The sequence below is a fragment of the Roseateles sp. P5_D6 genome, assembly GCF_054049415.1.
Map to the genome: position 1 here is coordinate 54,704 of NZ_JBFUMK010000005.1, position 111,235 is coordinate 165,938.

Below are 111,235 nucleotides of genomic sequence, written 5' to 3' on the forward strand. Positions count from 1 at the left end.
CACGGTCCGGCACGGCCTTGGGCGTGCCGAGGCGGCTCCACCAGGGCATCAGCAGGAAGAAGCCGAAGTAGAACAAGGTGCCCACCTGGGCGACCAAGGTGCCCACGTCGCTCGGCGGCTGGATGCCGAGGTAGCCCAGCCACAGGAAGAAGACGACGAAGACGGCATACACATACTTGTGCCAGTCRGGGCGGTAGCGGATSGAYTTGACCGGGCTGTGRTCCAGCCAKGGCAGGAAGAACAGGATGATGACCGCRCCACCCATSACGACCACGCCCCAGAACTTGGCGTCGAAGACCTTGAGCAGGAAGATCAGCACGGCGGCCGCCACCAGCAGGGCCACCTTGGCGGCACCGCCGAACTTGCCCTTCAGGAAGCTCACGACGGCCGCGACGGCGACGACGCCGCACAGCACGTTGACCATGGTGTCGGTCGTCGCGCGCAGCATCGAGTAAAACGGCGTGAAGTACCAGACCGGGGCGATGTGCGCCGGCGTCTTCAGCGGGTCGGCCGGGATGAAGTTGTTGTACTCCAGGAAGTAGCCGCCCAGTTCCGGCGCGAAGAACAGGATGGCGGTGAAGGCCATCAGGAAGATGCAGACGCCGTAGATGTCGTGCACCGTGTAGAACGGATGGAAGGCGATGCCGTCCAGCGGGATGCCGGTCTTCGGGTCCTTGTGCTTCTTGATCTCGACGCCGTCGGGGTTGTTGGAACCGACGTCGTGCAGGGCCAGCAGGTGGGCAACCACCAGGCCCAGCAGCACCAGCGGCACGGCGATGACGTGGAARSYRAAGAAGCGGTTCAGSGTCGCGTCGCCRACCACRTAGTCGCCGCGGATCAKCAGCGCCAGGTCMGGGCCGAYGAARGGSAYGGCRGCRAACAGGTTSACGATSACCTGGGCRCCCCAGTAGCTCATCTGGCCCCATGGCAGCAGATAGCCCATGAAGGCTTCGGCCATCAGGCACAGGAAGATCGCGCAGCCGAAGATCCAGACCAGCTCACGCGGCTTGCGGTAGCTGCCGTAGAKCAGGCCGCGGAACATGTGCAGGTAGACAACGACAAAGAAGGCCGAGGCGCCCGTGCTGTGCATGTAGCGGATCAGCCAGCCCCAGGGCACRTCGCGCATGATGTACTCGACMGACGCGAAGGCCAGSSCSGCRTCGGGCTTGTAGTKCATCAYCAGGAAGATGCCGGTGACGATCTGGATCACGAGGACCAGCAGCGCCAGCGAGCCGAAGATGTACCACCAGTTGAAGTTCTTCGGCGCGTAGTACTCCGACATGTGGACCTTGTAGGCGTCGAACGCGGTCGGGAACCGGTTCTCCAGCCAGGTCATGGTCTTCACGCCTGCCGAGGCGCCTGCGGGTGCTTCTTTGAATTCAGCCATGTCTCGTCCCGTGCTCCGTTAGGCCTTCTTGTCTTCACCGATGACCAGCCGGGTGTCCGACAGATACATGTATGGCGGCACTTCGAGGTTGTCGGGCGCGGGCTTGTTCTTGAACACGCGGCCGGCCATGTCGAAGGTCGAACCGTGGCAGGGGCACAGGAAACCGCCCGCCCAGTCATCCGGCAGCGAGGGCTGGGCGCCGGTTGCGAACTTGTCGCTCGGCGAGCAGCCCAGGTGCGAGCAGATGCCGACGACGACGAGGTACTCGGGCTTGATCGAGCGGTTCTCGTTCTTGGCGTAGTCGGGGATGGGGAAGGCCTTGCGGTCTGAGTTCGGGTCGGCCAGCTGGCCGTCGTTCTTCTTCAGGGCCTCGAGCTGTTCCGGCGTGCGGCGCACGATCCAGACCGGCTTGCCACGCCATTCGACGGTCAGCTTCTCACCGGGCTTGATGCCGGAGATGTCGACCTCGACGGGGGCACCAGCGGCCTTGGCGCGCTCGCTCGGCGCAAAAGTGCTGACGAAGGGCACGGCAGTCGCAACGCCACCAACGGCGCCGGCGCAACCGGTTGCAATCAACCAGGTGCGCTTGCCTTGGTCCACTTGCTGGTCACTCATGAGGGTCCTCTAAAGAGACTTCTGATCAGGGGCAGCCCAGGATTCTAACGGACGCTTACCCGAGGCTCGGCCAAGCGACGACCGACCGCAGGTTTACCCGCCTTCTAGCTCGCCGGACTTGGCGCCAACATCCGTCCGAGTCATCTCACAGACATCGCCATCCAGGAGCCCCGCATGAGTTTCTTCTCCGAGTTCAAGGAGTTCGCCGTCAAAGGCAATGTCGTCGACCTGGCGGTCGGCGTGATCATCGGCGGCGCCTTCGGCAAGATCGTCGACTCCCTGGTCGGCGACGTCATCATGCCGGTCGTCAGCAAGATCTTCGGCGGCCTGGATTTCAGCAATTACTTCATCCCGCTGGCCGGCCAGACGGCCACGACGCTGGCCGAAGCCAAGAAAACCGGCGCCGTGCTGGCCTACGGCAGCTTCCTGACCGTGTCGCTGAACTTCATCATCCTGGCCTTCGTCATCTTCCTGATGATTCAGCAGATCAACCGCCTCAAGCGCGAACCTGAAGCCGCGGCCGCGCCGGCCGAGCCGCCGGCCACGCCGGAAGACATTCAACTGCTGCGGGAGATTCGCGATTCGCTGAAGCGCTAAGCTCTCGCGCCGCCCGTCGCCCGGTAAGCAATGGTTACCGGGCTTTTTTGTGCCAGGAATTTGGCAACTGGTTGAAAACCCGCGCCTGTTGCAGGCGCGATACTTTCAATGCAGCTCGTGCCACCAGTTGATGAACGCGCCAGAGATACGCCTGAACCCGCACCTCGAAGCCTCGCTGACCCGCATTCGTCTGGCGGGTGAGCAGGCGGCCGAGCGCTGCGCGGAGGGTCTGGGGCTGTCGGCGTTGTCCTCCGGGCAGGTCAAGCGCCGCGACACCCTGCTCGCGGCTCAATTCGTGTTCCGCCAGCAACAAGGCGTGTTCTCGCAGCGTTTTGTGCAGAGCTTGCGCAAACAGGTGTCGGCCGAACAATCCGATACCAAGCCGCCGCAGGCGGCGCCCACGGCCAAAAAGGCCTGGGGCGAGCTTTCGCTGATGGACGACGACCAGGTCAACAACCTGGTGGCCGCGGACCGCATCGGCCTGGCCATTGGCCACCACTGCGAGTGGGAGCTGCGCGAGGTCGAATCCTATGTCGCCGGCATCCAGGTCGGTGAACGCAACCCCTTGCGGCCCGAGCTCATCGGCCAGGGCCTGCTTGATGCCATCCAGGCCATCACCGACGACCCTGTCACCCGCCAGACGCTGACTGACGAATTGACTCGCGCGCTGGCCCAGGAGATGCGCGCCTGCTATGCCGATATTGCCGAGTTGCTGCGCTCGCGCGGCCTGCGGCCCCAGGACTTGCGCGTGCGCGCATCGCCGGATGGCGCCGCCTCGCGCCTCGGCGGCCTGGGTGCAGCCACCCAGCCTGGCGATCTCGATTCGGGCCTTGGCGGCATGTCCTCGCGCGGTGGCTACGGTGGCTCAGGGCATGGCGGCCTGGGTGGCCAGGGAAGCCCTGGCGGCGGCCGCAACAGCGGCTTCGGCGGAGCCGGCGGCAGCTTTGGCAGCCGCGGCGGCGGCGGAGGCAGCGGCGGCATTGGCCGGGTCGACCCCCAGATGATGGACCTGCTGCGCCGCCTGGCGCAGACGCCCGGCGCCTACGAGCCGGCCTATGACAGCCACGGCAACTCCAGCCGCATGGGCCTTGACACCCTCAGCGGCGAGCCCAGCGCCTGGGGGCAGATGCCGCTGCCGCCCAACCTGATCAACCAGCATCGCGACGAACTGCGTCAGATGGCCACGGGCCGGCTGGACCACATGGTCATCGACGTCGTCGCCGGCCTGTTCGACCAGATCCTGTCCGACCCCAAGGTGCCGCCGCAGATGGCGCGCCTGCTGGCCCGCCTGCAGCTGCCCGTGCTGCGCGTGGCCCTGGGCGACGAAACCTTCTTCTCCTCGCGCCGCCATCCGGTGCGGGTGTTCGTCAACCGCATGGCGTCCCTCGCCTGCGCCTTTGAGGACTTCAGCGACGATCCCGGCCGCTCCTTCCTGGCCCATGTGCGCGACCTCGTGCAGGACGTCGCCCAGGGCGATTTCGACCGCATGGACGTCTACACGTCCAAGCTGGACGCCCTGGAAGCCTTCATCACCGAGCAGACCCGCAGCACGCTGAAGGCTGCCGGCGACGCCGCCGCCGTCGTCGAGCGCCGCGAGACCGACCTGCGCCTGCAGCAGCGCTACGCCCTGCAACTGCAGCAGCAGCTCGCCCGTGTGCCCATGCAGGACTTCCTGCGCACCTTCCTGGCTCAAGTCTGGTCCCAGGCCATCGTGCTGGCTTCGCGCGAGGGCGCGCCGGAGCGGGCCCTGCGCCTGCGCACCCTCGGCCGCACCCTGGTCATGAGCGTGCAGCCCAAGGGCGGCACGGCCGCGCGCGCCGATTTCCTGCGCGAGCTGCCCAATCTGATGCGCACCCTCAACGAGGGCATGGATCTGATCCGCTGGCCGGACGGCCCGCGCAAGGACTTCTTCGGCGTGCTGCTGCCCGCGCATGCCGAATCGCTGAAGGGCCAGGCAGCCAGCGCCCTGGACACCAACCTGCTGATCAAGCAGCTCGACCAGATCTTCGGCGTCGCGCCACCAGCCGAGGCCGACCTCGCCAGGCCCATGGCCGGCGAGACGGCGCCCGGCGATCTCGACGCCAGCCAGCGCCTGACGCCGGCCGAAGCCAAGAGCCTGGGCCTCGTCGAGGAAGCCAGCGTCGACTGGAACGGCGAGCTGGACCTCGACCTGTCAGGCAACGACGCCGCGGCCGCGGCCGAACCGCTGCAGGCCGTGGACATCTCCATCGACGGCCTGCCCGCCGCCGAGGGCGCGCCCGAGGCCAGCAGCGGCGCCCTGCTGGTGGACAACATGCAGCTCGGCTTCGCCTACCAGATGCACACCGGCAACGAATGGCAGAAGGTGCGCCTGGCCCATGTCAGCGCCGGGCGCAGCTTCTTCATCTTCACGCACGGCAACCGCCACCAGGAGACGGTGACGATGACGGCCCGCATGCTGCGAAAGCTCTGCGAGGCCGACCGCATGCGCGCCTATGAACACGGCCTGCTGCTGGAGCGCGCGACGGCTCGTGCCCGGGCGCAACTGGCGGCGCTCGGCGGCCGCTAGAACATATGCCCCTCGCCCAGGCTCGCGCTGCTGAACGCCCGCGAGCCTAGTCGGTCCCCCGCGGGGACGCCGCCCCTTGCAGCATTGAGCCGCAAGCGTCGTCAGGCGGGCCGGCTCGGGAGCGGCCCAGCGCTCGGCCCGAAGGATCTAACCCCAGCCAGCCGGCGTGCCATTGCCAGTGCCGCGCCCAGGCTGGCCGGGTCGGCCAGGCCTCGCCCCGCGATGTCGAAAGCCGTGCCGTGGTCGGGGCTGGTGCGCACGAAGGGCAGGCCCAGCGTCACGTTGACGCCCTGCTCCACCCCGAGGTATTTGACCGGGATCAAGCCATGGTCGTGCACCATCGCCACGACGACGTCGAACTCGCCGCGCCGGGCCCGCATGAAGATGGTGTCGGGCGCATAAGGGCCGCTGGCGTCCATGCCGGCCGCACGTGCGTCGGCAATGGCGGGCGCGATATGCAGGATCTCTTCATCACCGAACAGGCCGCCTTCGCCGGCATGCGGGTTCAGCCCGGCCACGGCAATGCGCGGCGCGGCGATGCCCATGCGCTGCAGCGCCGCCTGGGTGATACGCAGCGTCTCTGCCACCGCCTCGCGGGTCACACGCGAGATGGCTTCGCGCAGCGAGCAGTGGATGGTGACGAGCACCGTGCGCAGCTCCTCGTTGGCCAGCATCATGCGCACCGGCACGCCCCCCGCCAGGGCCTGCAGCATTTCCGTATGGCCCGGGTAGGGCGAGCCGGCCGCATGCAGGGCTTCCTTGTGAATGGGTGCCGTGATGAGGGCGCGCGCATGGCCCGCCTGAATCAGGCCAACAGCAGCCTCGATGCACAGGGCTGCGGCCGCGCCGGCACGGGCATCGACCTGGCCCAAGGGGGCATCGATCAAGCCTGCGGGCAGGCCAGCGGGCTGCCAGACCGGCAGGCAGCGCAGCGGTACGCGGCCTAACTCATAGGCCCCATGCAATTCGGCGACCGCCAGGCCACCGCCGGCAGCAGCGACCGCGCGCCTCATGACGGCAACGTCGCCGACCACCAGGGCATCCCGCGGCATCTCGTGCCGCCACAACTTGGCGATGATCTCGGGGCCGATGCCACAGGCATCACCCATGCTGAGGACCAGGGGCTGGCCTAGGGAGTTTTCCGGGGTCATGCCGCATTCTTTCATCACCCCGGCAGCGCGCTGGCAGACTGCCCACCGGCTCATCACGCCGTGGAGACTTTCTTGCGCAAGACCCTTGTTGCCGCCCTGATCGCCGGTCTGCATCTGACCGCCCCCGCCGCCACCCAGCCGGCACCCAAGGCCAATGCAGCCGCTACCGACGCTGTCGCCAAAGCCCATCAGGCCCTGCTGGCCCTGTTCGACGAAGCCTGGGAATCCGAGGCCCATGCGGCGCCGGAATGGGCCACGCTGCGCGGTGACCTGCGCTTCAACGACAAGCTGAGCGACCGTTCCGCGGCCGGCCTGGCCGCCCGCGACGCTTTTGCCCGCGACATGCTGGCCCGCGCCCGTGCGGTGGACGCGGCCCAGCTCAGCGACACCGACCGTGTCTCGCTGGCCCTTTTCATCAACCGCTACCAGCAGGAGGGGGCCATGCAAGGCTTCGCCGGCTGGCGCACCTTGACGCTGGGCACCCTGTACGGCGCGCAATCGGCCCTGGCCGGCTTTGCGCGCAATGTGCCGGTCAACAACGAGACCCAGGTCAAGCAGTGGCTGACGCGCCTGGCCGCCTACCCGGCGCGGGTCGACCAGGAAATCGCCATCCTGCGCCAGGGTCTGACCCTGGGTTGGGTCACCTCCAAGCCGGTGCTGGCGCGTGCCATTGCCCAGGTGGAAGGGCAACTGACCGAGGACGTCACCAAGAGCCCGGTCTACGAACCCTTCACGCGCATGACGGTGGACGCCAGCGTCAAGGTCAACTACCAGGCACAGGGCCAGGCGGCCATGCGCGAGATCTTCTACCCGGCCCAGCGCAAGCTGCTCGCCGTCATGAAAGACGAGCTGATGGCCAAGGCCCCCGACAGCGGCTCGCTGTCGAGCTACCCCGGCGGCGACAAGGTCTACGAGGCGTTGATCCAGCGCCATGTGACGCTGCCGCTGGCGGCGGGCGACATCCACACCACCGGCCTGCGCGAGGCCGCGCGCATCCGCGCCGAAATGGAGAAGGTCAAGGCCGAGGCCGGTTTCGACGGTGACCTCGCCGCCTTCAAGAAATTCCTCTACAGCGACCCCAAGTTCTTCAACCAGACGGCCGACGAGCTGCTGGACGGCTACCGCGCCATCGCCAAACGCATCGACCCCGAGCTGCCCAAGCTCTTCGCCCAGCTGCCGCGCTCGCCCTATGGCATTCGCGGCATGCCGCCCTATACCGGCGAAGGCGCGGCCGACAACTACAACGGCCCCTCGCTGGACGGCACGACCCCCGGCTGGTTCAACGCCAACGCGATCTCGTTCAAGCGCCGGCCCAAATGGGCGATGGAGACGCTGGTGGCCCACGAGACCGTGCCAGGCCACCATCTGCAGATCTCGCGCCAGGTCGAGCTGGGCGAGCTGCCCAACTTCCGCCRCCAGTCGCAGTACTCGGTCTTCAGCGAGGGCTGGGCGCTGTATGCCGAGACGCTGGGCCCGCAGATCGGCCTGTTCCGCGACCCCTACACGCGCTTTGGCCACTTGCAGGCGCAGATGTTCCGCGCCGCGCGCCTGGTCGTCGACACCGGTCTGCATGCCCTGGGCTGGAACCGCGACAAGGCCATCGCCTACATGATCGAGCAGACCGGCCACGACGCCACCTTCATGACGGCCGAGGTCGACCGCTACCTGTCCCAGCCCGGCCAGGCGCTCAGCTACATGATGGGCGAGCTGAAGATCAAGGAGCTGCGCGCCCGGGCTGAAGCCGCCTTGGGGGCCAAGTTCGACCAGCGCCGCTTCCACATGGCCGTCATCGATCAGGGCGCCATGCCTTTGCCGCTGCTGGAGCAGCGCATCAATGCCTGGATCTTGAGCGAAAAGGCACGGCCATGAGCTACGCAATCGGCATTCCCGGCCAGCCCTGGGGCCCGGGCGAGGTCGCCGCCTGGCGCGGGCGCCTCGTCAAGCAGCGCAGCTTTGCGGCTGACGTGCTCGCCACCATCGAGCCTCTGAAGCAGGATTTCGACGTCAGCGAATACGGCGCCGTGGTCTGTGACGGCGAACGCTTCCCGCTACTGGCCATCCGCGGCCGCGGCTGGCGCCAGGACCTGCCCGTCCTCGTCGTGACCGGCGGCGTGCATGGCTACGAGACCAGCGGCGTGCATGGTGCGCTGCAGTTCGTCCGCGAGCATGGGCAGGAAGCTGCCGGCCAGGCCAACCTGCTGGTGGTGCCCTGCGTCAGCCCCTGGGCCTATGAGCGCATCCAGCGCTGGAACTTCGATGCGCTGGACCCGAATCGCAACTTCCGCGAGGGCAGCCCCGTGCCGGAGTCCACGGCCCTGGTGGCCCTGCTCGCGCCGCTGCGCGGCCGCGTGCTGATGCACATCGACCTGCACGAGACCACCGACACGGACGAATCAGAGTTCCGCCCTGCCCTGGCGGCGCGCGATGGCGAGGTGTTCGAGCCCGGGCTGATCCCCGACGGCTTCTACCTCGTCGACGACGCCGAGCACCCGCAACCGGAGTTCCAGAAGGCCGTCATCGCCGCAGTGGCCCAGGTCACCCACATCGCCGAGCCCGATGCCAACGGCCAGATCATCGGCTGCCCGCTGCAGTCGCCCGGCGTCATCAGCTTCGCGGTGCGAAGCCGTTTCCTGTGCGCAGCCATCACCGGCGCTCGCTTCAGCACGACGACCGAGGTCTATCCGGACAGCGCGCGCGCCACGCCCGAGCAATGCAATGCGGCGCAGGTCGCGGCCACCCGTGCCGCGATCGGCTACGCGCTGGCGGCCGAGATCTGAACCTCAGGCGGCGTCATTCGCAGACCAGCAGCCCTCTGGCACCCACCCCATGCGTGGACTGCAGCAAAGAGGTGGCATTTACCAGCCGCCCCATCCGGCGCCGCACGACGCCCTCGGCATCACGCTCGAGCTTGACGCAGAGGTCGGGGTCCAGCCCCATCGCGATGCGCTCCTCGAAGGTGGGCCTGGGTGAATTGCTGCGCGGGTCGGTCGTTGCCGGGTTGACCAGGGCGCCGCGCAGGATTTCGGGGCTGGGCCTCAGGTTCAGCGCGCCGGGTGCAGACGCCGCCGCACCGGGCGACAGGGCCGCACCCGTCGCCGCGACCACGGGCGCGCCCTCGCCGTCCGGTGCGCCCGGCAGGGTTGGTGTGGGTCTTGGGCTGATGCCCGGTGATGGGGCGGTGGGCTGCCGCGCCTGCACGCGCGCCGCACGCTGGTGCAACTGAGGCGGCGGGGGCAGCAGGCGCAGCACCACTGAACGCCGCGCTTCTTCGCCTGCCGCTGGCCACCGCCGCGCCTGCCAGATGAGCAGCAGCAACGCCGCATGCCCCAACAGCACGGCCCAGACCGCCATCTGCCGACGCCGGGACGAAGCCAGGCGCCAGCGGCCTGGCCGCGTGACGGCCTCCGCGGCCTTCACGCGCCGGCCGGATGAAGGCCAAGCATCCCAAGGACACGAGTGGGCGAGCGGGCAACGCAATAGCAGCAGGAAGGCATGCCGGATGCTAGGAGCCGCGGCCCCGCGCCGGGTTACGCCAGGGTTAGGTCAGGCCGGGTTGTCCACGTCGATGAACTGCCAGGTGAGGCCCAGATCCTGCGCGACCTGGGCACCGACGCCCTGCACGCCGTAGCGCTCGGTGGCATGGTGGCCGGCCGCGATGAAGGCGACGCCGGTCTCACGGGCGTAATGGGCCTGGGGCTCGGAGATCTCGCCGGTGATGAAGACATCGGCGCCCGCCGCGATGGCCGACTCGAAATAGCTCTGGGCGCCGCCGGTGCACCAGGCGACGCGGCGCAGCGGGCGGCCGTCGCCCGGCACGGCGGTCACGTTGCGGCCCAGCGCATCGCGAAGCCTCACCGTCAGCGCGGCAAGGTCGGTGGGCTCGATGGCCGCGCTGAAACCGAGATCCTGCTCGCCGAAGCGGCTGTCCGCAGTCCAGCCGAATTGCGCACCAAGCTGCGCGTTGTTGCCCAATGTCGGGTGAGCGTCCAGCGGCAGATGATAGGCAAAGAGGTTGATGTCATGCTGGATCAACCGCGCCAGGCGCTGCTTCATCCAGCCCGTSACGCGGCCRTCCTGKCCACGCCAGAACAGGCCGTGATGGACCAGGATGGCACCCGCCCCGACGGCAATGGCCGCGTCGATCAGGGCCAGGCTGGCTGTGACGCCGCAGACGAGATGACCCACCTCGGCGCGCCCCTCGACCTGCAGACCGTTCGGCCCRTARTCCTTGAAGCGCGCGGGCTCCAGCAGCTGGTTCAGGCGGAGTTCCAGCGCGGCGCGATCGGTCATGGCTTGATGGGGATGTAGGTGTTGAAACGGCTCTGGCTGATTTTCGCGCAGGCGGTCACCGTCGCCCTGGCCGCCCTCTTCGTCGTCTCGACGCTGAAGCCGCAATGGCTGCACGAGGCACGGCTACCCCATGCCACCGTCGCCCAGACCGCACGCCAGATCGCCTTGCCCTCCTCGCCTGCCGCCTCCGTCGTGCGCGCCGGTTTCTCGCAGGCCGCTCGCGTCGCAGCGCCGGCCGTCGTCAGCATCACGGCCAGCAAGGCGCCGTCGCGCGCGGGCCGGGCGCATGAACAGCTGTTCGGCTTCCCGTTCGGGCTGCGCCAGCCCCGCGGCAGTCCCCAGCTTGGCCTGGGCTCGGGCGTCATCATCTCGGCCGACGGCGTGCTGCTGACCAACAACCATGTCGTCGAGGGCGCCTCCGACATCGAGGTCATGCTCAGCGACGGCCGCCAGGCCCAGGCCAAGCTCATCGGCACCGATCCCGAGACCGATGTGGCCGTGCTGAAGATCAGCCTGCCCGATCTGCCGGTCATCGCGATGGGCGATGCGGCCAGCCTGGCGGTCGGTGACGTCGTGCTGGCCATCGGCAACCCCTTCAATGTCGGCCAGACGGTCACGTCCGGCATCGTGTCGGCGCTGGGCCGCAACCAGCTCGGTATCAACACGTTCGAGAACTTCATCCAGACCGATGCCGCCATCAACCCCGGCAACTCGGGCGGCGCGCTGGTGGACGCCGATGGCCGGCTGGTGGGCATCAACACGGCCATCTTCTCGCGCAGCGGCGGGTCCCTGGGCATTGGCTTCGCCATCCCGGTCGACGTGGCCCGCCAGGTGGCGGCCTCGCTGCTGCAGGACGGTGTCGTCGCGCGCGGCTGGATCGGCGTGCAGACGCGCGAGCTGACGCCCGAACTGGCCGAGGCACTGAAGCTGGGCGATGCCAAGGGCGTTCTGATCGGCGGCGTCGTCAACAACGCGCCGGCGGCCAAGGCTGGCATCAAGCCGGGCGACGTGCTGACCCGCATCGGCGAGCATGCCGTCACGACGCCAGCCGAACTGCTGGCCAGCGTGGCGGCCCTCAAGCCCAGGAGCCAGGTCGAGGTGGGCGTGCAGCGCGCCGGCAAGGCCATGCACTTCCAGCTCGCCGTGGCTCAGCGGCCCAAGCCGCAGCGCGATCAGGACGACTGATCGGGGGTGGTCTGCTCGGCCTCGTCGGGCGCCTTGGTATGGCGCACGAAGTAGGTGGACGCAAACAGCCCCACCTCATAGAGCAGGCACATCGGGATCGCCAGTGCGAGCTGTGAAACGATGTCGGGCGGCGTGATGACGGCGGCGATGATGAAGGCCACGACGATGAAGTAGCCGCGCCATTCGCGCAGCTTCTCCACCGACACGATGCCCATGCGCACCAGTACGACAACGACGATGGGCACCTCGAAGGCCGCACCGAAGGCGATGAACATGTTCATCACGAAGCCGAGATAGGCCTCGATGTCAGGCGCCGCCGTGATGCTCTTGGGCGCAAAGCTCTGGATGAAGGCGAAGACCTTCTTGAAGACGAAGAAGTAGCAGAAGGCCACGCCGCCGAAGAACAGCAGCGTGCTCGACACGACCAGCGGCATCACCAGGCGCTTCTCGTGCGAATACAGGCCCGGCGCGACGAAGGCCCAGGCCTGGTAGAGCACGATGGGCAAAGCCAGCATGAAGGCGGCCAGCATGGTGATCTTGATCGGCACGAAGAAGGGCGCGATGACGTTGGTCGCGATCATCTTGGTGCCTTCGGGCAGGTTGGCCACGAGCGGCGCCGCCAGCCAGTCGTAAAGCTGGCTCGGCCCGGGGTAGAGGCACAGCACGCCGAAGCAGACCGCGATGGCGATGACGGCGCGCAGCAACCGGTCGCGCAGCTCCATCAGGTGGGTGACGAAGGGCTGTTCGGTACCGGCCAGTTCGTCGTGGTCGGGGTTCTGGAAGGAGCTCATCGGTTCAGGCCTGGTGGGCGGAATCGCGCCACGCGGGCAGCTCCCGATTGGGTATGACGCTTCACACCGGCCTTCTGCTTGAACCACATCGGCGTCGACCCGCGCTTGAGGCGCCAGTTTTTCTTGGGGTGGCGGTACTCGGGCGGCGGTGGCGCGATCGTCGTGCCGGCTTCGTAGGACGAATCGCTGGTCACGTCCTGCCAGGTCTGATTCATCGCCTGCGTCGCGGTGTCCACCTCCTGGCGCACGCTCTGCTCGACGTCCTGGACCGCCGTCTGGAACTGGGTCTTCATCTTCTGAAGCTCCTCCAGTTCGATGGAGCGGTTGACCTCGGCCTTCACGTCCGCCACATAGCGCTGTGCCTTGCCCAGCAAGGTGCCCACCGTGCGAGCCACGCGCGGCAGCTTCTCGGGGCCGATGACGATCAAGGCCACCGCGCCGATCAGCGCGATCTTGTCGAAGCCGAAGTCAAGCACTTAGGACTTGGTCTTCGCGTCGACGTCGACCGTGTTCGGGTCATTGACCTTGCGGGCGGTGACCTGTTGGGGCGCAGCGGCTTGCTCTTCGGAAGTCGTGCCGTCCTTCACCCCGTCCTTGAACCCCTTGACGGCTGCGCCGAGGTCGGAACCGACATTGCGCAGCTTCTTGGTGCCGAAGATGGCGATGACGACGACGAGGACGATCAGCCAGTGCCAAATACTGAATGAACCCATGATGTTGACTCCTTGTGGACTGGCTCAAATTCTAGGTGAGGGATGACCCTAGCATCCTGGGTCATTTCGAGGCCGATCGCGTTCCGGTGCGATCGTGCTCAGCCCTTAGGTTTGGTCACAACTCAGCCTTTCAACCACGGCCGAGGCCCGCCCATCACATGCAGATGCAGGTGCAACACCTCCTGACCGCCGTCCGGACCCGTGTTGATGACGTGGCGGAAGCCGTTGGTGACACCCAGTTCCTTCATCAGCCGCGGGCCCAGGGCCGTCATCTTGCCCAGCAGCGCGGCCTCGGCCTCGGACACGTCCGCCATGGAGGCGATGTGGCGCTTGGGGATGATGAGAACGTGGACGGGTGCCCAGGGATGGATGTCATGGAAGGCCAGAACGTCCTCGTCCTCATAGGCCTTCTTGCTCGGGATCTGGCCGGCGACGATCTTGCAGAACAGGCAGTTGGGATCGTGAGTCATCTTTTACTCGCTTCAGACCGGCATGGGTTTGCCGTCGTTCCAGTTCAAGAAGCCCTTGACGAGGCGATAGAGGAACCAGATGCCGTCAACGGCCAGGATCACGAAGCCCACGCCCAGCAGCAAGGTGGCAAAGCCCAGGATGCCCCATACCAGGCTCCACCAGAAGGTACGGATCTGCCAGGTGAAATGGCTGGCGTAGACGGTGCCCGCAGTGTCCTCGCGCTTGATGTAGTTGATGATGATGGCCACGATGCCGGTAAAGCCGGTGAAGGCACTCAGGGCATAGAGGACATAGACCACCATCGTCAGCTGCTTGAGGCTGGCCAGCTTCTCGGCAGGCGCGCCGACATCCAGCGCCGCGGGGCTCGGATCGTTGTTCATGGGGCTTCTTTCGGCAGCTTGTTGCGGGACGCAAATTCTTCCAGGCCAGACAAGCCCTCGCGACGCGCAAGTTCCCGGAGCACGTCCTCGGGCTTCAGCCCGAAGTGGGCCAACGCCACCATGCTGTGAAACCACAGGTCGGCCACTTCATAGACGACCTTCTGGGCGTCGCCATCCTTGGCGGCCATGACGGTCTCGGTGGCTTCCTCGCCGACCTTTTTCAGGATGGCGTCCAGGCCCTTGTCGAAGAGCTTGGCGACGTAGCTGGTGCCGGGGTCAGCACCCTTGCGGGACTCGATGACCGCGCCGACGCGGCGGAGGATGTCGTCACTCATAGATCTTGCTCGGATCCTTCAGAACGGGTTCGGTGGCACTCCAGACGCCGTTCTCCAGCTTCTGGAAAAAGCAGCTGTGGCGGCCGGTGTGACAGGCAATGCCGGGCTCATGGCCAAGTTGGGTGATGGTCAGCAGCACGACGTCGTTGTCGCAGTCCATGCGAATGGCATGCACCTGCTGGAAATGACCGCTCTCCTCGCCCTTGTGCCAGAGCTTGCCGCGCGAGCGGCTCCAGTAGACGGCCTGGCCGCGCTCGGCCGTCAGGGCCAGGGCCTCGCGGTTCATCCACGCGAACATCAGCACGTCGCCCGTGCCCTGCTCCTGGGCGATGACGGGCACCAGCCCCTTGTCGTCCCATTTGATTTCGTCCAGCCAGTTCATTGCCCGCCCGGCCGCCCGAAGGGCAATGGCGCCCCCTCGGGGGACAGAGAACGAAGTAAACGTGGGGGCTGCGTTTCCATGGTTTCAGTCTAGGTGAGTGGGGCCGACGTGGTTGCGTTCTGCCGCGAACCAGTTCAGGACCGGGATGGTGCCCGGCAGCACAGGCTTGACCTGCACCGGCAGGCTGGCCCAGGCCATCTGCTGGTTCTCCAGCATCTGGAAATCGCCGGTCCACTCGAAGACCTTGCAGAAGTTCAAGCGCACCAACGCATGCGGGTAGTCGAAGATTTCCGTCTTCCAGGGATGCGCGGCGCCGATCTCGATGCCAATCTCCTCGCGCAGCTCACGCGCCAGCGCCTGCTCGATGCTTTCGCCCGGCTCGACCTTGCCGCCCGGGAATTCCCAGTAGCCGGCGTAGACCTTGCCCTCAGGCCGCGAAGTCAGCAGGAACTGGCCGTCAGGCGCGACGAGTACGCCAACCGCCACTTCAGTGATGGGACGTTCGGTCATTCGGCGCGCCCCGCCATGTCACGCGCGAACTGGTAAGCCACACGGCCCGAGCGCGAGCCGCGCTCCAGCGCCCAGATCAGCGCCGGCTGGCGTGCCCCTTCAATGGCGGCGTCGTCCACGCCAAAGTGGCGCAACCACTGCGCCACGATGGCCAGGTATTCGTTCTGGCTGAAGGGGTAGAAGCTGATCCACAGCCCGAAGCGCTCGGACAGCGAAATCTTCTCCTCCACGGCCTCGCCGGGATGGATTTCGCCATGCTCGCCATGGGTGCCCGCAAGGTTGTCGACCATCTTCTCGGGCAGCAGGTGGCGGCGGTTGCTGGTGGCGTAGATCAGCACGTTGTCGGTGGCGGCAGCAACGGAGCCGTCAAGCACGCTCTTCAGCGCCTTGTAGCTGGCCTCGCCTTCGTCGAAGCTCAAGTCATCGCAGAAAACCACGAAGCGCTCCGGGCGGGCCGCAACCTGTTCGACCAGGTCCGGCAGGTCCACCAAGTCGGCCTTGTCGACTTCGATGAGGCGCAGGCCCTGGCTCGAAAACTCGTTGAGCACGGCCTTGATCAGCGAACTCTTGCCCGTGCCCTTGGCGCCCGTCAGGAGCACGTTGTTGGCCGGCTTGCCGGCGACGAACTGGGCGGTATTGCGCAGCAAGCGCTCCTTCTGCGGCTCGACTTCCTGCAGGTCTGACAGGCGGATGCGGCTGACGGCGCGCACCGGCTCAAGCACCAGGGCGCCATGGCGCCGGCGGGCACGAAAGGCGGTGGAAGCAGCCCAGTCGGGCGGCGTGGCGGCGTGGGGCAGAACGGCTTCGAGCCGGGTCAGCAGGCCCTCGGCGCGGGTGAGGAAGGAATCCAGAGCGGCAGACATCGCCGCAGTTTAGGCGGGCAGGCTCAGGCGATCGCCTTGAGCGAGGCTTCGAGCTGCTCCGTCGGCAGCCGCTTGAAGCCCGAGCGGGCATAGCGCTGCAGCCGGCCAATGATGAAGCTGACCCAGACCGAGGCCTGTGCATTGGCCTGCACGGTCGGCGTCAGTGAACCCTGCGCCTCGGCTGCGGCGCGCAGTACCTGGCGCAGCGAGGATTCGATGCGGTCGAAGAACTGGTTCATGCGGGCCACCAGCCGCTCGTTCTCGTAGACCAGGGCGTCGCCCACCATCACCCGCGCCATGCCGGGATTCTTTTCGCCGAACTGCAGGATGACGCTGGCGATGCGCGCGGCCTTGCCAGGCGGCGGCAGGGGATGCGGCGAGTCGGCGATCTGGTTGACCAGGCCGAAGACGCTGCTCTCGATGAAATCGATCAGCGCCTCGAACATCTGCGCCTTGCTGGCGAAGTGGCGGTACAGGGCCGCCTCGCTGACGTCGAGCTTGGCTGCCAGCGCCGCCGTCGTGATGCGGTCGGCGCCCGGCTGCTCCAGCATGCCGGCCAGCACCTGCAGGATCTGCGTGCGGCGCTCGCCGGGCTTGGGGCGCTTCTTGGGGTTGGCAGCGGGGCTGTCGGCGGCGGGCTGGTCGGCGTCCATGCCGGCGATGTTAGGGCCTGTTACAGCCCTAGTCGCGCAGCCAGCCCAGGCGGCGAGCTTCGTAGATCGCTTCCACTTTGGAGCGCACGTGCAGCTTGCGGTAGACCCGCTTGACGTAGGTCATCACCGTGTGCGGCGAGACCTGCATGAACTGCGCGATCTCATCGAAGGTGAAACCCTTGGCCGCCAGGTGCAGCACGCGCGATTCCTGCTCGGACAGGGCGACAACTTCCTCGTCGGCCATCGTCGCGGCCATGGCCTCCGGCGAGGGGCCGGTCGAGTTCTGCGACCCGGGGGCCAGACGCACCAGCAGGCGGCGGGCGATGACGGGGCTGATGGGGCTGCCGCCGGCGCGCAGAGAGCGCAGCTGGCCGGGCAGGTCCAGCGCCAGGCTGTCTTTCAGCAGATAGCCGGTGGCGCCAGCCTCGATGCTGGCGACCACATGCTGCTCATCGCCGAAGACGGAAATGACCATGACCTCGCACTGCGGCCGGGTCTGGGCCGCATGGCGGATCAGCTCGATGCCGCTGCCGCCAGGCAAGTCCAGGTCAACGAGCAGGACGTCGGGCTGCAACTGATCGAACATGCGCCGGCCCTGGGGCAGGTCGGGCGCGATGCCCAGCAGCTCGATGTCGGGCACGCTGCCCAGAGCGTGAGTGAAAGCCTCGCGGAAGCGGGCTTGGTCTTCGACGATCAGGACCGAGAACGGGGACATGGACTCTGTGGACTTTCCAAACGCGCGGAAGCCGCATTGTCAGGTGAGGATACCCCCTCATCCATGAGCGTCTTCCTTCAGAACAGGGGGTAGCGTAACAAGGCTGCCAGGGAACGCACCCGCTGGGTCACGTAGGCCGGGCGGTGCTGCAGGCGCCGGCCATCGGCCGCCTTGCGCAGCCAGYGCTGCATCCAGACGGTGCGCAGCCCCAGGCTGCGGGCCGATTTCTGGTGGATCAGCGTGTCTTCAACGAGGATGCAGCGTTCCGGCTTCAGCTTCAGGCGTGCCAGCACGATACGGAACATGCGCGTATCGGGCTTGGGGCGGGAGTGGCCGAAGATGATCATGTCCTCGACGCAGATCAGGCGCTCGAAGACGCCGGACAGCCCGATGGCCGCCAGCACGCGCTCGGCATAGCTGCGCGGCGCATTGGTCATCAGCAGCTTGCGCCCCGGCAGGCGGCGCAGCGCGGCCAGGTCATGGCCGTGGCCATGCAGATGGGCCTCCAGCCCGGGCAGGCGATGGGTCTCGCTGAGGAAATGCGCCGGCTTCACGCCATGGTGGCGCTGCAGCCCCGTCAGCGTTGCGCCATAGCGCTGCCAGTAGCGGTTGCGCAGAGCGGCGGCCTGCTCTTCCGTCAGGCCGAGGTAGGTGACCATATAGGCCGCCATCGACGCATTCAGCTCGGTGAACGCCCGATGCGAAGCGTTGTGCAGGGTGTCGTCGAGGTCGAACAGCCAGACCGGGTCGCGAGATTTCGTCACCCACCGATCATCGCAAGTCCTCGCCTTCGGCTCAGACGCGGAACGCGCATTCCGTCTCATCGAGACGAAATCATCGCAAGTCCTCCCCTTCGGCTCAGACGCGGCACGAGCATTTCGTCTCATCGAGACGAAATCATCGTGCCGTAGGCCTGMTCGGTCAGYAYCTCCAGCAGCATGGCGTGCGGCACACGGCCGTCGATGATGTGCACGGCATTGACACCGCTCTTGGCCGCGTCAATGGCGCCGGCGATCTTGGGGATCATGCCGCCACTGATGGTGCCGTCGGCCACCAGCTCGTCGATGCGGCGCGGCGTCAGTTCGGTCAGCAGCTCGCCGTTCTTGTCCAGCACGCCGCGGATGTTGGTCAGCATCAGCAGCTTCTCGGCCTGCAGCACCGTGGCCAGCTTGGCGGCGACGACGTCAGCGTTGATGTTGTAGCTCTCGTTGTGCTCGCCAAAGCCGATGGGGCTGACGACGGGGATGAACTGGTCGTCCTGCAGGGCCTTCACGACGCTGGGGTCGATGGCGACGATGTCGCCGACCTGGCCGACGTCGTGCTCCTTGGCTGGGTCGTCCTTGTCCATCATCTTGAGCTTCTTCGCGCGGATCATGCCGCCGTCGCGGCCCGTGAGGCCCACGGCCTTGCCGCCGGCGGCATTGATGAGGCCGACGATGTCCTGCTGCACCTGGCCGGCCAGCACCCACTCGACGACCTCCATGGTTTCCTCGTCGGTGACGCGCATGCCCTGCACGAACTCGCCTTTCTTGCCCAGGCGGCTCAAGGCGCCTTCGATCTGCGGCCCGCCGCCGTGCACGACGATGGGGTTCAGGCCCACGAGCTTGAGCAGCACCACGTCCTCGGCGAAGTCCTGCTGCAGGCCCGGGTCGGTCATCGCATTGCCGCCGTATTTGATGACGATGGTCTTGCCGTGGAACTTGCGGATGTAAGGCAGGGCCTGCGAAAGGATCTCGGCCTTCTCGCGCGGGGCGATGTGGGAGACGTCGGTGGTATGGGGGGTGGTCATGCAGCGGACTCCGGAAAGCAGCAGGCGGATTCTAGGGACGCCGCCATGGCGGTTGCTCCCATGACCCGCCAGCTTGAGGATGCATCCGGCGCATGCCCGCGGGTCACTTGCCGGCGAAAAACACCTGCCGCACGAAGGCCTTCACATCCGCTCGCGATTGCCGGAAGGCCGATTCGTTGCGCCCGACATGCACGCCCCGGATGACGCAGCTGTCGAAGAACTCCCCAAGCCTCGCCGCGTCGATGGTCGCGCCGGTTCGCTCGGCCGTGATCTTCCACGCCTCGATGTCCCAGCGCAGCACGCCGCAGGGCGCTGCCGACGTGGCCCCCTCCAGCAGGAAGGGCTGGTACATGGCGTCCCAGGAATGCGGCGCCCCGGCGTAGTTGATGGTGCGAGCCGGCGTGCCCGCCTCGGCGTAGCGCTCGGCCAACTGCTCGCAGGGCCGCGCCGTGGCGTAGTCGTCTTCAGCGCCGACGAGGTTGAGCAGCGGCGCCTTCGTCACTCGCGGCGACCAGTAGACCTGGTTGCATCCCGCGTACACCGGGATGTGCAGGGCGAAGCTCAGGTCACTCTTCACCACGGCACGGCGCAGCGGTTCGATGGCGGTCTGGAAGGCCACGCTTCCGCCGCGCGAGAAGCCCATGATGCCGATACGGGAAGCATCGATGCGTGGATGACCGGCGAGCAGCATCAGCGCCTGGAAGGCGTCCATCAGGTCGGCCGAGTAGGGAACAAGCGTCTGGTTCTCCGCCGTGCGCTTGACGCCGCGCGCCTCAAAGACGTGGACGACGAAGGTAGCGACGCCGATGTCGTTCAAGGCGTCGACCCATTGCGACATGCTGCTCTCCACGCCGGCGCTGCCATGCATCAGCACCATGGCCGGGACCTTGTCGCCGGCGCCCCTGGGCAGGCTCAGTTCGCCCCAGACGCGCTGCGCCGCCCAGTTCTGGCGGCGCTCGCGGGCGAGGTCGAACATGGTCTTGGGCGTGAAGCTGTCGAAGTCGATGCGCCCCTGCGTATCGGGTTTCAGGTCCTGGGCCGGCGTCGCGAACGGCAACGCCAGCAACAGCATGGCCAGCAGGCTGGCCGCAACGCGTATCAAAGCGGCATTCATCATGGCACCCATTCTGCGGGGGCCTGCTGCGCGCCGCTGACAATGCCGCCATGCAAGCCAGCGCCTATCTCAAGCTCTCGGTCGCAGTCGCCCTCGTGACCATTGCGCTGAAGACCGCCGCCTGGTGGTGGACGGGCTCGGTCAGCCTGGCGGCCGACGCGTTGGAGTCCCTCGTCAACCTGGCCGGCGCCGTGTTCGCCCTGGCCATGGTGACGCTGGCCGCCCAGCCACCGGATGAAGGCCACCCCTATGGTCACCACAAGGCCGAATACTTCTCCAGCGGGTTCGAGGGCATCCTCATCATCGCGGCCGGCCTGGGCATCCTGTGGGGCGCTGCAGACCGCTGGCAACACCCCCAGGCTCTGGAAGCCATCGGCGTCGGCGTCACGCTGGCCGTCGTCAGCTCGGCGTTGAACGGTGCCATGGCCTGGGCCATGCTGCGCAAGGCACGCGAGGTGCGCTCGGTGGCACTGGAGGGCGATGCGCGCCACCTGATCACCGACGTCTGGACCTCGGCCGGTGTCGTGGCCGGGCTGCTGGGTGTCATGGCCACCGGCTGGCAATGGCTGGACCCGTTGCTGGCCATCATCGTGGCGCTGAACATCCTGCGCGAAGGCGTGCATCTGATGCGCGAGTCCACCGGTGGCCTGATGGACCAGGCCCTGGACGCCGAATCCATGACTCAGGTGATGGCGGTGCTGGACGGCTTTATCCATCCGCACGCCATCCGCTTCGACCACATCGCCAGCCGCGTGGCCGGCCAGCGTCGCTTCATCGACCTGCACATGCACATGCCGGCCAGCTGGACTCTGGGCCGCGCCGCGGCGCTGCGCGTGGACGTCGAGCAGGCGCTGATGAGTGCCGTGCCCGGGCTGCGCGCCAGCATCCAGCTGCTGCCCATGGACGTCGAGGCGCACAACATGGACGAGGAGGACCTGGTTTGATCGCGGTATTGCAACGGGTGCGCGAGGCACGCGTCGAAGTGGGCGGTGCTGTTGTCGGCGCCATCGGCCCGGGCTTGCTGATGCTGGTCTGCGCCGAACCCACCGACAGCGAGGCGACCGCCGAGAAGCTGATCACCAAGGTGCTGAAGCTGCGCGTCTTCAGCGACGACGCCGGCAAGATGAACCGCAGCCTGCAGGACGTGGCCGGCGGCCTGCTCATCGTCAGCCAGTTCACGCTGGCGGCCGACACGAGTGCCGGCAACCGGCCGAGCTTCACGGGCGCTGCTCCGGCGGAGCCGGGACGCCGGCTCTACGAGCACGCGCTGGCGTTTGCACGAAGCCAGCACCCTGTCGTCGCCAATGGCGAGTTCGGTGCCGACATGCAGGTCCACCTCATCAACGACGGCCCCGTCACCATCCCGATACGGATGGTTTAGGGATCCTTGAAGACGAGTTTGCACTGGCGCTTGTAGGCCCACCAGGCCGAGACCGTCGCCGTCATCAACGCCGTGAGCGCCGCCCAGGTCAGCACGGACCGGTAGGACGCCTCCTGTCCGCCATGCTGCAGGGCTTCGATGCCGCCCAGCACGGCGCATGCCAGCACGAACACCTGCAGGAAGCGCAAGAGCCAGAACTTCGCAAGGATCTTCACCACGAGGATCTCCTACCCGATCTCTATCGTCAGCCGCGACAGGCTGCCTGGCACAGGCCGCGCCAGCGCCAGTCCAGCCATGCGGTAGGCGTTCGCGCGCCGCATGGCCGGCAGCTCGGCGCCCGCCTCGTCCCGCACCCGCTCCACACCATATCCGCGCGAGCCGACGCGGTAGGTCAGCTCGAAGCGCAAGTCCGCCAGCACCAGCTGCACGGTGAGCCCGTCCAGCAACGGCGGCATGACAGGATCGACGACGAGGGCGCCCTGCTCCAGCCGCAGGCCGAGCAGCGAGTTGATGACCAGACCCAGCGCGATGCCCGGGCCGCTGGAATAGATGCGCCAGCCGCCGTCCAGCGCCACCTCGCCGGCCAGCGCTCGGCCGTAATGGGCCTGGGCCTCGTAGCGGTCGGGGAAGGAGGCATCGGAGCTGGAGTAGTAGCAATTGGCCTGGCGCCGGCTCGCGCTGGGCACGCGGTCGGTCAGTGCAATCGGGTGGGCCAGCGCGAGCGCCTGCAGGAAGGCTTCGGCGTGACCGAGATGGGCCAGCATCTGGGCATAGCGCAGATGGGCGTGCATGTACATGATGCCGATCTCGCGGCCGAAGAAGGTGCTGGTCTCGGCGCGCTGGAACAGCTGCGACGGGCCACCGCGATAGGGTAGCGGCGCGTCGAACAGGCGGGCACCATCGGGGCCCTTCAGATGCTGCTCGATCAGCGCGGCCTGGATGGCGGCCTGCTCAGGGGTGAAGAGCTCGTCGATGACGGCATGCATCATCGGCAGCAGGCTGTAGCGCAGGCCGGTGCGGGTGTCCTGCGGGTGGATCCACAGCTCGCGCTCGCCCTGCTCAGGGAAAAGTGCATAGCCAGCGACGACATCGTCCTGCACCAGCAGGCGCTGGAACTCGGCGCGCACGCCCATGGCCTCGGCGGTCAGCGCGGCGGCGTCATGGGCTCGGCCGATCTGCGTGAAGGCCGTCGCCAGCGTGTGCAGCATCTGGTGGTGCAGCGTCACGGTCCAGGCGCTGCACAGGCGCTCGCGCAGCGCCGGGTCAGCCGGCTGCAGCGAGTCGTTCCAGTCGCCATGCCAGTAGGCGGCCAGCCCCGTGCCGGGTACGACGCGCTGGCGGATCAGCGCCAGCGCCCGCTCCACATGCGCCGCCAGCGCGGCCGGCTCGCCACCATGGAAAGGCAGCACCTCATCGAGCAAGCCGGTGTCGCCGCTGGCGATGAGGTATTGCGCCAGGCCCAGCAGCGGCCAGAAGACGATGTCGCCATGCGAGTCGCCGGCACGGATCTTGGCCTCGCGCTCGAAAAACATGAACCACTGCGGCCAATCGCCATCCGGGTTCTGGTTGCTGAAGACACGCAGCAGCAGATCGCGCACCGGTGCGGTCTGGCCCAGGGCCAGCAGCATTTCCAGCGGCCCCTGGCAGACATCGCGCGTGCCCCAACCGCCGCCCGAATACTGTTCCAGACCGCGCGGCGACAGGTAGTGCACCAGGGCGTTGTGGGCATACCAGGGCAGGATGTCGCTCAACTGCGCCAAGGCCGGGTGTTGCCACTGCGGCAGCGTGAGCGGCTGGGCGGGTGGTGGCACAGTGTCGAGCAGCTCGCCGCGCAGCGTCAGCGAAAACGCCGACGCCGGCGAGAAGTCGAGGCAGACCAGCGGCTCGCCGCGGCTGACACCGTCGTCGAACAGCCGGCCGTCGTCGCCCACGATGGCCAGGCCCGACGCGTCGATGACGAGGCCGCCACCGGGAAAGCGCTCCGCCAGCTCGCTGCCTTCGGGCGGCGTGATGCGCAGCCGGCTGCCACTGTGCTCCCACACGGGCTTGAATGGCGCGGCGCCATCGTCACCGCCCACGGCCAGGTTGAGGCTGGCCCGCAGGCGCAGCGCCCGGCCCTTGAGCATGCGCACGCTCAGCGCCATCGCATCCGGCGTGGCGCCGGCCGACGCGACGACCTCGATGACGCCGGCATCAAAGGCATACAGCCAGCGGCAACGCTGCGGCTGGATCTCGAAAGCCGACGGCAGGCCGAGCAGCAGCCAGTCGCTCACCTGTGGCTGCACGAACAACCGCAGGCCGGCCGTGCAGAACAGGCCGAGCAGGCTGCGCTGCGTGGACAGCAGACGGTTGATGCTGACATGGCCCTGGGTCAGCATGGAATGGAAGACACCGCCCATCCAGCAGGTGGACGTCAGCGCGCCTTCGTCAGGCACGAGATGGTCGCCGCTGCGCAGGATGTGGCCGTGGGGCCGCTGCACCAGCAGTTCCTTGGCGCGCAACACGACGTGGGTCGCCTCGCCGGTGAAGAAACTCAAGCGCTGGTTGCCCTGCCATTCCTCATGGCGACGCTCGCCTGGGATGTAGGCGGCCAGGTCCTCGTCGCTGAAGTCCCGGCTGGCCAGCATCGATGCGCTGGCGAACAGGCTGGGCGCCGGCAAGAGGCCCGGCGCGTCCAGCATGTTGGATGGCTGGGCCTCGGGCAGCGCCAGCAGCGTGGGCAGCCGGGCCAGGTCGGCGTCGCTGCTGGCCCCGGGATGATGGGCTTGCAGCGCCAGGAAAAAGCCCGCCGCCGCGCGCTCACCGGGCGCGAGCGGCAGGGCCTCGTCCTGCAACCCGACCAGGGCGTGCTCGTGCTGCAGGCGCTGCCCCGGCAGGCCGCTCAACAGCCCTGGCGGCCAGGCGCCCTCAAGCGCGGCATGGCCCCAGACCTGGCTGGCATCGGTCGCAAAACTCTCCGCGCGGCGCAACGAGCCGGCCAGCAGCCAGGGGTGCTTGCCGCCCTGCGCCTGGTTCTGGCGCGCGGCCAGCAGCACGCCGTGGCCGGGGTGCTGCAGCGGCTGCAGGTCGATGTAGTGGCTGACATAGAACTCGTTGGTGCGCGCGGCGCCATAGTCGGCCAGGCCCACGTCCTGCACCAGCACGGGTGCAATCTCGCAGGCGGTGTCGCTAACGTTCGCGGCCTGCAGATGCCAGAACAGCACGAGCTCATCTGCGGCCAGGCGCAGTTGCAGGCGCAGGGCCAGGCCGTCCCACTCACCGCGCATCTCGAAGGCACCTTCGTCGGTGTGCGCGCTCAGCGGCGAGAGCGGCCCCAGCAGCGCTGCGATGCGCCAATTGCCGCCCGCATCGCGCCGGCGCAGCCAGACATTGGCCGGCCCGCCTTCCAGCTCGTTGCCGGGGAAGAGGTTGAGCATCAGCGCCGGCCCGAACATCAGGCGGCGCAGCGCGCCATGGGACAGCAGCTCGGCCTCGAGGCCGACTTTGTTGCCAAGGGAGTGAACGGTCATGTTTGTCGCTGCGCCAACAGCCAGGGCAGCAGTCCAGGATCTTGATAGGCCGGCGTCCAGGAGTCGTGGCCGACACCGGGGTAGATGGTCAGTGATGCAGTGCCACCGGCCGCGCGCAGCGCCTCGACACAGGCGATGTGCGGCGCCAACGGCACGACTTGGTCCTGCTCGCCGTGATAGCCGCGCACCGGCACGCCGCGCATGGCGGACACCTTGGCCGGATCGCCAAAGCCGCAGACAGGTGCGATGGCCGCGAGGTCGCGCGGGAAGGCCGTGGCCCAGTGCCACACGCCGAAGCCGCCGAGGGACAGACCGGTACCGACGCAGCGCTGCGGATCGATATTGAGCCTGGCCTTGAGGGCGCCGAGCAGCTTGTGCAAGCGCTCGGGGTCCCAACGCAGGTTGTCCTCGAGCTGCGGGCTGACAACGATGCACGGATAGTCGGCGCCGACGGCGACCAGCTTGGGCGGGCCGTGGACCTTGACCTTCTCCAGGTCGGTGCCACGCTCGCCCGAGCCGTGCAGAAAGACAACCAGCGGCCAGGCTTCGGTGCGTCGGCTGTATTCGCGCGGCAGCCAGATCCAGAAGCGCTGGCCTTCGAGCTCCCAGGCGCGCTGCTCGCCGGCGGCCAGGCCGGCAGGCGTGGGCGGCAAAGCCGCGCAGGCGCTGAGCAGAGCCGGCGTCGTCAACAGCAACTGGCGGCGGTTCATCGTCATGGTGTGGGCTCCAGCTGGATGGTGGTGGCGTTGGCGGGCAGGGGCAGTTCGCGATCCTGCCAGCTCAGGCCCTGAGTCTCGACGTTAGCGCTCGGCAACCGCTCCGTACCCGGCCAGGCCAGGCGCAATTCACCAGGCAGTCGTTCGGGCCGGCGGTCGATATGCAGCGTCCAGCCGCCATCGGCGCGCCTGAGCAACCGGTAGTCGAGGCGGCCCCAGGCGGTGGACAGGCCAGCCACGCCGATGTCACCGGCCGCACGCCAGGCTGGCGACAAGCCAGCGCCGAGCACGAGGCTGCCAGTGGCTTCGCGCTCGTAGGCCAGCAGGTCCAGGGCCGCGCGCAGGTAGTCGGACGAGATCCAGGCATGCGGCATGTCGCCCAGGAAGCGGGCCTCGCGCGCATCGGGCCGCACCACCTCGGCCCACTGGTTCCAGCCCATCGGGCGCTGGTGCGTGAAGAACCAGGCCAGCAGCCGGTGCGCTTCATCCACCCGACCCAGGCGCACCAGGGCGCTGACATTGCGCAGTTCGTAGGGCGTGTAGTCCGCCCAGGCCTTGCGACCCGTGATGCGGGCCTCGGCTTCCAACACATAGCGGTCGAAGGTGCCGCGCAACAGCTCGGGTGGCAGCTTGTCGGCCTGGGCCGGGTTGAGGGCCATGGTCGTCGACGTCGCGTCGAAGTCGCCGCGGTCGGCGGCGCCGGCGATGTGGTCCAGCTTGTAGTGCCGGGCGGTCGCGATGATGGAGGCGCTCAGTTCGGCCTCGAACTCGTCACGCGACACCGCCCAGCGCACGGCCTGCGCGGTGTCACCCAGGGCCTGGGCAATCTGCACCGCGTCCTTGTAGCCGCGCAAGGCCCAGAAGTCGTCCCAATAGGAATAGGCCGGCTTGTCGCTGTAGCCCTCGTGGCTGATGGACGGCGGCATCAGCCCCTTGAAGCGCGGGTCGGCACCCGGCTTGCGTTCACTCTGGCGCAGGGCCTCCATCCACGCCACGACGCGCTGCACCTTGGGCCAGTGGCGCTCCAGCAGCGCGCGATCCTGGGTGTGACGCCAGAGCTCGGCGACGGCAAACAGGTATTGGCCGTGGCTGTCGTTCTCGACGACGGGGTCGGCGCCGCGCTGGTCGACGCAGCAGGGCACCTTGCCCGACTCGAAGATATAGCCGCCATACCAGTCGACGAACTCGCGCGCGGCCTGGGCCTCACCCATGCGCACGAGGCCGGCCACCATCATGGCGCCATCGCGCACCCACGAGCGGGCATAGGAGCGCGTGCCGGGGCGCAGTGCGGGGCCGTCGCGGGACACGAGGATCTGCGCCAGCGCGCTGCGCATGGTGTCGGCGATGGGCTGGGCCTGGGGCGGCAGGTTCAGTTCCAGCACGCCGAGGCGGTCGCGCCATTGCGCGGCGGCGACGGCCAGGCGGGTGTCGAGGGCCCCCGCATCACCGCCCGTCACCCAGCCCAGGCTGCGTGCCTCGCCCGGTGCGAGTTCGATGTCGAAGCGCATCAGCGCGGAGGGCAGTAGCTCGGCGTCCGCCAGTTGCGTGAGGAGCGGCGCCTGCAGCAGCGTGGCGAAGCCGGGGCCGGCGCTCCACGACGCGGCGCGCACTTCGGCCGGCGTCTCGCGTGGCTGGATGGCCAGGCCGGCAGCAGTCAACTTGCCATCGGCCCAGGCCACGGTGGGCAGAGGACTGATGCCTCCTTGCGTCGACAGGAATTGCTGCGGCGGGTTGACCTGCCAGGGGCGCAATGCCAGCAGCAGCGAGTAGCGCTGCGGTTTGCTGGTCGGGTTGCGTAGCGTGTAGCGGGCCAGCAGCTGCGGCGCCTTGGCCGGACCGTCGGCACCGGCTTCGACGCGCAACTCGACGTCTGCATGCTGCCACCGAACGACCGGCAAGGCGTGCTCGATGAGGCTGCGCCCCGTGCGCACCTGAGCCCAAGTGACGAGACGACCATCAGCCAGGCGCACGGTCGGCTCGATGCTGGGGCCGCCGCGGGTCAGCTCGATGGCGCCGTCCTCGCTGACCAGGCCGGAGCGCTGGGCACCGCCATCCACGCCGACGACGGTCCAGTAATTCTGTTCGCCGAGGAAGGCCCGCGGCAGCTCGCCGCGCGGCAGGGACTTGGCCAGCTCAGCGACGGCGGCGTTGCGGTCCGGCCATTGCGCGGCGTCACGCAACTCGACCTCAGGCGGCTTTTTTCCTTCGTAACGCAGGCGCAGCCAGCGCCATTCCTGCTCGCCGAGGAACAGCGCGCGGCCGGGCTGGGTGGACAGCGTCTTCCAGCGCCGGTTGTCGTCGGAGACCTCGACGCGCATGGCCGCGCCGCTGGCAAACCACAGGCCGTTGAACTCGCGCAAGGTCTGGAAGTCCAGCGTCATCTCGCTGGCGCCCAGCCTGCGGCGCGGCTCCGGCCAGGCTTTGGGCGCAGGCTCGCGCGGCTCCAGGCCCAGGGCGCCGATACACAAGGCCCCTGCCCCGCCACCGCCCTGCTGGCCGGCAACGACGACGAACTCGATGAACTGGCTGCGCTTGAGCACGCGGTCCTCGGTCGGCCCCCAGGCGAAGGCGACGTGGCGGCGCTTGAAGCGCGTCTCGGTCAACGTTTCTGGCAATGCGAGCGCCGGGCGATTGATCCACCAGACGTTGTCGCCGCTGGCGTCGACGAACTTGATCTGCACGTCGTTGCCGGTGGTCTTGCCCTTGAGCTGGGTGGTCAGCGCGAAGTCGGCCGGCCAGTCCAGCGGCAGTTCGCGGCGCAGCACGGCATAGCCGGAGACGCCGGCAAAGTCGTAGTCGAGGCAGAGGGAGTCGTCGCGAGAGTCTTGTCGAAGGGTAGCCTTGACCTGGTCGGAGGCGGTGGCTTTCCAGCGGGTGGCGTCCTTCATGTCATCGAGGATGGCGGCGTGAGACGCAAGGCACGCGAGCAGGGTGCAAGTCAGCAAGACGTAGAGAAACCTTCTCATGGCTTGGCGGCTGCAGGTTGAGAGGTAAGGCCCATGCCGGGAGTTCGCCCCGGCGGGCGACCTACTTTCTTGTGCGAACAAGAAAGTAGGCAAAGAAGTCGCCCCCGAACCGCCCGCCCCTTTGCTTCGCAGCGGGGTGCCCTGCGGTACTCAGCCCTTGAGGCCCCGCGCAAAACTCCCTTCGCTACGCTGCGGTCAAACAGTTGCGCGGAGTCAGTTCTTGAGGCGCGCTGCGCGCGCGGCCTCAAGGTCTTGCGTTCCTCGGCGGGCTCAAAGGGGGGGAGAAAACCACCTCGGTGCGAACGGCTTTCGGGTTTGGCTGTTGGCTGTTCGGCTGTTTCGAGAACTCCCCTTCTAAACCGCCGAGAAGCGCAGGAGCCCGGGGCGCGAGCGCAGCGAGCCTCAAGCTCTGACTTCGCGCCCCTTTGTTTGAACGCAGCGTAGCGAAGTGAGTTGGGCGCGGCCCCGGGTTCAGAGCATCGCAGGGAACCCCGCAGGGGCGGTTTCGCAGGGGCGACTTTTTGCCTTCTTTTTGGTCGCTCAAAAAGAAGGTCGCCCGCCGGGGCGAACTCCCGGCTGGGCATAGGCACAAAGCCTCTGCAACGGGCCGTCATTTCACACTCCCCATCAACAGCCCCTGCATGTAATACCTCTGCAGCGCCACAAACAACCCCAGCACCGGCAGCACGGTGATCACCGCCCCCGCCATCATCAGCTCGCTGTCGTTCACATGCTCCCGCGACAACGCAGCCAATGCGACTGGCAGCGTGTGCATCTCGCCATCCGTCAACACGATCAACGGCCACATGAAGTCGTTCCAGCTTCCTAAGAAAGCAAACACCGCCAGCGTCACCAACACCGGCTTCAACGTCGGTAACACGATGTTCCAGAAGATGCGCCACTCGCCGGCCCCATCCAGACGGGCCGCTTCCAGCAACTCATCCGGCACGCCGCGCGCGTACTGGCGCACGAGGAAGATGCCGAAGATGCCGGCCATGCTGGGGATGAGCACGCCCATCCAGGTGTTCACCAGGCCCATGCCCTTAAGCATCAGGAACAGCGGCAGCATCGCCACCTGCCCCGGGATGACCAACGCCGCAATCAGCAGACCGAACACCTGCTCACGATGCCGAAACCGCAACTTGGCGAACGAGTAGCCCGCCAGCGTGTTGAAGCTCACCGACAGCAGCGTGCTCACAACGGCCAACCCCAGGCTGTTGACGAAGGCGCGCTTGAGGCCGCCATCGCCGAGCAACAGCCGGTAGTGCGCCAGTGTCGGTTCGTGCGGCACCAAAGGCGGCGGCAGACTGGACGCGCTGCCGGCCGGCATCAGCGACACGCAGACCATCCAGACCAGCGGGAAGGCCGCCAGCGCCGCAAAGGCCCACAGCAGGCCGTTGATGAGCAGGGCCCTGGGCTTCATGCGCCCTCCCCCGTCAGCCGCCGCTGCACGACGATCAGGCCCTTGCTGACCACCACAATGACGACGAAGAGCACGAAGGCCACCGCCGAGGCCAGGCCCAGGTTCCACCACTTGAAGCCTTCTTCGTACATCAGGTAGAGCACGCTGACCGTGCTCTGCAGCGGGCCGCCCTGGGTCATCACGTAGGGCTCGGCAAAAAGCTGGAAATAGCCGGCCGTCGTCAGGATGGTGACCATCAGCAGCGTCGGCGCGATGCTGGCCAGCGTGATGTAGCGGAACTGGGCCCAGCTGCGCGCGCCGTCCAGCCGCGCGGCTTCGTACAGGTCGTGCGGCACGGCCTGCAGCGCGGCGATGAAGATGATCATGTTGCCGCCGAAGTTCTTCCAGGCGGCGAACAGGATGATGGTGGGCATGGACCAGTGCGGGTCGCCCAGCCAGTCGACGGGGTCCAGGCCCAGGGACTGCAGCGTGTAGTTCACCAGACCGTATTTGACGTGGAAGAGATAGCGCCAGATGACGGCGACGGCCACCAGCGTAGTCACCACGGGGGCGAACAAGGCGGTGCGCAGCAGCGGCTTGAAACGCACCAGCTTCGACTGCAGCAGCACGGCCGCGGCCAGCGACACGCCGATCGACAGCGGCACGCCGAGCACGACGAAGTAGAGGGTATTGCCCAGCGCCTTCCAGAACAGCGGCAGGCTCAACACGTGCACATAGTTGTCCCAGCCTTGCCAGCGCAGGTTGCGCAGGTCGGCCAGCGCATAGATGTCGAAATCGGTGAGGCTCAACGCAAGGCCGGCGAAGACGGGCACGCCAAAGAACAGCGCGATGACGATCAGCGCCGGGGCGGCGAAGGCCCAGGCGGCGAGGGATTCGCGACCACTGTGCTTCATGCGGCGGTCTTTCGGTCCAGCATCCAGCGGCGCTTTTCCAGGATGCCGTCGACGAGGGCATCCAGCGAACGCACCGTCGTGTCGAGGTCGGTCACGCCGTGCACCGCGCGCGTGGCCGCGAGCTGCATCTCCTTCTCGATGCGCTCCCATTCCGGCACGGCCGGCGCCGCGCGCACGCGCTCGAGCTGGCGGCGGAAGGCGGCGGCGTGGCGGTCCTCGGCCAGCGTGGCGCCGTTCAAAGGCAGGGCCCAGGCACCGCGCCGCGCCGGCAGGTCGCCCGTCAGGCGGTAGAACTCGAGCTGCACGTCGGGCCGGCTCAGGTAGCTGATCAGCGCCCAGACTTCGGGCTTGTGGCGCGAGCGCTTGAACATGGCAAGGCTGGCACCACCGGCGATGGAAACGCCGGGGCCGTCCGGGCCAGGCAGCTCGGCGGTGATCCAGGCATTGGCCAGTTCGGCCGGCAGGCGGCGCTTGAACTCGCCGATGTCCCAGGGCCCCGACATGTAGAAGGCGAAGTTGCCGCGGCCGAACTCCTGCCAGAGGTTGCCGATCTGCACCTCGCTGACGCCGGGCGCCTCGCCGCGCTGGAAGCGCTCCAGGTAGAAGGACAAAGCCTTGCGAAAGCCCGGGCCTGAGAAGTTGCCATAGCGGCCGCCGTCGCGCAGCACCTCGCCCGGCTGCTGCAGGGCCAAGGCAAGCAGCGGCGCGGATTCGTTGGTCGGCAGCAGGATGGGTTTGTCCATGCCCTGCTCGCGCAGCCGGGCCAGCGCGGCGCGCCAGTCATCCCAACTCACAGGCATGGCCTTGATGCCGGCCTTGGCCAGCAGATCCTGGCGCACAAACATCAGCCGCGTGTCGACATACCAGGGCAGGCCCACGCGCTGGCCGCCGGCCAGGTTGGTGGCCCAGATGCCTTCGAAATAGTCCGTCACCTGCAGCGACGGCGTGCGCGCCAGCCAGGGCTCCAGCGGCTCCAGCGCGCCCAGGGCCTGCATCTCGGGTAGCCAGGTGTTGCCGACCTGGGCCAGATCGGGCGTGGCGTCGCCAGCGAATGCCGTCAGCAGCTTCTCGTGCGCGGCCGTCCAGGGGAGTTGCTCGACCTTGACGCGCACGCCGGGGTGTTCGCGCTCGAAGCCGGGCATCAGCTCAGCCACGACCTCGCTCTCGCGGCCCATAGCCCAGAAGCGCAGTGTCGTCGTGCCGTCGTGACGCGCGCAGCCAGTCAGGGCCGCGGCGGCGGAAGCGCTGAGCATGTCACGGCGGCGCATGTCAGCCGAGCCAGCCTCCGGTGAAGCCAGCCCGCTTCAAGCCCTTGATAAGGTGGGCGTTCTTGCGCATCGCCTGCCACACCAGCTCGCCGCGATGGTTGCCCATCATCGCGAGCAGCGGGCCCTGGTCGATGCCCAGCATGTCGGTGTCCACCCATCCCTTGCCGGGCTCGATGCGGCCATGCGTAAGGCGCACATCGGGGAAGTTGAAGCTGGGGTTGAAGGCATCCCAGAAGCCGTAGCGGCCCCAGGTGTGCGGGTAGCGCTCCTTGATGGCCATCAGCGCCGGGATGACGATCTCGGGCGCGAAAGCGATGGAGCCGCCAGCCGCATAGGGCGCCAGCGTGCCGTCGTCATGCAGGCCCATGCCGCGGCCGGCATAGCTGATGAAGCGGCGCTTCACTGTCTTGCCGGCGGTGGTGGTGTATTGAAGCGAGATGTCGGCCGGGCCATCGCTGGCGCTGACGCCCCAGACCTCATCGCTGTAGCCCTGCCAGCCGAGCGGGTTGGCCTGGCCATAGGCCTGTTGCACATAGGTCGCGCGGCGCGAGTTCTCGAAATAGTCCAAGCCCTTGTCACGCATGTAGGCGTCGCGGATGCCGCGGAAGTCCACCCAGCAGTGCGTGAACTGGTGGCCGAACAGCGGCGGGAAGCGCAGGAAGGTCTGACCGTAGCTTTCGCCCCAACTCTGCTGGTCGTAGGTGCTGGTCCAGGCGTCCCAGGCCTCGGGCTTGACCGGATGGGTCGGCGAACCGAGTGCCAGCAGATAGACCAGCATCGCCTCGTTGTAGCCCTTCCAGTCGCTGCGGATGAAACCCTTCTCGGGCGACCAGCCGTGGCTGATGGACGGCGGGCGCACCTGGGCCCAGGTCCAGTCGACGCGGCCATAGAGCTCGTCCGCCAGTTTGCGGATGGCGGCCTCGTCGGCATGTTCGCCGTCAAAGAAGCTCTGGGCATGCAGGGCGCCCATCAGCAGCAGAGCCGTATCGACGGTGGAGAGCTCGCAGCGGTCGAAGCGCAGGCCCTCCTTCATGTCGAGGAAGTGATAGAAAAAGCCCTTGTGGCCCGCCACGCCGGTCTTGCCCGGGCCTTGGGGCAGGCCGGCGAAGAAGCGCAGCGTCGTCAACGTGCGCTGGGCGGCCTGCGCTCGCGTGATGTAGCCGCGCGCCACGCCGACGGGATAGGCGCTCAGCGCAAAACCGACGGCCGCGATGCTGGCGAATGAAGGTGTGGGCCAGCGGTCGGGCGCCAGGCCCGTCTTCGCGTCGGTCGTCTCCCAGAAAAAGTCGAAGGTGCGCCGCTCGAGGTCGGCGAGGAAGGTGTCGGCGGCTTGCGCCGGCGCCTCGGCCCAGCTGGGCAGGTTGGCGGCCAGGGCAAGGCCGGCGCCGTGGGCCAGGACGGCGCGTCGGGTCAGCAAACTCATGATGGGGGTGATTGTGGGAGCCGGCCGCGCGTTCGGCGCGGCCGGCTTCCGGTCTTCAGGATCAGAACGAGTAGCTCACGCCCAGCTTGAACTGCCGCATTGAGCCGCGCACGCCGGTGCGGGTGTCGAAGTGGTCGTTATCGCCACCCAGCGCGTTCTTGGGCGGGGTGGAGGGGCCGCCGACCCAGTCGTCGTAGTAGCCCCAGTTGGCGGTGTTGAACAGGTTGAGCACGTCGGCACGGATCTGCAGCTCGCCGCCGTAGACCTTGAAGTTCTTGGCCAGCGCCATGTCGAGCTGCTTGAAGGTGTCGGAGCCGCGCGGCACGGCACGGCAGCCCGTCGGCCCGAAGCCGGTGTGGCAGTCGAGCACCCGGCGTGGCTGGCCGTCGCCCACGGTCAGCTTGCCGGACAGCTGCATGCCCCACGGCAGGCGGTCCATCAAGCCGCCAACGACGAGACGGTTCTTCTCCGCATCCAGGGTGGGGTTGAAGCCGTGAGTGGACTTGCCATAGGTCCAGTCGAAGATGCTATCCGACCATTCGTGGCTCGTGGTCTTTGCATCCGTGTGGGTGTAGGCAATCGTCATGCTCCACCCGCTGGCCTGGGTGTAGGGCTTCTCCAGCGACAGGAAGACGCTGGTGGCCTTGTTCTCGCCAACAAAATCACCCAACACGATGGTGCCGTAGTTGCGCGGAGCGCCGCCCCACAAGGGGTCCAGCGAGTTCGTATTGCCGAAGCCCCCGTTGGGGTCGCGGTTGCCGTTGAACCAGATGAACTGGTTCTTCGCATGAATGTTGGAGACCGCGATGTCCATGTTCCAGCTGCCGAGGGCCTGGCGCACGCCAAGGCTCATCTGGTCGGCAAACGGCATCTTGAAGTCGTTCTTGATCATCCAGATCTCGCCGTTGGGCGCTGCGTTCTTCTGCAGCTCGTCCAGCGAGTTGTTGGCCATGCGGCGGTCATAGCTGCGGCCCCAGCCGCCGTAGACGACCGTGGCCTTGTCGCTGAACACGTCGAAAGACGCACCCAGTCTCGGCGCGAAAGCTCCCTTGAAGGCCTTACGCGAGTTGCCAGTGGAGATGTAGTCGGCAATGTTGATGCCGCCCTTGGCCAGCGACTGGGCATAGGTCTGGCCCGCGGGTGCGGTGATGCCGTCGACGGTGCGGCCGTCCAGCGCGTTCAGCGCGGCGATGCGGTCGGCCGGCGTCACGTAGCTGTTGTTGAGCATGTTGTCTTCATAGTCCCAGCGCGCGCCGATGTTGAGCTCCAGCTGCTTGGTGAGCTTCCAGTCGTCCTGCAGATAGATGCCGTACTGGTTGTTTTTTAAGTTCGCCGACGCGGTGGCGATGGGCAGCCTGATGTTGCACTGGTCGCTGGACAAGCCGCTGCTGCTGACGTTGGTGCCGGTGCAGGCCAGGCCGTTGAAGTAGGGCTGACCGGTGGTCGTGTTCAGTACGGTGTCGATCGCCGCCACACGGAAGGCGGTGCCGCTGAGGTCGTACTTCATGGCCTTGAACTGGACGCCGCCCTTGATGACATGGCCGGCAAGGCCCGTGTAGCTGAGGTCGTCCTTCAGGTAGATGCCGCTCTGGCGGCGGTCCTGCGCATTGGGCGAGCCGCCGGTAAAGAAGACGTCCTGGACGTTGTTGATCGCGTTGGTGGGCGAGTACTTGTAGCGCACCAGCGGATCGGTGGAGTCCGACTGCGGGTTCCACTTCGAGCTTTCCCAGCCGACGCGCGCCTCGTTGAGCCAGGTGTCACCGGTGTATTCGTGGCTGAGGTCGACGCGGTACTCGTTGTTGTTGTTGTTGATGGCCGTGCTCGGCGCGAAGCGGTCACCGTCGACCGAGTAGCTGGTTTCCTTGCGCAGCGTGGTGGACAGGTCCAGCCGCTGGCGGTCATCGATCTCGGCCGAAAGCTTGCCGAACAGCAGATGCTCCTTGAACTGGCCCTTGAACGAGCCCTGCTGCGCAGCGATGGCGGGGACGATGCCGGGGCTGTTCGGGTACTTGTCCAGGTTCATCGCAGTCAACTGGCGCGGCTTGTCGATGGACTTGCCGTCGTAGGCGACGAAGTAGTGCAGCGTGTCGGGCTTGATGGCGCCACCGATGCTGAAGCCGCCTTCGATCTGCTTGTACGAGGGGGGATCAATGTGATTTGCCTTGTCCCTCTCCTGGATGGGGCTCAGCGACGTCCAGTTGCTCCCGGTGCGGTTGACGTAGACGCTGCCATGGGTCTCGTTGCCGCCGGACTTGGTGACGGCGGAAATGGCGACGCTGGAGACCTGGTCGAACTCGGCCTTGTAGTTCTGCGTCAGCACGCGGTACTCGGCGATGGCCGTCTGCGGGAAGGGGTTGCCCTGGCTGGTGTCCTGGCCGGTGAGGCCGCCGCGCAGAATGTTGTTCTTGTGGCCGACGCCGTCGATGAAAACGTTTACAGCATCAATGTTTTGCGAGCCGCCGCGCAGACGCGTATTGCCGCTGGCGTCGGTGTCGAAGCGCACGCCGGGAGCGAAGTCCGCGGCCGACAGGAAGTTGCGCGTGGCCTGCGGGATGGCCTCGATCATCTTGTTGGACACCGTGGTGCCGACCTGGGAATCGATGACGCCCTGGCGCTGCGCGCTGCCCTGGATCACGACGGTGCCGAGCTTGGCGTCCGTGCTGCCGAGGTCCAGCGTCGCGTTCTGGCCGACGGACAGCGTAACCACACTGCCGGTGGCAGCACCGGCCACCCGGACCTCGTAGTTGCCGGGGTTCAGGCCGACGAGTACATAGCTGCCGTCGGGCAGGGTCTTGGTCCGGTAGGTATTGCCGTTGGCCTTGTTGACGGCGACGACATCAGTGCCTGCCGGCGCCGTGGCGCCAGCCGCTGTGATGGTGCCGCGCACGGTGGCGCTGGCGCTCTGCGCCTGCGCGGGCAGGGCCGCCATCAGCAGCCCGCCGATCAGGCCGGCGGCGCAGAGATGGCGGGTGAGAAGCCTGGGTTTGGTGCGGGGGGTCGGGGTGCTCATGATGTCCTTGTCTCCTGTGTTGTGCTGTGGTTTGGACGGGATCAGGTCTTGGCGCTGCCGCACGACTGCCGCACGACGAGCTGCACCGGCATCACGGTGGCGCCGGCGTCGGTGGCATTGCGCTCGAGGGTGTCGGCCAGCGCATCGAGTGCCTGGCCGCCCAGCGCGGCAATGGGCACGTGCATGGTCGTCAGCGCCGGGCTGACGTAGCGGGCGATGGGGATGTCGTCGAAGCCGGCAAGCGCGATGTCTTCGGGCAGGCGCACACCGCCGGCCTGCAGCGCACCCAGCAGGCCGATGGCCATGATGTCGTTGGCGGCGAAGACGGCATCGGGCCGCTGGCCCGCCGGCAGAGCGAGCAGCTCGGCCGCGGCGCGCTGGCCGCCTGCTTCGGAGAAGTCGCCCTCCAGCAGCCATGCCTCGGCACCCACGGCCAAGCCGGCACGGTAGCCGCGCTCGCGTTCGCGCGCCTCGAAGTTGGCCTGCGGGCCGCCGAGAAAGGCGATGCGTCGCCGGCCGCTGCGCACCAAGTGCTCGGTCATCGCGCGCGCACCGCCGAAGTTGTCGACGGCGAAGACCCGCTGGCTCGCGCCGCGCACGCCGGAGTTCAGCAGCACGGCCGGCAGGGCAGGCGGCAGGTTCTGCGACAGGAAATCGTCGTCGGCGTGCGGCGACATGACGATGAGGCCATCGACGCGGCCATTCATGGCGCGCAGCGCGGCCGCGGCCTCGTTGGCATCGTCGTGGGAGCTCGACAGCAGCAGATGCAGGCCGCGCGCCCGGGCGGCCTGGTCGATGCCGCGGATCAGTTCGGAGAAGAATTCGCCATGCAGATCGGGCAGCAGGGCACCGATGGTGTCGGTGCGTCGCGTGATGAGGCTGCGCGCCGCCCCCGACGGCGAATAGCGCAATTCGCGGGCGACCTCGACGATGCGCTGGCGCGTGTGCGGCAGCACGTTCTCGGCGCCGTTGAGCGCGCGCGAAACGGTGGCGACCGACACACCGGCAACGCGGGCGACGTCCTTGATCGTGGCGGGGGTGACCGTCATCTTGCTGTCAGAGGTTGGCGCCGTGGGAAGCGATGACTTCAGCATAGAAGCGCGCGCTGGCCTTGGGGGTGCGCTGCTGTGTCTGAAAGTCCACATGCACGAGACCGAAGCGCTTGGCAAAGCCGAGCGCCCATTCGAGGTTGTCGAACAGCGACCAGGCGCAGTAGCCGCGCACGTCGGCGCCCCTTTGAATAGCGTCCTGCACGGCGGCGATATGGGTGCGCAGATAGTGCACGCGCAGCGGATCGTCAACGCGGCCGTCAATGGCCACCGGCGGGTCGTAGAACGCCGCGCCGTTCTCGGTCACATACAGCGGTAGGCCGCCGTAGCGCTCGTGCATCCACACGAGGGTGTCGGCCAGGCTTTGCGGGTGCAGCTCCCAGCCGGTCTCGGTGTAGATGCCGCCGGGCTGGCGCTGCGGCACCGCCGGCACCGGCCAGGCCTTGGGATCAAAGCGCACGACGGCGCGGGTGTAGTAGTTCAGGCCGAGGAAGTCGACGGGGACTTTGAGTGCCTCGACCTCGGCGGCCGGCCAGTCGGGCCAGGCTTCACCAAAGACCTCGCGCAACTCGGCCGGGTAGCTGCCAAGCAGGGCCGGGTCGAGGTATTGCCGGTTCATGTAGGCGTCGGCGAGCCCGGCGGCGTGGCGGTCGTACTCGCTGGCGTCGGCCGGCAGATGCTTGGGCTCGATGTTGACGACCAGGCCGATCCTGTTCTTTCCGGTCGCGCGGTAGGCCTGCACGCCCTTGGCGTGTGACTGCATCAGCCGGTGGGCGACGATGGCCGCCTCGAAGGCGCTCTTGTGACCGGGCGCCAGCGCGCCATGCATGAAGCCGCCGTCGGCGACAACCCAGGGTTCATTCAGCGTGACCCACATCGGCACGCGGTCGTCCAGCGCCTTGAAGCAGACCTGCGCGTAATCGGCAAACCAGTCGGGCATGTCGGGGTTGAGCCAGCCGCCACGGTCGTCCAGCGCCGCGGGCAGGTCCCAGTGGTGCAGCGTCACCATCGGCTGGATGCCAGCGGCCAGCAGTTCGTCGACAAGGCGCTCGTAGAAACCCAGTCCGGCCGCGTTCACGGCGCCACGGCCTTCGGGCAACACGCGATTCCAGGCAATGCTGAAGCGATAGGCCGTGAGGCCGAGCTCGCGCATCAGCGCGACGTCGTCCTTCATGCGGCGGTAATGATCGCAGGCGATGTCGCCGGTATCGCCGCCGAGTACGCGGCCCGGCGTGCGCACGAAGCGATGCCAGTTGCTGACGCCGGCCCCATCGGCCAGCGGCGAGCCTTCGATCTGATAGGCGGAAGTCGCACAGCCCCAAAGGAAGCCGGGCGGGAACGGTTGTCTCATCCGTGTGCCAACTCCGCTTGCGCGGGTCGGTCGTTGTGTCGTCATGTAAACGTTTACATGCATTCTTTCCGTGATTACTTGACGAGTCAACAGCGTGTTTACCCCGGAGCGTCGCGCTCGCACCTCAGACTCCGCCGCTTCGCCCGCCACCAGAAGCAGAGGCAAGGGATGGATCAAGCACAGATCGACGCCACGCTGGCCCAAGCCAGGGCCCATGCCGATGCCGGCAGCGCCGAGGCCGCGCTGGATGCAGCGCGCCGCGCCCACCACGCCGCGCTTGAACGGGGAAGCGTGGCCGCCCAGGCGGAAGCCACGCACTGCATTGCCAGCGTCGAGCTGCGCCTGCTGGGTCATTTCGCTGCGGCGCTGGAATCCGCACGCCAGGCGGCATTCCAGTTCCAGCAGGCCGAGATGCCCGAGGGCGAATGCCGCGCACTCGCCACCCAAGCCATGGCCGCTGCACGCCTGGGCTACTACGAAACCTCGGTCGATTGCGCCCTGCTGGCGGTCAAGCTRTGTGCCGGCACGTCGGGCGACGGAGCCAGCGTGGAGCAGGTCGTGGCCCACCACGCACTGGGTGTCGCCATGTTCATTGGCCGCTCCTACGCCGAGGCAAGCGAGGCTTCACAGCGCGCCATCGAGTTGGCCTACCAGTGCGATCCCCCGGTTGACACCTATGTGCTGCATGCCGACCTGGGGTCCACCGAGGTCATGCGCACGCTCAGCGCACGCAGCGCCACCACGGCAGGCACGACCAGCCTGGAACTGCTGCGCGAACACCTGCGCCGTTGCGACGAACTGCTGCACGATGCAGCGCCATTGGCCAGCATCGGCATTGGCAGCCGCAGCAGCAGCGCCCTCACCCATGCCTTCAACAAGGCCATGCTGCTGATCTGGCAGGCCGACCTTGTGGGTGCCGCGGCGCAGGTGCGCCGGCTGCGCGAGGCGGTGGAATCTTCCCGCCGGCCCTGGCTGCAAGCCCTCGTGCTTTGGGCCGGGTCCGAACTGGCCTTGGCCGAAGATGACCTGCCGTTGGCCCGCAATCACGCCGAGCAGATGATTCGCATTGCCCTGGCGCAGAACCATGAAGGGCTGGTCAGCATTGGCCTGGGCCAGCTGGCTTATCTGGCGTCCACCGCGGGCGACCACGCCGCGGCCGCGCAGGCCCTGCGCAAGCTGGCCGAGCGCGAGCAGTTGGCCCGGTCTGCCAGCCTGCGCGGCCGCGTCGCCGACGTCGAACGACAGCTGGAACTGCGCAGCCGGACCCGGCAGTTGCACGCCTCCGAGGCCGGACGCGCGCACTTCCAGCAACTGGCGCTCGAGGATGGCCTGACCGGCCTGCCGAACCGCCGCCATTTCGAACTTCAGCTGCAAGGCCTGCTGGAGGAGGTGCGCACCCAGGGCAGCACGGCCTGCCTCGTCATGATCGACGTCGACAAGTTCAAGCAGATCAACGACGGCCATTCGCACAACGCGGGCGACGCGGTGCTGCGGGCCATCGCGGCGCAGATCCGAAGATGCGTGCGCGACAAGGACTTTCCCGCGCGGCTGGCCGGCGACGAGTTCGTCATCATCCTGCGCGATACCGGCGCGCAGGCAGCCCAAGCGCTGACCGAGCGGATCGCCGACGCGGTGTCCCGCCATGCATGGGGCGGCATCGCGGCCGGCCTGTCGGTCTCGGTGAGCCTGGGGCTCGCCGAAGTCCTGCCGACCGACACCTTGCGCACCGTGCTCAGCCGCAGCGATCAAGGCATGTACGCGAACAAGCGCGAAAAGGCCCACCCCCACTGACGGCCAAGCGGCGTGCACGCCCGCACACAAGGCTGAGCGCCGCCCCGGCCGACGTTCGAAACAACGCTTGCTTGCTGGCTTGCGGGCCGAGCGCCGGGCCGCTCCCAAGCAGGCCCGCCTTTGGCGATGTGCTTGCTGGTCAATCCGGCAAGCATCGCCGTCCCCCAGGGGGACCGGCTGGACTCGCCTGCGTTCAGCATGGCGAGACCAGACGAGGGGCTCCATTTCAGTCGGCGTAGATCCCAGCCGCCTTGATGACCGGGGTGAGTTTGTTGATCTCGGCCTCGACAAACTTCTTGTGCTCTGCCGGCGCAAGGCGCGCGTCACTGATGATGACCGCACCCAGGGCCTCCTGGCGCTTGTGGAAGTCGGCGTCCTTCAGGGCTGCGCGCAGCGCCGTGTTGACCTTGTCGATGACGGCCTTGGGCGTGCCCTTGGGTGCATACATGCCGTGCCAGACGGCAAGATTGAAGCCCTTCAGCCCTGACTCGTCGGCCGTCGGCAGCTTGGCCAGCGGGCCGCTGGGCAGGCGCTTGGCCGACATCACCGCATAGGCCTTGACCTTGCCGGCCTCGATCTGTCCGGTGGTGTTGGTGGTCTGGTCGCACATGATGTCGACCTGGCCGCCGAGCAGGTCGTTCATGGCCGGCGCGGTGCCCTTGTAGGGCACGGTCGTCATGTCGATCTTGATGGCCGACTGATACAGCAGGCCGCACAGATGCGAGGCCGAGCCGACCCCGGCGTGGGCGAGGTTGATGTTGCCCTTGTTGGACTCCAGCCACTTGGCCAGCTCGGCATAGTTGGCCGCCGGCAGATTGGGGCGGCCGATCAGCGTCATCGGCACCTCGTTGACCATGCCCAGGTATTCGAAGTCTTCCAGCGTCTTGTAGGGCAGCGTGCGGTAGAGGGCCGTCGCGCTGGCGATGCCGATGTGGTGCAGCAGCAGCGTGTAGCCATCCGGCGCGGCCTTGGCCACCTTGTTGGCGCCCAGCGTGCCGCCGACACCGCCGACGTTCTCGACAATGACGGTGGCACCCAGGGGCTTGCGCAACGCCTCGGCGAGGTCGCGAGCGACCTTGTCGGTCGGCCCGCCGGCTGCAAACGGCACGATCACGGTGACCGGCTTGTCGGGATAGTCGGCGGCAGCGGTGCCGGCGGCCAGCAGGGCCGCCAGGGCAATCAGGGTCGTGCGCATGGGCTTGTCTCCAGGATGTGTGCGCACGATCTTAGGCAGAGTACCGCCCCCGGCGTCTCCGGGATGGCCCCAAGCCAGCGCCATCAGGGGTAGCTCAGCGTCAGCGTATAGCCCTGGGTGCCGCTGCTGCCTGAGTAGGCCCCCACGCGGATGTAGACCGCCAGCGCCGAGCTGCCGGTGTTCTTGTAGCTCAGGGACTCGGTGCAGGTGGCGCTCTCCGACGAGGTCAGCGTCGTGCCGCTGGCGTTGTGCAAGTAGATGTCGTAGTCATAGGCCGCCGGGCAGCTCATGTCGACACGCAGCGTCTTGCCTGCGGCCAGCGTGACCTTGAAGTAGTCCTTGTCGCTCGTGGTGGCCATGGTGCCGCTGATGGTCGTCTGGTTGGTGACGACGTTGGCGGTGGCAATGGTGCCGTTGGACTCGGTCTCGCTCAGCGTCGCGCTGGCGTTGTTGACGCTGAAGCCGACGGCCGACGAGGCACCCGAGTTGCCGGCGGCGTCATAGGCCCGCGCCACCAGGCTGTGGCTGCCGTTCGTGAGCGTCGTCGAGTCCAGCGTCATCGAATAGGGCGAGCTGGTATCGCTGCCCTTGACGACGCCATCGACGACGAAGTCCACGCGCGCCACACCGAGGTTGTCACTCGCCGTGGCCGACAGCGTGATGGTGCCGGACGTGCCGCTCTCGCTGGCCGTCGCGGTCGGCGGCGTGGTGTCCACCGGCCCGTTGGACTGCGTGACCCAGACGGGCGCTGTCCACAGCATCTTGCCGTCGTTCTGCGTGATCTTGGCGTAGTAGAAGTGCTCGCCGATGGCCGGCGTGGTGCTGGCCGTGCCGCTGCTGGCCAGCAGTGTGACGGTGCCGTTGCGCTTGGGCACGCCCTCGTAGATCTGCACGCTGGTGGCCGTCTTGCCGCTGTTGCTGGCATAACCGACGCTCAAGGACAGCGTGCCGCTGTTGGTGAAGCGCTCACCCATGACGTGGCCATTGGCGGTCAGCGCGATCTGCGCCGTCTTGTCCATCGTCGCGAAGACGCGGCGGGCCTTGATGGCATCGATGAAACTGGCCTTGCTGAGCGCAGTGCCATTCGGGATCAGCACGCCGGTGCGGTTGGTGTACGACTTGCCCCAGTTGGCGCAGTGGTTGTCCTGGTTGCTGGCGGGCGCCACGTGAAAGCCGCGCTCCAGCATCTTGTTGAAGGCGTCTTCAAAGTTGCTGAGGCCCGTCTCGGTCTCGGTCGTGTTGGACGAGAACGCCGAGCTGTTCAGGATCTCGCTCAGCACCATGACCTCGTCGCCATCGGCGCTGTAGCCCAGCGCTGTGCCACCGACCAGGAACTGGCCGGCCGTGTCAGGGTGGTTGAACTGGCCGACGAGGCCGAGCTGGCGCATCGTCGCGTACAAGGCCGCGTAGTCGCTCTTGGCCGTGAAGCGGTCGCCGAAGAGCTGGTTGCTGCTGTTGTATTCCCAGGCGAACAACTCGGTGCTGTTGAAGATGTTCATGTGGCCGCCATTGCTGATGACGCCCCACTCCATGCCGTAGATCGCGAGGTAGTTCGATGTCGTCGCGGCGGTGGCGGCGGACAGGCCGGCCTGGTAGCGGCTCTTGGCGGTGGCAGCGCTGCCGCTGGCGTTGGTGCTCGAGGAGCCGTCGAAGTAGTGGTTGTGCTCGGACGACATCAGGATGTCCAGGCCCGCCGTCTTGCCATAGGCGAAGGCGTCTGCCGGGCCGAAGGCGCCCGTCTGCGCGGGCTGCGAAGACGAGCAGCTGCCCAGTGCCCCGCCGCCGTCGGAGTCATTCGTCTGGCTGTGCAGATTGGCGTAGTAGACCGTGTAGGGCAGGCTGTTGATGGCCGGTGCCGATTGCGCCTTGACGAGGCCGCGGCCGGCGGCCGTGGGCATGGCCGCATAGGGCGGCAGGTCGACGCTGGCCGGCTGGCCGAGGGCAACCGGCCATTGCTGCTCGGCATGGTCCAGCGGCGCGGCAGCGGCCAGCAGGCGCTCGGCGCGGCCGGTGGTCGCACCCTGGCTCAGCGCGGTGGCGGCGTCGAGGCTGGCGGCCTCAAGCTTGAGCTGGTAGAGGCCATCGGCCAGTGCCGTGCCGCCGGTGCCGCGGCCGGCCCAGCGCACGCTGGCCACCACCGGCGCACCGGCATAGCGCGATTCGCCGCTCCAGCGCTGCAGCACGTGGCCCTGCGCGTCGACGAGGCTGAGCGCCCACGCAAAGACCTGGCCGTCGGCAATGCCGGGGTGGTCCATCTGCACGCTGAACACGCGCTCGCCGCTGGCGGCGGTGACCGCGAAGGGCGCGGACAGCGTGGCCGAAAACTCGTGATGGTCAGGGTCCTTGGCGCGCGGGCGCGCGGCGGCGGCTTTGGCCAGCTCGCTTTCGGCCTGGGAAGCTTGGGAAGAGACTTGGGGGTCGTTGCTGCCACCACCGCAGGCTGCGAGCAGCAGCACGAGCAGGGTGGGCGGAAGATGGCGGGCAAGGGTCATGTCGCGTCCTCGGCTGGTGCCAGCGGTGGCCGGCAAAGCGGCGGACTGTCGCGGCGACGCCAAGCTGAGTCCATGCGGGCCTTCCTGTCACCGATTCAGGCTCAGGTCGGGCCCGAGGCCTTCAAACGCGCGTCACACGGGGCGGCGATCCTCGATGACCAGGCCATCGTTGGGCAGGCTGCCCGGGGCCAGCAGCTCGACCTCACCGCGCAGCTTGGTGATGTCGCGCAGCGCCATCTGCAACTGCTCGACAAGGCCCTCGGCCGGCGCGGCCTCGAGCTGCAGGCACATGCGGTCGTTGGCCAGCTCCCCGTCGACAACGAGGCGGGCCCGGCCGCGCTGGCCACAGCGCGCCAGCACCTCGGCCACCTGGCCTGCATGCACGAACATGCCACGCACCTTGGCCGACTGGTCGGCCCGGCCCAGCCAGCCGCGCAGGCGCTGGTTGGTGCGGCCACAAGGACTGGCACCGGCCAGCACGGCAGAGAGGTCGCCGGTGGCAAAGCGGATCAGCGGGTAGCCGGCGCTCAGCGTCGTCACGATGACTTCGCCGACCTCGCCATCCGGCACAGGCTCAGCAGAGCCGGGCCGCACGATCTCGACGATGACGCCTTCGTCGACGACCAGGCCTTCACGCGCCGTGGTCTGGTAGGCGATGAGGCCGAGGTCGGCCGTCGCATAGCACTGGTAGGCATCGACGCCGCGTGCGGAAAACCATGCAACGAGCGCCGGCGGGCAGGCCTCACCGCTGACCAGGGCACACTGCAGATAAGGCAGCACGTGCCCGCCCTCGGCCGCCTTCTCGAGCAAGATGCGCAGCAGGCTGGGCGTGCCGGCATAGGCCTCGGGCTGCAGGTCCAGGAGGGCCTGCAGCTGCAATTCGGTATTGCCAATGCCGCCGGGAAAGCTGGCAGCACCGATGGCGCGCAGGCCCGCTTCCATCATGGCGCCAGCCGGGGTCAGGTGATAGCTGAAGCCCACATGCGCGAGTTGGCCGGCGCGGATGCCCGCCGCATGCAGTGCGCGGGCGACGCGCCAGGGGTCGGCGCCGTCGGCATCGGGCTCGGGTTCGTAGAGCGGCCCGGGCGACTGGAAGATGCGCCGCGGCATGCCGGCCGCAAATCCGCCCAAGCGCAGTGCGCGCCGAGCGGCCTGGGCGGCGGCGAGGCTGCTCTTGCGCGTCAGCGGCAACGTGGCCAGCGCGGCCCGCGACGTGATCGCGTTCGCATCGACGCCGACCAACAGCTCGGTGTAGGCCGGACTGCTGGATTGGGCATGCGCGATCTGTTCCGGCAGCGCAGCCATCAGCGCGGCCTCACGCGCGGCCGGGTCGCGCGTCTCCAGCGCGTCGAAGAACTCGTCGCTCATTGGTGCACCCTTCGGCCTACGGTCTGTCCCGCCAAGCGGGAGCGAGCTTGCTTGGGGCGGCCCGGCGCGGCGCTCACTCCTCGTCCTTCCAACGCGTGAGCCGGCGCTTGATCTCGTCCTGGAGCTTGCGCAGCTCGTTGGCCGACTTCAGCGTGAACGTGTCCCACTCGGGCGTGCGCGCCGCGCGCTTGGCAATCTGGACCTTGACGGTCGCGCCGTCCACCGCGAGTTTGAGCACGACATCGGCGCCCAGCATCCAGCCCTCGCCGCGCTCGGCCAGCACGCGCTGGTCGCGGGCGAAGCGCTTCATCGTCAGCAGCGCCGAATCCGCATCAAAAGGTGGCGGCGCCATCTCCCAGTTGTCGTCACTCATGCCAGCCACCTCTTCCTTCGCTTGTAGCTCTTCACATCCTTGAAACTGCGTCGCCCTTCCCCGCCGACGCCGAGGTAGAACTCCTTGACGTCCTCGTTCTCGCGCAACGCGCTGGCAGCGCCGTCCATGACGACGCGGCCGTTCTCCAGGATGTAGCCGTAGTCGGCATAGCGCAGCGCCATGCTGGTGTTCTGCTCGGCGAGCAGGAAGGTCGTCCTCTCCTTGGTGTTGAGGTCGCGCACGATCTCGAACACCTCCTCGACGACCTGCGGCGCCAGGCCCATCGACGGCTCGTCCAGCAGCACCATCTTCGGGTTGGCCATCAGCGCGCGGCCGATGGCGCACATCTGCTGCTCGCCGCCCGACGTGTAGGCCGCCTGGCTGGTGCGGCGCGTCTTCAGGCGCGGGAAGTAGGTGTAGACCTTGTCGAGCGTTGCGGCCACCGCGGCGCGGCCATCCTTGCGGGTGTACGCGCCGGTCATCAGGTTYTCCTCGATGGTCAGGTGGGCRAAGCAGTGCCGSCCYTCCATSACCTGCACCACSCCGCGCTCCACCATGGCCGAGGTGGACAGCTTCTCGATGCGCTCGCCGCGCAGCTCGATGCTGCCCTTGGTGACCTCGCCGCGCTCGCCTTCAAGCAGGTTGGAGACCGCGCGCAGCGTGGTGGTCTTGCCGGCGCCGTTGCCGCCCAGCAAGGCCACCACCTGGCCCTCGGCCACCTGCAGGGACACGCCCTTGAGCACGAGGATGACGTGGTTGTAGATGACTTCGATGCCGTTGACGTTCAGAAAGGGTGATTGGGTCATGGCTTGACCTCGTTTGAGGAGGCCTTTGCGGCGGAGCGGTGCTTGCTCGGTGCATTGCCGGGAGTCCCGCCCGGCGGCGGGGTAACTTTCTTCTGCGGGGCCAGAAGAAAGTCACCAAAGAAGAGGCCCTGAACCGCACACGAGCACCGCGGCGCCACGAGTGGCGCGCGAAAACTCACTGCATCGTTGCGGGCCGACGCGACCCGCTGCGCTCTCGCTGCTGTCCTTATGACGAGCACCATCAATTGCCTCTTCACGCCGCTTAACGTCGGCTGCACGCCGAACTCATCAGGGAATACCGCGTCGCTGGGGCGACGCCCCGGTGGATGCTGCGCAACGATCGCGTCGCCCGAGCGACGCTGTATTTGGTTTTCTGGTGAGCTCGGCGTGCAGCCGCGCGTTAAGCGGGCAGCTGGTGCGATGGATGGTGCTGGTGACAGGGACAGCAGCGAGAGCGCAGCGGTTCGCGTCTGCCCATTTGCCGACCGACTGTTGCGCGGCGTAGCTCGTGCATGTGGTGCTGGTGTGCGGTTCAGGGCCTCTTCTTTGGTGACTTTCTTCTGGCCCCGCAGAAGAAAGTTACCCGGCCGCCGGGACGGACTCCCGGCAATGCAGCGATGGAACGCACCCTTCGCAAAAGCAACCTGCACCACAGTCACCTCACATCCCCGATCAGCTCTGGCATTCCGCCGGCGTGCGGCGGGTCAGCTTCTTCTCACCGGCGTACTTGTCCGCCGCAGCCTTCACCATCGGCTTGATGATCTGTGCGTCCGCCTCGTACCAATCGCTGCTGAAGCTCCACTTCGCGCCGTCCCAGGTGTGGATGCGCGCCCAGGTCGAACCCTGGTGGTCAAAGCAGCTGGTGCTGATCGGGCGGATCACGCCGGTCAGGCCCAGCGAGGCCAGCTTCTTGTCGTCCAGCGCCAGGTTCTCCAGGCCCCAGCGCACCTGCTCGCCGGTCATGACCTTGCCCTTGCCGAAACGCTCCTGAGCACGCCGCACGGCCTCCACGCCGAGCGCCTGGATGACCAGGCCGCGCGTGTAGAGCACCGAGCCGACCTCGTCCTTCGGGCCCGTGCCCTGTCCCTTCTCATGCACGAGCTTGAGGATGTCCTGGATGACCTTCGGGGTCTGGCCGGAGGTGTTCAGGTTCAACGCGTTGTAGCCCTTGGCGCCCTCGCCCACGTCCTTCACATCGGGCTCGGCGCCCGACCACCAGACGCCATACATCTTGTCGCGCGGGTAGCCGGTGGCCTGGGCCTCTTTCAGCGCGGTGGAGTTCATGACGCCCCAGCCCCACAGCAGCGTGTAGTCGGGCTTTTGCTGGCGCACCTGCAGCCAGGCGCTCTTCTGCTCCACGCCGGGCGCGGTGACCGGGATCTTCACCAGCTCGAAACCATGCATCTTGCTGCGCTCTTCCAGCAGCGGGATGGGCTCCTTGCCGAAAGGGCTGTCGTGATAGACCAGGGCGATCTTCTTGCCCTTGAGCTTGTCCAGGCCGCCTTCCTTCTTGGCGATGTGCTGGATGAGGATGTCGGCCGCCGTCCAGTAGCTGCCCATCAGCGGGAAGTTCCACGCGAATACGCCGCCATCGGCCGAAGCGGACAGGCCGTAGCCCAGCGTGATCAGCGGGATCTTGTCGTTGGGCACCTTGTCGGTCAGCGCAAAGGTGATGCCGGTGGCCTGCGGGTCGAACAGCGTCGCGCCCTTGCCCTTCAAGCGCTCATAGCACTCCACGCCCTTGTCGGTGGCATAGCCGGTCTCGCACTCCTCGAACGTGAGCTTCACGCCGTTGACGCCGCCATCGCGAGCGTTGATGAGCTTGATGTAGTCCTGCTTGCCATTGGCCCAGGGCGTGCCATTGGGTGAGTAAGGGCCCGTGCGATACACCAGCAACGGGAAGAACTGCTCCTTGGCTTGCGCCATAGCCGCGGGGGCCGCGAAGAGTTGCAGGGCGGCCAGGGCCGCGCAGGTGATGAGAGTCTTCATGGGGCTGTCTCCTTGTCGTTGTGGGTATCAATGCGGGAAGGGCCAGAGTCTGAGCTTTTCCTTGGCGGTCGCCCAGAGTCGCGCGAGGCCGTGTGGTTCCTTGATCAGGAAGAACACGATGAGGGCGCCGAAGATCATCAGCGCGAGGTGCGAGGCGGTGGCGGTGTCGATCGGCAGGCCGGTCCAGTAGGGCAGCTTGTCCAGGATCAGCGGCAGCACGACGATGAAGGCCGCGCCGAAGAAGGCGCCCGAGATCGAACCCAGGCCGCCGATGATGACCATGAAGAGCAGGTCGAACGAGCGGTTGATGCCGAAGGCGGCCGGCTCCCACGAACCCAGGTGCACGAAGCCCCACAGCGCACCGGCCACGCCGATGATGAAGCTGCTGACGGCAAAGGCGCTGAGCTTGGCCTGCATGGGCCTGATGCCGATGACGGCGGCCGCCACGTCCATGTCGCGCATGGCCATCCACGAGCGGCCGATGTGGCCGCGCACGAGGTTCTTGGTGGCCAGCGCGAAGACGACAACGAAGGCCAGGCAGAGCAGATAGCGCGACGCAGGCGACTCGACGCTGAAGCCGGCAATGCTCAGGCCGGCGACGCTGACCGAGCCGGACGAAGAGCCGTTGGTGACCCAGGGCAGTCGCAGACAGGCCCAGTCGACAAAGAACTGCGCGGCCAGCGTGGCGACCGCGAGGTAGAGGCCCTTGATGCGCAGCGACGGCAGTCCAAAGGCCACGCCCAGCACGGTGGCTCCGAGGCCGCCAGCCAGCAGCGACACGATCAGCGGCATGCCCTCGAAGCGAGCCTGGCAGTTGTAGGCCACGTAGGCGCCCACGGCCATGAAGGCGCCCGAGCCCAGCGAGATCTGGCCGCAGTAGCCGACGAGGACATTCAGGCCCAACGCTGCGAGTGACAGGATCAGAAAGGGGATGAAGATGGCGCGCAGCAGGTATTCGCTGGAGACCATCGGGATGACGACGAAGGCGACGGCCAGCAGTAGGGCCATGGCGACGCGGTCCTGGCGAATGGGCAGGATCTGGCTGTCTGCCGAGTAGGTCGTCTTGAACTGGCCGTTTTCGCGATAGAGCATGGCGTCAGCGCTCCACCGATGAAGGAACAAAGCCACAGAGACACAGAGACACAGAGAGACACGGCACTTGAACTTCCTCTGTGCCTCTGTGCCTCTGTGGCTGTGTTGGATTGGGCCTAGACGCGATCAATGATCTTCTCCCCAAACAGCCCTTGTGGTCGCACCAGCAACACCACGAGCACCAGCACATAGCCAAACCAGTACTCGATGCCGCCCCCAAGCATGGGCCCGAGATAGGCCTCCGACAGCTTCTCCCCCACGCCAATCAGCAGCCCGCCCACGATCGCACCCGGCACGCTGGTCAGCCCGCCCAGGATGACCACCGGCAAGGCCTTCAACGCCACCAGCGACAGCGAGAACTGCACCCCCAGCTTGCTGCCCCAGATSAYSCCGGMCACCAGSGCSACRAAGCCSGCCACGCTCCAGACGATGACCCAGATGCGCGACAGCGGGATGCCGATGCTCTGCGCGGCCTGGTGGTCGTCGGCCACGGCRCGCAGCGCGCGACCGGTGGCGGTCTTCTGGAAGAACAGCGACAGCCCCGCGACCAATGCCGCTGCGATCAGCGCGGCGTAGAGGTCTTCCTTGCTGACGAGGATGCCGCCCTGAAAGACGTCCTCGAACAGGAACATCGGGTCCTTGGGCAGCCCGATGTCGATCTTGTAGATGTCGTTGCCGAACAGCGTCTGACCCAGGCCCTCGAGCAGATAGGCGATGCCGAGCGTGGCCATCAACAGCGTCACGCCTTCCTGGTTGACGAGCTTGGACAGCGCCAGCCTCTCCACCAGCCAGGCGACAACGACCATCACCGCAAGCGCGCCCACGAAGGCCAGCAGGTTGACGACGACCTTGCCGTCCAGGCCTGTGTATTTCTGAATCCACTCGGCAAAGCGCGCCATCGCCAGCGCTGCAAACAACACCATCGCGCCCTGGGCGAARTTGAAGACRCCMSTGGCYTTGWAGATCAGCACRAAGCCSARKGCGAYCAGCGAATACAGCATGCCGGCCATCAGGCCGCCGATCAGGGTTTCGAGGAATGGGCCCATCAGTGGCTTGCTCCGAGGTAGGCCTTGATGACGTCTTCGTTCTTGCGCACGTCGTCTGGCGCGCCATCGCCGATCTTCTTGCCGTAGTCSAGCACGACGACGCGGTCSGAGATGTCCATCACCACGCCCATGTCGTGCTCGATCAGCACGATGGTGGTGCCGAACTCGTTGTTCACGTCCAGGATGAAGCGGCACATGTCCTGCTTCTCCTCGACATTCATGCCGGCCATGGGCTCGTCCAGCAGCAAGAGGCTGGGCTCCATCGCCAACGCGCGGCCGAGGTCGACACGCTTTTGCAGGCCATAGGGCAGGCGGCCGACCGGCGTCTTGCGATAGGCCTGGATCTCGAGGAAATCGATGATGCGCTCCACCGCCTCGCGCTGCTCCGTTTCCTCGCGCCGCGCAGGGCCGAGGTGCAGGGCCTGCCAGAACAGGCCGCGCTTCATGCGCAGATTGCGGCCGGTCATGATGTTGTCCAGCACGCTCATGCCCTTGAACAGGGCCAGGTTCTGGAAGGTGCGCGCCACACCCATCTCGGCCACCTGGCGCGGGCTCATGCCCTTGAAGGTCTTGCCGCGCAGCGTGATGGCACCCTGCTGCGGCTGGTAGACGCCGTTGATGCAGTTCAGCATCGAACTCTTGCCCGCGCCATTGGGGCCGATGATGGCGCGCACCTCGTGCTCGCGCACATCGAAGCTGATATCGGTCAGCGCCTTCACGCCGCCAAAGGCCAGCGAGATGTTCTTCACCTCAAGGACGACGTCGCCGATCTTCTTCATGCGGCTTGGCCTTTCACGGCCGGAAAGGTGCGCGCCTCGACGATGCGCAGATCCGCCGCGACCATGGACGTGCGGCCGTCCTCGAACTTGACCTGCGTCTCGATGTACTGCGAGACCTTGCCGTCGTAGAGCGCGTCGATGAGCACGCCGTATTTCTCGGCAATCGCACCGCGGCGGACCTTGCGCGTGCGCGTCAGCTCGCCGTCGTCGGCATCCAGCTCCTTGTGCAAAACAAGGAAGCGGCTGATCTGGCTGCCGGCCAGCAACTCGTCCTGCGCCAGGTCCGCATTGACCTTTTCGACGCAGTCCAGGATCAGCTCATAGACCTCGGCGCGCTGGGCCAGRTCGGTGTAGCCGGCGTASGGCAGGTTGCGSCGCTCGGCCCAGTTGCCGACSGCCTCGAAGTCGATRTTGATGAACGCRCAGACCTTSTCGCGCTTGTCGCCAAAGCAGACCGCCTCCTTGATGTGCGGGAAGAACTTCAGCTTGTTCTCGACGTATTTGGGCGCAAACATTGCGCCGTCGAAAGCGCCGCCCATCAGGCGGCCGACATCCTTGGCGCGGTCGATGATCTTCAGGTGGCCGCCGGGCGTCAGGAAGCCGGCGTCGCCCGTGTGGAACCAGCCATCCGGCGTCAGCGCCTCGGCCGTCGCGGCGTCGTTCTTGTAGTAGCCCTTGAGCAGGCCGGGCGAGCGCACCAGCAGCTCGCCGCTGTCGGTCAGCTTGATCTCCACGCCGTCGATGGGCACGCCCACCGTGTCGGCGCGGGCCTCGTGGTCGGGCTGCAGGCAGACGAAAACGGCCGTCTCCGTCGAGCCATAGAGCTGCTTCAGATTGATGCCGATGGCCCGGTAGAAGCTGAACAGGTCGGGCCCGATGGCCTCGCCTGCCGTGTAGGCCACCCGCACGCGCGAGAAGCCCAACGTGTTGCGCAGCGGGCCATAGATCAGCGCATCACCCACGGCGTAGGCCATCCGGTCCAGCAGGCCCACCGGCTGCTTGTCCATCAGGCGCGGGCCGACGCGGCGGGCCAGCGTCATGCAGCGCTCGAACAGCCAGCGCTTGATCGCCGACGCATCCTCCATGCGGATCATCACCGTCGTCAGCAGGCCTTCGAAGACCCGCGGCGGCGCGAAGTAGTAGGTCGGGCCGACCTCCTTCAGATCGATGCTGACGGTGGAGGCCGACTCCGGGCAGTTGACGACATAGCCCACGGCCAGCCACTGCGCATAGCTGAAGATGTTCTGGCCCACCCAGGCCGGCGGCAGATAGGCCAGCACCTCTTCATGGTCGGTCAGCTTGTCGAAGCGCTGGCCGGCCTGGGCACGGTCGATCAGCGTCGCATGGGTGTGCATGACGCCCTTGGGGTTGCCCGTCGTGCCGGAGGTGAAGAACAGCGCCGCGACGTCACCGGGCAGGCAGGCCGCCACCTCGGCGGCGAAGAACTCGGGTCGCTCGGCCGCATAGGCGCGGCCCCGCGTAGCCAGCTCGTCCAGCGAAGCGAGACCCGGCTCGTCGTAGTTGCGCAGGCCGCGTGGGTCGTCGAACCAGATGCGCTTCAACTGGGGGCATTGCTCGCGCAGCTCCAGCAGCTTGTCGACCTGCTCCTGGTCCTCGACGATGGCAAACGCGATCTCCGCGTTGTTCAGCGGGAAGACGAATTCGGCGGCGACGGCGTCTTGATAAAGCGGCACTGGGATGGCGCCCAGGCATTGCGCGGCCAGCATGCTGGCGTACAGGCGCGGCCGGTTTTCGCCGACGACGACGAGATGCTCACCACGACGCAGGCCGGCGGCCGACAGCCCCAGAGCCAGCTCCTGCACCAATGCCGCCAGCCGCGCCCACGACAGCGTCTGCCACACGCCGTAAGCCTTCTCGCGCAACGCGGGCGCGTCTGGCCGCTGGGCGGCGTGGTCGAGCAAGAGCCGGGGGAAGGTCGTCAAGCCTGTCTCCAATGCGCGGGCTGGAGCCTGCGTCTGTGAGCCCCATTCTGGTCAGTACTTTGACGCCCATCTGTCCGTACGACGACAATTTAGGGGTCTTCACGGCCCAGACTTTCCCGCCCCCATGGCCAACACGCCGCTGCCGCTCAGACAACGCACACGCCGGCCAGCGCCGGCTGAGCTGGATGCCATCCCCTGGCTGAAGCTGCTCGACGGCCCGTTGCGCGAGCGCGCTCTCACGACGCTGGAGGTCGGCGATGCCGAGCCCGGCGAGCGGCTGTGCCGCATCGGCCGACCAGCCACCTTGTGGTTTGGCGTCGTCGACGGCCTGCTGAAGATGAACAACGACGACTCGCTGGGCGCAGCCGTCACCTTCACCGGCATCCCTCCGGGCGGCTGGTTTGGCGAGGGCACCCTGCTCAAGCGCGAGGTCTACCGCTACAACATCCAGGCCCTGCGGCCCAGCGTCGTGGCCGGCCTGCCCATCGAGAGCTTCCATGCGCTGCTCGACGGCAGCATCGCCTTCAACCGCTTCGTGCTGGACCAGCTGAACGAACGCCTGGGCCAGTTCATCGCTGCGCGAGAGACCGACCGCATCCACGACCCCGACGTGCGCGTCGCCCGCAACCTCGCCGCCCTCTTCCACCCGACCCTCTACCCAGGCGTGGGCAACTGGCTGCGCATCACGCAGCAGGAGCTGGGCTATCTGGTGGGGTTGTCGCGCCAGCGGGTGAACCAGGCGCTGCACCGCTTGAGCGACGCCAACCTGATCCGCATCGAATATGGCGGCCTGCGGGTGCTGGACCTCGTCGGCCTGAGGCGGTTTGCGGGTTGAGTTTCAGGCTCAGGCCGCGAAGGCGATGGCTTCAGGTTCGACCTTGGGCAGGGCAGCCCAACGGTCGGCACCCAGCTCATAGAGCAGCGCAGCAGCGCTGCCCGGGCCATCGGCCAATGTACCTTTCATGCGCAGGCCCAGACACTCCAGCGTCTTGCGCGTTGGCGCATTGCTGGGCAAAACGGCAGCGACGACGGTACTTTCGTGGTGCTGTTCGAAAGCCTGGCTCATCGCATGCTGGGCCATTTCCGATGCCAGGCCGCGGCCCCAGGCCTGGGGCGTGATGCGGTAGTAAAGGTAGAGGCCGGCATGGCCGGCAACGCTGCGGTGCATCAGGCCGCCAAAGCCGATCAGCGTCTCAGGTTGTTCGCGCTCGGCGATGGCCCAGTGGCCAAAACCCCGCGTCTGCCAGTGAGCAAGCCAGGCCTGCAACTGGGTTTCGGTGGCCGAGCGGCCGTGCGGCGTCGCGGCGGCGCAGAAGCGGTTCACCGCTGGGTCGGCATGCAGCGCCGTCAGGGTATCCAGATCGCTTTCCCGCGGTGGCCTCAACACGAGGCGTCGGGTCACCATGGCCGCTGGCACGGCCGCAACAGAGGCGCAGAACTCACTCGGAACCATGTACGACGCAAACTCGGTGGAAACCCTAGGAGGGTAGCCGCGAGCCGGCCGAGGCGAAAGCCCGGGGGCACGGAACCTGTCGCAAAACCGTCACAAAGCCACGTAAAGAGCGCAGAAGCAGGGCCGACTCGGCGCCCCAGCAAGGCCGCCGGCGCCCAGACCGGCCCGGACTCAAGGACCGGGCCTGGCGCTGGACTGCAGCGCCGCGACGGTCAACCCGTCAGCAGCGCGTTGACGCGCTTCACATAGGCCGCCGGGTCTTCCAGGTGACCGCCTTCGGCCAGCACGGCCTGGTCGAACAGCACCTGGGCGAGGTCGTCGAAGTGATCGCTGCCATCCAGCTTCTTCACCAGTGCGTGCTCGGCGTTGATCTCCAGCGTTGGCTTGCTCTCGGGCGCGGTCTGGCCGGCCTGCTTCAACAGGCGCGCCAGATGGCCGCTCATGTCGCCCTCTTCCACGACGATGCAGGCGGGCGAGTCGACCAGGCGGGTTGTCACGCGCACGTCCTTGGCACGGTCCTTCAGCGCTTCTTTCAGCTTGTCCAGCAGCGGCTTCAGGCTCTCTGCCGTCTCGTCGGCCTTCTTCTTCTCGTCCTCGTCCAGCAGCTTGCCCAGGTCCACGGCGCCCTTGGCGACGGACTGCAGCGTCTTGCCTTCGAATTCATAGAGGTGGCTGAGCATCCACTCGTCGACGCGGTCGACCAACAGCAGCACCTCGATGCCCTTCTTGCGGAAGATCTCTAGCTGTGGGCTGTGCTTCGCAGCAGCGAGCGAATCGGCGGTGATGTAGTAGATGACGTCCTGGCCGTCCTTCAGGCGCGACACATAGTCGGCCAGGCTGACGTTCGCGTCCGCATGCGTCGAGGCAAAGCGGAACAGCTTGGCCAGGCGTTCCTGGTTCTGGTGGTCTTCGCCGATGCCTTCCTTCAGCACCTGGCCGAAGTCCTTCCAGAAGGCGGCGTACTTGTCCTTGTCGGCCTGCTCTTCGCTGTTGGCCAGGCTTTCCAGCATGCCCAGCACGCGCTTGGTGGAGCCCTCGCGGATGGCCTTCACGTCGCGACTTTCCTGCAGCAGCTCACGGCTGACGTTCAGCGGCAGGTCGGMCGAGTCSAYCACGCCCTTGACGAAGCGCAGGTAGRYCGGCATCAGCGCCTSGGCGTCGTCCATGATGAAGACGCGCTTSACGTAGAGCTTSACGCCGCCGCGCTTGTCGCGGTTCCACAGGTCGAAGGGCGCCTTCTGCGGGATGTAGAGCAGCTGGGTGTACTCGCTGCGGCCCTCGACGCGGTTGTGCGTGTAGGCCAGCGGCGCGTCGCTGTCGTGGCTGATCTGCTTGTAGAACTCTTCGTACTGTTCTTGCGTGACCTCGCTCTTGGAACGCGACCACAGCGCCGAAGCCTTGTTGACCGGCTCCCATTCGTCGAGCACGACCTGCTTGGCGTTGTCCGCGTCCCACTCTTCCTTCTTCATCAGGATGGGGAGCGAAATGTGGTCGCTGTACTTGCTGATGGTCGACTTGACGCGCCAGGTCTTCAGGAACTCTTCCTCGCCGTCGCGCAGGTGCAGGATGACGTCGGTGCCGCGGCCAGCCTTGGTGATGGTCTCCAGCTCGTACTCGCCGGTGCCTTCGCTGCTCCAGCGCACGGCCTGGTCCACCGGCAGACCGGCACGGCGGGTCTCGACGGTGATGCGGTCGGCGACGATGAAGCCGGAGTAGAAGCCCACGCCGAACTGGCCGATCAGCTGGGCGTCCTTCTTCTGGTCGCCTTCCAGCTTGGCCATGAACTCGCGCGTGCCGCTCTTGGCGATGGTGCCCAGATGCGAGGCAGCCTCGTCGGCGCTCATGCCGATGCCGTTGTCGCTGATGGTCAGCGTCTTGGCTTCCTCATCAAAGCTGACGCGCACCTCCAGGCTGGTCTGGTCTTCCCAGAGCGCCGCGTTGTCCAGCGCCTCGAAGCGCAACTTGTCGCAGGCGTCGCTGGCGTTGCTCACCAGCTCGCGCAGGAAGATCTCCTTGTTGGAGTACAGCGAGTGCGTGACGAGGTGCAGGATCTGCTTGACTTCGGCCTGGAAGGCGTGGGTTTGCTTGGTCATGGTGAGGTGTCCATCAAAACAAAACGCGGCCTCAGGTCGGGCCGCGCGGCAGGAGTTCAAGTGGGGGCGTCAGTAGGAAACTGCAAGCCGTGGCACATCGACTTTGATCAGCGCCTTGGACAGCGAACCAGCCGCCGCGCGGGCGTAGTCCAGCGCCCAGGCGGCATCGGCAAACGCAGCCGGCCCTGCGGCCAGCGCGACGCCCACCAGCTTGTCGGCCAGCAGCACCTTGCCCGAGCCTCGCAGGGGCTCGCACTCCAGGCGGACGAAGTTCTCGTCCAGCCAGCGGCGGGCGGCCTCGAAGCCCAGCACCTCGGTGCCGTCGAGCTGGATGTCGACCGGCGCGCCGGTGGCGAAGATGACGGTGATCCGGGCTTGCATGGCCCGGATTGTGTCAGTGGACCGACGATCCGGGTCGAGGACGACTGCTGGAGGACCCGCGCTCAGTCCAGCGGCCGGGGCAGGGCTTGGCGCCCCCCAGGACAGTCAGCGATGCAAGGCCGAGCATCAAGCTCAGCCAGGCTGCGGGCTCCGGCACGGGAGACTGCGGGTCGTTGGCGCCCAGGGTCAGGTCGTCCCACACCACCTTGCCCGGCTGCCCGGTAAACACCACCGACTTCGCCACGCCCGAGAAGGAATACCCGCCCGGCCCGAAGGGGCACCGGCTGGCGTTGTAGGCCGCGCAACCTGGCGAGCCCGGCAGCAGCACCAGCGGCGGCGCCAACAGTGCACCGTTGCCGCCCAGGCCGCTGTAGGCAGAAATAGTTGCCACCGAGCCAGGCGCCACCGCGTAGCTGAAGCCGATCGCGAAGCTGAAGCCGCTGGGAAAGTCGAAATACGTTGAGGTGCCACTGCCGATGCCCATACCGCCCTGCGACGAGGTCACCGACAGGCCGCCGCGCGAGGCATTCGAGCAGCTTCCGCCCAGCGCATTCAGGCAAACCGCCACCGCGTTGCTCGCGAAGGTCGCGCCCAGATTGGCGCCCGTCGTGCCCTGGCTGCTGGTGCCGCCGCTGTAAAAGCTCAGGATGTCGGCGTAGCTGGTGCTGGGATAAGTGGCGTTCACGCCTTCGAACCCAATGACCACCACCGCCTGCGCGGGGGCGGCGAGCAGGGCAGAGAAAGCGGCCGCAAGCAGTAGATGTCGCATGGTGCTGATCCTCAGGATGCCCAAAGGCTCAGGCTACTCCCGGGCGCGCCGGGCCGCGCCCCCGACCCCTTGATTTACCCCTTGATTCGGGGGCCCGCACTCAAGCGCCAGTGCGATCAGGCCCGTGTCGCGCGAACCGCCTCGGACAGCACGTCCAGCACGGCCAGGGAGTCGTCCCAGCCCAGGCAGGCATCGGTGATGCTCTTGCCGTATTCGAGTGCGGCCGGGTCGTCCTTGCCGGGCGTGAACTTCTGGGCGCCGTCATGCAGGTGGCTTTCCACCATGACGCCGAAGATGCTCTTGCCGCCCTCGCGCATCTGGCCGGCAATGTCGCGCGCCACGTCCAGCTGGCGCTGGTGCTGCTTGCTGGAGTTGGCGTGCGAACAGTCCACCATCAGGCGCTGCGGCAGCTTGGACTTGGCCAGGTCAGCGCAGGCCTCGGCGACACTCTTAGCGTCGTAGTTGGGCGCCTTGCCGCCGCGCAGGATGACGTGGCAGTCGGCGTTGCCGCGCGTCTCGACGATGGCGACCTGGCCGTTCTTGTGCACCGACAGGAAGTGGTGGCCGCGCGCCGCCGCCTGGATGGCGTCGGTSGCGATCYKGATGTTGCCGTCGGTGCCGTTCTTGAAGCCGATKGGCGCCGACAGGCCCGACGCCAGYTCGCGGTGCACCTGGCTTTCGGTCGTGCGCGCACCGATGGCGCCCCAGGCGATCAGGTCGCCGATGTACTGCGGCGAAATGACGTCCAGGAACTCGCTGCCGGCTGGCACGCCCAGGCGGTTGATCTCCAGCAGCAGCTGGCGGGCGATGCGCAGGCCTTCGTCGATGCGGTAGSTYTCGTCSAGGTAGGGGTCGTTGATCAGGCCCTTCCASCCCACCGTCGTACGCGGCTTCTCGAAGTAGACGCGCATSACGATCTCCAGCGTGCCKGCGTACTTCTCGCGCTGCTCCTTGAGCTTGCGGGCGTACTCGATGGCGGCCGTCGGGTCGTGGATGGAGCAGGGGCCGATGACGACGAGCAGCCGGTCGTCCTCGCCGCTCATGATCTTGCGGATGCGCTGGCGGGTCTGGCCGATCAGGTTCTCCATCGCCGTGCCGCGGATGGGAAAGAAACGGATCAGATGTTCCGGCGGCGGCAGCGGCGTGACGTCGACGATGCGCTCGTCATCGGTGGCACTGGTCTTGTCGTCCTGGGAGTACCAGCGCTGGGCTTCGGGTTCGACGGAAGAGACTTTGGCGTTCATCGGATCAGCCTTTCAGAAAACAAAAAACCGCCGGGCTTTGCGGGCCCGGCGGTTTGTAGGGAGTCTGGGTTCAGCGCGCGCGCTCAGGACTCTCCACCGCCGGGGCGGGGAAAAAACCAAAAGCTAAAGTAAGCAGCGCGGGACATGGGAGCGGAATCTAGCACGCTGGCCGGCGCAGTCGTTCGTGAAGCGCCAAGCCAGGCTTTCAAGCCGTGCCGCCCACCGTCAGCCCCTCAATCCGCAGCGTCGGCTGCCCGACCCCCACCGGCACGCTCTGCCCCTCCTTGCCGCAGACGCCCACACCGGTGTCCAGCGCCATGTCGTTGCCGATCATGCTGACGCGCGTCAGCGCATCCGGGCCGTTGCCGATGATGGTGGCACCCTTCACGGGGTACTGGATCTTGCCGTTCTCGACCCAGTAGGCCTCGCTGGCCGAGAACACGAACTTGCCGCTGGTGATGTCGACCTGGCCGCCGCCGAAGTTGGTGGCGTACAGACCCTTCTTGATCGACGCGACGATCTCCTTGGGGTCGTCCTTGCCGCCCAGCATGTAGGTGTTGGTCATGCGCGGCATGGGCACATGGGCATAGCTCTCGCGGCGGCCGTTGCCGGTGGGGGCGACCTTCATCAGCCGCGCATTCATCGCGTCCTGGATATAGCCCTTCAAGATGCCGTCCTCGATCAGCACATTGCGCTGGCTGGCACAGCCCTCATCGTCGACGTTGAGCGAGCCGCGGCGGTCGGGGATGGTGCCGTCGTCCAGCACCGTGACGCCCTTGGACGCGACGCGCTGGCCGATGCGGCCGGCGAAGGCGCTGGAGCCCTTGCGGTTGAAGTCGCCCTCCAGGCCGTGGCCGACGGCTTCGTGCAGCAGCACGCCGGGCCAGCCGGGGCCGACGACGACGACCATCTCGCCGGCCGGTGCCGGGCGGCTTTCGAGATTGGTCAGCGCCGCGTGCACGGCCTGCTCGACATAGCTGGCGATCATCTCGTCAGTGAAATAGGCCAAGCCGAAGCGCCCACCGCCGCCGCCCGAGCCGACCTCGCGGCGGCCATTGCTCTCGGCGATGACGGTGATGGACAGGCGCACCAGCGGGCGCACGTCCGCTGCCAGCGTGCCGTCGGCACGCGCGATCAGCACCACCTCGTGCTCAGCGGCCAGGCCGGCCATGACCTGCGCGACGCGCGGGTCCTTGGCGCGGGCCATCTTCTCGGCGCGCTCCAGCAGCGCGACCTTGGCGGCACTGTCGAGGCTGGCAATGGGGTCGGACACGCCGTACAGCTCGCGGCTGCCGGCCACGCGGCTCTGGCCCGGCACCTTGACCTTCTTGCTCTGCCCAGCCGCGGCGATGGTGCGCACGGTGCGCGCGGCGTCCAGCAGCGAATCGAGCGAGATGTCGTCCGAGTAGGCGAATGCCGTCTTCTCGCCGGCCACGGCGCGCACGCCGACGCCCTGGTCGATGCTGAAGGACCCGCTCTTGACGATGCCCTCCTCCAGGCTCCAGCCCTCGGCGCGCGTGGTCTGGAAGTAGAGGTCGGCGTCGTCGACGCGATGCTCGGTGATGAGGCGCAACGCCTGCGAGAGCGAGGCCTCGGTGAGGCCGAAGGGCTCCAGCAGTTGCGAGCGGGCGGTGGCCAGGCGGGCCAGGGTGGGTTCGACGGCGATCATGGCTTGATTCTAGGAAGTCGGGCGTCAGGCATTGGAAGACATGGACATCCTTCTTTACCGGCAGGGTGTCAGCCGCGCGGAAAAAGGCGTCGTTGTGGACAGACCTTGCAACCCGACGTCCCCAAGGAGTCCCCGATGAAGACCTTTCACAAAGCCCTGATCGCCCTGCTGACCCTCACCGGTGCCAGCGCCTTCGCCCAGACGCCCGGCACCAACACGCCTCGCATCGACCAGCGCGAGGCCAACCAGCAGGCCCGGATCGCGCAAGGCGCCGCCAGCGGCAGCCTGACGGCCCACGAGACCCAGCGCCTGGAGAAGGAACAGGCTCGCGTCGACCACGCCGAGGCGAAGGCCAAGGCCGACGGCACCGTCACCGCCAAAGAGCGCCGCCACCTGACCGCCATGCAAGACGGCGCCAGCCGCGACATCCACCGCAAGAAGCACAACGCCCGGGAGCAGTGACCAACGCAGCCGCGTGTCGAGCCAGATGACCCATGCATTACGCCTGCTAACAAATCCATCCCTGGCGGTGGCCTGCTAGGGATGGCCGGCGAGGCGAGGCCCCGCACAGCATGCGGCGTATCCGTCCTTCACGGATTTGGAGCGCCGCATGAAGCTTTTCCCGCTCGCCACGCTGGCCCTGGCCGCTGCTGTCGGCCCCGCTTTCGCCGCCACCCTGGTCGGCTCGGGCTATGAGCAGCCCGTCTTCCTGACCGCCCCCAGCGGCGATTCGCGGCTCTTCATCGTTGAGAAGACCGGGCGCATCAAGGTGCAGGACAGCGGCGGCACTGTTTCGACCTGGCTCAACCTGTCGGGGCAGGTCGACACCGGCGGCGAGCGCGGCCTGCTGGGCCTGGCTTTCGACCCCGGCTTCACGAACAACGGCCGCTTCTATGTCGACTACATCGACAAGACGACGCTGAGCACCGTCGTCGCGAGCTATACCGTCAACGGCGCAGGTGCCGTGGACCTGGCCAGCGCCAAGACGGTCATCACGGTGGCCCAGCCGGCGGGGCGCAGCAACCACAAGGCCGGCTGGATCGGCTTCAATGCCGCGGACCCGGGCAACCTCTACATTGCCACCGGTGACGGCGGCAGTGGCAACGACCCCGACAACAACGCCCAGAACCTCAACAGCAACCTGGGCAAGCTGCTGCGCATCACGCCAAACCCCGCGGGCGGCTACACGGTGCCAACGGACAATCCCTTTGTCGGCGTGGCAGGCAATGACGAGATCTGGGCCTATGGCCTGCGCAACCCCTATCGCAACAGCTTCGACCGCCAGACGGGCGACCTGTGGATTGGCGACGTGGGCCAGGGCGCGCGGGAAGAAGTGGATTTCGCTTCCGCTGCCTCGGGCCTCGGCCGCGGCGCCAACTACGGCTGGCGTGTGCGCGAGGGCACGATCGCTACGCCCGGGATCAGCGACCCCACGCCGCCCAACCTGACCGAGCCTATCTACGACTACGGCCGCGCCAACGGCGATGCCACCGTCATTGGCGGCTATGTCTACCGTGGCGGCGCGGATGCCAGCCTCGAAGGCAAATACGTGTTCGGCGACTACATCTCCGGCCGCATCTGGACCCTGAACGGCGGTACCGCCACGCCACTGGCCTCGCCCTTCGGCGGCTCGACGCTGACCAGCTTCGGCGAAGGAGGCAATGGCGCCCTCTATGCCGTCGGCATTGACGGCAATGTCTATCTGCTCGCTGCCGCGGTGCCCGAGCCCGCGCCCGCGCTGTTGCTGGCCCTGGGCCTGGCGGCCGGCAGCCTCTTCACTCGTCGCCGCCGCGCTTGAGGGCCAGACCGGCGTCGTAGAGGCGGTTCCGCGGCGCGCCGCTGATCTGCGCGGCCAGGGCGACGGCCTGCTTGAGCGGCAATTCGGCGACGAGCAGGGCCAGCACGCGCAGGGCCTCAGTGGGCAGTTCATCGTCCGCCGCGGCCTGCGGCGCCAAGGCATGCAGCACGAGGACGAACTCGCCACGCTGGCGCTGGGCGTCGGCCGCGAGCCAGGCCGGCAGCGTCGCAGCCTCGGCGGTGTGGATGCTCTCGAACTGCTTGGTCAGCTCGCGGCAGACCGTCACGCGACGCGTCGGCGCCAGTTCGGCCAGCAGTGCAATCACCTCGACGATACGGTGCGGCGCCTCGAACACGACCTGGCTCTGGCCTTCCACAGCCAGCACCGCCTGCAGCGCCGTGCGGCGTTCGCCGGCCTTGGTCGGCAGGAAGCCGGCAAACGCAAAACCCCGGGCCGCCGTGTCGCCAGCCACGCTAAGGGCCGTCACCGCGCTGCTCGGCCCGGGCAGGGGCAGCACGCGGTAGCCGGCTGCGACCACCTCCTGCACGAGCACGGCGCCGGGGTCCGAGATGGCCGGCGTGCCGGCGTCGGAGGCATAGGCCACGCGCTCACCGGCGGCCAGCCGTGCGAGGACAGTGGCGCTGGCCTCGCGCTCGTTGTGCTGGTGCAGCGCGATCAGCGGCTTGTGCAGGCCCAGATGGCGCAGCAACTGAGCTCCCTGGCGCGTGTCCTCGCAGGCCAGGGCATCGGCCAGGCTTAAGGCATGGATGGCGCGCAAGGAGATATCAGCCAGATTGCCGATCGGCGTCGCGACGAGATAGAGCGTGGCGGCCGGATACTGCTGGCCGCCGGCTGCGGCTTGTGCGGCCTGACGAAGCACAGAGGCATCAATGTTCAAGTGGGGCTCTCGTTCAAAACCTGACCGGGCCGAGATCGGCCTGGCGGGCGAGGACGCGGCGCTCGCGCATCTGCAGCGCGCCGGCCTGCGCCTGGTGGAGCGGAATTATCGAGTCGGCGGCGGCCCCAACCGCCGTGCCGGCGAAGTTGACCTGATCCTGCAGGACCGCGACGGCACCCTGGTCTTCGTCGAGGTCCGGGCAAGGGCGAGCGATTCGCATGGCGGCGCGGCCGCCAGCGTGACGGCCAGGAAGCAGCAGCGCCTGATCTACGCGGCCCAGCACTATCTGCTGCGCCACGCCAGCCCACCGCCCTGCCGTTTCGACGTCGTTGCCATCGATGGCGCTGAACTCACCTGGCTGCAGGCCGCCTTCGATGCGGGTTGATACCGACGCCGCTGCCGCGCTGACTATGATCCCGCCCCAATGATCGAGCAACGCATCCAGCAGCAATTCTTCGAGAGCGCCGACCTGCTCTACCAAGCCGCCGAGCAACTGGCGCGGCCCCTGGCGATGGCCGCGCAGATGGTGGTGGACGCCGTCACTGGCGGCAGCCGCATCCTGTGTGCCGGCCAGGGCCTGGCCAGCATGGACGCCGACTACCTGGCCGCCCGCCTGGCTGGCCGCTTCGAGCAGGAGAGGCCTGGCCTGGCCGCCTGGAGCCTGTCCGCCCAGGCCCGTGACGCCGCGGGCGTGGACCTGGCGCGCCTGCTGCAGGCCCATGGCCACCCGGGTGACGTCCTCGTCATGATCGAGCCCCTGCGCGAGCAGCGCGACGCCTGGCAGTCAGCCGTGGCCGTGGCCCATGCGCAGGAGATGAGCATCATCGCGTTGACCGCCCAGCCACCGGGCGCCGCCGACGAATGGCGCGGCCTGCTGCAGGACACCGATATCCAGATCCGCGTCAGCCACGGCCGCGAGCCACGCGTTGTGGAAGCCCAGCGCGTGCTGCTGCATGCGCTGGTCGACGCTGTCGACCTGCAACTGCTCGGCAGCGACGAATAACCTCCTTGACGGAACCCCGATGAAAAAACTCAGCCTCACCCTGACCGCCGCCATCCTCGCCAGCACGCTTGCCACCGGGTGCGCGCCACTGCTGATCGGCGGCGCGATGGTGGGTGGCGTCAGTGTCGCCACCGACCGCCGCACCTCGGCCACCCAGCTCGAGGACGAGACCATCGAGATCAAGGCCGGCGCCCGCATCCGCGAGCAGCTGGGCGACAAGGTGCACATCAACGTCAACAGCTACAACCGCGTCGCGCTGATCACCGGCGAGGCCCGCAACGAAGCCGACCAAGCTCAGGTGGAGCGCATCGTCGCCGGCGTCGAGAACGTCACCAAGGTGCTGAACGAGACTGCGGTCACGATGCACAGCGCACTGAGCGGTCGCTCCAACGACGTCGTCATCCAGGGCAAGGTCAAGGCCTCGTTCATCGACGCGCGCGACCTGCTGAGCAATGCCTTCTACGTTGTCGTCGAGCGCGGCCAGGTCTTCCTGATGGGCCGCGTGACCGAACGCGAGGCCAATCGCGCCACCGAGATCGCGCGCCAGGTCGGCGGCGTCAAGAAAGTGATCCGGGCGTTCGAGATCATCAGCGAAGACGAACTCGCTCGCCTCACACCGAAAAAGCAGTAGCTCCGAGCACAGCCACAGAGGCACGGAGACGCAGAGGAATTCGCTGCGGCTTTTTCCGTGCCTCTGTGACTCTGTGGCTTTGTTGGGTCAGAGACGCTTGATCAAGCTGGACGTGTCCCAGCGATTCCCGCCCAGCGCCTGCACGTCCGCATAGAACTGGTCCACCAGCGCCGTCACCGGCAGGCGTGAGCCATTGCGGCGCGCCTCGTCGAGCACGAGGCCCAAATCCTTGCGCATCCAGTCGACCGCGAAGCCGAAGTCGAACTTGCCTTCGACCATGGTCTTGCCGCGGTTGTCCATCTGCCAGCTTTGGGCCGCCCCCTTGCCGATGACCTCGAGCACCTGGGCCATGTCCAGGCCGGCGTTCTGGCCAAAGCGCACGGCCTCGGACAGGCCCTGCACGACACCGGCGATGCAGATCTGGTTGACCATCTTGGCAAGCTGCCCCGAGCCCGGGCCGCCGAGCAGGGTCACGGCCTTGGCGAAGGCCAGGGCGATGGGTTTCATCATGTCAAAAGGGGCCGCATCGCCGCCGCACATGATGGTCAGCGCACCGTTGACTGCACCGGCCTGGCCACCGGATACCGGCGCATCAACGAAGGCGACGCCCCGCTTGGCTGCCTCGTCGTGCAGCTCGCGAGCCACGGCCGCCGAGGCTGTGGTGTGGTCCACGAAGACGGCTCCCGAGGTCATGCCGGCGAGTGCCCCTTCGTCGCCGAGCGCCACCGAGCGCAGGTCATCGTCGTTGCCAACACAGCAGAACACGAACTCCGCGCCCCGGGCGGCCTCAGCTGGCGTGGAGGCAAAGGCACCTCCGTATTCCTTGACCCAGGCCTCGGCCTTGGACTGGGTGCGGTTGTAGACGGTGACCTGGTGGCCAGCGCGCGCCAGATGGCCGGCCATCGGATGGCCCATGACGCCCAGGCCCAGGAAGGCGACGCGGCGGGCGGGGACGGGGTCGTAGCTGCGGGTGGTCATGAGCAATGGGTCAAAGAATCGTCAGATGTTCGGTGCCGCTGGACAGGTCGCCGCTGCGAGCGCGTTCGCTGTTGAGCTTGATCTGCAGGCGCAGGTCGTTGACCGAATCAGCATTGCGCAGTGCGTCTTCGTAGGTGACCTTGCCGGCCTCGTAGAGGTCGAAGAGGGACTGGTCGAAGGTCTGCATACCCTGCTCGCGGGAGCGCTTCATCAGCTCCTTGATCTCGGTGATCTCGCCCTTGAAGATCAGGTCTGAGATCAGCGGCGAATTCAGCAGTATCTCGACCGCGGCGACACGGCCCTTGCCTTCGCGGCGCGGCAGCAGGCGCTGGCTGATCAGCGCGCGCAGGTTCAGCGACAGGTCCATCAGCAGCTGCTGGCGGCGGTCCTCGGGGAAGAAGTTGATGATGCGGTCCAGCGCCTGGTTGGCGCTGTTGGCGTGCAGCGTCGCCATGCACAGGTGGCCGGTCTCGGCAAAGGCCACCGCGTGCTCCATGGTCTCGCGGTCACGCAGCTCGCCCATCAGGATGACGTCGGGCGCCTGGCGCAGCGAGTTCTTCAGCGCGGCCTCCCAGCTGTCGGTGTCCAGGCCCAGCTCGCGCTGCGAAACGATGCAGTTCTTGTGCGGATGCACGAACTCGATCGGGTCCTCGATGGTGACGATGTGGCCGTAGGTCGTCTCGTTGCGCTCGTCGATCATCGCGGCCAGCGACGTGCTCTTGCCCGAGCCGGTGGCGCCGACGACGATGACCAGGCCGCGCTTGTGCTGCACCACCTCGCGCAGGATGACCGGCAGGTCCAGCGACTGGATGGTGGGCAGCGTCGACGGAATCGTCCGCAGCACCAGGCCGACCTGGCCCTGCTGCAGGAAGGCGTTCACGCGAAAGCGCCCGACGCCATGCGGCGAGATCGCGAAGTTGCACTCCTTGGTGCGCTCGAACTCGGCCGCCTGCTTGTCGTTCATGATGGCCCGCGCCAGCTGCAGCGTGTGCTGGCCGGTCAAGGGCTGAGGCGAGACCTTGGTCAGCTTGCCGTCCACCTTGATGGCCGGCGGGAACTCTGCCGTCAGGAAGAGGTCGGAGCCCTTGCGCGACAGCATCAGCCGCAGCAGATCGTTGATGAACTTGGAGGCCTGATCGCGTTCCATGAATGGCTTTCTATGTGTGCGGCGTTTTGCCGTCACTCACGTGGCGAGCCACATGAGTGACGTCAAATTCCCCGGGACTAGCCCGGGAAATTTTCCGGAAACTTCGCTTTCGAGCGAGCTTCGGCGGGCGAAATGATGTTGCGGCGGACGAGGTCGGTCAGGTTCTGGTCCAGCGTCTGCATGCCCTGCGAGTTGCCCGTCTGGATGGACGAGTACATCTGCGCCACCTTGTTCTCGCGGATCAGGTTGCGGATGGCCGAGGTGCCCAGCATGATCTCGTGCGACGCGACGCGGCCGGTGCCGTCCTTCAGCTTGCACAGGCTCTGCGAGATGACGGCCACCAGCGATTCGGACACCATCGCCCGCACCATCTCCTTCTCGGCCGCGGGGAAGACGTCGACGATGCGGTCCACCGTCTTGGCGGCCGACGAGGTGTGCAGCGTGCCGAACACCAGGTGGCCCGTTTCCGCGGCGGTCAGCGCCAACCGGATGGTTTCCAGGTCGCGCATTTCGCCCACCAGCACGCAGTCCGGGTCTTCGCGCAGCGCCGAGCGCAGCGCGTTCGCGAACGAGTGCGTGTGCGGGCCGACCTCGCGCTGGTTGATCAGGCTCTTCTTGGATTCGTGCACGAACTCGATCGGGTCCTCGATGGTGAGGATGTGGCCGTACTCGTTCTCGTTGAGGTGGTTGACCATGGCGGCCAGCGTCGTGCTCTTGCCCGAGCCGGTCGGGCCGGTCACCAGCACCATGCCGCGCGGCTTGAGCGCCAGTTCGGCGAAGACCTTGGGCGCGTTGAGCTGCTCCAGGCTGAGGATCTTGCTTGGAATGGTCCGGAATACGGCGCCCGCGCCACGGTTCTGGTTGAAGGCGTTGACGCGAAAACGCGCCAGGCCCTGGATCTCGAAGGAAAAGTCGACTTCCAGCGTCTCCTCGTACATCTTGCGCTGGGAGTCGTTCATGATGTCGTAGACCATGTCGTGGACCGCGCGGTGGTCCAGGGCCTCGACGTTGATGCGGCGCACGTCGCCATGCACCCGGATCATCGGCGGCAGGCCGGCCGAAAGGTGCAGGTCCGACGCCTTGTTCTTGACCGAAAATGCCAGCAGCTGAGTGATGTCCATGATGATCTGTGGAGTGCTCGGACCATTATGGCGATCTCCGACTCCCTCCAAGCCACCAAAAATCGCATCGCTGCGGCATGTGCCTCGGCCGGCCGTCCACCCCAGGCGGTCCGTCTGCTCGTCGTCAGCAAGACCTTCCCGGCCTACGCCGTGCGCGAGGCCTTTGAGGCCGGCGCCCGCGCCTTCGGGGAGAACTATGTGCAGGAAGGCCTGGCCAAGGTCGGCGAGCTGAGCGATCTGCGCGGCCAGATCGAATGGCATCTGATCGGCCCGCTGCAGTCCAACAAGACCAAGCCCGTGGCCGAACAGTTCGATTGGGTGCACAGCGTGGACCGGCTCAAGATCGCCCAGCGGTTGTCCGAGCAACGGCCGGCCGACCTGGCGCCGCTCAATGTCTGCCTGCAAGTCAACATCAGCGGCGAGGCGAGCAAGAGCGGCCTGCTGCCCGATGACGTGGCGGCGCTGGCTCGCGAGGTCGCAACCTTGCCCCGGCTGCAGCTGCGTGGCCTGATGGCGGTGCCCGAACCCGGCCCCGAAGCGCTGGCGCAGCATCGGGCCATGGCCGCGCTGTTCGAGACGTTGAAGCAGGCCGGCCTGGCCCTGGACACGCTGTCGCTGGGCATGAGCGCAGACCTTGAGGACGCCATCGCGGCCGGCTCGACGATGGTGCGCGTCGGCAGCGCCATTTTCGGAGCGCGGGGGTGAAGGCCGCCTGGCTGCTGACCCTGGCCGCGCTCGCGGCCCAGGCCCAGCCCGTCCCTGACACGCTCGCGCAGCGAGCGTTGGCCTGCACCGGCTGCCATGGCAAGGAGGGGCGCGCCGCACCCGACGGCTACTACCCGCGTCTGGCCGGCAAGCCGGCCGGCTATCTCTACAACCAGTTGCTGAACTTCCGCGACGGCCGGCGCGACTACGGTTTGATGAGCGAACTCATCGCGCCGCTGTCCGACGCCTATTTGGAGGAGCTGGCCGGTCATTTCGCATCGCTGGACCTGCCTTATGCGCCGCCGCAGAAGTCTGGCCTTCCGGCTACCGAGCTGGCCCGCGCCGAGGCGCTGGTCAACCGCGGCGACGCCGCCCGCCGCCTGCCGGCCTGCACCGCCTGCCATGGCGAGCGCCTGACAGGGACTCAGCCCGCCATACCGGGCCTGCTCGGTCTGTCACGCGACTATCTGAACGGCCAGCTCGGCGCCTGGCGCAGCGGACAGCGCCGCGCCCAGGCGCCGGATTGCATGGCGCATATCGCCAAGACCCTGACCGAGCCTGAGATCAACGCGATCACCCAATTCCTCGCCGGCCGGGCCCTGCCGGCCGACCCGCATCCCGCGCCCACCCTGGCTGCCCCGCCGCCGTTGCGCTGCGGCGGCCTGCCGCCATGAAGCGCCTCTTGATCGGCCTCGCGTTGCTGGCCCTGCTGGCCATTGCCACCGCTTTCGGGTTGCTGGCCTGGCAACGCGCCCTGGGCGACGCAACGCCGCCCTCCGCCGCACCCGTCAGCCTGGAACGCGGCGCCTACCTCGCCGCCGTGGGCAATTGCGCCGGCTGCCACACGGCCCGCGGTGGTGAACGCCTGGCCGGAGGCCGGGCGATCCCGACGCCTTTTGGCACCGCCTTCTCCTCCAATCTGACGCCCGCCGCCACCGGCCTGGGTGGCTGGACCAGCAACGACTTCTGGCAGGCGCTGCATTTCGGCCGCAGCCGCGACGGCCGACTGCTGGTGCCGGCTCACCCAATCACCAACACCACCCTCGTCAACCGCGAGGACGCCGACGCCCTGTATGCCTGGATGCAGGCCCAGCCGCCCGCGACCGCGCCACGGCGCGAGCATGAGCTGCGCTGGCCTTACGGGAGCCAGCTGGCCGTCGCCGTCTGGCGGACCTTGTACTTCAGGCCCGGGGTCTACCAACCCGACCCGGCCCGGGACGCGGCCTGGAACCGTGGCGCCTATCTCAGCCAGGGCCTGGCCCATTGCAGCGCCTGCCACGCCGGCCGCGATGCCCTGGGTGGCGACCGTGGTGCAGCGGATTTCCGCGGTGGCCTGCTGGCCGGCCTGGGCTGGGTGGCCCCTTCGCTGCATGACCCGGCCGAGGCCGGTGTGCAGCGTTGGCCGACTGAGGTGCTGCAACGCTGGCTGCGCGACGGCAAGGCGCAAGGTCATGTGGCGCTCGGCCCCATGGCCGAGGTCGTCATCGGCAGCACTGCGGCGCTGGACGATGCCGACCTCGCCGCAATGAGCAGTTATCTGCGTGCCTTGCCCGAGCAGGCCGTTTCCCGCTCCGAGCCGGCCGAGCCGGATGCGCGCCGCCGCAAGCGCGGCGCCGGCCTCTACCGCGATCACTGCGCAGCCTGCCACGGCGAGCAGGGCCAGGGGCGGCGCGACGCGAGCGGTGCCCCCGCCTACCCTGCGCTGGCCGGCAGCCGCCTGGTCACCCAGGCCAGTGCGGCCAACCTGATCCGCCTCATCGAGCGCGGCGGCTTCGCACCGGCGACGCCCGGCAACCCGCGCCCCTACGGCATGCCGCCCTTCGCGGGCGTGCTGGGCGCCGAAGACCTGGCCGCGCTGACCAGCCATCTGCGGGCATCCTTCGGCCACGCTGCAGGTGAAGTCGATGCCGTCGAGGTGCTGAGGCTGCGCGCCGTGGCGGCCCGTTGAACCCACAAGCCCCTGGGCGCGGGGGGCCGACGTGAACGACTTCACGCAAGCCTGCCGCAGGCAGGTAGCAAATGGTCACAGGTCGCGACACACTGCGCGCGGCTCCCGGGTAGGGCCGTCAAAAACAGGGCCGAGAGCCCTACAGTCGTCGTTGAATTCAAGCGCGGCAGCCCGCCGCCGATACCCGATCACCGGACAAGGACCTGAACAGATGAACTTCCTGACGCAATTGCGCATTGGCCATCGGTTGGCCTTGAGCTTTGGCCTGCTCATTCTGTTGCTGGTCGGGATCGGCATTTACGGCGCGAAGAATGCGAACGGCTTAGCCAAGGATCTGGACCGCACCGCCAACTCCAGCCTCTTCAAGATTGGCGCAGCCAACGGTCTGGAAAGCCAGGTCAACATCATTTCGCGCGCCGTGCGCGACCTGCTGCTGCTGGATACCGCTGGCGCCATCAAGAAGCAGAAGAAGGCCGTCGCCGACGCGCTTGAAGAAGGCGAAAAGCAGCTCAAGAGCCTGGAAGACGCTGTCTCGGGTGACGGAGAAAAGGCTGCCATCGCCGAGGTGCGGGGTCACAAGGCCAAGTTCCTGGCTGCACTCGAAAAATTCCAGAAGATCCAGACCGACGGCACGCCCGACGAGGCTCGTGAAAGCCTGATAACCGACCTGCGCCCCGCCCAGGCGGCCCTGCAGGAAGGCCTGAAGAAGCTGGTCGACATCCAGTTTGAAAGCGGCAAGGCACTGGCCACGTCCGGTGTCGAACTGGCCCGCTTCTCCGTCTGGGTGACCATCGTCCTGCTGGTCGTGGCCGTGGTCATCGGCATCGGTGGCGGCCTCGTCATCACCCGTTCCATCGTCGCCCCGGCCCGCAAGGCCCAGCTGGCCGCCGAGGCCATTGCCGCCGGTGATCTGACGCAGGACATCCAGGTCGAAGGCCGCGACGAACTCAGCCAGATGCTGCAGGCCATGAAGGACATGCAGCAGGCTCTCTCGGGCGTTGTGCGTGATGTGTCGACCGCCGCCAGCGAGGTGGCCCAGAACTCCGGCTCCATTGCCGACAGCAATTCCAATCTGGCCGAGCGCACCACGCGTTCCGCCGCCAGCCTGCAGAACACCGCCGCTTCGGTGGAAGAGATCGCCTCCACGCTCAAGGGCGCCAGCGACCTGACCCGCCGCGCGGCTGGCATCGCCGTGACGGCCCGCCAGGCCGCCAGCAATGGTGGCGCCGTCGTCTCCAAGGTCGTCGAGACCATGGAAGAGATCAGCGCCAGCTCCAAGAAGATCGGCGACATCATCGGCGTCATCGACGGCATCGCCTTCCAGACCAACATCCTGGCGTTGAACGCGGCCGTGGAGGCCGCCCGGGCCGGCGAACATGGCCGCGGCTTCGCCGTGGTGGCCGCCGAAGTGCGTGCGCTGGCTCAGCGCTCGGCGGGTGCCGCCAAGGAAATCAAGGTGCTGATCCAGGAATCGACCGTCAAGGTCGAGAACGGCACCACGCTGGTCAACAACGCCGGCGTCACCATCCGCAGCGTCGTCGACGAAGTCAACAACATGGGTCAGCTGATCGAGGAAATCTCGCACTCGGCCCAGGAGCAGGCCACGGGCGTCGGCGTCGTCAACGGCGCGATGAACGAGCTCGACAAGGCCACGCAGCAAAACACCAGCCTGGTCGGCGATCTCAGCCGCTCGGCGGACGCCCTGCGCGACAGCTCGACGCGGCTGATCGAGGCGGTCGGCTTCTTCCGCGCCGCCTGACCCCATCAATTACTTTCCGAGGCTCGCCATGTCATTCCTGCGTTCCGCCACCATCCTGGCCGCCAGCCTGATGCTGGCCCTGGCCGCTCAGGCCGCACCCAAGGTCGTCAAGAAGGTGCCGCCTGAGTTCCCAGCCGAGGCCTCCAAGAAGGGCATCTCCACCGGCTCGGTCAAGGCCAAGATGACCATCGAAGCCGACGGCAAGGTCAGCGACGTCGAGATCGTCGAAGCCGAACCCAAGCGGGTCTTCGACCGCGCCGTGAAGGCGGCGCTGATGGAGTGGAAGTTCGAGCCCGGCGAAAAGGCCACTCACGAAGTCAAGCTCGTCTTCAAGAACGAGGACTGAAACCCGACCGAGCACAGTGCCTGCGCACTGTGCGACGCGGGTTTCAGGACAGCCGGCATGCAGGCCGGCTGGCATGAGCAGCGCCCGAGAGCAGCGCCTCAGCGCTTCATCACCGGCAATTCGCCGGTCCGGTCCGCGGGCTGCCACCAGTGCATCCCACCCGCCACCAGCATCACCGTGACCACGGCGCCCCCGGCCAGCAAGCCCAGGCGCCGTTTCTTTTGGGCCTGCCGGGCGCGGACGCGGGTGCCGCCCGCCGATGCGCGCAGCGCCGGGCTGAGATGGGCCTGCGACAGCCGCTTCAGATTCACCGCCTGCTTGCGACCGTCACGGCTCGTGACAATTTCAAAGCTCAGCGGCTCGTCCATCCGAGGACCCTCGCCGTCTGTCGGGAACGCGGCCAAGCCGACGAAGACTTCCTCTCCCCCGCCAGAGGGCCGGATGGTGCCGTAGCCGGCATCCTGGTTCCACGCGCTCAGTACGCCTTCGAATCTCATATTCACCTCAACGACTACCCCCAGATCTTGGGGGATGCGGCGCAGATCGCCGCAACCGGATGTAAGCCACCGACAATCCGCCCTCCCAAGTTCCCACCTCCCCTGCGCATGCCCATCAACTGGTTCCCCGGCCACATGAATTCCACCCGTCAGGCGATCAAGGATCGCGTGAAGGCGGGGCTGGACGTGGTCATTGAACTGCTCGACGCGCGCCTGCCCGGCTCCAGCAGCAACCCGCTGCTGGCTGCACTGACGACGGGCCGGCCGTCGCTGAAGGTACTGAACAAGCAGGACCTGGCCGACCCGGCCCAGACCGCCGCCTGGCTGGACTACTACAACGCCCAGCCGCACACCCGCGCCATCCCGCTGGATGCCGGCGACAAGGCGCCGGCGCGCGCCCTCATCAAGGCCTGCCGCGAGCTCGCACCGCTGCGCGGCGACATGCACAAGCCGCTGCGCGTGCTGATCTGCGGCATTCCCAACGTTGGCAAGAGCACGCTGATCAATACCCTGGTCGGCAAGCGCGCCGCCAAGACGGGCGACGAGCCCGGCATCACCAAGATCGAGCAGAAGTTCGTGCTGGAGAACGGCTTCTACCTGTTCGACACGCCAGGCATGCTGTGGCCGCGCATCGCCATCGAGCAGAGCGGCTACAACCTGGCCGCCAGCGGCGCCATCGGCCGCAATGCCTTCGACGAGGAGGAGGTGGCGCTGGAGCTGATTGCCGTGCTCAAGCGCCACTACCCCGAGCGCCTGCAGCAGCGCTACGGCCTCACCGAGCTTGGCGCCGACGACGCCGTGCTGGAGGCCATCGGCACCAAACGCGGCGCCAAGGTGCGCGGCGGCGGCGTGCTGATGCACAAAGCCGCCGAAGCGTTGCTGATGGACTTCCGCGGCGGGGCCCTCGGTTGCATCACGCTGGAAACCCCACAAGAGATGACGGCCTGGCGTCGAGCGGCGGCCGACGAGGAAGAGCGCAAGGCCGCCGAGGCAGAGGCCGCGCGTCTGGCCGACAAGGAACGCCGCAGCGGCAAGCGAAAGTCGTCCAGCGGGGACGCGGAAACAAGCGCGTAAATTCCCGGCCTTGACCGTCTCACCGGCGCGCCTATGCTGGGCCGCCCGGAACGACACGAGACATCATGAGCCGACTCTCCCTGCTCGACCTCGCCTTCTTCATTGCCGAAAGCGAGGCCAGTCCCAAGCATGTGGCGGGCCTGCACATCCACCAGATTCCCAAGGGTGGCGGCGCCAACTTCGCCAAGCAGCTCTATGAGGAGTTCCTGACCCACACCGACGTGCAGGCGCCCTTCGATGCCGTCATCAACTTCGTCTCGCCCACGCTGATGCCGAGCTGGAGCACGGCCGAATCGGTGGACCTGGCGCAACACGTCTTCTTCCACAAGCTCAAGGCCGGCCAGAACGACCGCGAGGCCCTCTATGCCTTTGCCGCGGAGTTGCACGAACCGGTGCTGGACCGCAGCCGGCCGCTGTGGGAGGTGCATGTCATCGCCGGCCTGTGGGACAAGCAATTCGCCATCTACTACAAGATGCACCATGCCGTGGCCGACGGCATCACGATGACGCGCTGGGGCGTCGAGTCCCTGCGCGCGACGCCCGACGACGACACCGTCACGCCGGTCTGGACCTTGTCGCACGCGCGACGCGCCAGCGGCCTGTCGCGCAAGAAGCGGCTGGATCAGGCCGTCGCCGGCACCGTCTGGAAGCAGCTCACCGCCAACAGCAAGCGCGCCGTCGGCATCGGCCGGCTCACGGCCATGCTGGCGCTGGAAGCCATCAAGCTGACCAAGAACGCCATCGCCCTGCCCTTCATGGCCAGCCGCGGTACACCCTTCACCGGCAATGCCACGCCCGGTCGCCAGTTCGCCACCGCCGCCGTGCCCATGGCGCGCATCGACGCCATCCGCAAGGTGTCACGCGCCACACTCAACCACGTGGCCCTGACCTGCCTGGACGGCGCCATGCACCGCTACCTGGCCGACGAGGGCATCGAGCTGGACCGGCCCATCACCATCCAGATGCCGGTGAACCTGCGCCGCGAAGGCGAAAAGAGCGGCGGCAACAAGATCGGCATCATCCTGGTCGACCTGTCGCCGCCCACCGACGACGCCTTTGTGCGGCTGCGCAATGTCGGCTATTCGCTGCGCAATGTGCGCACGATGATCGACGCCGTCGCGCCCGAGGCGGTCGAGACCTACACCATCCTGACCGGCCTGCTCGGCCAGATCGCCGGCATGCTCAAGCTGGCCGATGTCGTCACGCCCATGGGCAACACGCTGGTGTCCAACGTGCCCGGGCCGGCCGAGCGCCTGTACATCAAGGGCGCACCGTTGCTGGAGATGCACCCCATGTCGACACTGCCGGCCACCCATCTGCTCAACATCACGTTGTTCAGCTATGCCGGCACTCTTTACTTCGGCCTGATTGCAACCGACGCCCTGCCCAACCTGGGCCGGCTGGCGGCCTATGTGGAGGAAGAGATCGCGACGCTGGAAGAAGCCGTCGGCATTTCATGAGTCTTCCGCTCTTCCCCTCGAACTGGATGACCGAGGAGCACCGCCTGCTTCAGGACAGCGCCGCGCGCTTCTTCAGCGAGCGCTGGGTACCGCGCGCCGCTGGCTGGCGCGCGGCGGGCCTGATGGAGCGCGACACCTGGCACGAAGCCGGTGCCCAGGGCCTGCTGTGCGCGGCCATGCCGGAAGCCTTCGGCGGCAGCGGCGGCGACTTCGGCCATGAGGCCGTCATCGTCATGGCGGCTGCACGGGCCAACCTGGGCGGCTTCGGCGGCAGCGTGCACTCGGCCATCGTCGCGCCCTATCTGCTGCGCCACGGCAATGACGGGCAGAAGGCGCGCTGGCTGCCAGCGATGGCCACCGGCGAGCGCGTTGGCGCCATCGCGATGACGGAACCGGGCACGGGCTCTGACCTGCAGGCCATCCGCACCCGCGCACGCCGCGTCACTGACGAAAAGGGCGACCACTACGTCATCAACGGGCAGAAGACCTTCATCACCAATGGACAGAACGCCGACCTCATCGTCATCGTCTGCCGCACCGGGGACGCACCGGGTGCCAAGGGCTTGTCACTGGTCGTCGCGGAGATCGATGCCGGCACGACGGGCCTGACGCGCCGTCGCCTGGACAAGATCGGCCTGCACGCCCAGGACACCAGCGAGCTTTTCTTTGATGAGCTGCGCGTGCCGGCCGCCAACCTGCTTGGGTCAAGCGAGGGCCTGGCCTTTGGCCAGTTGATGGGCGAACTGCCGCAGGAACGCCTCGTCATCGCATGCCAGGCCGTCGCGATGACGGAACGCGCGCTGGACGACACGGTGGCCTACGCCAAGCAGCGCGAGGCCTTCGGCCAGCCGATCTGGAACTTCCAGAACACCCGTTTCGTGCTGGCCCAGGCGCAGAGCGACGTGCTCGCCGCCCGCGCGCTGCTCGATGCCGCCATCTCGGCCCATCTGAAAGGTGAGCTCGACGCCGCCCGCGCGGCGCTGGTGAAGGCCTGGTGCAGCGACCTCGCCTCGCGGCTGACCGACGCCTGCCTGCAGCTCTTCGGCGGTTATGGCTACATGCTGGAGACGCCGATTGCCGAACTGTGGGCCGACGCCCGCGTGACGCGCATCTACGGCGGCACCAATGAAATCATGAAAGAGCTGGCTTCGCGATCCATGTGAGGCCCCTGGAGACCCCCATGTTCGACGCCTATCTCTACGGCCATTGCCGCACGCCGCGCGGCAAGGGCAAGCCCGACGGTTCGCTGCACGCGGCCACGCCGATCTGGCTGGTGCGCAGCGTGCTGCAGGCCCTGCAGCAGCGCACCCAGCTCGACACGTCGTTGGTCGACGACGTCATCCTCGGCTGCGTGACACCCATCGCCGAGCAGGGTGGCGACATCGCCCGCATCGCCGTGCTGGACGCCGGCTGGGCGCAGTCGGTGGGCGGCGTCACGCAGTCACGCTTCTGCGCCTCGGGGCTGGAGAGCGTCAACCTCGCCGCGGCCAAGGTGGCCAGCGGCTTCGAACGCCTGGTCGTGGCCGGCGGTGTCGAGAGCATGAGCCGCGTGCCCATGGGCAGCGACGGCGGCGCCTGGATGCTGGACGAGCGCGTCGTCAGCGCCATCGGTTTCGTGCCGCAGGGCATCAGCGCTGATCTGATCGCAACGCTGGAGGGCTTCACGCGCGATGAGCTCGACGCCTACGCGGCGCGCTCCCACCAGCGTGCCACCGCGGCGCGTGCCGAAGGGCGCTTCGCGAGCGCGCTGGTGCCGGTACATGACGAAGCCGGCGCCCTGCTGCTGGCCGAGGACGAAACCATCCGCCCACAAACGTCCATCGAGACGCTGGCGGCGCTGAACCCCAGCTTCATCAAGCTGGGCGCGAAGTTCGACGGCCTGGCATTGCGCAAATACCCGCAGGCGTCGGCGATCGAACACCGCCACCATGCCGGCAATTCATCGGGCATCGTTGATGGCGCAGCCCTGGTGCTGGTGGGCTCCAAGGCCGGCGGCGAAGCGGCGGGAGTCAAGCCCCGCGCGCGCATCCGTGCGGCCGCCGTCGTCGGCAGCGAGCCGACCATCATGTTGACCGGCACGACACCAGCCTGTCAGAAGGCACTGCGCCAGGCCGGCATGCAGGCGTCCGATATCGACCTGTGGGAAATCAACGAGGCCTTCGCCGCGGTGCCGATGAAGACGGCGCGCGATCTGGGCCTGGACCTGGATCGCGTCAACGTGAACGGCGGTTCAATTGCGCTCGGCCACCCGTTGGGCGCAACCGGCGCCATGCTGCTGGGCACCTTGCTCGATGAGTTGGAGCGACGCGATCTCCAGACCGGCGCCGTGACGCTGTGCGTCGGCGGCGGCATGGGCATCGCCACCATCATCGAACGGGTCTAGGGCCTGTCTCCCGGCGGCAATGGGTCGCGAAGACCCGCCGCAAGGGTTGTGGCCAGAAAGGCCCTACAGCCTGATCCAGCCGCCGGCACGCAAATGCCAGCGGCCACCGCGGCTCTCCCAGCGGTGAGGCTCATAGCGATAGCCGGCACGCGGGCGCTCGTAGTAGCCGGGCACCCAGTGGTGACGGCCGCCGTTCCAGCCCCAGTAGCCATTGACCCAGACTGCGCCCGTATAGGGCGTGACGGGCACGACCTCGGCATAGGGTGCGGGAGGCGGCGCGTCGACCACGATGGTCGAGCCACCGTCGTAGTAGCCGGCCCGGTGGGCAGGCACGACCACGCAGGCCGACAGCAGTGCAGATGAAGCCAGGGCGAACGCCAGAGTGAGTCGTTTCATCGGAATCTCCAGGCCGCCTCAGGGAGACGGCCCATTCGGTTACCTCGAGCCAGGCTGAACGTAGACGCTGCCGCGGTAGTAACCGCCGTCACGTTGGTGGCCGCCATCCCGGTAATAGCCGTCCCTGTGGTAACCGCCGTGGCGGGCCGGCACGATGATGCAGCCCGACAGCAGGGCGGTAGAAATCAGGGCAATGGCCAGGGCCAGTCGTTTCATGAGGATCTCCAGGCCACGAAATACGCGGCCGTGCCCCACTAACCGCCACGAGCCCGTGGCGGATGACGGCGTCACACAGAGTTACTCCGTGGCGGACTGTTGCTGCGGCTTCAGATAGCAGTCCATCCGGGCGATGAAACGCGTCTCGGTCGCGCTGCACCCTGGGCCGGCCCATCTCGTGTTCGTACTGCACGGCGTGTTGGTCGGTGCCGAACCTGCTGAGCGGGTTGCCGCTGCCGGCACCGCTGACAGCGGCCTTGATGTCACGGGATCACGAGGGAATCAGGAGGTCTGGCCCGCGGTATTCTGCGGCGCTTCACCCGAACCGACTTTCGACATGAAACGAATCTTCCTGACGCTGCTGCCGCTCGCACTGGCCGCCTGCGCTTCGACGACACCGCCCGCCCAAAGCGGCGCCCAGGCTGCGGCCGACAACGGCACCATCTGCGAGCGCGACTCACCCACCGGCAGCATGCTGCCCAAGACGCGCTGCACCACCGCCGCTGAACGCGAGGCGGCGCAGCGCAGCACCCAGGCCGTCAGCGAGGCCGTGCGCAACCAGCGCTCCGCCCCTCCCGGCAAGGGCAGCTGAGGCAAAGGCTCAGCGCGATTCCCGCAGCAGCGCGGCCAGGCAGGCCATGCCGGCCGCCATCACGGCTGCCGTCAGCCACAGCGCGACATCGAAGCCGCCGCCGGCCTCGACCATCCGACCGGTCAGCGCAGGCGCGCTGATCTGTGCCATGCCATAGCTCAGCGTCAGCCGGGCCATCGCCTTGCCTGGATTGGCGGGTGAATGCCGGCCAACCAGAGCCAGCGTCAGGCTGACGATACCGATGAAGGTCGCGCCATACAGCAGCGCGCCCGCCAACGCGGCCACCAGACCGCTGGCCAATATCGGCAGCAACACGGCGAAGATCTGCACGCCGAAAGCGATCAGCAGCGCGCCAACGTCGCCCGTGCGGCGCGCAATGCGATCCCAGACGAACACAGCCGGCGTCGCCGACAAGCCCACCAGCAGCCAGGCCCAAGGCCCCTGTCCGGCCAGCAGCGGCTGAGCCTCGACGATGGCGACAGTGAAGGTCGCGTTGACGACGAAGCCCCAGCCCGCGCAGAAATAGGCCGCCACCATCAGCGCCATCCAACGCCGGCTGGGTGCTGCATCGGACGCGGCTTTCGCGGCCGGCGGCGGCACCGGCGGGCGCCAGGCCCAGGCCGGGATCAGGAAGACCAAGCCGAGCAAGGCATAGCCCTGCCATTGCAGGGCCCAGTTCAGATTCCACTGCGTCATGCCCATCGCACCCAGGGCCGACACGACGATGCCCAGCCCCAGGCCGATGAAGTAGATGCCCAGCTCGGGCCGGCGCCCCGACCGGATCAACCAGCCCTGCACCAGGCCCGAGCCCAGCAGCATGCCGGCCGCGCCGCACAGGCCACCGACATAGCGCGACAACGCCCAGCCGCCGAAGCTCGTGCTCCAACCCATCAGCGCGGTGATGGCCAAAGCCGTCGGCAGGCCCCAGCTGTACAGGCGCTGGCGCCAGGTCGGGCTCTCGATCCAGGCCGCCAGCAGCGCGCCGCTCATATAGCCCGCGTAGTTGATGGCCGCCAGCAGCCCGCCGTCGGCGACGCCCAGGCCCGCCTGGGCCTGCATCTGCGGCAACAGCGGCGTGTAGGCGAAGCGCGCGAGGCCGATGGTCAGCACCAGCGCACAGATGCCACCCAGCAGCACCTGCCAGGCGCGCAGACGGAATTCGGGCTCGGCCATGGCCGCAGGTTAAGCGAGCCGGGCATACCCCAGGCACTGGGGGGCTTGCAAAGCGTGCGGCCGGGCCCAGTTGCCCAGCATGCCGCTGTTCATCTGCTTCTGCCTCGTCCTGCTCGCCGCCGCCGGTATCGCGATGTGGCCGCTGTGGGTGCGCCGCCGCCGCGAGCGCATCGCCAGCCGCCCCTTCCCGCAGTCGTGGCGGCGCCTGCTGCGCCGCCATGTGCCGCTGGTGTCCCGGCTGCCGGCGCGCCAGCAACTGCGCCTGAAAGGGTTGATGCAGGTCTTCCTCGCCGAGAAGCCCATCCTCGGCTGCCGTGGCCTGCGCGTGACGGACGAGATCCGCGTCACCGTCGCGGCCCTGGCCTGCCTGCCACTGCTGGGTGCGGCGCGCGGCGTCTACCCGGAGCTGCGCCAGGTGCTGGTCTACCCCGGCGCCTTCGTCGTCGACCGGCCGGTGACCGAATCGGGCGGCGTGCTGTCAGACCAGCGCCGCGTGCTGGCTGGCGAGAGCTGGAGCCAGGGCCAGGTGCTGCTGGCCTGGGATGAAGTCAAGCGTGGTGCGGCCACGCCGGGCGATGGGCACAACGTCGTCATCCACGAGTTCGCGCATCAGCTCGACCAGGCGGGCGGCCCGGCCAATGGCGCGCCGGCACTGCCGTCAGCCGAGGCCTACCGGCGCTGGTCGACGGTGATGCAAAACGAGTTCGATGCACTGCGCTGGCGGCTGGCCCGCGGCGAGCCGGGGCTCATCGACGCCTATGGTGCGACCGACCCGGCGGAATTCTTCGCGGTGATCAGCGAGCTATTCTTCGAGCGGCCGATCGAGCTGGCCGCAGGTCACCCGGCGCTGTACAGCGAGCTCAGTGGCTACTACCGACTGGACCCGGCGAGCTGGAACTAGAAGCCGAGGCTGGCCAGCAGGTCGTCCACATCGTCCTGCTTGAGCGCCTTGTCCGGCGTCTGCACGCCACCAAGCTCGGCGGACACGGCGGCAGCGGCCGGTGCGGGCAGGGACTGGACAAGATCCTTCAGCGGCGGCTCGGCGCGCTCCAGCATCTTGCTGACCTTGTTGATGACCTGGCCCGAGAGATCCTGGAAGTCCTGCGACATCATGATCTCGGTGTGCAGCGACTTCTCGCGCGCGGCGAAGCTCGCGGCGTCGGCGGCGTAAGCGGCGCACAGCTTCATCAGCGCGCGGGCGCGGTCGGCGCTGATGTTGCTGGACAGGGCCAGGCGGTTCAGCGCGTCGGACAGCTCGCGGCCCTTCTTGCGCACGGCCTCGGCGTCGTCCTGGGCGGCTTCCACCAGGTTGAGCACCTTGGTGGCCGCCTGCTCGGTCATGCTGCGCACATAGGCCAGGCGCTCGCGCGCATCGGGCAACTCGTCGACCACGTCATGCAGGATCTGGGCGGCGTCGGCCCGGATCATGGCCTGGATGGACGCGTCGGACATGTGGAACTCCCTGAATGGGCCCGACAGCAGCGACGGGGCTACAACCAGTTTAGAAGCGCCTCTACGGCGCGCAATTGCCCGGCAGATGGTCAAGCGCTGCCGAACGCGGCCTTTGTCACGCGGGTTGCAATTCAGGGCGCCGCGAGCAGTGCGCGCAAAGCCGCGGCCTGCGTCACGTCGAGGCGGCCAGCTTGCTCGGCCAGCAGAAGCTGGCGCCGGCCCAACGCCAGCAGCAGGTCAGCATCCAGCCCGGCAGACGCCAGCGCCTGCAGATGGCGGCCCAGCACGCCGGTGTCGCCGCGCGCGACAGGCCCCGAGACGGCACCGGCCAGGCCACGGTCCAGGGCGGTGTCCAATGCGCCGCGGGTCAACGGCACCAGGGCCGGCAGGGCTTGGGCCCGCGCCAGTCCAGCGGCCGCCCACAGCGTTTGGGCTTCGGCCAGCACGGCCAGCACGCCGCTGGCGGCCAGGTTGGCCGCAGCGTGATAGGCAGCCCGCGCCTGAGCCGTCATCGGCGACGGCAACGCCAGTGGCACCAGGCCCAGCACGTGAGCGAGTGCTTCCAGCGCAGGCCGGTGTGCTGCATCCGCCTCGATACCGACATGCACGCCGGCGAGGCCGGCATCACCGGCCAGCAGTTTCAATGGGTGAAAGCCTGCCGCGGCCGGCGCCGGGCCCAGCGCGGCCAGCGGCGTCGCGCCACTGCAATGCAGGCCCAGTTGGCCGGCGCGCCACGGCAAGGCGGCGGCGGTCGTGGCGATCTGATCGTCGGGGACTGTCAGCCAGACCCAGTCGGCCGCCTGGGCGGCATCGGCCATTGCGAACTCGCCTTCACCCGGCGAGCGCCGACCAACGACAACCTCCTCGCCCGCCGCTCGGAACGCCGGCACCAGCGCCCTGGCCAGCCGGCCGTACCCGATCACAGCATGTCTCATGAGTGGGCGCGGGCGAAGAAGGTGCGAATGCCTTCTCAGGGCTTGACGAACTTCAGCGTCATGCGGTCACTCTCGCCGATGGCCTGGTACTTCGAGCGGTCCTTGTCCTTCAGCGCATAGGTCGGCGGCAGCGTCCAGACGCCGTCGGGGTGGTCGGCCGTGTCCTTGGGGTTGGCGTTGACCTCGCTTCTGCCGGCAAGCTTGAAACCCGCGTTCTCGGCGAACTTGATGACGGTGGCCTCCTGCACATAGCCGCTCGGGGCCTTGGGGTCCTGGGTGCGCGAGACCGGCAGCCGGTGCTCCTCGACCCCCAATGTGCCGCCAGGCTTCAGCGCCTTGAAAGCGGCGTCGAAGACGGCCTGGGCCGTGCCACCGTTCATCCAGTTGTGCACATTGCGGAAGGTCAGCACCGCATCGGCGCTGCCGGCCGGGGCGATGTCAAACACGCCCTTGGCCGGGTCGAAGGCCGTGATCTTGACCTTGCCGTAGACGCCCATCGAATCCATCTTGGCCTTGAAGCGCGCGCTGCCGCCGTCGGCCGCATAGAGCTGACCTCCTTCGCGCAGATAGGGGGCAAGGATCTCGGTGAACCAACCACCGCCCGGGGCGAGTTCGACGACGGTGTCGGTCGGCTTGATGCCGAAGAAGCTCAGCGTTTCGTAGGGGTGGCGTTGCGCATCGCGGGCGACATTGCCCACCAAGCGGTTGTCGGCGGCAACGGCGGCCTTCAGCGGGTCGGCGTCGTGAGCTTGTGCGCCCGCAGCAGCAAACATGGCGGAAGTGGCGAGAGTGGCGATCAGCCAGGTCTTCATAGGGAGTGTCTCCTTGTGGAACAGCCAGTATCCGGTGCTCGTCGGCCCCTGTCCAAGGTCAGCGACGGAATGCCAAAGACGCCAGACCAAGCAGGGCCAGCGCGGCGCCAAACAGGCCCAGCGCATGCAGGCCGAGCCCCTTCAGCACCATGCCGCCCACGCTGGCGCCCAGCGTCGCACCGACATAGATGGCCGAGGCGTTCAACGCGAACAGCACCGGCAGCCGGGCCGGGTCCAGCGCCGCCAGCCGCGCCTGCTGCGGCACCATGAAGCTCCAGCCGAACACGCTCCAGGTGAAGACCAGCGCCCCCATCACCGCAAGCGGCCAGGTCGGCAGGGTCAGCGCCGGCATCAGCAGGCACTGTGCCAGGCACAGCAGCACCAGCGTGCGGCGCGACCCGATGCGGTCGGTCAGCCGGCCGCCCATTGCATTGCCGGCGACGGCGCCCAGGCCGAACAGCAGCAGCATGCCGGTCACGCCGTCGCGGCTGAGGCCGTAGACGGACTCCAGCAGTGGCGCCACAAAGGTGTAGCAAACATAGAGCGCGCCGATGAAGAGTGCCGTGAAGGCCACTGCCCCCATCAGCCGGCCACTGCGCAGCACGGCGCCAAGGCTCTTCAGGCTGGCCACCGGCACCGCGATGCCGGCCGGCAGGGCCACCACCATGGCGGCGAGGCTCAGCAAGGTCAGCACGGCGACGACGACAAAGGCCGCCTGCCAGCCCAGCGCATAGCCCAGCCAGGCGCCGGCCGGAATGCCCAGCACCTGGGCCAGCGTCAACCCGCCGAAGACGATAGCCAGGGCCCGGCCCTGCTGGCCCGGCCCGGCCAACGCAACGCCGACCGAGGCGGCCACCGGCGTGACCAGGCCGCCGCCCAATGCCATCACGGCGCGCGCCGCCAGCAGCAGCGCAAAGCCGGGCGCCAGCGCGGCCATCACGGCACCCAGCGCAAACAATGCCAGGCCGATGGACATCAGCCGCCTTCGGTCCAGCCTCCCAGTGGCCGCCACCAGCAGCGGCGAGGCGACCGCATAGGTGCCGGCATAGACGCTCATCAGCGCACCGGCTTGCGCCCGGTCGACGCCGAAGGCCAGCGCCACCGGCGACAGCACGCCGACGACCACGAAGGCGCCCATGCCGATGGCGAAATTGGCCAGGGCCAGCAGCCAGAGCTGGCGGGAGGTGGACGAGGTCATCACTCCATCATCGCCAGCGCCGCGAGGCCCTGCCAGGCCGGGGTCAATGCGCGGCCCACCCCATCCAGACGGCGAGCGTGTCGAACAGCGTCGTGATGACCAGGATGGGCAGGGGCAGGCCCAGCAGCGTGCCGATGACATAGTCGCGCAGCCGCACGCCGGACAGCGCCAGCGTGTAGTTCAGCGCCGGCACCGAGTGGAAGACCGTGCGCAGCAGCACGACACTGCGCACGGGATGGGCGTCCAGCTTCGCGAACAGGCGGCGCGCCAGCCGGTTGTCCAGCTCACGCAGCGCGTCGGCGCCCAGGGCGCGCACGACGACAAACGTCACCGTGCAGGCGATGCAGGCCGCGACATAGGTCGTCAACGCGCCCCACGCCGGCCCAAGGGCCAGCACCGCCGCGGCGAGGAAGAAGGCGCCGGGAATGTGTGCCAGGTTGGCCAGCACGAACATCGCCGTGAAGGCTGCAAAGCCCCAGAGCCGGTGCTGGGCGAAACCCTCGCGCACGGCCTGCAGGCTGATCTGCTGGCGCAGGCCGGTGACCTCGACGACGCCCCAGAGCAGCACCACGAAAAGCAGAACCGCCAGCCAGCGCCAGCGCTGAGGCGCGGGCGCGGGGGTGGTGGTGTCGGCAGGCTTCAACGCTTGGGCTTGGGCGGCTTCTTGGAGCCGGAAGTATCGGCGGGTCGGGCGGGCCGGTGAGGGCCCTTCAGTAGCCCGCCGCCAGCCCGGAATTGCGCCGCGGATCGTTGGCCCCGTAGTAGCGGTTCTTGCCCACCGGCTTGCCGCCGAGCCTGGGGGCGCCGACCAAGATGCTGGCGAGGTGGTTGGCGGGTTGCGGGTCGGCGAACTTCTGGCCCCAGCCCTCGAGGATCTTGCGCGTGTCTGGCGACAGCGCGAAGGCCTCGACGTTGGTCGCTTCGGGCAGCCACTGCTGGTGGAAGCGCGGCGCGTCCGTCGCCTCCTGCACGTCCATGCCGTAGTCGATGACGTTGATCATCGTGTGCAGCACCGCGGTGATGATGCGGCTGCCGCCCGGCGTGCCGACGACCATCACCGTCTTGCCGTCCTTGGTGACGACGGTGGGGCTCATGGACGACAGTGGGCGCTTGCCGGGCTCGATGCGGTTGGCCTCGCCCTGCACCAGGCCGTAGAGGTTGGGCACGCCCACCTTGGCGGTGAAGTCGTCCATCTCGTCGTTCAGCAGCACGCCGGTCCCGGCCGCGGTGACGCGGGCACCGAACCAGTCGTTCAAGGTGTAGGTCACCGATACGGCATTGCCCCACTTGTCGACGATGGAGTAGTGCGTGGTGTTGCTGCCCTCGTGCGGCGACACGCCGGGCTTGATGTCCTTGGACACGCCGGCCTTGTGCGGGTCGATGACCGCGCGCAGCTGGGCCGCGTAGTCCTTGCTGAGCAACCGGTCCAGCGGGTTCTTGACGAAGTCTGGGTCGCCCAGGTAGCTGTTGCGGTCCACGTAGGCGTGGCGCATCGCCTCGATCTGGTAGTGCACCGCCTGCGCGGAGCGAAAGCCCAGTTCCTTGAGCGGGTAGCCCTCCAGGATGTTCAGGATCTCGCAGATGATGACGCCGCCCGAACTGGGTGGCGGCGCTGAGACGACGTGATAGCCCCGGTAATTGCATTCCACAGGCGGCAGTTCGCGCGTCTTGTACTGGTCGAGGTCGGCGGCGCTCAGGATGCCCTTGCCCGCCTGGCTGGAGGCGACGATGGCGGCGGCCACAGGGCCTTTGTAAAAGCCCGCCTCACCCTTGTCGCGAATGGCCTTGAGCGTGGTGGCCAAGTCCTTTTGCACCAGCTTCTGGCCGACCTGGAACGGCTCGCCCTTGTTCAGGAAGATGGCCGCGGTGGCCGGGTCCTTGCGGAAATCGTCGGTGGCGGCGTGCAGCATGTCGATGTCGCCCTGGTCGAGCACGAAACCCTGCTCCGCGTAGTGGATGGCCGGCGCGATGACCGCGGCGCGCTTCATCGTGCCGTACTTGCCCAGTGCGTACTCCAGCCCTGACACGCTGCCCGGCACGCCCACCGCCAAATGGCCCAGCGTGCTCAGGCCCTTGATGACGTTGCCGTCCTTGTCGAGGTACATATTGGCCGTGGCAGCCAGCGGTGCCTTCTCGCGGAAGTCCAGGAAGGTCTTGCGGCCATCGGCCAGCTGCACGGTCATGAAGCCGCCGCCGCCAAGGTTGCCCGCCGCGGGGTAGACCACCGCCAGCGCATACCCCACCGCCACGGCCGCATCCACCGCGTTGCCGCCGTCCTTCAGCACGTCCACGCCGATGCGGGTGGCCAGGTGCTGGGCCGTGACCACCATGCCGTTCTCGGCTGCCACCGGGGCCTGCGAGGCCGCCTGGGCCACGCCCGCCGTGAGCAGTGCGGCCACCATCACCAGGGAACGCGATTGCAGTTTCAACGCCAATGTCATGCGGAAGCTCCGTCCGGGTGTCTTCGATGACGGCGACCTTACTGCGCCACCGGGCGCTTGCCACTCCCCTGGTTCGCGCGGCGCGCTGAGTCACTGCAGCAGCGTCCGGGCGACGCCGCGTTGCACGTAGGCACCCAGCGCCGCCACGTCGGGGATGCAGATATCGCGGCGGCCACGTTCGGTGAAGGCGATCAGTTGCTCGCGAGCCAGCCTGGTCAGCGCGCGGCTGACCGTCTCCACCGTCATGCCCAGGTAGTTGCCGATCTCGGCGCGCGTCATGCGCAGGGTGATCTGGTCGCTGCGCAGGCCGCACTGGGCCATGGCGTCGGCCCAGTAGCGCAGGAAGTCGGCCACGCGGGCATCGGCCGACAGCGTGCACAACGACAGCAGGGAGTCGCGGTCGCGGCTGATCTCGCGGCTCATGGCCGAATGCAACAGGCCCAACAGCGGCGCATGGCGGGCGCAGGCAGCGAGCAGCGCGTCGTAGCGCACGCTCCACACCTCGCCGGTGTCCAGCGCGATGGCATCACAACCGTAGCGGCCGGTCGCAATGCCGTCGAAGCCGAGCCAATCACCCTTGAAGTGCAGGCCAACGACCTGCTCGCGGCCATCCGCGGCGAGGTTGAGGGTCTTGAAGAAGCCCGAGTTGATGACATGCAGGCTGGCGAACGCGTCGCCCGTGCGGTAGACGCGGTCGCCGGCGTGCAGGACGCGGCGGCTGATGTCCACGTGGGCCTGCAGACCCTGCAGCGTGTCGGCAATGCGTTGGGGCGCGGCGGCCGGCGCGCGCAAGGTGGGATGGGCGGCGGCGGGAGTCATCGTGGCGGTCAGCATTTCGGGGTGTCCTGGGCGGCGTGTGGCAATGGACAGCAGCGTAGAAACCGGCCAACAACTGCCGAGCAATGGCGCACATCACTGGGTAACGCTCGGTAAACCGTTGGTAAACAGCCGTGCGTACTTGATCTGCGTCAGGCCTGGTCCGCGCCGTACCGCCTAGCCTTGCCGGACATGCACCCAATGCCATGCTCAAACACAAATCTCTCTGGTCACTGGAAGGGCTGACGCGCGACGACCTGCTGGCGCTGATCGGCCGGGCTCGGCAGTTCAAGCGCGGCGCCGGCCCGGGTGCGCTGCTGCGCGGCAAGAACCTGGCGTTGCTCAGCGACGACCACGCCAGCCTCGAAGCCGAGGCCTTTCTCCTCGCCGCCACCGAGCTCGGCGCGCAGGTGGCGCGCGTTCGCGCGACCAGCCCCGGCCCGGCCGACCGCCGCGACCCGCGCGACATGGCCGGCCTGCTCGGCCAGCTCTATGACGCCATCGAATGCCAGGGCGTGGCCGAGGCCGACCTGCGCCAGCTCGACCGCGATGCCGGCGTGCCGGTCTTCAACGGCATCGCCTCGCCGGGCCACCCGCTGCAGATGCTGGCGGCGCTGATGACCTGGCAGGATCTCAGTGGCGATGCGGCGCTGCCGATGCCGCTCGCCCCGCCCACCCAGCCACTGCCGGCCGAGGCGGTGGCCCGCAACCACCACCTTCTGCTGCAGGCGGTGCTGAGCGGTGCGCTGGCTTAGAAACGCCCCGACGCCCACAGCAGGCTCCAGGCAGCCGCCGCCAGGCCAAGGCTTAGCAGCACCCAGCCCAGCCGTGACCGCTCCGCCGCGGCCGCCGGAGCGCCGGGCTGATGGCCCCGCCACATCGCTCGCAGCAGAGGCTGGCGGCAGATGAAGACATGGATGGCAATGGCCGCCAGGTGCAGGCCCAGCCAGGCATAGAGCAGCTTGGCCGCAAGCTTGTGCCAGCCGGTCAGCTTCAGGCTCAGGTCTTCCTCGATCCAACTCGACCAAGGCCCGGCGAAACCGATCTCGTCATTGCCGAACAGGCCGGTCAGCACCTGGGTGAGCAGCAGCGCCAGCACGGCAAAGACGGACAGCGCGCCCAGCGGGTTGTGGCCCAGGCCCTGCCAGCGCCCGCGCAGATAGGCCCACAGGCGCGTGGGCGCGGGCCAGAACTGCGCGAAGCGTGCATAGCGCGTGCCCCACAGCCCCCAGCCGAGGCGAAACACCAGCAGGGCCGCAATGGCCTGGCCAGCACGGGCATGCCAGCTCATCCAGGCGCCACCGGCAAGACCCGTCGCTATGGCCACCGACACCAGGCTCACCAGGGCCCAATGGAAGACGCGCAGCGGCAGGTCCCAGACCAGGACCTCGCTTGTGTGCTCAGGGCTGGCGAGCTGCGGCGACATCGGTGCTTCCGGCAGCCGCCTGTGCGCGTGGCGCCGGTGGCTGGATATGGGCCACGGCCTTGCCGCCTTCCTGCTCGTAGTCCTCGCTGCCGGTCGCACCCGCAACCCGATAGCCCTTCTCGGCCAGCAGGTCGCCCGCGCGGCCGGCACGCACGGCGTGGTTGGAGACGGTCAGGATGGCGCGGTCCCTGGGCAAGTAGGCCAGGTGCTTTTCAAGATCCTTGTTCTGGATGTTGAGGAAGGCCGGGAAGCTGCCGTACTTGATCAGTTCGTCGGGGCGGCGCAGGTCCAGCACCAGCAGCTTGTCCGGCTGGGCCAGCAGGGCATCGACCTCGGCCGCCTTCAGGCGCGGGGTCTTGTATTTCCATTCGGCGGCTGCGGCCGGCGCTGAAGCGGCCGTCTGGGCGTGAGCGACGGCGGTCAGGCTAAGCAGAGCGCCAACGGCCAGTGCGTGCAGTGTTTTCATGATGAGGTCAAAGGAGTGGCAGACCTCGCCCACAGCGCAGCTTCCGTGCCAGAACGCAAACAAGCCACAGAGACACGGAGACACAGAGGACAGGCATGAATTTCTCTGTGCCTCTGTGCCTCTGTGGCTGTGTTCCAGGCCGCACGATTTGCTGACCTGCTGTTCAACAAGCAACAGCACCCACTGCGCGATCACACGCACGACTCGCAACGGGGCCATGAAAACCGCCAAAACGCCGCCTGCCAACGCGAAGCGCAATTGCTTAGACGCCCAGCGTATTGGGCACGCTCCCTGCAATGAAGTGCCCGACCCCGCCCTATCGATCACTCCATTCCATGACGACCCAACATCGCTTTCGCCCGCATCCACTGACCGCGCTGATCGCCGCCCTCGCTGCTGGCAGTGCCCTCGCCCAGGAAGCCGCCGCGCCCGCGCCGGCCGAGGACAACACCCAGGCCCTCGGCGCCGTCACCGTGCGCAGCCGCAACCGCATCGAGAAGCTGCAGGACGTGCCGCTGTCCATCTCCGTCATCCAGGGCGCCGAGCTGGACCGCCTGGGTTCCGTGGGCATCGACGACATCACCAAGCGCGCCGCCAACGTCAGCTGGAACCTCGGCAACCAGCGCACCAGCTCAATCTCCATCCGCGGCATCGGCAAGATCGGCCAGACCGAGGCCCAGGACCCGAGCGTGGGCATCATCGTGGACGGCGTTTCCTATGCCTACAACGCGCTGACGTCGAGCTTCGACTTCGTCGACATCGACACCGTCGAGGTCACGCGCGGCCCGCAGGGCACGCTGCTGGGCAAGAACGCCAGCGTCGGCAACATCATCTTCACCACCAAGCGCCCCAGCTTCACGCCAACGGCCGATTTCACACTGGGCTTTCGCCAGCGCGACGGCCTGTTCGCCACCGCGGCCGTCGGCGGCCCCATCGTCGACGGCCTGCTGGCCTGGCGCGGCACCTTCTCCGCCAACAAGGGCGCCGGCGACATCAAAAACGCCTACAACCGCGATGTCAGCTACACCAACACCGACCGCATCTCCGGCCGCGTGCAGTTCCTCGTCACGCCCTCGCCCGACTTCAAGGCCCGCTTCGCCTTCGACCTGCAGCCACGCGCCGGCGAGACGACCAACGGCCGCAGCTTCCCCGTCATCAACCCGCCGACGACCTACTCCAACGGCGCCCCCATCACGACGGTGACCAACGAGCAGCGCCTGGGCCGCCGCTGGTTCAAGGACAACACCGGCTATTCCCTCGCCGACTACCAGAACCTGCTGACCACCGACTCGGTGCGCCCGCTGGTGACGGGCAGCTCGGGCGCCACAGCCGACCTGAACTGGCAGCTCGGCAGCCACACGCTGACGTCGATCACCGCCTACAAGAGCTATCACTTCGACGCGGTGAACGACGACGCGACGCCTTTCGACGTTTATCGCAATGCCGGCGGTTTCTGGAACGACTACCGCCAGGCCACGCAGGAGCTGCGCCTGACGTCCGCGCCCGGTGGCTTCGTCGACTACCAGGCGGGCCTGTACTTCATCAAGGTGGACAACACCGCTGACTACCGCCGCTGGTGGGGCAACGACGCCGGCGCCTGGTTCGCCAACAACGCGCAGTACGCCCGACTGGACGCCGACGCCGCCGGCCGCGACCTGCTGCGCAACAGCCTGGCCAATGTGAAGGCCTCCTACAACAGCCCGACCGGCGTGCAGGACATCCGCAACAAGAGCGCGGCCATCTTTGCCCAGGCCAACTGGCACCTCAGCGAGGCGCTGACGCTGACCACCGGCGCCCGCCTGACGCGCGAGGACCGCCGCAACACCGGCACCAGCCGCATCACCAGCGACGGCAGCGCGCCCGAGCTGAACCCGGTCAGCGTCAACGGCGTCGCCCTGGGCGGCTTCGCCACCAACGCGACGGGCGACCTCGCCGCCGGCAACACGGCCGAGCAGATCGCGCTGGCCAACGCCACGGCGGCCAAGTACTTCAACGTGCCGACCTACGCTGCCCTGAGCGCCGCGCAACGCCGCCAGGTCGCCGATGCCAAGGCAATCCGCCAGGCCAACATCGGCGTGCTCTTCCCCACCACCGAGGCCGAGCCCTTCAAGAAGACGCAACCGGCCTGGGTGCTGAGCCCGAGCTACAAGTTCAACCGCGACCTGACCGGCTATGCCTCGCTGCAACACGGCGAGAAGGCTGGCATCGCGCAGTTCGTCAACGGCGTGTCCTCGCCCGTCGAACCCGAGAAGACCGACAGCTTCGAGCTGGGTTTCAAGTCGGCGCTGTTCAACAAGACGCTGATCCTGAACGCCGACGTCTTCCAGACCCGCATCAAGAACTACCAGCAGAGCGTGCGCGTGCTGGACGTCTACACGACGACGCAGACCAACGACGGCACCCGCTACTACACCAGCGCCACCGGCAACGCGCCCAAGGTCGAGGTCAAGGGCCTGGAGATCGACGGCGTCTACGGCGGCATCCGCGACCTGACGGTGCGCTTCTCGGCCGCTTACAACGACGCCAAGTACAAGTCCTTCCCGAACGCCGCCCAGCGCATCGAGGACGCCTACCCCGGCTCCGCGCCGTATACCGACATCAGCGGCCGGCCGCTGGCGGGCGCGGCCAAGTACACCGGCAACATCGGCGTGGACTACCGCCAGCCGGTCTGGGGCGACAAGGAGATCAACTACACCGGCAACGTGGCCTTCTCTTCGTCCTACTACTCGGACGTCAGCCTCTCGGCCTATTCCATCGTGCCCAAGAGCACGACGGTGGACGCCGGCATCGGCTTCGGCACGCGCAACAAGAGCTTCAACGTCAGCCTGATCGTCAAGAACCTGTTCAACGACGACACGGTGCGCTCCATCAGCAGCACCAGCTACACGCCGGCCATCCCGCGCAGCGTGGGCATCCAGTTCATGGCCAGGTTGTAAGCGCTGTCGATCCGCCAACAGTGTTTCAACAGCGCTGTTGGCGCCACCGCAAATCTGCCCTTCTTTTGGCCCGATTCGCGCCGTTTTCGCTGGCGCGTTTATTGCGCTGACCCCTTCAGTTCCGTCTTTGCCATTTCCCCGGGAGACCTACGTGCCCAAGTTCCGGATCGCCCCTCTTGCTCTCGCCGCCCTGCTGGCCGGCGTTGCCACCCTCAGCCCCGCCGAGGACTACGCGCCGCCCGGCGGCTTCACCAAGGGCAGCGAGCGCCCCTGGTCCTACACGCCACTGAACACGCAAGTCGCCACGCCGGCCACCAAGGCCAAGGCCTGGGTGCGCCAGCCGCTGGACGCCTTCGTGCTGGCCAAGCTCGAGGCGCAAGGCATCGCCCCCTCGCCCGAGGCCGACCGTCACGCCTACATCCGCCGCGCGACGCTCGACACCTGGGGCATCCTGCCCACGCCCGAGGAGGTCAACGCCTTCGTGGGCGACAAGTCGCCCAAGGCGCATGAAAAGCTCGTCGAGCGCCTGCTGGCCTCGCCGCGCTACGGCGAGCGCCAGGCGCGCCGCTGGCTGGACCTGAGCCGCTATGCCGACAGCGATGGCTACAACACCGACGGCACGCGTCCCAACATCTGGCGCTACCGCGACTACGTCGTCAACGCCTTCAACGCCGACAAGCCCTTCGACCGCTTCGTCAAGGAACAGATCGCTGGCGACGAACTCTGGCCCGAGCGCACCGAGGCCCTGATCGCCACCGGCTTCCTGCGCAACCTGCCCGACGAGATCAACGCCCGCGACCTGAACCTGAAGAAGCAGGAGGTCGCCAACGACCTGACCGACACCGTCGGCGCCGTCTTCCTCGGCACCACCATCGGCTGCGCCCAGTGCCACGACCACAAGACCGAGAAGATCACACAGAAGGAGTACTACGAGTTCCAGGCCTTTTTCGCCAACACCAGCTGGAAGGACGATGTCTCGCCGCTGACGGGCAAGGCCAAGGCCGACTACGACGCCCAGCTGGCCAAGTGGGAAGACGCGACCAAGGACATCCGCGAACAGCGCGACGCGCTGCTCAAGCCCATCATCGAGAAGCTCGAGACCGATCGCCTGTCGGGCTTCGTGCCGGCCACGCGCGAGTCCATCAACAAGCCGGCATCGGAGCGCAATGCCTACGACCGCTGGATCTACCACCGCAACCTGTGGACCCTGTCGGGCCGCACGCGCAACGCCGAGAACCAGCTCAAGACCAAGGACAAGGAGGCCTACGCCAAGTACGAGGTGCTGACGGCGCAGCTGAAGAAGTTCGACGCCCTCAAGCCCAAGGATCCGGGCAATGTCTCCACCATCGTCGAGCTGGGCAACGACGCACCGCCCACCAAGGTCCTCTTCAAGGGCATCTACGACCGACCGCTGCAGGAGGTGCAGCCCGGCCTGCCCGCCCTGTTGACCGACGCCTCGCTGAAGATTGCGCCGACGGCCACGTCGTCGGGCCGCCGCACGGCCCTGGCCAACTGGCTGGTCAGCCCCGACAACGGCCTCACCGCCCGCGTCTTCGTCAACCGCCAATGGGCCCAGTTCTTCGGCCGCGGCATCGTCGAGACCAGCGCCGACTTCGGCAAGACCGGCACCAAGCCCACTCACCCCGAGCTGCTCGACAAGCTGTCGGCCGACTTCGTCAAGCAGGGCTGGAGCGTGAAGACGCTGCACAAGCAGATCCTGCTGTCCAGCACCTACCGGCAGGCCAGCCAGGCTCGTGAGGTCAAGCAGGACCCGGACAACAAGCTGCTGTGGGCCTTCCCGCGCCAACGCCTGGAGGCCGAGCAATTGCGCGACTCGCTGCTGGCCGCCTCCGGCCTGCTGGAGGAGAAGCGCGGCGGCCCGTCGGTCTACCCGCCCATTCCGCCCAACTTCGACATCGGCGGCCAGCGCAACCGCTGGCAGACGTCCGAGGACCCGCGCGACCACAACCGCCGCAGCCTCTACGTCTTCGTGCTGCGCAACTCGCCCTATCCGCTGCTGGAGACCTTCGACTGGGCCAACCCACAGTCCCCTCACTTCAAGCGCGACGTGACGACGACGGCGCCACAGGCCCTGGCCCTGGTCAACAGCGACCTCGTGCTGGGCTGGAGCCAGGCTCTGGCCGGCCGTGTCATCCAGGAGGCGCCTGCAGGTGAGTCCGCGCAGATCGACCGCGTCTACGAGATCCTGTTCTCGCGCAAGCCCACGGCCGCGGAGAAGACGAAGCTGGTCGCCTTTCTGAACGCTCAGGAGACCTTGCAGACGGCCCAGGCCGGCGAGGTCAAGAAGCCGCATCTGCCCGAGGGCTGGGGCGTCGACCCCAAGCTCGCCAGGCAGATCGACGGCTTCTACAAGGCGGCCTACAAGCGCGAGCCCGACCGCTACGAGCGCACCGCCTTCCTGGCTTATCTGGATCAGCAGGCTGCCAAGCGCAAGAAGGGCGATGGCGGCGATGAGTCGGCGGATGACGGCGGCGCCACGACCGTGGTCGCAGCCGCGCCAACAAGCCCCACCAAGGGCGCCAGCAAGGCCCGCGCCGCCGCCTTCGTCGACCTGGTCCACACGCTGGTCAACACCAACGAATTCACCTATCGCTTCTAAAGAGGTCAGCCCATGAGCCACTCTCACGATCATTCCCGCCGTCACTTCCTCGGCCACGCCGGTGCCGCCACCTTCGCCGCTTTCGGCGCGGGCAGCTTCGGCGGCATCTCATCCGCCTTCGCCAGCGAACTCTTCGACCCGACGCTGCCGCGCCAGCCCCACCACCCGGCCAAGGCCAAGGCCGTCATCTGGCTGCACATGGCCGGCGCGCCCAGCACGCTGGACCTGTTCGACCACAAGCCCGAACTGATCAAGCTGGCCGGCACACCGCTGCCCGACAGCTTCGGCAAGGACCTGAAGACGGCCACCGACGGCGGCGTGGGCAACCTTTACGCCAGCAAGCGCACCTGGAAGCAGCATGGCGAAAGCGGTGCCTGGGTGTCGGACCTGCTGCCCCACATCGCCAAGCAGGCCGACGACATCGCCTTCCTGAAGGGCAGCAAGACCGAGGGCAGCACCCACGTCATCGCGTCGCTGAAGCTGCACACCGCCGGCCTGGTGCCTGGCCGCCCTGCCCTGGGCTCGTGGGTGCAGTACGGCCTGGGCTCGGCCAACCCCGACCTGCCGGCCTTCGTCGTGCTGCCCACGGGCGTGGGCTCAGCCGGCGGCGGCCGCGGCGCCGTCATCTGGAGCAGCGGCTTCCTGCCCGCCGCCCTGCAGGGAACGCCCTTCCGCAAGGGCGACTCGCCCATCCTGCACCTGGCCCGCCCCGACGGCATCACGGAAAAGGAGCAGCGCGCCCAGCTCGACCTGCTGCGCGCCCTGAATGGCGAGCACGCCGAGCGCTACCCCGGCGACACCGAGTTGATCGCCCGCGCCAAGAGCTATGACCTGGCCTACCGCATGCAGGTCTCGGCGCCGGAGGCCGTCGACCTGGCCAAGGAAACCGCGGCCACGAAGACGGCCTACGGCATCGGCACCAAGGAGACCGACGAGTACGGCACGGCCCTGCTGCGCGCCCGCCGCCTGGTGGAGCGCGGCGTGCGCTTCATCCACGTCATCTCGGGCGCGCCGGACAACAGCGTGGACAGCTGGGACGCCCACAACAACCTCGAGAAGAACCACGCGGTGATGTGCAAGCAGGTGGACCAGCCGGTCGGCGCCCTGCTGGCCGACCTGAAGGCGCGGGGGCTGCTTGAGACGACGCTGGTGGTCTGGGCATCGGAGTTCGGGCGCACGCCGTATGGGCAGTCAGGCAACGGGCGGGATCACAACCCGTGGGGCTACACGCAGTGGATCGCGGGGGGTGGCATCAAGCCGGGGACGTATGGCGGCACCGATGAGATCGGGCTGCGGGCAGAGACCGGGGTGATCGATACGTATGACCTGCAGGCGACGCTGCTGCATCAGCTGGGGCTGAATCACAAGAAGCTGGTGTTCGCGCATCAAGGGCGGGCGGAGAAGGCGACCACCGTGTTTGGGGATGTGATCAAGGAGATCTTGGCTTAGTCTGGTTTGGCGTGTATTGCTGCTCACCGGTGCATTGCCGGGAGTCCGTCCCGGCGGCCGGGTAACTTTCTTCTGCGGGGCCAGAAGAAAGTCACCAAAGAAGAGGCCCTGAACCGCACTCGTTCGCCACGCCACCATCAACGGCGCGCGAAAACGCCCACCTGCACCGCGCCCCGACGCGATCCGCTGCGCTCTCGCTGCTGTCCCTATGACGAGCACCAAACATCGCCACATCCCGCSCGTTAACGCGCGGCTGCACGCCGGGCTCACCAGAAAACCGAAGACAGCGTCGCCCGGGCGACGCGACGGCCCCGCCCACTCGGCGCGTCGCCCGAGCGACGCTGTCTTTCTTGCATTCCTCGTGAGCTCGGCGTGCAGCCGCGCGTTAAGCGGACAGGTGGTGCGGTGGATGCCATTGGTGACAAGGACAGCAGCGAGAGCGCAGCGGGTCGCGTGAAGGCGCCGTCCAGTTCCGAGCAACGCGAGCGCTCCATCCTGCTCGAGTGCGGATTGCATTGAGCGCTCCTCTTTTGGTGACTTTTCTCTGGCGCGTCAGAGAAAAGTTACCCGCCCTCGCGGGGCGGATTCCCGCGGCACTGCACACGAGTCATAAGGACCTCTGCAAAGACATCCAACAAATGAAAACGTACCCGGCGCTAACCGCCCTCATCCCCCTGCTGATCGCCACCACCGTCCTCGCCGCCCAGGCCGAGCTCAGTGCCGACGAGATGCGCAGCGCCGAAGACACGCTGCGCGATCTCGACTCCAACGTCAGCCTGCAGAACCGCAAGGCCCTGGACGAGGCGCGTGAACTCGCGCGCTTCTTCCAGCAGGTCGGCGCCCACTACACGGCTCAGCCCGATGCCGCCCGCGGCGTCGACTTCGCGCGCCAGTCGCAGGACCACGCGCAGGCCATTGCCGCCGCCGTCGAGGCCGGCAACTACGACGCCGCGCAAGACGCACTCAGTGACCTGACGCGCAGCTGCAAGGCCTGCCACGAGGTCTACAAGACCAAGAAATGAAGAAGCAAGCTCCCTTCCTCATCTCCATCGCCCTACTCGTCGCGCCGCTCTGCCACGCCGCTTCCAAGCTGGACCTCGGCATCTGGATGCGCTCCATCGACCACAAGTCGGTCAGCGTGCAGAAGGCCCTCGGCGCCGGCCGCCACGACGAGGCCGCGGTCGATGCCCAGGCCCTGCAGAAGCTCTATGCCGACATGACGGCCTTCTTCGAGAAGGACTACCCGGCCGCCGATGCGGTCGGCTTCTCGCGCGAAGGCGAGCGCCAGGCCGCCGCCATCACCACGGCGCTGTCCGCTGGGGATGTCGCCAGCGCCAAGGGCGCCGCGCGCGCCATCGCCCTCGCCTGCAACGACTGCCACGACCCCTACAAGCCCCTGCCATGAAAAAGACCCTCGCCCTTTCCCTGCTGGCGCTCGCCGCCAGCGCCCACGCCGCGTTGAAGCCCGGTGACGCAGCGCCCGACTTCCAGGCCACCGCAGCCCTGGCCGGCAAGACCGTCGACCTGCAACTCAAGGAAGCCCTCGCAAAAGGCCCCGTCGTCGTCTATTTCTACCCGGCCGCCTTCACCGGCGGCTGCAACCTGCAGGCGCACGAGTTCGCCGAGAACCTGGCCCGCTTCACGGCCGCCGGCGCCACCGTCATCGGCGTATCCGGCGACGGCATAGCCCGCCTGCGCGAGTTCTCCGCCGACCCCGAGACCTGCGCCGGCAAGCTCGCCGTCGCCTCGGACGCCGATGGCCACATCGCCCGCGCCTTCGACATCGCCACCACCGCCACACCGGCCGGCCGCAAGACGACCAAGGGCCAGGACATCACCCACGCCCGCGCCGAGCGCACCAGCTTCGTCATCGGCCGTGACGGCCGCGTCGTCGCCACCGTCGGCGGCCTGGCGCCCGCGGCCAACGTGGCCGCCGCGCTTGCCGAGGTCGAACGCCTGGCCGGCCGCTGATCCCTTCCCCAACCACCCACCACAACGATGAAACGACTCCTCATCATCACAGCCGCACTGCTCGCCAACACCGCCCAGGCCCAGCAGGCCCCCAAGCCCGAGCAGCTCATCAAGTGGCGCCAGTCGGCCTACCAGGTCATCGGCTGGAACACCGGCCGCGTCAAGGCCAACGTCGACGGCACGTACAACAAGGACGACGTCATCCGCGCAGCCAACACGATTGCCGCGGTTGCCAACGGCGGCCTGCCCTCGCTGTTCCCGGCTTCCACCGAAACCGGCAAGGGCTGGCATGACACCAGCGTCAAGCCGACGCTCTTCAGCGACGCCGCCGGTGCCGCCGCCGCCCAGGCCGCCTTCGGCAAGGAAGCCAATGAGCTCGCGCGCGTCGCCCAGGGCGGCGACGTGGCCGCCATCAAGGCCCAGCTCGCCGCGCTGCAGAAGACCTGCAAGGCCTGCCACGACGACTACAGGAACAGCAACTGATGAAGGCTCTACTTTGCTCCGCCGCCCTGCTCGCCGCTGTCGGCGTCCAGGCCCAGACCCCGCCTGCAGCGGCCGCCAGCGCGCCGCCGCCGCCACCCTTCACCTTCTTCGTCACCAGCACCGGCGGCGGCAACGGCGCCAACTACGGCGGCCTCCAAGGCGCCGATGCCCATTGCCAGAAGCTCGCCGAGTCCGTGGGCAACCCCTACAAGACCTGGCGCGCCTACCTCAGCACGCAAGGCGCCGGCGCTGTCAACGCCCGCGACCGCATCGGCAAGGGCCCATGGACCAATGTGCGCGGCCAGGTCATCGCCCGCGACGTCGGCCACCTGCACGGCGACACGCTGGAGCAGGCCCAACTCGGCAGCAACCTGACCCGCAACACGGCACTCACCGAAAAGGGCGAGCGTCCCAAAGCCGCTGGCGACACGCCCAACGAGCACGACATCGTCACCGGCTCCACGCCCGAAGGCCGTGCCTTCCCCGAGGGTGCCGACAAGACCTGCCGCAACTACTCGTCGGGCGCCGAGGATGGCTCGGTGCAGCTCGGCCATTTCGATCGCACCGGCGGCGGCAATGCCTCCTGGAACTCCGCCCACGCCAGCCGCGGCTGCAGCCAGCCCAAGCTGGTAGCGACGGGTGGCGCGGGCCTGCTCTACTGCTTCGCGGCCAACTGAAGATGTAAAGGCCGGTGGCGCCCGCCATCGCCTTCTTCAATGGACCGACCGGTTCAGGGCAGGGAACTCAGCGCCTCGGCACGGGTCAGGTAAGCGCTGAAGATCCTGTAGAGGGTGCCGTCCGCCCGCATGGCCGCGACGGCATCCTGGATCTTGCGGGCGTCGCTTTCGCGGACCCTGGCCTTGGAAAGCGCGAAGCCCGCGGCGTAGTTGTCGTCCGGGAAGGCATCGATGACCGTGACCCGGCCCTCCAGCTTGCTGTCCGCAAGAATTCGCCCCCACACGACAGGTTCGGACAGAAAGGCCGCGTCACGCCCCAGCGCGACGAGCCTGGCCGCCATGTTGGCGTCGGCGTACTCGTCCACCCGCCCCTGCTGGCGCAGCTTGGCGATCCACTGGTCCCACTGCGGGCCGTGTCTGAATCCCTTGACGACCGCCAGGCGCAGATCGCTGTGCTCGGCGAACGCCTCCAGCGTAGGGACCGGGTAGGGCAGGCCTTCGCGAACCAGCAGCCGGTTGCGCCCGCTCATGTAGATCACGAAGCGCGCAAACCCGTTGCGCTCGTCCGTCTCGATGGCCGACACCGTCATGTCAAGGCTGCCACGGGCCAGGTCGGCCCAGGTGCGGACCCGGGCGTCCACGAAAGTCTCGAACTTACAGCCGGTCCGACGGCCCACTTCATCGACGATATCGACGTCAATGCCCGCCGGGCTCAGCCCCGCACGCCGAAAGGCCAGTGAACCATATTCATACAAGGCGACACGGTACGGCCCGCACGCGACCGGCTGCGCCAGCGCCTGCGCACTGGCTGCGGCCAACCAACCCGCCGTCACCCACATCCTGACCTTGCCCATGCCTTCACTGCCCATCAAAGCTGGGCCAAGTATCTATTGGCGGCGGGGAGGCAGCGCATGGCGCCGCATTCGCTGACATCTTTGGCCTTGCCCGTGATTGAAACCGTGGAGGGCGGCTTAGCAGTGAAAGCGGGCGAGGTATTAGCATCTTCATATGAGTGACCGAATTCAACTCGCGGCCGCCAGCAATACGCTTGCACCAGCACTAGCAGTCCTAGTCCGCAAGGGCTACGTCGTGTCGCGCGAAGGTGACGGCTATCGGGCGGACAGCTCGACACGGCAGTTGCAGGCGGACGATCCACTGCAACTACTTGGGCTGGCAGCCATGCTCGATGAGCGCGGTGCCTCTTGGCAGCCAACTGATGAAGAGGTCGAAGCCATTCTCCAATTGGAGCTAGAGGGGCCTGACCAAGATTCGCTTCCAGCCTGAAGGCGACGGCCGCTCCGCAACGCGACCGATCATGCGCCGGGAGGCTCACGCTGCCCAAGAGCGGGCACGCAACTTTGGATTGCGCCGCCACAATCAGCATGTACGACAAGGGAGCATCATGACTTCGCCTAATGATTTTTCATGAGCTGGCAGCCAGCGCGGCGAAGTCTGCTGGGTCGAGTTGCGATCGCGGGCTTTGTGGTGGTGATCACCGCCTTAGTCTTCAGACTCGGCATCAGCATCGTGAGCCCCGCGCCTCAAGGCGACGAACGGGAAGCCGAAGAGTTGAACGTATACGAGGCGGTGCTGCGCTATCAGTTCCTCTACAACGCATCTGCCCAGCGAGCAGATGCGAAGGTGTACTGCTTGACGGTTGCCCGATTGGATCCGGACGATGCCTTCTTGCGGCGCTTTGCCGGTCATCACGTGCCGGTAAAGAATGCCTCGGCCTGCAACATCAACGGCCACGGCGTCTTTGATAGGGCAACAGGTGCTTTGGGACTAGAACTGCACGTTGATACGGTGACATGGGTGTCAGGCCAGGAGGTGACGGTGAGCGGCGGCTATTTCGAGGGCTCGCTCAGCGCTTCGAGCAACGTCTATCGCCTGAGGAAGAAGGATCACAGGTGGACAGTCGTTGGGGACCGGCTGCACTTGATCTCCTGAACATCAAGGCACCACCGGCGAAGGCCCGTGAAGAAAAAGTGAACGTCGTTTTCAATGTTTTATTGGCGCTCTGTGCTTCTGGGTCGGATGGGTGCGTGCAATGTTGGGAATAACTCGCTCGCACTCGTTTGCGCCGCCGTTCTTGGCCGGCATCCTGGCCAGCGTTCTTCTTGCCCTTTACCCCAACGATGAGGCGGCGGGTCCGCTATCAGCCGAGGCTGTGTGTGAGAACGCGTCAACGGACCTGCGAGCGCCCCGCCGGATTGCACCCGTCACGACGGCTGCCTCAGGATCTTCTCCATCGCCCTGCCCTTGGCGAGTTCGTCGATGAGCTTGTCCAGGTAGCGCAGCTTCTGCATCAGCGGGTCTTCGATCTCTTCCACCCGGATGCCGCACACCACGCCCTTGATGAGGGCCACGCTGGGATTCAGTGCCGGCGCCTGGGCAAAGAAGGTCTCGAAGTCCGTGGACTGGTCAAGTTGCCGCTGCAAGCCTGCGGCGTCATAGCCGGTGAGCCAATGGATGATGCGGTCGACCTCATCCTTGGTCCGGCCCTTGGCCTCGGCCTTGCGGATGTACAGCGGGTACACCCTGGCAAAGGGCATGCTGAAGATACGGTGGCCGGCCATCGTCATTGCTCCTGCGGATTCAAGGGGTCGACGGGCGATGCTGACACAAGCACCGTTCTACAGGCCGCGGTCGGCTTCACTTGGCGACTCCCCGCACCTTCATCGTGTGCGTGAGGCTCATCCGGTCGATGTCGTCGATGGACATGATCGGCGCATACATCAGGTCGGTTGGGTCGGTGGTCCGCGTCCAGCCCAGCTTCATCTCGCCGACGATGCGCATCAGCATCTTCTGCAGGCGCAGACCGATGAGCTCCGCCGACGCGGGCTTGCCGTCCTTGCTGGCTCCCAGTCGGGCCAGGGACAGCACCGAAGTGCGGGCCATGGGGCTGTGGGCCGAGTACTGGAACCGGAAGTTGCGCTCGCGCGAGTTGATGTCCCGGTCCGTGACCACGATGAAATAGGTCCGCGGGCCGGCGTCCTGCAGCCGTTTCGCGAGCGTTGTACCAAAGGCCAGATAGTCCTCGACCGCGTACTGTTGGGTGCCGGGGATGGGGTCGGCCACGCCCGAGGGCATCAGCAGCGAGGCCTTGACCCACACACCGGCTTCCTGGGTCAGCGATCGGGCGACGCCGGCCGCGAACTGCTCGGGAATGCCGTCGGTGGGGATCACGTACAGCGCCACCGCGTCCACCGGGCTGGATGGCACGAGGCGGTCCGGCTGCGCGTTCGCCAGCAAGGGGATGAGCAGCGAGAGCAGGAGGACGCGACGGTGCATGCGATGCCTGGGTCTGGGGGTGGCGGGTGGCTGGCATGGTGCCACGACCCAAGATGCGCTGGAAGCGTGTCCAGGCAGGCGTAACCTCCGCTTGTCAACACTTGGCACGGCGCTGCTGGCGCGCGAACATGCCCGGCGACTTGATGCAAACAAAGCGGCAGGAGACAAGCATGCTGGTGCAGACAACCCCCTCGGGCCCGCGGGCCGAGCGCATGGACGAAGTCGTCAAGCTGGTGCGCGCCAAGACCAGCGCCGACCAGCGCGAAACGCTGGCGGATTTCGTGCAGCGCTACTTCGGCCAGGTCGACCCGCAGGAGCTGGCCGAGCGCCAGGTGGCCGACCTGTACGGCGCGGCGGTGTCGCACTGGAGCTTTGCCCGCAAGCGCGAGGTCGGCCGCGCGCGGGTGCGGGTGTTCAACCCGACGATTGCCGAGCACGGCTGGCAGTCGACCCACACCGTCATCGAGATCGTCAACGACGACATGCCCTTCCTCGTCGACTCGGTGACGATGGAGGTCAATCGCCACGGGTTGACGCTGCACCTGATCATCCATCCGCTGATGGCGGTGAACCGCGACGGCGACGGCACGCTGCAGGGGATGGCGGCCGACGGTGTGCGCGAATCCTTCATCCATGTGGAGGTCGACCGCATTCCCGAGCCGGCCCGGCTGGACGCCCTCGCGGCCGACGTGAGCCGTGTGCTCGACGATGTGCGCTCTGCCGTGGCCGGCTGGCGCGCCATGCGCCAGCGCATGCAGGACATCGTCGATGAGCTGGAGCAGCAGGCGCCGCCGCTGCCGGCCGACGAGTTGGCCGAGGGCCTGGACTTCCTGCGCTGGCTGGGCGACAACCATTTCACCTTCCTGGGCTACCGCCGCCACGGCCTGGCCAGTGTCGACGGGCAGGACGTGCTGACCGTCGTACCCGATTCGAGCCTGGGCATCCTGCACGACGTGGCCTCGCTGGATGCGGTGGCCGCCTTTGCCGCCCTGCCGGCCGAGGTGCGTGCCCAGGTGCGCCGGCCCGAGCTGCTGGTCGTGACGAAGTCGACTGCGCGCTCCACCGTGCACCGGCCGGGCTACCTGGACTACGTGGCCGTCAAGCGCTTCGGCCCCGACGGCGCAGTCGTCGGCGAGGACCGCTTCCTGGGCCTGTTCACCTCCACTGCCTACAGCGCCAACCCGGCCGACATCCCGCTGCTGCGGCGCAAGGTGGCCGACGTGGTCGCGCGCGCCGGCTTCACGCCGGGCGGCCATGCCGGCAAGGCCCTGATCAACATCCTCGAGACCTATCCGCGTGACGAGCTGTTCCAGACCAGCAACGACGACCTGCTGCAGACGGCGGTGGGGATCCTGCACCTGGGCGAGCGCCAGCGCTTCCGCCTGTTCGTGCGGCGCGACCCCTTCCAGCGCTTCCTGTCCTGCCTGATCTACGCGCCGCGCGAGCACTACACGACCGAGTTGCGCCAGAAGTGGCAGGCCATCCTGCTGCAGGCCTTCAACGGCAGCGGCTCGGAGTTCAACGTGCACCTGTCGGAATCGGTGCTGGCGCGCATCCAGATGACGATACGCACCCAGCCGGGCCAGATCCCCGCCTTCGATGTGCGTGAGCTGGAAGCGCGCCTGGCCTCGGCCGCGCGGCGCTGGGACGACGACCTGAAGACGGCGCTGGTTGAGGCGACCGGCGAGGCCCGCGGCATCCAGTTGCTGCGCCAGTTCGGCAGCGCCTTCCCCGCCTCGTACCGGGAAGAGTTCGAGGCCCGCGCGGCGGTGCCCGACGTCGAGCTGATGACTCGGCTCACTGATGCCGAACCGCTGGGCATGAACCTGTACCGCCCGCTCGAGGCGCCGCCCGGCCATCTGCGCTTCAAGCTGTTGCGCCGCGGCGAGCCGCTGACGTTGTCGAACAGCCTGCCGATGCTGGAGCACATGGGCATGAAGGTGCTCGACGAGCATCCCTATCGCATCGCGCCGCTGGACTCGGCGCCGATCTGGATCCACGACTTCGGGCTGATGGGCAGCGCCGACGCCGAGGTCGAAGTGGCCGCGCTGCACCAGGTGTTCGAGAACGCCTTCGCCGCCGTGCTGCGTGGCGAGGTGGAGGACGACGACTTCAACCGCCTCGTCGTGGCGGCACGCCTGACGGCCGAACAGATCGTCGTGCTGCGCGCCTATGCGAAGTACATGCGGCAGATCGGCTTTGCACTGTCGCAGTCCTTCATCGAGGCCACGCTGGCCGCGCACGCGCCGATCGCCGCCCAGCTCGCCCGTCTTTTCGAATTGCGCTTCGACCCGGCCGGTGGCGCCAATGCCGAAGCCCAGGCCGCGGAGCAGGTCAAGGCCATCACGGCCGCGCTGGAACAGGTCGAGAACCTGTCGGAGGATCGCGTGCTGCGCCAATACCTGGCGCTGATGCTCGCCACGACGCGCACGAACTTCTGGCGCCGCGATGCGGCAGGCCAGCGGCGCAGCTTCCTGTCGTTCAAGTTCGATTCGTCCAAGGTGCCGGGCCTGCCCGCTCCGAAGCCGATGTTCGAGATCTTTGTCTACTCGCCCCGCTTCGAAGGCGTGCATTTGCGCGGCGGCCGGGTGGCGCGCGGCGGCCTGCGCTGGTCGGACCGGCCGGAGGATTTCCGCACCGAGGTGCTGGGCCTGGTGAAGGCGCAGATGGTGAAGAACACCGTCATCGTGCCGGTGGGGTCCAAGGGTGGCTTCGTGCTGAAGAAGGCGCCGCCGTCCAGCGACCGCGAGGCCTTCATGAAGGAGGGCGTGGCCTGCTACCAGAACTACCTGCGCGGCCTGCTGGACATCACCGACAACCGCGTGGGCGACAAGATCGTGCCGCCGCCGCAGGTGCGCCGCTATGACCAGGACGACCCCTATCTGGTCGTCGCCGCCGACAAGGGCACCGCGACCTTCTCCGACTACGCCAACGGCATCAGCAAGGAGTACGGCTTCTGGCTCGGGGACGCCTTCGCTTCCGGCGGCTCGGTCGGCTACGACCACAAGGCCATGGGCATCACCGCACGCGGCGCCTGGGAGTCCGTCAAGCGGCACTTCCGCGAGATGGGCGTCGACACGCAGACCACCGGCTTCACGGTGGCCGGCGTGGGCGACATGTCGGGTGACGTGTTTGGCAACGGCATGCTGCTGTCGCGCCACATCCGCCTGCTGGCGGCCTTCGACCACCGTCACATCTTCCTGGACCCGACCCCCGATGCGGAAAGCTCGTTTGTCGAGCGCGAGCGCATGTTCAAGCTGCCGCGCTCATCCTGGGCCGACTACAACGCCAGCCTGATCTCGGCGGGCGGCGGTGTGCATGCGCGCAGCGCCAAGTCCATTCCGATCACGCCCGAGGTGAAGCAGGCGCTGGGCATCACGGCCGACGCGATGACGCCAACCGAGCTGGTCAACGCCATCCTGAAAGCGCCGGTCGACCTCATCTACAACGGCGGCATCGGCACCTATGTGAAGGCCTCGACCGAAACCCACGCCCAGGTCGGCGACCGCGCGAACGACGCACTGCGCGTCAACGGCGGCGAGCTGCGCTGCAAGGTGTTTGCGGAGGGCGGGAACCTCGGGTGCACGCAGCGCGGGCGCATCGAGTACGCGCTGGCCGGCGGTCGCATCAACACAGACGCCATTGACAACTCGGCCGGCGTCGACACCTCCGACCACGAGGTCAACATCAAGATCCTGCTCGGCCTGGCCGTCAGCGAGGGCGAGCTGACCGACAAGCAGCGCAACACGCTGCTGCCGCAGATGACCGACGACGTGGCGGCGCTGGTGCTGCGCGACAACGTCTTCCAGACCCAGGTGCTGTCGGTCACCAGCCACATGGCACCGCAGCTGATGGACGCGCAGGCGCGCTTCATGCAGTACCTGGAGAAGGGCGAGCGGCTGGACCGCGCGATCGAATACCTGCCGTCCAACGAGGAGATCGCCGACCGGCGCGGCAAGGGCCAGGGCCTGACCGGCCCGGAGCGGGCGGTGCTGCTGGCCTACAGCAAGATCTGGCTCTACGACGAGCTGCTCGGCTCCACCCTGCCCGACGACCCCTGGGTGTCGACGGCACTGGTGCGCTACTTCCCGGCGCTGCTGCAGGACAAGTTCAGCAGCTATATGCAGCGCCACCCGCTCAAGCGGGAGATCATCGCCACGCACGTCACCAACAGCATGGTCAACCGGGTCGGCAGCACCTTCGTGCACCGCCTGCTGGAGACCACCGGCGCGCGCGCCTTCGAGATCGTGCGCGCCTACCTGCTGAGCCGCGAGATCTTCGGCATGGTGAGCCTGTGGCAGGGCATCGAGGCGCTGGACAACAAGGTGGCCGACGAGCTGCAGTCGCGCATGCTGATCGACACCAGCCGCCAGCTTGAGCGCGGCACCAAGTGGTTCCTGCGCTCCCACCGGCTGGTGGACGACATGGGCGCGACCATCGAGCATTTCACATCCAACGTCACCAAGCTCGCCGCGCGCCTGCCGCAGCTGCTGGATGCCGACGAGCGTGCGCGCGTCGACGCCGCGGCGGCCAGCTACGTCGCGGGCGGCGTGCCGCGTGAACTGGCCGAACGCGTGGTCACCTTCGGCACGCTGTACGCGACGCTGGACATCGCCGAGATCGCCGGCAGCGCCCGCTGGCCGGTCGAGTTGGTGGCGGCCATCTACTTCGATCTAGCCAACCGCCTGGGCATGCCCTGGCTGCGCGACAAGATCACCGCCCTGCCCGGCGACCAGCACTGGCAGATGCTCGCCAAGGGCGCCATGCTCGACGATCTGTGGGGCCTGCAGCGCTCCATCACCGGCGCGGTGCTGGCCGGCGGCGGCAACCACGATTCGCCCGACGCCCTGGTCGAGGCCTGGCAGGCCAGCAACGGCCGCACCATCGAACGCGCGGAGCAGTTGCTGGGTGAGCTGCGCGCGGTGCCGGCGCCGGACGCGGCGATGCTGTCGGTCGCGTTGCGGGAGTTGCGTGGCTTGACCTAGCTAGGCATCGCGTTTGCCGTGGCTGGTCGACATGGCTGCAGGAGATCCCGATGAGCCCTCCCTATTCCAGTGACGAACCACCCCGCGCCGAGGTCGACGCCATGGCTGGCAGCACCGTGCTCGAATTCGGCGCCAACTGGTGCGGCATCTGCCAGGCCGCGCAGCGAACCATCGGCGACGCGCTGACGGCACATGCCGGCGCACCGCTGCGCCACCTGAAGATCGAGGACGGCCCCGGGCGGCCACTGGGCCGCTCGTTCCGCATCAAGCTGTGGCCGACGCTGGTGATGCTGCAGGACGGGCGGGAGGTCGCGCGTGTCGTGCGGCCCGGCGGCACACGCGAGATCGCCGAGGCGCTGGCAGGGCTTGGCGGCAGCCGGAACGGCTAGAAAGTCAACTTGACCGAGTCCGCGCTGCGCTGGGCCACGCCATGGAAGACCGCCTCGATGTTGTTGCCGTCGGGGTCGATGACGAAGGCGGCGTAGTAGCCCGGGTGATAGGGCCGCTCGCCCGGCGCACCGTTGTCCTTGCCGCCAGCCGCCAACGCGGCCTTGTGGAAGGCATCGACGGCGGCTTTGCCCTTGGCCTGGAAAGCCAGGTGCACGCGCCCGGTCAGGTCGCCTTGCGCGGCTTTGCTGTCGGCGGTCGAAACGAAGAGTTCATCCGCCCAGAAGAAGCTGTCGCCGGTGCCACCGATGGGAATCTCCAGCACCTTGAAGACCGCCTCGTAGAAACGCTGGCTGGCGGCCAGGTCGCGCACGACGAGTTGGATGTGATCGACCAGCCGGCCGCGGTGCAGTTCCTGGGTTTCCATGGGTGTTCCAGTGCCGGGTGAGTGGAAGAGCCATGTTAGGAGCCAGCTCCCGCCATGAGTGTTTCAACAGGATTCAGGCCCGGTCGAGCCGACCCGTCCGTCCCACAAATCCGCAGTTCATCCGCTCCCGGCGGCGATCCATCGCCTGGCGCTCGCGGCAAGGGCCCCGGTTGCAGACACTGCAATCACTGACACAGCCAACCCCACCGGAGCCCACCATGAACACCGCCGCCAAGACCTTCGTCATCGCCATCGCCTCTGTGGCCGCCGCTGCCGCCATGGGCGTGGGCCTGGCCAACCACACCGCGACGCCGGCGACCGAGATCGTGAAGCTGGAGCGCGTGGTTGTGGTCGGCAAGCGTGCCGATGCGACG

General features: G+C 67.5%; 106 protein-coding genes (2 of these 106 cut by a window edge). 39 read left to right on the plus strand and 67 right to left on the minus strand.

From position 1 onward, the window contains the following. Both ACXJKM_RS07895 and petA read right to left on the minus strand, forming a co-directional pair. Positions 1 to 1,387, minus strand: the 5' portion of a protein-coding gene (locus tag ACXJKM_RS07895) for a cytochrome b (protein WP_457351458.1). Its footprint begins 20 nt before the window's first position; only the first 1,387 of its 1,407 coding nucleotides appear in the window; its start codon is at positions 1,385 to 1,387; its stop codon lies off the left edge, out of view. A gap of 18 nt (positions 1,388 to 1,405) precedes the next feature. Beyond that, positions 1,406 to 2,002 (minus strand): ubiquinol-cytochrome c reductase iron-sulfur subunit, encoded by a 597-nt coding sequence (gene petA / locus ACXJKM_RS07900; RefSeq protein WP_056192837.1) that lies wholly within the window; start codon positions 2,000 to 2,002, stop codon positions 1,406 to 1,408. Between the two features lie 174 nt (positions 2,003 to 2,176). Here petA and mscL point away from each other — a divergent pair, with 174 nt between their 5' ends. Then, a complete protein-coding gene (mscL, locus tag ACXJKM_RS07905; RefSeq protein ID WP_056192848.1) occupies positions 2,177 to 2,599 on the plus strand; it encodes a large conductance mechanosensitive channel protein MscL in 423 nt (140 codons plus the stop codon). Positions 2,600 to 2,729: 130 nt separating this feature from the next. Beyond that, positions 2,730 to 5,147: a DUF1631 family protein gene (locus ACXJKM_RS07910; protein ID WP_457351460.1), complete on the plus strand. Its 2,418-nt coding sequence runs from the start codon at positions 2,730 to 2,732 to the stop codon at positions 5,145 to 5,147. A 101-nt stretch (positions 5,148 to 5,248) separates the two neighbouring features. Here ACXJKM_RS07910 and pdxA read toward each other — a convergent pair whose 3' ends face one another. Beyond that, complete coding sequence (pdxA, locus tag ACXJKM_RS07915) at positions 5,249 to 6,298, minus strand: 4-hydroxythreonine-4-phosphate dehydrogenase PdxA (RefSeq protein ID WP_457351462.1); 1,050 nt, start codon at positions 6,296 to 6,298, stop codon at positions 5,249 to 5,251. A gap of 72 nt (positions 6,299 to 6,370) precedes the next feature. On the opposite strand from pdxA, the gene ACXJKM_RS07920 reads away from it, so the two are divergent. Together ACXJKM_RS07920 and ACXJKM_RS07925 are read left to right on the plus strand one after the other, a co-directional pair. Beyond that, on the plus strand, positions 6,371 to 8,167 hold the full coding sequence (locus ACXJKM_RS07920; protein WP_457351464.1) for a DUF885 domain-containing protein: 1,797 nt from the start codon (positions 6,371 to 6,373) through the stop codon (positions 8,165 to 8,167). Continuing rightward, on the plus strand, positions 8,164 to 9,075 hold the full coding sequence (locus ACXJKM_RS07925) for a M14 family metallopeptidase (protein ID WP_457351466.1): 912 nt from the start codon (positions 8,164 to 8,166) through the stop codon (positions 9,073 to 9,075). Before ACXJKM_RS07920 ends, ACXJKM_RS07925 begins: the two co-directional genes overlap by 4 nt. 13 nt (positions 9,076 to 9,088) lie before the next feature. On the opposite strand, the gene ACXJKM_RS07930 is transcribed toward ACXJKM_RS07925, so the two are convergent. Beyond that, the gene (locus ACXJKM_RS07930; protein WP_457351468.1) at positions 9,089 to 9,715 is read right to left on the minus strand and encodes a hypothetical protein; all 627 of its coding nucleotides are present in this window, start codon (positions 9,713 to 9,715) and stop codon (positions 9,089 to 9,091) included. Between the two features lie 126 nt (positions 9,716 to 9,841). After that, positions 9,842 to 10,588, minus strand: coding sequence for a Nif3-like dinuclear metal center hexameric protein (locus ACXJKM_RS07935; protein ID WP_457351469.1), 747 nt, complete (start codon positions 10,586 to 10,588; stop codon positions 9,842 to 9,844). A 21-nt stretch (positions 10,589 to 10,609) separates the two neighbouring features. Between ACXJKM_RS07935 and ACXJKM_RS07940 the strand changes: the two genes are divergently transcribed. Then, complete coding sequence (locus ACXJKM_RS07940; protein ID WP_457351471.1) at positions 10,610 to 11,773, plus strand: S1C family serine protease; 1,164 nt, start codon at positions 10,610 to 10,612, stop codon at positions 11,771 to 11,773. On the opposite strand, the gene tatC is transcribed toward ACXJKM_RS07940, so the two are convergent. The 14 genes from tatC to ACXJKM_RS08010 all read right to left on the minus strand — a co-directional run bounded on the left by tatC (position 11,761) and on the right by ACXJKM_RS08010 (position 20,492). Then, entirely contained in the window at positions 11,761 to 12,564 is an 804-nt protein-coding gene (gene tatC / locus ACXJKM_RS07945; RefSeq protein WP_457351473.1) for a twin-arginine translocase subunit TatC, read from the minus strand. The genes ACXJKM_RS07940 and tatC overlap by 13 nt on opposite strands. Next, a complete protein-coding gene (gene tatB / locus ACXJKM_RS07950; protein WP_457324414.1) occupies positions 12,561 to 13,040 on the minus strand; it encodes a Sec-independent protein translocase protein TatB in 480 nt (159 codons plus the stop codon). The genes tatC and tatB overlap by 4 nt, the downstream gene beginning before the upstream one ends. Then, a complete protein-coding gene (tatA, locus tag ACXJKM_RS07955) occupies positions 13,041 to 13,277 on the minus strand; it encodes a Sec-independent protein translocase subunit TatA (RefSeq protein WP_056192876.1) in 237 nt (78 codons plus the stop codon). A 122-nt stretch (positions 13,278 to 13,399) separates the two neighbouring features. Beyond that, positions 13,400 to 13,747, minus strand: a complete 348-nt coding sequence (locus ACXJKM_RS07960; RefSeq protein WP_457351475.1) for a histidine triad nucleotide-binding protein — start codon at positions 13,745 to 13,747, stop codon at positions 13,400 to 13,402. Between the two features lie 12 nt (positions 13,748 to 13,759). Then, the gene (locus ACXJKM_RS07965; protein ID WP_457326339.1) at positions 13,760 to 14,128 is read right to left on the minus strand and encodes a DUF4870 family protein; all 369 of its coding nucleotides are present in this window, start codon (positions 14,126 to 14,128) and stop codon (positions 13,760 to 13,762) included. Beyond that, positions 14,125 to 14,463: a phosphoribosyl-ATP diphosphatase gene (locus tag ACXJKM_RS07970; protein WP_457326340.1), complete on the minus strand. Its 339-nt coding sequence runs from the start codon at positions 14,461 to 14,463 to the stop codon at positions 14,125 to 14,127. The genes ACXJKM_RS07965 and ACXJKM_RS07970 overlap by 4 nt, the downstream gene beginning before the upstream one ends. Then, complete coding sequence (hisI, locus tag ACXJKM_RS07975; RefSeq protein WP_457326341.1) at positions 14,456 to 14,845, minus strand: phosphoribosyl-AMP cyclohydrolase; 390 nt, start codon at positions 14,843 to 14,845, stop codon at positions 14,456 to 14,458. The genes ACXJKM_RS07970 and hisI overlap by 8 nt, the downstream gene beginning before the upstream one ends. An 84-nt stretch (positions 14,846 to 14,929) precedes the next feature. Beyond that, on the minus strand, positions 14,930 to 15,355 hold the full coding sequence (locus tag ACXJKM_RS07980; protein ID WP_457351477.1) for an NUDIX domain-containing protein: 426 nt from the start codon (positions 15,353 to 15,355) through the stop codon (positions 14,930 to 14,932). Next, positions 15,352 to 16,218 carry an ATP-binding protein gene (locus tag ACXJKM_RS07985; protein WP_056192890.1) on the minus strand — a complete coding sequence of 289 codons (867 nt, stop codon included), beginning with the start codon at positions 16,216 to 16,218 and terminating at the stop codon, positions 15,352 to 15,354. Before ACXJKM_RS07985 ends, ACXJKM_RS07980 begins: the two co-directional genes overlap by 4 nt. Positions 16,219 to 16,241: 23 nt before the next feature. Further along, positions 16,242 to 16,871: a nucleoid occlusion factor SlmA gene (gene slmA / locus ACXJKM_RS07990; protein WP_056192893.1), complete on the minus strand. Its 630-nt coding sequence runs from the start codon at positions 16,869 to 16,871 to the stop codon at positions 16,242 to 16,244. Between the two features lie 28 nt (positions 16,872 to 16,899). After that, the gene (locus tag ACXJKM_RS07995; RefSeq protein ID WP_056192896.1) at positions 16,900 to 17,586 is read right to left on the minus strand and encodes a response regulator; all 687 of its coding nucleotides are present in this window, start codon (positions 17,584 to 17,586) and stop codon (positions 16,900 to 16,902) included. Positions 17,587 to 17,663: 77 nt separating this feature from the next. After that, complete coding sequence (locus tag ACXJKM_RS08000) at positions 17,664 to 18,350, minus strand: pyrimidine 5'-nucleotidase (RefSeq protein WP_457351479.1); 687 nt, start codon at positions 18,348 to 18,350, stop codon at positions 17,664 to 17,666. Positions 18,351 to 18,469: 119 nt separating this feature from the next. Beyond that, positions 18,470 to 19,375 carry an acetylglutamate kinase gene (gene argB / locus ACXJKM_RS08005; protein ID WP_457351481.1) on the minus strand — a complete coding sequence of 302 codons (906 nt, stop codon included), beginning with the start codon at positions 19,373 to 19,375 and terminating at the stop codon, positions 18,470 to 18,472. A 103-nt stretch (positions 19,376 to 19,478) separates the two neighbouring features. Further along, positions 19,479 to 20,492: a dienelactone hydrolase family protein gene (locus ACXJKM_RS08010; RefSeq protein ID WP_235531822.1), complete on the minus strand. Its 1,014-nt coding sequence runs from the start codon at positions 20,490 to 20,492 to the stop codon at positions 19,479 to 19,481. Between the two features lie 47 nt (positions 20,493 to 20,539). Here ACXJKM_RS08010 and ACXJKM_RS08015 point away from each other — a divergent pair, with 47 nt between their 5' ends. Further along, positions 20,540 to 21,433, plus strand: a complete 894-nt coding sequence (locus ACXJKM_RS08015) for a cation diffusion facilitator family transporter (protein ID WP_056192904.1) — start codon at positions 20,540 to 20,542, stop codon at positions 21,431 to 21,433. Beyond that, positions 21,430 to 21,870, plus strand: coding sequence for a D-aminoacyl-tRNA deacylase (dtd, locus tag ACXJKM_RS08020; RefSeq protein WP_056192908.1), 441 nt, complete (start codon positions 21,430 to 21,432; stop codon positions 21,868 to 21,870). Before ACXJKM_RS08015 ends, dtd begins: the two co-directional genes overlap by 4 nt. Here the strand turns inward: dtd and ACXJKM_RS08025 are convergent. From ACXJKM_RS08025 to ACXJKM_RS08075, 11 genes are all read right to left on the minus strand, one after another. Beyond that, on the minus strand, positions 21,867 to 22,088 hold the full coding sequence (locus tag ACXJKM_RS08025; protein ID WP_056192911.1) for a hypothetical protein: 222 nt from the start codon (positions 22,086 to 22,088) through the stop codon (positions 21,867 to 21,869). The two genes, dtd and ACXJKM_RS08025, sit on opposite strands and share 4 nt — an antisense overlap. 9 nt (positions 22,089 to 22,097) lie before the next feature. Next, positions 22,098 to 25,379: a GH36-type glycosyl hydrolase domain-containing protein gene (locus ACXJKM_RS08030; protein WP_457351483.1), complete on the minus strand. Its 3,282-nt coding sequence runs from the start codon at positions 25,377 to 25,379 to the stop codon at positions 22,098 to 22,100. Next, positions 25,376 to 26,095 carry a carboxylesterase family protein gene (locus ACXJKM_RS08035; RefSeq protein WP_457351485.1) on the minus strand — a complete coding sequence of 240 codons (720 nt, stop codon included), beginning with the start codon at positions 26,093 to 26,095 and terminating at the stop codon, positions 25,376 to 25,378. The genes ACXJKM_RS08030 and ACXJKM_RS08035 overlap by 4 nt, the downstream gene beginning before the upstream one ends. Then, the gene (locus ACXJKM_RS08040; protein WP_457351487.1) at positions 26,092 to 28,983 is read right to left on the minus strand and encodes a hypothetical protein; all 2,892 of its coding nucleotides are present in this window, start codon (positions 28,981 to 28,983) and stop codon (positions 26,092 to 26,094) included. Before ACXJKM_RS08040 ends, ACXJKM_RS08035 begins: the two co-directional genes overlap by 4 nt. A gap of 688 nt (positions 28,984 to 29,671) precedes the next feature. After that, a complete protein-coding gene (locus tag ACXJKM_RS08045; RefSeq protein ID WP_457351489.1) occupies positions 29,672 to 30,484 on the minus strand; it encodes a carbohydrate ABC transporter permease in 813 nt (270 codons plus the stop codon). Beyond that, complete coding sequence (locus ACXJKM_RS08050; RefSeq protein WP_457351491.1) at positions 30,481 to 31,377, minus strand: carbohydrate ABC transporter permease; 897 nt, start codon at positions 31,375 to 31,377, stop codon at positions 30,481 to 30,483. Before ACXJKM_RS08050 ends, ACXJKM_RS08045 begins: the two co-directional genes overlap by 4 nt. Next, positions 31,374 to 32,645 carry a sugar ABC transporter substrate-binding protein gene (locus tag ACXJKM_RS08055; RefSeq protein ID WP_457351492.1) on the minus strand — a complete coding sequence of 424 codons (1,272 nt, stop codon included), beginning with the start codon at positions 32,643 to 32,645 and terminating at the stop codon, positions 31,374 to 31,376. The genes ACXJKM_RS08050 and ACXJKM_RS08055 overlap by 4 nt, the downstream gene beginning before the upstream one ends. Position 32,646: 1 nt before the next feature. After that, entirely contained in the window at positions 32,647 to 34,068 is a 1,422-nt protein-coding gene (locus tag ACXJKM_RS08060) for a glucoamylase family protein (RefSeq protein ID WP_457351494.1), read from the minus strand. Positions 34,069 to 34,129: 61 nt separating this feature from the next. Beyond that, positions 34,130 to 37,078 (minus strand): TonB-dependent receptor, encoded by a 2,949-nt coding sequence (locus tag ACXJKM_RS08065; RefSeq protein WP_457351496.1) that lies wholly within the window; start codon positions 37,076 to 37,078, stop codon positions 34,130 to 34,132. 41 nt (positions 37,079 to 37,119) lie between these two features. Further along, on the minus strand, positions 37,120 to 38,127 hold the full coding sequence (locus ACXJKM_RS08070; protein WP_457351498.1) for a LacI family DNA-binding transcriptional regulator: 1,008 nt from the start codon (positions 38,125 to 38,127) through the stop codon (positions 37,120 to 37,122). A gap of 7 nt (positions 38,128 to 38,134) precedes the next feature. Then, positions 38,135 to 39,478: a GH1 family beta-glucosidase gene (locus ACXJKM_RS08075; RefSeq protein ID WP_457351500.1), complete on the minus strand. Its 1,344-nt coding sequence runs from the start codon at positions 39,476 to 39,478 to the stop codon at positions 38,135 to 38,137. Positions 39,479 to 39,646: 168 nt separating this feature from the next. Between ACXJKM_RS08075 and ACXJKM_RS08080 the strand changes: the two genes are divergently transcribed. After that, entirely contained in the window at positions 39,647 to 41,269 is a 1,623-nt protein-coding gene (locus tag ACXJKM_RS08080; RefSeq protein WP_457351502.1) for a diguanylate cyclase domain-containing protein, read from the plus strand. A gap of 226 nt (positions 41,270 to 41,495) precedes the next feature. Here ACXJKM_RS08080 and ACXJKM_RS08085 read toward each other — a convergent pair whose 3' ends face one another. From ACXJKM_RS08085 to ACXJKM_RS08130, 10 genes are all read right to left on the minus strand, one after another. Next, a complete protein-coding gene (locus ACXJKM_RS08085; protein WP_457351503.1) occupies positions 41,496 to 42,464 on the minus strand; it encodes a tripartite tricarboxylate transporter substrate-binding protein in 969 nt (322 codons plus the stop codon). An 83-nt stretch (positions 42,465 to 42,547) separates the two neighbouring features. Beyond that, positions 42,548 to 44,956 carry a CehA/McbA family metallohydrolase gene (locus ACXJKM_RS08090; protein WP_457351505.1) on the minus strand — a complete coding sequence of 803 codons (2,409 nt, stop codon included), beginning with the start codon at positions 44,954 to 44,956 and terminating at the stop codon, positions 42,548 to 42,550. Between the two features lie 132 nt (positions 44,957 to 45,088). Continuing rightward, on the minus strand, positions 45,089 to 46,324 hold the full coding sequence (locus ACXJKM_RS08095; protein ID WP_457351507.1) for a phenylacetate--CoA ligase family protein: 1,236 nt from the start codon (positions 46,322 to 46,324) through the stop codon (positions 45,089 to 45,091). 73 nt (positions 46,325 to 46,397) lie between these two features. Next, complete coding sequence (locus ACXJKM_RS08100) at positions 46,398 to 46,697, minus strand: hypothetical protein (RefSeq protein ID WP_457351509.1); 300 nt, start codon at positions 46,695 to 46,697, stop codon at positions 46,398 to 46,400. After that, positions 46,694 to 47,503 carry an ABC transporter ATP-binding protein gene (locus ACXJKM_RS08105; protein WP_457351511.1) on the minus strand — a complete coding sequence of 270 codons (810 nt, stop codon included), beginning with the start codon at positions 47,501 to 47,503 and terminating at the stop codon, positions 46,694 to 46,696. Before ACXJKM_RS08105 ends, ACXJKM_RS08100 begins: the two co-directional genes overlap by 4 nt. Positions 47,504 to 48,175: 672 nt before the next feature. Beyond that, the gene (locus ACXJKM_RS08110; RefSeq protein ID WP_457351513.1) at positions 48,176 to 49,492 is read right to left on the minus strand and encodes an ABC transporter substrate-binding protein; all 1,317 of its coding nucleotides are present in this window, start codon (positions 49,490 to 49,492) and stop codon (positions 48,176 to 48,178) included. A gap of 27 nt (positions 49,493 to 49,519) precedes the next feature. Further along, positions 49,520 to 50,584 (minus strand): branched-chain amino acid ABC transporter permease, encoded by a 1,065-nt coding sequence (locus tag ACXJKM_RS08115; RefSeq protein ID WP_457351514.1) that lies wholly within the window; start codon positions 50,582 to 50,584, stop codon positions 49,520 to 49,522. A 116-nt stretch (positions 50,585 to 50,700) separates the two neighbouring features. Next, positions 50,701 to 51,630, minus strand: a complete 930-nt coding sequence (locus tag ACXJKM_RS08120) for a branched-chain amino acid ABC transporter permease (RefSeq protein ID WP_457351516.1) — start codon at positions 51,628 to 51,630, stop codon at positions 50,701 to 50,703. Then, positions 51,630 to 52,409 carry an ABC transporter ATP-binding protein gene (locus tag ACXJKM_RS08125; RefSeq protein ID WP_457351518.1) on the minus strand — a complete coding sequence of 260 codons (780 nt, stop codon included), beginning with the start codon at positions 52,407 to 52,409 and terminating at the stop codon, positions 51,630 to 51,632. The genes ACXJKM_RS08120 and ACXJKM_RS08125 overlap by 1 nt, the downstream gene beginning before the upstream one ends. Further along, positions 52,406 to 54,352 carry an AMP-dependent synthetase/ligase gene (locus tag ACXJKM_RS08130; protein WP_457351520.1) on the minus strand — a complete coding sequence of 649 codons (1,947 nt, stop codon included), beginning with the start codon at positions 54,350 to 54,352 and terminating at the stop codon, positions 52,406 to 52,408. Before ACXJKM_RS08130 ends, ACXJKM_RS08125 begins: the two co-directional genes overlap by 4 nt. A gap of 124 nt (positions 54,353 to 54,476) precedes the next feature. On the opposite strand from ACXJKM_RS08130, the gene ACXJKM_RS08135 reads away from it, so the two are divergent. Further along, on the plus strand, positions 54,477 to 55,187 hold the full coding sequence (locus ACXJKM_RS08135; protein ID WP_457351522.1) for a Crp/Fnr family transcriptional regulator: 711 nt from the start codon (positions 54,477 to 54,479) through the stop codon (positions 55,185 to 55,187). Positions 55,188 to 55,196: 9 nt separating this feature from the next. Here the strand turns inward: ACXJKM_RS08135 and ACXJKM_RS08140 are convergent, their stop codons facing one another. The 6 genes from ACXJKM_RS08140 to tldD all read right to left on the minus strand — a co-directional run bounded on the left by ACXJKM_RS08140 (position 55,197) and on the right by tldD (position 61,961). Continuing rightward, positions 55,197 to 55,757, minus strand: a complete 561-nt coding sequence (locus ACXJKM_RS08140; RefSeq protein ID WP_457351524.1) for a GNAT family N-acetyltransferase — start codon at positions 55,755 to 55,757, stop codon at positions 55,197 to 55,199. A gap of 260 nt (positions 55,758 to 56,017) precedes the next feature. Beyond that, entirely contained in the window at positions 56,018 to 57,898 is a 1,881-nt protein-coding gene (gene htpG / locus ACXJKM_RS08145) for a molecular chaperone HtpG (RefSeq protein WP_457351526.1), read from the minus strand. Between the two features lie 69 nt (positions 57,899 to 57,967). Further along, complete coding sequence (locus ACXJKM_RS08150; RefSeq protein ID WP_056192972.1) at positions 57,968 to 58,279, minus strand: hypothetical protein; 312 nt, start codon at positions 58,277 to 58,279, stop codon at positions 57,968 to 57,970. A 13-nt stretch (positions 58,280 to 58,292) separates the two neighbouring features. Further along, positions 58,293 to 59,048, minus strand: a complete 756-nt coding sequence (locus ACXJKM_RS08155; protein WP_457351528.1) for a hypothetical protein — start codon at positions 59,046 to 59,048, stop codon at positions 58,293 to 58,295. Between the two features lie 116 nt (positions 59,049 to 59,164). Continuing rightward, complete coding sequence (locus tag ACXJKM_RS08160; RefSeq protein ID WP_457351530.1) at positions 59,165 to 60,292, minus strand: 3-deoxy-7-phosphoheptulonate synthase; 1,128 nt, start codon at positions 60,290 to 60,292, stop codon at positions 59,165 to 59,167. A 205-nt stretch (positions 60,293 to 60,497) separates the two neighbouring features. Continuing rightward, entirely contained in the window at positions 60,498 to 61,961 is a 1,464-nt protein-coding gene (gene tldD / locus ACXJKM_RS08165) for a metalloprotease TldD (protein WP_457351532.1), read from the minus strand. A gap of 135 nt (positions 61,962 to 62,096) precedes the next feature. Here tldD and ACXJKM_RS08170 point away from each other — a divergent pair, with 135 nt between their 5' ends. Both ACXJKM_RS08170 and ACXJKM_RS08175 read left to right on the plus strand, forming a co-directional pair. After that, positions 62,097 to 62,423 (plus strand): hypothetical protein, encoded by a 327-nt coding sequence (locus ACXJKM_RS08170; RefSeq protein WP_457351534.1) that lies wholly within the window; start codon positions 62,097 to 62,099, stop codon positions 62,421 to 62,423. Positions 62,424 to 62,571: 148 nt separating this feature from the next. Next, on the plus strand, positions 62,572 to 63,759 hold the full coding sequence (locus tag ACXJKM_RS08175) for a PQQ-dependent sugar dehydrogenase (protein ID WP_457351536.1): 1,188 nt from the start codon (positions 62,572 to 62,574) through the stop codon (positions 63,757 to 63,759). On the opposite strand, the gene rsmI is transcribed toward ACXJKM_RS08175, so the two are convergent. Further along, the gene (rsmI, locus tag ACXJKM_RS08180; RefSeq protein ID WP_056192990.1) at positions 63,737 to 64,657 is read right to left on the minus strand and encodes a 16S rRNA (cytidine(1402)-2'-O)-methyltransferase; all 921 of its coding nucleotides are present in this window, start codon (positions 64,655 to 64,657) and stop codon (positions 63,737 to 63,739) included. The genes ACXJKM_RS08175 and rsmI overlap by 23 nt on opposite strands. Between rsmI and ACXJKM_RS08185 the strand changes: the two genes are divergently transcribed. Genes ACXJKM_RS08185 through ACXJKM_RS08195 form a run of 3 tightly spaced genes read left to right on the plus strand, consistent with a single transcriptional unit; the run spans position 64,650 to position 66,291 of the window. Beyond that, positions 64,650 to 65,042 carry a YraN family protein gene (locus ACXJKM_RS08185; protein WP_056193141.1) on the plus strand — a complete coding sequence of 131 codons (393 nt, stop codon included), beginning with the start codon at positions 64,650 to 64,652 and terminating at the stop codon, positions 65,040 to 65,042. The genes rsmI and ACXJKM_RS08185 overlap by 8 nt on opposite strands. Positions 65,043 to 65,081: 39 nt before the next feature. Further along, on the plus strand, positions 65,082 to 65,660 hold the full coding sequence (locus ACXJKM_RS08190; protein WP_056192992.1) for an SIS domain-containing protein: 579 nt from the start codon (positions 65,082 to 65,084) through the stop codon (positions 65,658 to 65,660). 19 nt (positions 65,661 to 65,679) lie between these two features. Next, positions 65,680 to 66,291, plus strand: a complete 612-nt coding sequence (locus tag ACXJKM_RS08195; RefSeq protein WP_457323941.1) for a BON domain-containing protein — start codon at positions 65,680 to 65,682, stop codon at positions 66,289 to 66,291. An 87-nt stretch (positions 66,292 to 66,378) separates the two neighbouring features. On the opposite strand, the gene ACXJKM_RS08200 is transcribed toward ACXJKM_RS08195, so the two are convergent. The 3 genes from ACXJKM_RS08200 to ACXJKM_RS08210 all read right to left on the minus strand — a co-directional run bounded on the left by ACXJKM_RS08200 (position 66,379) and on the right by ACXJKM_RS08210 (position 69,537). Then, the gene (locus ACXJKM_RS08200) at positions 66,379 to 67,269 is read right to left on the minus strand and encodes an NAD(P)-dependent oxidoreductase (protein WP_457351538.1); all 891 of its coding nucleotides are present in this window, start codon (positions 67,267 to 67,269) and stop codon (positions 66,379 to 66,381) included. A gap of 10 nt (positions 67,270 to 67,279) precedes the next feature. Beyond that, complete coding sequence (locus ACXJKM_RS08205) at positions 67,280 to 68,416, minus strand: PilT/PilU family type 4a pilus ATPase (protein ID WP_056193006.1); 1,137 nt, start codon at positions 68,414 to 68,416, stop codon at positions 67,280 to 67,282. A 77-nt stretch (positions 68,417 to 68,493) separates the two neighbouring features. Next, positions 68,494 to 69,537, minus strand: a complete 1,044-nt coding sequence (locus ACXJKM_RS08210; protein WP_056193010.1) for a type IV pilus twitching motility protein PilT — start codon at positions 69,535 to 69,537, stop codon at positions 68,494 to 68,496. Between the two features lie 27 nt (positions 69,538 to 69,564). Here ACXJKM_RS08210 and ACXJKM_RS08215 point away from each other — a divergent pair, with 27 nt between their 5' ends. The 5 genes from ACXJKM_RS08215 (at position 69,565) to ACXJKM_RS08235 (ending at position 74,295) form a co-directional block, all read left to right on the plus strand. After that, on the plus strand, positions 69,565 to 70,242 hold the full coding sequence (locus ACXJKM_RS08215) for a YggS family pyridoxal phosphate-dependent enzyme (protein ID WP_457323996.1): 678 nt from the start codon (positions 69,565 to 69,567) through the stop codon (positions 70,240 to 70,242). Continuing rightward, complete coding sequence (locus tag ACXJKM_RS08220; protein ID WP_457351540.1) at positions 70,239 to 70,916, plus strand: c-type cytochrome; 678 nt, start codon at positions 70,239 to 70,241, stop codon at positions 70,914 to 70,916. The genes ACXJKM_RS08215 and ACXJKM_RS08220 overlap by 4 nt, the downstream gene beginning before the upstream one ends. Continuing rightward, a complete protein-coding gene (locus ACXJKM_RS08225; RefSeq protein WP_457351542.1) occupies positions 70,913 to 72,190 on the plus strand; it encodes a c-type cytochrome in 1,278 nt (425 codons plus the stop codon). The genes ACXJKM_RS08220 and ACXJKM_RS08225 overlap by 4 nt, the downstream gene beginning before the upstream one ends. A gap of 211 nt (positions 72,191 to 72,401) precedes the next feature. Continuing rightward, positions 72,402 to 73,949 (plus strand): methyl-accepting chemotaxis protein, encoded by a 1,548-nt coding sequence (locus tag ACXJKM_RS08230; protein ID WP_457351544.1) that lies wholly within the window; start codon positions 72,402 to 72,404, stop codon positions 73,947 to 73,949. 28 nt (positions 73,950 to 73,977) lie between these two features. Then, complete coding sequence (locus tag ACXJKM_RS08235; protein ID WP_056193025.1) at positions 73,978 to 74,295, plus strand: energy transducer TonB; 318 nt, start codon at positions 73,978 to 73,980, stop codon at positions 74,293 to 74,295. A 98-nt stretch (positions 74,296 to 74,393) separates the two neighbouring features. On the opposite strand, the gene ACXJKM_RS08240 is transcribed toward ACXJKM_RS08235, so the two are convergent. Next, a complete protein-coding gene (locus ACXJKM_RS08240; protein ID WP_457351546.1) occupies positions 74,394 to 74,792 on the minus strand; it encodes a cold-shock protein in 399 nt (132 codons plus the stop codon). A gap of 108 nt (positions 74,793 to 74,900) precedes the next feature. On the opposite strand from ACXJKM_RS08240, the gene ylqF reads away from it, so the two are divergent. The 4 genes from ylqF (at position 74,901) to ACXJKM_RS08260 (ending at position 79,709) form a co-directional block, all read left to right on the plus strand. Beyond that, a complete protein-coding gene (ylqF, locus tag ACXJKM_RS08245; RefSeq protein WP_457351548.1) occupies positions 74,901 to 75,866 on the plus strand; it encodes a ribosome biogenesis GTPase YlqF in 966 nt (321 codons plus the stop codon). A gap of 65 nt (positions 75,867 to 75,931) precedes the next feature. Continuing rightward, on the plus strand, positions 75,932 to 77,326 hold the full coding sequence (locus ACXJKM_RS08250; RefSeq protein ID WP_457351550.1) for a wax ester/triacylglycerol synthase domain-containing protein: 1,395 nt from the start codon (positions 75,932 to 75,934) through the stop codon (positions 77,324 to 77,326). Then, entirely contained in the window at positions 77,323 to 78,489 is a 1,167-nt protein-coding gene (locus ACXJKM_RS08255; RefSeq protein WP_457351552.1) for an acyl-CoA dehydrogenase family protein, read from the plus strand. The genes ACXJKM_RS08250 and ACXJKM_RS08255 overlap by 4 nt, the downstream gene beginning before the upstream one ends. 17 nt (positions 78,490 to 78,506) lie before the next feature. Continuing rightward, entirely contained in the window at positions 78,507 to 79,709 is a 1,203-nt protein-coding gene (locus ACXJKM_RS08260; protein ID WP_457351554.1) for an acetyl-CoA C-acetyltransferase, read from the plus strand. Between the two features lie 63 nt (positions 79,710 to 79,772). On the opposite strand, the gene ACXJKM_RS08265 is transcribed toward ACXJKM_RS08260, so the two are convergent. Together ACXJKM_RS08265 and ACXJKM_RS08270 are read right to left on the minus strand one after the other, a co-directional pair. After that, positions 79,773 to 80,105, minus strand: a complete 333-nt coding sequence (locus tag ACXJKM_RS08265; protein ID WP_457351556.1) for a hypothetical protein — start codon at positions 80,103 to 80,105, stop codon at positions 79,773 to 79,775. A 39-nt stretch (positions 80,106 to 80,144) separates the two neighbouring features. Then, positions 80,145 to 80,321: a hypothetical protein gene (locus ACXJKM_RS08270; RefSeq protein WP_200955217.1), complete on the minus strand. Its 177-nt coding sequence runs from the start codon at positions 80,319 to 80,321 to the stop codon at positions 80,145 to 80,147. Positions 80,322 to 80,658: 337 nt separating this feature from the next. On the opposite strand from ACXJKM_RS08270, the gene ACXJKM_RS08275 reads away from it, so the two are divergent. Then, positions 80,659 to 80,913 (plus strand): hypothetical protein, encoded by a 255-nt coding sequence (locus ACXJKM_RS08275; RefSeq protein ID WP_157281155.1) that lies wholly within the window; start codon positions 80,659 to 80,661, stop codon positions 80,911 to 80,913. A gap of 9 nt (positions 80,914 to 80,922) precedes the next feature. Here the strand turns inward: ACXJKM_RS08275 and ACXJKM_RS08280 are convergent, their stop codons facing one another. Further along, positions 80,923 to 82,086, minus strand: coding sequence for a YbfB/YjiJ family MFS transporter (locus ACXJKM_RS08280; protein WP_457322637.1), 1,164 nt, complete (start codon positions 82,084 to 82,086; stop codon positions 80,923 to 80,925). 79 nt (positions 82,087 to 82,165) lie between these two features. Between ACXJKM_RS08280 and ACXJKM_RS08285 the strand changes: the two genes are divergently transcribed. Further along, complete coding sequence (locus ACXJKM_RS08285; RefSeq protein ID WP_056193048.1) at positions 82,166 to 82,987, plus strand: M90 family metallopeptidase; 822 nt, start codon at positions 82,166 to 82,168, stop codon at positions 82,985 to 82,987. Here ACXJKM_RS08285 and ACXJKM_RS08290 read toward each other — a convergent pair. The 7 genes from ACXJKM_RS08290 to ACXJKM_RS08320 all read right to left on the minus strand — a co-directional run bounded on the left by ACXJKM_RS08290 (position 82,984) and on the right by ACXJKM_RS08320 (position 89,758). Further along, positions 82,984 to 83,538, minus strand: coding sequence for a protein phosphatase CheZ (locus tag ACXJKM_RS08290; RefSeq protein WP_056193051.1), 555 nt, complete (start codon positions 83,536 to 83,538; stop codon positions 82,984 to 82,986). The genes ACXJKM_RS08285 and ACXJKM_RS08290 overlap by 4 nt on opposite strands. A 131-nt stretch (positions 83,539 to 83,669) precedes the next feature. After that, positions 83,670 to 84,473: a DUF2520 domain-containing protein gene (locus tag ACXJKM_RS08295; protein ID WP_157281157.1), complete on the minus strand. Its 804-nt coding sequence runs from the start codon at positions 84,471 to 84,473 to the stop codon at positions 83,670 to 83,672. Between the two features lie 35 nt (positions 84,474 to 84,508). Continuing rightward, positions 84,509 to 85,285, minus strand: coding sequence for a class I SAM-dependent methyltransferase (locus ACXJKM_RS08300; protein ID WP_056193056.1), 777 nt, complete (start codon positions 85,283 to 85,285; stop codon positions 84,509 to 84,511). 58 nt (positions 85,286 to 85,343) lie between these two features. Further along, the gene (locus ACXJKM_RS08305) at positions 85,344 to 86,483 is read right to left on the minus strand and encodes an MFS transporter (protein ID WP_056193059.1); all 1,140 of its coding nucleotides are present in this window, start codon (positions 86,481 to 86,483) and stop codon (positions 85,344 to 85,346) included. 43 nt (positions 86,484 to 86,526) lie between these two features. After that, positions 86,527 to 87,126, minus strand: coding sequence for a TVP38/TMEM64 family protein (locus ACXJKM_RS08310; RefSeq protein WP_082532430.1), 600 nt, complete (start codon positions 87,124 to 87,126; stop codon positions 86,527 to 86,529). A gap of 67 nt (positions 87,127 to 87,193) precedes the next feature. After that, positions 87,194 to 88,885, minus strand: coding sequence for a gamma-glutamyltransferase (ggt, locus tag ACXJKM_RS08315; RefSeq protein WP_457351882.1), 1,692 nt, complete (start codon positions 88,883 to 88,885; stop codon positions 87,194 to 87,196). A gap of 129 nt (positions 88,886 to 89,014) precedes the next feature. Continuing rightward, positions 89,015 to 89,758 (minus strand): Crp/Fnr family transcriptional regulator, encoded by a 744-nt coding sequence (locus ACXJKM_RS08320; protein ID WP_056193065.1) that lies wholly within the window; start codon positions 89,756 to 89,758, stop codon positions 89,015 to 89,017. A 188-nt stretch (positions 89,759 to 89,946) separates the two neighbouring features. Here ACXJKM_RS08320 and ACXJKM_RS08325 point away from each other — a divergent pair, with 188 nt between their 5' ends. After that, the gene (locus ACXJKM_RS08325) at positions 89,947 to 90,495 is read left to right on the plus strand and encodes a hypothetical protein (RefSeq protein ID WP_457351560.1); all 549 of its coding nucleotides are present in this window, start codon (positions 89,947 to 89,949) and stop codon (positions 90,493 to 90,495) included. On the opposite strand, the gene ACXJKM_RS08330 is transcribed toward ACXJKM_RS08325, so the two are convergent. Together ACXJKM_RS08330 and ACXJKM_RS08335 are read right to left on the minus strand one after the other, a co-directional pair. Further along, positions 90,492 to 91,166, minus strand: coding sequence for a cytochrome b/b6 domain-containing protein (locus ACXJKM_RS08330; RefSeq protein WP_457351562.1), 675 nt, complete (start codon positions 91,164 to 91,166; stop codon positions 90,492 to 90,494). The genes ACXJKM_RS08325 and ACXJKM_RS08330 overlap by 4 nt on opposite strands. After that, on the minus strand, positions 91,141 to 91,632 hold the full coding sequence (locus ACXJKM_RS08335; protein WP_056193147.1) for a rhodanese-like domain-containing protein: 492 nt from the start codon (positions 91,630 to 91,632) through the stop codon (positions 91,141 to 91,143). The genes ACXJKM_RS08330 and ACXJKM_RS08335 overlap by 26 nt, the downstream gene beginning before the upstream one ends. A gap of 335 nt (positions 91,633 to 91,967) precedes the next feature. On the opposite strand from ACXJKM_RS08335, the gene ACXJKM_RS08340 reads away from it, so the two are divergent. The 8 genes from ACXJKM_RS08340 (at position 91,968) to ACXJKM_RS08375 (ending at position 101,768) form a co-directional block, all read left to right on the plus strand. Further along, positions 91,968 to 94,568 carry a TonB-dependent receptor gene (locus ACXJKM_RS08340; RefSeq protein WP_457351564.1) on the plus strand — a complete coding sequence of 867 codons (2,601 nt, stop codon included), beginning with the start codon at positions 91,968 to 91,970 and terminating at the stop codon, positions 94,566 to 94,568. 151 nt (positions 94,569 to 94,719) lie between these two features. After that, entirely contained in the window at positions 94,720 to 97,188 is a 2,469-nt protein-coding gene (locus ACXJKM_RS08345) for a DUF1549 and DUF1553 domain-containing protein (RefSeq protein ID WP_457351566.1), read from the plus strand. Between the two features lie 12 nt (positions 97,189 to 97,200). Continuing rightward, positions 97,201 to 98,637, plus strand: a complete 1,437-nt coding sequence (locus tag ACXJKM_RS08350; protein ID WP_056193078.1) for a DUF1501 domain-containing protein — start codon at positions 97,201 to 97,203, stop codon at positions 98,635 to 98,637. A gap of 638 nt (positions 98,638 to 99,275) precedes the next feature. Next, a complete protein-coding gene (locus tag ACXJKM_RS08355; protein WP_457351568.1) occupies positions 99,276 to 99,659 on the plus strand; it encodes a hypothetical protein in 384 nt (127 codons plus the stop codon). Beyond that, positions 99,656 to 100,042 carry a hypothetical protein gene (locus ACXJKM_RS08360; protein ID WP_457326460.1) on the plus strand — a complete coding sequence of 129 codons (387 nt, stop codon included), beginning with the start codon at positions 99,656 to 99,658 and terminating at the stop codon, positions 100,040 to 100,042. The genes ACXJKM_RS08355 and ACXJKM_RS08360 overlap by 4 nt, the downstream gene beginning before the upstream one ends. Further along, positions 100,039 to 100,608 carry a peroxiredoxin gene (locus ACXJKM_RS08365; protein WP_457351570.1) on the plus strand — a complete coding sequence of 190 codons (570 nt, stop codon included), beginning with the start codon at positions 100,039 to 100,041 and terminating at the stop codon, positions 100,606 to 100,608. Before ACXJKM_RS08360 ends, ACXJKM_RS08365 begins: the two co-directional genes overlap by 4 nt. 27 nt (positions 100,609 to 100,635) lie before the next feature. Next, on the plus strand, positions 100,636 to 101,091 hold the full coding sequence (locus tag ACXJKM_RS08370; protein WP_457351572.1) for a c-type cytochrome: 456 nt from the start codon (positions 100,636 to 100,638) through the stop codon (positions 101,089 to 101,091). Further along, positions 101,091 to 101,768 carry a lectin gene (locus ACXJKM_RS08375; protein ID WP_457351574.1) on the plus strand — a complete coding sequence of 226 codons (678 nt, stop codon included), beginning with the start codon at positions 101,091 to 101,093 and terminating at the stop codon, positions 101,766 to 101,768. The genes ACXJKM_RS08370 and ACXJKM_RS08375 overlap by 1 nt, the downstream gene beginning before the upstream one ends. 53 nt (positions 101,769 to 101,821) lie before the next feature. Here the strand turns inward: ACXJKM_RS08375 and ACXJKM_RS08380 are convergent, their stop codons facing one another. After that, entirely contained in the window at positions 101,822 to 102,622 is an 801-nt protein-coding gene (locus ACXJKM_RS08380) for a substrate-binding periplasmic protein (RefSeq protein WP_457351576.1), read from the minus strand. A 154-nt stretch (positions 102,623 to 102,776) separates the two neighbouring features. On the opposite strand from ACXJKM_RS08380, the gene ACXJKM_RS08385 reads away from it, so the two are divergent. Next, positions 102,777 to 103,052, plus strand: coding sequence for a hypothetical protein (locus ACXJKM_RS08385; protein ID WP_457351578.1), 276 nt, complete (start codon positions 102,777 to 102,779; stop codon positions 103,050 to 103,052). 141 nt (positions 103,053 to 103,193) lie between these two features. Then, on the plus strand, positions 103,194 to 103,718 hold the full coding sequence (locus ACXJKM_RS08390; protein WP_457351580.1) for a hypothetical protein: 525 nt from the start codon (positions 103,194 to 103,196) through the stop codon (positions 103,716 to 103,718). Positions 103,719 to 103,990: 272 nt separating this feature from the next. Here the strand turns inward: ACXJKM_RS08390 and ACXJKM_RS08395 are convergent, their stop codons facing one another. Both ACXJKM_RS08395 and ACXJKM_RS08400 read right to left on the minus strand, forming a co-directional pair. Further along, positions 103,991 to 104,347, minus strand: a complete 357-nt coding sequence (locus ACXJKM_RS08395; RefSeq protein WP_457351582.1) for a DUF2200 domain-containing protein — start codon at positions 104,345 to 104,347, stop codon at positions 103,991 to 103,993. 76 nt (positions 104,348 to 104,423) lie between these two features. Then, the gene (locus ACXJKM_RS08400) at positions 104,424 to 105,062 is read right to left on the minus strand and encodes a zinc metalloprotease (protein ID WP_056193099.1); all 639 of its coding nucleotides are present in this window, start codon (positions 105,060 to 105,062) and stop codon (positions 104,424 to 104,426) included. 170 nt (positions 105,063 to 105,232) lie between these two features. Between ACXJKM_RS08400 and ACXJKM_RS08405 the strand changes: the two genes are divergently transcribed. Further along, entirely contained in the window at positions 105,233 to 110,047 is a 4,815-nt protein-coding gene (locus ACXJKM_RS08405; protein ID WP_457351584.1) for an NAD-glutamate dehydrogenase, read from the plus strand. 50 nt (positions 110,048 to 110,097) lie between these two features. Next, on the plus strand, positions 110,098 to 110,436 hold the full coding sequence (locus ACXJKM_RS08410; RefSeq protein ID WP_056193102.1) for a thioredoxin family protein: 339 nt from the start codon (positions 110,098 to 110,100) through the stop codon (positions 110,434 to 110,436). Here ACXJKM_RS08410 and ACXJKM_RS08415 read toward each other — a convergent pair. After that, complete coding sequence (locus ACXJKM_RS08415) at positions 110,433 to 110,861, minus strand: VOC family protein (RefSeq protein ID WP_457351586.1); 429 nt, start codon at positions 110,859 to 110,861, stop codon at positions 110,433 to 110,435. The genes ACXJKM_RS08410 and ACXJKM_RS08415 overlap by 4 nt on opposite strands. Before the next feature lie 218 nt (positions 110,862 to 111,079). Here ACXJKM_RS08415 and ACXJKM_RS08420 point away from each other — a divergent pair, with 218 nt between their 5' ends. Beyond that, a protein-coding gene (locus ACXJKM_RS08420; protein ID WP_457351588.1) for a hypothetical protein crosses the window boundary here: on the plus strand, positions 111,080 to 111,235 show its 5' portion. 99 nt of this gene lie beyond the right edge of the window; the window shows 156 of its 255 coding nt (coding positions 1-156); its start codon is at positions 111,080 to 111,082; its stop codon lies off the right edge, out of view.

Bases quoted from the DNA above. Each gene is read 5' to 3' on its own strand.
- petA (WP_056192837.1), bottom strand. From the start codon at position 2,002: ATGAGTGACCAGCAAGTGGACCAAGGCAAGCGCACCTGGTTGATTGCA.
- mscL (WP_056192848.1), top strand. From the start codon at position 2,177: ATGAGTTTCTTCTCCGAGTTCAAGGAGTTCGCCGTCAAAGGCAATGTC.
- ACXJKM_RS07910 (WP_457351460.1), top strand. From the start codon at position 2,730: ATGAACGCGCCAGAGATACGCCTGAACCCGCACCTCGAAGCCTCGCTG.
- pdxA (WP_457351462.1), bottom strand. From the start codon at position 6,298: ATGACCCCGGAAAACTCCCTAGGCCAGCCCCTGGTCCTCAGCATGGGT.
- ACXJKM_RS07925 (WP_457351466.1), top strand. From the start codon at position 8,164: ATGAGCTACGCAATCGGCATTCCCGGCCAGCCCTGGGGCCCGGGCGAG.
- tatC (WP_457351473.1), bottom strand. From the start codon at position 12,564: ATGAGCTCCTTCCAGAACCCCGACCACGACGAACTGGCCGGTACCGAA.
- tatA (WP_056192876.1), bottom strand. From the start codon at position 13,277: ATGGGTTCATTCAGTATTTGGCACTGGCTGATCGTCCTCGTCGTCGTC.
- ACXJKM_RS07960 (WP_457351475.1), bottom strand. From the start codon at position 13,747: ATGACTCACGATCCCAACTGCCTGTTCTGCAAGATCGTCGCCGGCCAG.
- ACXJKM_RS07965 (WP_457326339.1), bottom strand. From the start codon at position 14,128: ATGAACAACGATCCGAGCCCCGCGGCGCTGGATGTCGGCGCGCCTGCC.
- ACXJKM_RS07970 (WP_457326340.1), bottom strand. From the start codon at position 14,463: ATGAGTGACGACATCCTCCGCCGCGTCGGCGCGGTCATCGAGTCCCGC.
- hisI (WP_457326341.1), bottom strand. From the start codon at position 14,845: ATGAACTGGCTGGACGAAATCAAATGGGACGACAAGGGGCTGGTGCCC.
- ACXJKM_RS07980 (WP_457351477.1), bottom strand. From the start codon at position 15,355: ATGACCGAACGTCCCATCACTGAAGTGGCGGTTGGCGTACTCGTCGCG.
- ACXJKM_RS07985 (WP_056192890.1), bottom strand. From the start codon at position 16,218: ATGTCTGCCGCTCTGGATTCCTTCCTCACCCGCGCCGAGGGCCTGCTG.
- slmA (WP_056192893.1), bottom strand. From the start codon at position 16,871: ATGGACGCCGACCAGCCCGCCGCCGACAGCCCCGCTGCCAACCCCAAG.
- ACXJKM_RS07995 (WP_056192896.1), bottom strand. From the start codon at position 17,586: ATGTCCCCGTTCTCGGTCCTGATCGTCGAAGACCAAGCCCGCTTCCGC.
- ACXJKM_RS08010 (WP_235531822.1), bottom strand. From the start codon at position 20,492: ATGATGAATGCCGCTTTGATACGCGTTGCGGCCAGCCTGCTGGCCATG.
- ACXJKM_RS08015 (WP_056192904.1), top strand. From the start codon at position 20,540: ATGCAAGCCAGCGCCTATCTCAAGCTCTCGGTCGCAGTCGCCCTCGTG.
- ACXJKM_RS08030 (WP_457351483.1), bottom strand. From the start codon at position 25,379: ATGACCGTTCACTCCCTTGGCAACAAAGTCGGCCTCGAGGCCGAGCTG.
- ACXJKM_RS08035 (WP_457351485.1), bottom strand. From the start codon at position 26,095: ATGACGATGAACCGCCGCCAGTTGCTGTTGACGACGCCGGCTCTGCTC.
- ACXJKM_RS08040 (WP_457351487.1), bottom strand. From the start codon at position 28,983: ATGAAGGACGCCACCCGCTGGAAAGCCACCGCCTCCGACCAGGTCAAG.
- ACXJKM_RS08045 (WP_457351489.1), bottom strand. From the start codon at position 30,484: ATGAAGCCCAGGGCCCTGCTCATCAACGGCCTGCTGTGGGCCTTTGCG.
- ACXJKM_RS08050 (WP_457351491.1), bottom strand. From the start codon at position 31,377: ATGAAGCACAGTGGTCGCGAATCCCTCGCCGCCTGGGCCTTCGCCGCC.
- ACXJKM_RS08055 (WP_457351492.1), bottom strand. From the start codon at position 32,645: ATGCGCCGCCGTGACATGCTCAGCGCTTCCGCCGCCGCGGCCCTGACT.
- ACXJKM_RS08060 (WP_457351494.1), bottom strand. From the start codon at position 34,068: ATGAGTTTGCTGACCCGACGCGCCGTCCTGGCCCACGGCGCCGGCCTT.
- ACXJKM_RS08065 (WP_457351496.1), bottom strand. From the start codon at position 37,078: ATGAGCACCCCGACCCCCCGCACCAAACCCAGGCTTCTCACCCGCCAT.
- ACXJKM_RS08070 (WP_457351498.1), bottom strand. From the start codon at position 38,127: ATGACGGTCACCCCCGCCACGATCAAGGACGTCGCCCGCGTTGCCGGT.
- ACXJKM_RS08075 (WP_457351500.1), bottom strand. From the start codon at position 39,478: ATGAGACAACCGTTCCCGCCCGGCTTCCTTTGGGGCTGTGCGACTTCC.
- ACXJKM_RS08085 (WP_457351503.1), bottom strand. From the start codon at position 42,464: ATGCGCACGACCCTGATTGCCCTGGCGGCCCTGCTGGCCGCCGGCACC.
- ACXJKM_RS08090 (WP_457351505.1), bottom strand. From the start codon at position 44,956: ATGACCCTTGCCCGCCATCTTCCGCCCACCCTGCTCGTGCTGCTGCTC.
- ACXJKM_RS08095 (WP_457351507.1), bottom strand. From the start codon at position 46,324: ATGAGCGACGAGTTCTTCGACGCGCTGGAGACGCGCGACCCGGCCGCG.
- ACXJKM_RS08100 (WP_457351509.1), bottom strand. From the start codon at position 46,697: ATGAGTGACGACAACTGGGAGATGGCGCCGCCACCTTTTGATGCGGAT.
- ACXJKM_RS08110 (WP_457351513.1), bottom strand. From the start codon at position 49,492: ATGAAGACTCTCATCACCTGCGCGGCCCTGGCCGCCCTGCAACTCTTC.
- ACXJKM_RS08115 (WP_457351514.1), bottom strand. From the start codon at position 50,584: ATGCTCTATCGCGAAAACGGCCAGTTCAAGACGACCTACTCGGCAGAC.
- ACXJKM_RS08135 (WP_457351522.1), top strand. From the start codon at position 54,477: ATGGCCAACACGCCGCTGCCGCTCAGACAACGCACACGCCGGCCAGCG.
- ACXJKM_RS08140 (WP_457351524.1), bottom strand. From the start codon at position 55,757: ATGGTGACCCGACGCCTCGTGTTGAGGCCACCGCGGGAAAGCGATCTG.
- ACXJKM_RS08150 (WP_056192972.1), bottom strand. From the start codon at position 58,279: ATGCAAGCCCGGATCACCGTCATCTTCGCCACCGGCGCGCCGGTCGAC.
- ACXJKM_RS08155 (WP_457351528.1), bottom strand. From the start codon at position 59,048: ATGCGACATCTACTGCTTGCGGCCGCTTTCTCTGCCCTGCTCGCCGCC.
- tldD (WP_457351532.1), bottom strand. From the start codon at position 61,961: ATGATCGCCGTCGAACCCACCCTGGCCCGCCTGGCCACCGCCCGCTCG.
- ACXJKM_RS08170 (WP_457351534.1), top strand. From the start codon at position 62,097: ATGAAGACCTTTCACAAAGCCCTGATCGCCCTGCTGACCCTCACCGGT.
- ACXJKM_RS08175 (WP_457351536.1), top strand. From the start codon at position 62,572: ATGAAGCTTTTCCCGCTCGCCACGCTGGCCCTGGCCGCTGCTGTCGGC.
- ACXJKM_RS08185 (WP_056193141.1), top strand. From the start codon at position 64,650: ATGTTCAAGTGGGGCTCTCGTTCAAAACCTGACCGGGCCGAGATCGGC.
- ACXJKM_RS08190 (WP_056192992.1), top strand. From the start codon at position 65,082: ATGATCGAGCAACGCATCCAGCAGCAATTCTTCGAGAGCGCCGACCTG.
- ACXJKM_RS08195 (WP_457323941.1), top strand. From the start codon at position 65,680: ATGAAAAAACTCAGCCTCACCCTGACCGCCGCCATCCTCGCCAGCACG.
- ACXJKM_RS08200 (WP_457351538.1), bottom strand. From the start codon at position 67,269: ATGACCACCCGCAGCTACGACCCCGTCCCCGCCCGCCGCGTCGCCTTC.
- ACXJKM_RS08205 (WP_056193006.1), bottom strand. From the start codon at position 68,416: ATGGAACGCGATCAGGCCTCCAAGTTCATCAACGATCTGCTGCGGCTG.
- ACXJKM_RS08210 (WP_056193010.1), bottom strand. From the start codon at position 69,537: ATGGACATCACTCAGCTGCTGGCATTTTCGGTCAAGAACAAGGCGTCG.
- ACXJKM_RS08215 (WP_457323996.1), top strand. From the start codon at position 69,565: ATGGCGATCTCCGACTCCCTCCAAGCCACCAAAAATCGCATCGCTGCG.
- ACXJKM_RS08225 (WP_457351542.1), top strand. From the start codon at position 70,913: ATGAAGCGCCTCTTGATCGGCCTCGCGTTGCTGGCCCTGCTGGCCATT.
- ACXJKM_RS08230 (WP_457351544.1), top strand. From the start codon at position 72,402: ATGAACTTCCTGACGCAATTGCGCATTGGCCATCGGTTGGCCTTGAGC.
- ACXJKM_RS08235 (WP_056193025.1), top strand. From the start codon at position 73,978: ATGTCATTCCTGCGTTCCGCCACCATCCTGGCCGCCAGCCTGATGCTG.
- ACXJKM_RS08240 (WP_457351546.1), bottom strand. From the start codon at position 74,792: ATGAGATTCGAAGGCGTACTGAGCGCGTGGAACCAGGATGCCGGCTAC.
- ylqF (WP_457351548.1), top strand. From the start codon at position 74,901: ATGCCCATCAACTGGTTCCCCGGCCACATGAATTCCACCCGTCAGGCG.
- ACXJKM_RS08250 (WP_457351550.1), top strand. From the start codon at position 75,932: ATGAGCCGACTCTCCCTGCTCGACCTCGCCTTCTTCATTGCCGAAAGC.
- ACXJKM_RS08255 (WP_457351552.1), top strand. From the start codon at position 77,323: ATGAGTCTTCCGCTCTTCCCCTCGAACTGGATGACCGAGGAGCACCGC.
- ACXJKM_RS08260 (WP_457351554.1), top strand. From the start codon at position 78,507: ATGTTCGACGCCTATCTCTACGGCCATTGCCGCACGCCGCGCGGCAAG.
- ACXJKM_RS08265 (WP_457351556.1), bottom strand. From the start codon at position 80,105: ATGAAACGACTCACTCTGGCGTTCGCCCTGGCTTCATCTGCACTGCTG.
- ACXJKM_RS08270 (WP_200955217.1), bottom strand. From the start codon at position 80,321: ATGAAACGACTGGCCCTGGCCATTGCCCTGATTTCTACCGCCCTGCTG.
- ACXJKM_RS08275 (WP_157281155.1), top strand. From the start codon at position 80,659: ATGAAACGAATCTTCCTGACGCTGCTGCCGCTCGCACTGGCCGCCTGC.
- ACXJKM_RS08280 (WP_457322637.1), bottom strand. From the start codon at position 82,086: ATGGCCGAGCCCGAATTCCGTCTGCGCGCCTGGCAGGTGCTGCTGGGT.
- ACXJKM_RS08285 (WP_056193048.1), top strand. From the start codon at position 82,166: ATGCCGCTGTTCATCTGCTTCTGCCTCGTCCTGCTCGCCGCCGCCGGT.
- ACXJKM_RS08290 (WP_056193051.1), bottom strand. From the start codon at position 83,538: ATGTCCGACGCGTCCATCCAGGCCATGATCCGGGCCGACGCCGCCCAG.
- ACXJKM_RS08295 (WP_157281157.1), bottom strand. From the start codon at position 84,473: ATGAGACATGCTGTGATCGGGTACGGCCGGCTGGCCAGGGCGCTGGTG.
- ACXJKM_RS08300 (WP_056193056.1), bottom strand. From the start codon at position 85,285: ATGAAGACCTGGCTGATCGCCACTCTCGCCACTTCCGCCATGTTTGCT.
- ACXJKM_RS08305 (WP_056193059.1), bottom strand. From the start codon at position 86,483: ATGACCTCGTCCACCTCCCGCCAGCTCTGGCTGCTGGCCCTGGCCAAT.
- ggt (WP_457351882.1), bottom strand. From the start codon at position 88,885: ATGGTGGCCGCACTGCTCACGGCGGGCGTGGCCCAGGCGGCCTCGCAG.
- ACXJKM_RS08320 (WP_056193065.1), bottom strand. From the start codon at position 89,758: ATGCTGACCGCCACGATGACTCCCGCCGCCGCCCATCCCACCTTGCGC.
- ACXJKM_RS08325 (WP_457351560.1), top strand. From the start codon at position 89,947: ATGCTCAAACACAAATCTCTCTGGTCACTGGAAGGGCTGACGCGCGAC.
- ACXJKM_RS08330 (WP_457351562.1), bottom strand. From the start codon at position 91,166: ATGTCGCCGCAGCTCGCCAGCCCTGAGCACACAAGCGAGGTCCTGGTC.
- ACXJKM_RS08335 (WP_056193147.1), bottom strand. From the start codon at position 91,632: ATGAAAACACTGCACGCACTGGCCGTTGGCGCTCTGCTTAGCCTGACC.
- ACXJKM_RS08340 (WP_457351564.1), top strand. From the start codon at position 91,968: ATGACGACCCAACATCGCTTTCGCCCGCATCCACTGACCGCGCTGATC.
- ACXJKM_RS08350 (WP_056193078.1), top strand. From the start codon at position 97,201: ATGAGCCACTCTCACGATCATTCCCGCCGTCACTTCCTCGGCCACGCC.
- ACXJKM_RS08355 (WP_457351568.1), top strand. From the start codon at position 99,276: ATGAAAACGTACCCGGCGCTAACCGCCCTCATCCCCCTGCTGATCGCC.
- ACXJKM_RS08360 (WP_457326460.1), top strand. From the start codon at position 99,656: ATGAAGAAGCAAGCTCCCTTCCTCATCTCCATCGCCCTACTCGTCGCG.
- ACXJKM_RS08365 (WP_457351570.1), top strand. From the start codon at position 100,039: ATGAAAAAGACCCTCGCCCTTTCCCTGCTGGCGCTCGCCGCCAGCGCC.
- ACXJKM_RS08370 (WP_457351572.1), top strand. From the start codon at position 100,636: ATGAAACGACTCCTCATCATCACAGCCGCACTGCTCGCCAACACCGCC.
- ACXJKM_RS08375 (WP_457351574.1), top strand. From the start codon at position 101,091: ATGAAGGCTCTACTTTGCTCCGCCGCCCTGCTCGCCGCTGTCGGCGTC.
- ACXJKM_RS08380 (WP_457351576.1), bottom strand. From the start codon at position 102,622: ATGGGCAAGGTCAGGATGTGGGTGACGGCGGGTTGGTTGGCCGCAGCC.
- ACXJKM_RS08385 (WP_457351578.1), top strand. From the start codon at position 102,777: ATGAGTGACCGAATTCAACTCGCGGCCGCCAGCAATACGCTTGCACCA.
- ACXJKM_RS08390 (WP_457351580.1), top strand. From the start codon at position 103,194: ATGAGCTGGCAGCCAGCGCGGCGAAGTCTGCTGGGTCGAGTTGCGATC.
- ACXJKM_RS08395 (WP_457351582.1), bottom strand. From the start codon at position 104,347: ATGGCCGGCCACCGTATCTTCAGCATGCCCTTTGCCAGGGTGTACCCG.
- ACXJKM_RS08400 (WP_056193099.1), bottom strand. From the start codon at position 105,062: ATGCACCGTCGCGTCCTCCTGCTCTCGCTGCTCATCCCCTTGCTGGCG.
- ACXJKM_RS08405 (WP_457351584.1), top strand. From the start codon at position 105,233: ATGCTGGTGCAGACAACCCCCTCGGGCCCGCGGGCCGAGCGCATGGAC.
- ACXJKM_RS08410 (WP_056193102.1), top strand. From the start codon at position 110,098: ATGAGCCCTCCCTATTCCAGTGACGAACCACCCCGCGCCGAGGTCGAC.
- ACXJKM_RS08415 (WP_457351586.1), bottom strand. From the start codon at position 110,861: ATGGAAACCCAGGAACTGCACCGCGGCCGGCTGGTCGATCACATCCAA.